The sequence below is a fragment of the Rhodococcus sp. 105337 genome, from assembly GCF_012844225.1.
GTDB lineage: Bacteria > Actinomycetota > Actinomycetes > Mycobacteriales > Mycobacteriaceae > Rhodococcus.
Genome location: NZ_JABAGQ010000004.1, coordinates 1 through 115,343, shown reverse-complemented (window position 1 = coordinate 115,343; position 115,343 = coordinate 1). Strand labels below are relative to the sequence as shown.

The 115,343-nt window shown below is 68.3% G+C and carries 100 protein-coding genes and 2 pseudogenes (1 of these 102 running past the window's edge); 55 read left to right on the top strand and 47 right to left on the bottom strand.

What is annotated here, in order from left to right:
• The 4 genes from HF886_RS08815 to HF886_RS08800 form a co-directional block, all read right to left on the bottom strand.
• A protein-coding gene (locus HF886_RS08815) for an iron ABC transporter permease (RefSeq protein ID WP_169622367.1) crosses the window boundary here: on the bottom strand, window positions 1-980 show its 5' portion. The gene continues 37 nt to the left of window position 1, outside the view; only the first 980 of its 1,017 coding nucleotides appear in the window; it begins with the start codon at window positions 978-980; its stop codon lies beyond the left edge, outside the window.
• Between the two features lie 95 nt (window positions 981-1,075).
• Entirely contained in the window at window positions 1,076-2,101 is a 1,026-nt protein-coding gene (locus HF886_RS08810) for an ABC transporter substrate-binding protein (RefSeq protein WP_169622211.1), read from the bottom strand.
• Window positions 2,102-2,103: 2 nt separating this feature from the next.
• A complete protein-coding gene (locus tag HF886_RS08805) occupies window positions 2,104-2,769 on the bottom strand; it encodes a biliverdin-producing heme oxygenase (protein ID WP_169622212.1) in 666 nt (221 codons plus the stop codon).
• An 86-nt stretch (window positions 2,770-2,855) separates the two neighbouring features.
• Window positions 2,856-3,794, bottom strand: a complete 939-nt coding sequence (locus HF886_RS08800; RefSeq protein WP_169622213.1) for an aldo/keto reductase — start codon at window positions 3,792-3,794, stop codon at window positions 2,856-2,858.
• A gap of 194 nt (window positions 3,795-3,988) precedes the next feature.
• Between HF886_RS08800 and HF886_RS08795 the strand changes: the two genes are divergently transcribed.
• The 6 genes from HF886_RS08795 to HF886_RS08770 all read left to right on the top strand — a co-directional run bounded on the left by HF886_RS08795 (window position 3,989) and on the right by HF886_RS08770 (window position 8,932).
• Window positions 3,989-4,834: an undecaprenyl-diphosphate phosphatase gene (locus HF886_RS08795; protein WP_296550160.1), complete on the top strand. Its 846-nt coding sequence runs from the start codon at window positions 3,989-3,991 to the stop codon at window positions 4,832-4,834.
• A gap of 63 nt (window positions 4,835-4,897) precedes the next feature.
• Entirely contained in the window at window positions 4,898-5,626 is a 729-nt protein-coding gene (locus tag HF886_RS08790; RefSeq protein ID WP_169622215.1) for a histidine phosphatase family protein, read from the top strand.
• Between the two features lie 45 nt (window positions 5,627-5,671).
• Window positions 5,672-6,259 carry a DUF3090 domain-containing protein gene (locus HF886_RS08785; RefSeq protein WP_169622216.1) on the top strand — a complete coding sequence of 196 codons (588 nt, stop codon included), beginning with the start codon at window positions 5,672-5,674 and terminating at the stop codon, window positions 6,257-6,259.
• 2 nt (window positions 6,260-6,261) lie between these two features.
• Window positions 6,262-7,071, top strand: coding sequence for an SCO1664 family protein (locus tag HF886_RS08780; RefSeq protein WP_169652109.1), 810 nt, complete (start codon window positions 6,262-6,264; stop codon window positions 7,069-7,071).
• Between the two features lie 59 nt (window positions 7,072-7,130).
• Window positions 7,131-8,372 (top strand): cysteine--1-D-myo-inosityl 2-amino-2-deoxy-alpha-D-glucopyranoside ligase, encoded by a 1,242-nt coding sequence (mshC, locus tag HF886_RS08775; protein WP_169652108.1) that lies wholly within the window; start codon window positions 7,131-7,133, stop codon window positions 8,370-8,372.
• Between the two features lie 38 nt (window positions 8,373-8,410).
• Window positions 8,411-8,932, top strand: a complete 522-nt coding sequence (locus HF886_RS08770) for a metallophosphoesterase (RefSeq protein WP_169652107.1) — start codon at window positions 8,411-8,413, stop codon at window positions 8,930-8,932.
• Here the strand turns inward: HF886_RS08770 and HF886_RS08765 are convergent, their stop codons facing one another.
• Window positions 8,933-9,475 (bottom strand): TetR/AcrR family transcriptional regulator, encoded by a 543-nt coding sequence (locus HF886_RS08765; protein WP_169652106.1) that lies wholly within the window; start codon window positions 9,473-9,475, stop codon window positions 8,933-8,935.
• 86 nt (window positions 9,476-9,561) lie between these two features.
• On the opposite strand from HF886_RS08765, the gene HF886_RS08760 reads away from it, so the two are divergent.
• Together HF886_RS08760 and HF886_RS08755 are read left to right on the top strand one after the other, a co-directional pair.
• Window positions 9,562-11,130, top strand: a complete 1,569-nt coding sequence (locus HF886_RS08760) for an MFS transporter (RefSeq protein ID WP_169652105.1) — start codon at window positions 9,562-9,564, stop codon at window positions 11,128-11,130.
• Window positions 11,131-11,221: 91 nt separating this feature from the next.
• Window positions 11,222-12,109, top strand: coding sequence for an alpha/beta fold hydrolase (locus tag HF886_RS08755; protein ID WP_169652104.1), 888 nt, complete (start codon window positions 11,222-11,224; stop codon window positions 12,107-12,109).
• Window positions 12,110-12,127: 18 nt separating this feature from the next.
• Here the strand turns inward: HF886_RS08755 and HF886_RS08750 are convergent, their stop codons facing one another.
• The 3 genes from HF886_RS08750 to HF886_RS08740 all read right to left on the bottom strand — a co-directional run bounded on the left by HF886_RS08750 (window position 12,128) and on the right by HF886_RS08740 (window position 14,103).
• Window positions 12,128-12,565, bottom strand: a complete 438-nt coding sequence (locus HF886_RS08750; RefSeq protein ID WP_169622223.1) for a carboxymuconolactone decarboxylase family protein — start codon at window positions 12,563-12,565, stop codon at window positions 12,128-12,130.
• A 121-nt stretch (window positions 12,566-12,686) separates the two neighbouring features.
• Window positions 12,687-13,241 carry a DUF488 domain-containing protein gene (locus tag HF886_RS08745; RefSeq protein WP_169652103.1) on the bottom strand — a complete coding sequence of 185 codons (555 nt, stop codon included), beginning with the start codon at window positions 13,239-13,241 and terminating at the stop codon, window positions 12,687-12,689.
• A gap of 10 nt (window positions 13,242-13,251) precedes the next feature.
• Window positions 13,252-14,103, bottom strand: coding sequence for an SDR family oxidoreductase (locus HF886_RS08740; RefSeq protein ID WP_169622225.1), 852 nt, complete (start codon window positions 14,101-14,103; stop codon window positions 13,252-13,254).
• A gap of 182 nt (window positions 14,104-14,285) precedes the next feature.
• Between HF886_RS08740 and HF886_RS08735 the strand changes: the two genes are divergently transcribed.
• Window positions 14,286-15,029, top strand: a complete 744-nt coding sequence (locus HF886_RS08735) for a VIT family protein (protein ID WP_169652102.1) — start codon at window positions 14,286-14,288, stop codon at window positions 15,027-15,029.
• Between the two features lie 82 nt (window positions 15,030-15,111).
• Here HF886_RS08735 and HF886_RS08730 read toward each other — a convergent pair whose 3' ends face one another.
• Entirely contained in the window at window positions 15,112-15,939 is an 828-nt protein-coding gene (locus tag HF886_RS08730) for a glycoside hydrolase family 19 protein (RefSeq protein WP_169652101.1), read from the bottom strand.
• Between the two features lie 719 nt (window positions 15,940-16,658).
• Between HF886_RS08730 and HF886_RS08725 the strand changes: the two genes are divergently transcribed.
• Window positions 16,659-17,231: a TetR/AcrR family transcriptional regulator gene (locus HF886_RS08725; RefSeq protein ID WP_169652100.1), complete on the top strand. Its 573-nt coding sequence runs from the start codon at window positions 16,659-16,661 to the stop codon at window positions 17,229-17,231.
• Between the two features lie 135 nt (window positions 17,232-17,366).
• On the opposite strand, the gene HF886_RS08720 is transcribed toward HF886_RS08725, so the two are convergent.
• Complete coding sequence (locus HF886_RS08720; RefSeq protein ID WP_169652053.1) at window positions 17,367-17,927, bottom strand: hypothetical protein; 561 nt, start codon at window positions 17,925-17,927, stop codon at window positions 17,367-17,369.
• Between the two features lie 250 nt (window positions 17,928-18,177).
• Between HF886_RS08720 and HF886_RS08715 the strand changes: the two genes are divergently transcribed.
• Window positions 18,178-19,689, top strand: a complete 1,512-nt coding sequence (locus tag HF886_RS08715) for a protein adenylyltransferase SelO (RefSeq protein ID WP_169652099.1) — start codon at window positions 18,178-18,180, stop codon at window positions 19,687-19,689.
• A gap of 27 nt (window positions 19,690-19,716) precedes the next feature.
• Here HF886_RS08715 and HF886_RS08710 read toward each other — a convergent pair whose 3' ends face one another.
• Entirely contained in the window at window positions 19,717-19,920 is a 204-nt protein-coding gene (locus tag HF886_RS08710) for a zinc-ribbon domain-containing protein (RefSeq protein WP_169652098.1), read from the bottom strand.
• Between the two features lie 30 nt (window positions 19,921-19,950).
• On the opposite strand from HF886_RS08710, the gene HF886_RS08705 reads away from it, so the two are divergent.
• Window positions 19,951-20,535: a DinB family protein gene (locus HF886_RS08705; protein ID WP_169652097.1), complete on the top strand. Its 585-nt coding sequence runs from the start codon at window positions 19,951-19,953 to the stop codon at window positions 20,533-20,535.
• A 40-nt stretch (window positions 20,536-20,575) separates the two neighbouring features.
• Here HF886_RS08705 and HF886_RS08700 read toward each other — a convergent pair whose 3' ends face one another.
• Window positions 20,576-21,358, bottom strand: a complete 783-nt coding sequence (locus HF886_RS08700; RefSeq protein ID WP_169652096.1) for an SDR family NAD(P)-dependent oxidoreductase — start codon at window positions 21,356-21,358, stop codon at window positions 20,576-20,578.
• A gap of 181 nt (window positions 21,359-21,539) precedes the next feature.
• On the opposite strand from HF886_RS08700, the gene HF886_RS08695 reads away from it, so the two are divergent.
• Window positions 21,540-23,192 (top strand): RecQ family ATP-dependent DNA helicase, encoded by a 1,653-nt coding sequence (locus tag HF886_RS08695; RefSeq protein ID WP_169652095.1) that lies wholly within the window; start codon window positions 21,540-21,542, stop codon window positions 23,190-23,192.
• A 37-nt stretch (window positions 23,193-23,229) separates the two neighbouring features.
• Here the strand turns inward: HF886_RS08695 and HF886_RS08690 are convergent, their stop codons facing one another.
• Window positions 23,230-23,874 carry a dihydrofolate reductase family protein gene (locus tag HF886_RS08690; RefSeq protein WP_169652094.1) on the bottom strand — a complete coding sequence of 215 codons (645 nt, stop codon included), beginning with the start codon at window positions 23,872-23,874 and terminating at the stop codon, window positions 23,230-23,232.
• A gap of 141 nt (window positions 23,875-24,015) precedes the next feature.
• On the opposite strand from HF886_RS08690, the gene HF886_RS08685 reads away from it, so the two are divergent.
• Both HF886_RS08685 and HF886_RS08680 read left to right on the top strand, forming a co-directional pair.
• The gene (locus tag HF886_RS08685; RefSeq protein WP_169652093.1) at window positions 24,016-24,573 is read left to right on the top strand and encodes a dihydrofolate reductase family protein; all 558 of its coding nucleotides are present in this window, start codon (window positions 24,016-24,018) and stop codon (window positions 24,571-24,573) included.
• A gap of 100 nt (window positions 24,574-24,673) precedes the next feature.
• A complete protein-coding gene (locus HF886_RS08680) occupies window positions 24,674-24,889 on the top strand; it encodes a hypothetical protein (protein WP_169622235.1) in 216 nt (71 codons plus the stop codon).
• 12 nt (window positions 24,890-24,901) lie between these two features.
• Here HF886_RS08680 and HF886_RS08675 read toward each other — a convergent pair whose 3' ends face one another.
• From HF886_RS08675 to HF886_RS08655, 5 genes are all read right to left on the bottom strand, one after another.
• On the bottom strand, window positions 24,902-25,246 hold the full coding sequence (locus HF886_RS08675; protein ID WP_296549655.1) for a type II toxin-antitoxin system prevent-host-death family antitoxin: 345 nt from the start codon (window positions 25,244-25,246) through the stop codon (window positions 24,902-24,904).
• 162 nt (window positions 25,247-25,408) lie between these two features.
• Window positions 25,409-25,906 carry a hypothetical protein gene (locus HF886_RS08670; protein ID WP_240952574.1) on the bottom strand — a complete coding sequence of 166 codons (498 nt, stop codon included), beginning with the start codon at window positions 25,904-25,906 and terminating at the stop codon, window positions 25,409-25,411.
• A gap of 395 nt (window positions 25,907-26,301) precedes the next feature.
• Window positions 26,302-30,465: a TIGR02680 family protein gene (locus HF886_RS08665; protein ID WP_169652091.1), complete on the bottom strand. Its 4,164-nt coding sequence runs from the start codon at window positions 30,463-30,465 to the stop codon at window positions 26,302-26,304.
• Window positions 30,458-31,843: a TIGR02678 family protein gene (locus tag HF886_RS08660; protein WP_169652090.1), complete on the bottom strand. Its 1,386-nt coding sequence runs from the start codon at window positions 31,841-31,843 to the stop codon at window positions 30,458-30,460. Before HF886_RS08660 ends, HF886_RS08665 begins: the two co-directional genes overlap by 8 nt.
• Window positions 31,840-33,312: a TIGR02677 family protein gene (locus tag HF886_RS08655; protein ID WP_346765342.1), complete on the bottom strand. Its 1,473-nt coding sequence runs from the start codon at window positions 33,310-33,312 to the stop codon at window positions 31,840-31,842. Before HF886_RS08655 ends, HF886_RS08660 begins: the two co-directional genes overlap by 4 nt.
• A gap of 155 nt (window positions 33,313-33,467) precedes the next feature.
• On the opposite strand from HF886_RS08655, the gene HF886_RS08650 reads away from it, so the two are divergent.
• Together HF886_RS08650 and HF886_RS08645 are read left to right on the top strand one after the other, a co-directional pair.
• Window positions 33,468-33,917, top strand: a complete 450-nt coding sequence (locus HF886_RS08650) for a hypothetical protein (protein ID WP_169622240.1) — start codon at window positions 33,468-33,470, stop codon at window positions 33,915-33,917.
• A gap of 160 nt (window positions 33,918-34,077) precedes the next feature.
• Complete coding sequence (locus HF886_RS08645; protein ID WP_169652088.1) at window positions 34,078-36,825, top strand: cation-transporting P-type ATPase; 2,748 nt, start codon at window positions 34,078-34,080, stop codon at window positions 36,823-36,825.
• Between the two features lie 26 nt (window positions 36,826-36,851).
• On the opposite strand, the gene HF886_RS08640 is transcribed toward HF886_RS08645, so the two are convergent.
• Window positions 36,852-40,178: a trehalose-phosphatase gene (locus HF886_RS08640; RefSeq protein WP_169652206.1), complete on the bottom strand. Its 3,327-nt coding sequence runs from the start codon at window positions 40,176-40,178 to the stop codon at window positions 36,852-36,854.
• 545 nt (window positions 40,179-40,723) lie between these two features.
• Window positions 40,724-41,083: a hypothetical protein gene (locus HF886_RS08635; protein ID WP_169652087.1), complete on the bottom strand. Its 360-nt coding sequence runs from the start codon at window positions 41,081-41,083 to the stop codon at window positions 40,724-40,726.
• A gap of 29 nt (window positions 41,084-41,112) precedes the next feature.
• Between HF886_RS08635 and HF886_RS08630 the strand changes: the two genes are divergently transcribed.
• On the top strand, window positions 41,113-41,742 hold the full coding sequence (locus HF886_RS08630; RefSeq protein WP_169652086.1) for a class F sortase: 630 nt from the start codon (window positions 41,113-41,115) through the stop codon (window positions 41,740-41,742).
• Window positions 41,743-41,806: 64 nt separating this feature from the next.
• Here the strand turns inward: HF886_RS08630 and HF886_RS08625 are convergent, their stop codons facing one another.
• A complete protein-coding gene (locus tag HF886_RS08625) occupies window positions 41,807-42,901 on the bottom strand; it encodes a hypothetical protein (protein WP_206038644.1) in 1,095 nt (364 codons plus the stop codon).
• 994 nt (window positions 42,902-43,895) lie between these two features.
• Between HF886_RS08625 and HF886_RS08620 the strand changes: the two genes are divergently transcribed.
• Complete coding sequence (locus HF886_RS08620) at window positions 43,896-44,486, top strand: IS30 family transposase (RefSeq protein ID WP_169652085.1); 591 nt, start codon at window positions 43,896-43,898, stop codon at window positions 44,484-44,486.
• A 208-nt stretch (window positions 44,487-44,694) separates the two neighbouring features.
• Here HF886_RS08620 and HF886_RS08615 read toward each other — a convergent pair whose 3' ends face one another.
• Both HF886_RS08615 and HF886_RS08610 read right to left on the bottom strand, forming a co-directional pair.
• Window positions 44,695-45,840 carry an ATP-binding protein gene (locus HF886_RS08615; protein ID WP_169652084.1) on the bottom strand — a complete coding sequence of 382 codons (1,146 nt, stop codon included), beginning with the start codon at window positions 45,838-45,840 and terminating at the stop codon, window positions 44,695-44,697.
• Window positions 45,837-46,532 carry a response regulator transcription factor gene (locus tag HF886_RS08610; RefSeq protein WP_169652205.1) on the bottom strand — a complete coding sequence of 232 codons (696 nt, stop codon included), beginning with the start codon at window positions 46,530-46,532 and terminating at the stop codon, window positions 45,837-45,839. The genes HF886_RS08615 and HF886_RS08610 overlap by 4 nt, the downstream gene beginning before the upstream one ends.
• Window positions 46,533-46,746: 214 nt before the next feature.
• Between HF886_RS08610 and HF886_RS08605 the strand changes: the two genes are divergently transcribed.
• From HF886_RS08605 to HF886_RS21055, 3 genes and pseudogenes are all read left to right on the top strand, one after another.
• A complete protein-coding gene (locus HF886_RS08605) occupies window positions 46,747-47,034 on the top strand; it encodes an SHOCT domain-containing protein (RefSeq protein ID WP_169652083.1) in 288 nt (95 codons plus the stop codon).
• Between the two features lie 271 nt (window positions 47,035-47,305).
• Window positions 47,306-47,998 carry a DUF305 domain-containing protein gene (locus tag HF886_RS08600; RefSeq protein WP_169652082.1) on the top strand — a complete coding sequence of 231 codons (693 nt, stop codon included), beginning with the start codon at window positions 47,306-47,308 and terminating at the stop codon, window positions 47,996-47,998.
• A 408-nt stretch (window positions 47,999-48,406) separates the two neighbouring features.
• Window positions 48,407-48,499, top strand: a pseudogene (locus HF886_RS21055) (exo-alpha-sialidase); the annotation flags it as partial.
• Window positions 48,500-48,640: 141 nt separating this feature from the next.
• Here the strand turns inward: HF886_RS21055 and HF886_RS08590 are convergent.
• Window positions 48,641-49,249: a DJ-1/PfpI family protein gene (locus HF886_RS08590; RefSeq protein ID WP_346765328.1), complete on the bottom strand. Its 609-nt coding sequence runs from the start codon at window positions 49,247-49,249 to the stop codon at window positions 48,641-48,643.
• Window positions 49,250-49,305: 56 nt separating this feature from the next.
• Complete coding sequence (gene rox / locus HF886_RS08585) at window positions 49,306-50,736, bottom strand: rifampin monooxygenase (RefSeq protein WP_169652080.1); 1,431 nt, start codon at window positions 50,734-50,736, stop codon at window positions 49,306-49,308.
• A 336-nt stretch (window positions 50,737-51,072) separates the two neighbouring features.
• On the opposite strand from rox, the gene HF886_RS08580 reads away from it, so the two are divergent.
• The 4 genes from HF886_RS08580 to HF886_RS08565 all read left to right on the top strand — a co-directional run bounded on the left by HF886_RS08580 (window position 51,073) and on the right by HF886_RS08565 (window position 58,478).
• A complete protein-coding gene (locus tag HF886_RS08580; RefSeq protein ID WP_169622247.1) occupies window positions 51,073-52,806 on the top strand; it encodes an ABC transporter ATP-binding protein in 1,734 nt (577 codons plus the stop codon).
• 77 nt (window positions 52,807-52,883) lie between these two features.
• On the top strand, window positions 52,884-54,758 hold the full coding sequence (locus tag HF886_RS08575) for an ABC transporter ATP-binding protein (RefSeq protein ID WP_169652204.1): 1,875 nt from the start codon (window positions 52,884-52,886) through the stop codon (window positions 54,756-54,758).
• Between the two features lie 73 nt (window positions 54,759-54,831).
• Window positions 54,832-57,321 carry an aminopeptidase N gene (gene pepN / locus HF886_RS08570; RefSeq protein WP_169652079.1) on the top strand — a complete coding sequence of 830 codons (2,490 nt, stop codon included), beginning with the start codon at window positions 54,832-54,834 and terminating at the stop codon, window positions 57,319-57,321.
• 92 nt (window positions 57,322-57,413) lie between these two features.
• Window positions 57,414-58,478 (top strand): tyrosine-type recombinase/integrase, encoded by a 1,065-nt coding sequence (locus HF886_RS08565; RefSeq protein ID WP_169652203.1) that lies wholly within the window; start codon window positions 57,414-57,416, stop codon window positions 58,476-58,478.
• Window positions 58,479-58,523: 45 nt separating this feature from the next.
• Here HF886_RS08565 and HF886_RS08560 read toward each other — a convergent pair whose 3' ends face one another.
• Window positions 58,524-59,930, bottom strand: a complete 1,407-nt coding sequence (locus HF886_RS08560; RefSeq protein ID WP_169652078.1) for a PLP-dependent aminotransferase family protein — start codon at window positions 59,928-59,930, stop codon at window positions 58,524-58,526.
• Between HF886_RS08560 and HF886_RS08555 the strand changes: the two genes are divergently transcribed.
• The 5 genes from HF886_RS08555 (at window position 59,929) to HF886_RS08535 (ending at window position 66,179) form a co-directional block, all read left to right on the top strand.
• Window positions 59,929-60,921, top strand: coding sequence for a DMT family transporter (locus tag HF886_RS08555; protein WP_169652077.1), 993 nt, complete (start codon window positions 59,929-59,931; stop codon window positions 60,919-60,921). The genes HF886_RS08560 and HF886_RS08555 overlap by 2 nt on opposite strands.
• 44 nt (window positions 60,922-60,965) lie before the next feature.
• Window positions 60,966-61,373, top strand: a complete 408-nt coding sequence (locus HF886_RS08550) for a YciI family protein (protein WP_169622251.1) — start codon at window positions 60,966-60,968, stop codon at window positions 61,371-61,373.
• A gap of 22 nt (window positions 61,374-61,395) precedes the next feature.
• Window positions 61,396-62,586 (top strand): DUF6596 domain-containing protein, encoded by a 1,191-nt coding sequence (locus HF886_RS08545; RefSeq protein ID WP_169622252.1) that lies wholly within the window; start codon window positions 61,396-61,398, stop codon window positions 62,584-62,586.
• An 84-nt stretch (window positions 62,587-62,670) separates the two neighbouring features.
• Window positions 62,671-63,645 carry a pirin family protein gene (locus HF886_RS08540; protein WP_169652076.1) on the top strand — a complete coding sequence of 325 codons (975 nt, stop codon included), beginning with the start codon at window positions 62,671-62,673 and terminating at the stop codon, window positions 63,643-63,645.
• 110 nt (window positions 63,646-63,755) lie between these two features.
• The gene (locus HF886_RS08535) at window positions 63,756-66,179 is read left to right on the top strand and encodes a phosphoketolase family protein (protein ID WP_169652075.1); all 2,424 of its coding nucleotides are present in this window, start codon (window positions 63,756-63,758) and stop codon (window positions 66,177-66,179) included.
• A gap of 22 nt (window positions 66,180-66,201) precedes the next feature.
• On the opposite strand, the gene HF886_RS08530 is transcribed toward HF886_RS08535, so the two are convergent.
• The 4 genes from HF886_RS08530 to HF886_RS08515 form a co-directional block, all read right to left on the bottom strand.
• Window positions 66,202-67,008 (bottom strand): HAD-IA family hydrolase, encoded by an 807-nt coding sequence (locus tag HF886_RS08530; RefSeq protein ID WP_169652074.1) that lies wholly within the window; start codon window positions 67,006-67,008, stop codon window positions 66,202-66,204.
• Between the two features lie 19 nt (window positions 67,009-67,027).
• Window positions 67,028-69,472, bottom strand: coding sequence for a glycoside hydrolase family 65 protein (locus HF886_RS08525; protein WP_169652073.1), 2,445 nt, complete (start codon window positions 69,470-69,472; stop codon window positions 67,028-67,030).
• Window positions 69,473-69,507: 35 nt separating this feature from the next.
• Window positions 69,508-70,323 carry a trehalose-phosphatase gene (otsB, locus tag HF886_RS08520; RefSeq protein WP_169652072.1) on the bottom strand — a complete coding sequence of 272 codons (816 nt, stop codon included), beginning with the start codon at window positions 70,321-70,323 and terminating at the stop codon, window positions 69,508-69,510.
• Between the two features lie 142 nt (window positions 70,324-70,465).
• Window positions 70,466-71,548, bottom strand: a complete 1,083-nt coding sequence (locus tag HF886_RS08515) for a helix-turn-helix domain-containing protein (RefSeq protein ID WP_346765341.1) — start codon at window positions 71,546-71,548, stop codon at window positions 70,466-70,468.
• 112 nt (window positions 71,549-71,660) lie between these two features.
• Here HF886_RS08515 and HF886_RS08510 point away from each other — a divergent pair, with 112 nt between their 5' ends.
• Window positions 71,661-72,122, top strand: a complete 462-nt coding sequence (locus HF886_RS08510; protein WP_169622258.1) for a 6,7-dimethyl-8-ribityllumazine synthase — start codon at window positions 71,661-71,663, stop codon at window positions 72,120-72,122.
• A gap of 26 nt (window positions 72,123-72,148) precedes the next feature.
• Here the strand turns inward: HF886_RS08510 and HF886_RS08505 are convergent, their stop codons facing one another.
• Complete coding sequence (locus HF886_RS08505) at window positions 72,149-73,063, bottom strand: SDR family oxidoreductase (protein ID WP_169652071.1); 915 nt, start codon at window positions 73,061-73,063, stop codon at window positions 72,149-72,151.
• Window positions 73,064-73,191: 128 nt separating this feature from the next.
• On the opposite strand from HF886_RS08505, the gene HF886_RS08500 reads away from it, so the two are divergent.
• Window positions 73,192-74,205: an AraC family transcriptional regulator gene (locus tag HF886_RS08500; protein ID WP_169652070.1), complete on the top strand. Its 1,014-nt coding sequence runs from the start codon at window positions 73,192-73,194 to the stop codon at window positions 74,203-74,205.
• 220 nt (window positions 74,206-74,425) lie between these two features.
• Here the strand turns inward: HF886_RS08500 and HF886_RS08495 are convergent, their stop codons facing one another.
• The 5 genes from HF886_RS08495 to HF886_RS08475 are packed head-to-tail and all read right to left on the bottom strand — an operon-like array spanning window position 74,426 to window position 79,924.
• Complete coding sequence (locus HF886_RS08495; RefSeq protein ID WP_240954980.1) at window positions 74,426-74,923, bottom strand: hypothetical protein; 498 nt, start codon at window positions 74,921-74,923, stop codon at window positions 74,426-74,428.
• A 33-nt stretch (window positions 74,924-74,956) separates the two neighbouring features.
• On the bottom strand, window positions 74,957-75,298 hold the full coding sequence (locus tag HF886_RS08490) for a Rieske 2Fe-2S domain-containing protein (protein ID WP_169622261.1): 342 nt from the start codon (window positions 75,296-75,298) through the stop codon (window positions 74,957-74,959).
• Entirely contained in the window at window positions 75,295-77,805 is a 2,511-nt protein-coding gene (gene nirB, locus HF886_RS08485) for a nitrite reductase large subunit NirB (RefSeq protein WP_169652069.1), read from the bottom strand. The genes HF886_RS08490 and nirB overlap by 4 nt, the downstream gene beginning before the upstream one ends.
• Before the next feature lie 56 nt (window positions 77,806-77,861).
• Window positions 77,862-79,028, bottom strand: a complete 1,167-nt coding sequence (locus tag HF886_RS08480) for an MFS transporter (protein WP_169622263.1) — start codon at window positions 79,026-79,028, stop codon at window positions 77,862-77,864.
• Window positions 79,025-79,924 carry a PAC2 family protein gene (locus HF886_RS08475; RefSeq protein ID WP_169622264.1) on the bottom strand — a complete coding sequence of 300 codons (900 nt, stop codon included), beginning with the start codon at window positions 79,922-79,924 and terminating at the stop codon, window positions 79,025-79,027. Before HF886_RS08475 ends, HF886_RS08480 begins: the two co-directional genes overlap by 4 nt.
• Before the next feature lie 51 nt (window positions 79,925-79,975).
• Between HF886_RS08475 and metH the strand changes: the two genes are divergently transcribed.
• The 6 genes from metH (at window position 79,976) to hisG (ending at window position 87,288) form a co-directional block, all read left to right on the top strand.
• The gene (gene metH / locus HF886_RS08470; RefSeq protein WP_169652068.1) at window positions 79,976-83,545 is read left to right on the top strand and encodes a methionine synthase; all 3,570 of its coding nucleotides are present in this window, start codon (window positions 79,976-79,978) and stop codon (window positions 83,543-83,545) included.
• A complete protein-coding gene (locus tag HF886_RS08465; RefSeq protein WP_169622266.1) occupies window positions 83,538-84,254 on the top strand; it encodes an HAD family phosphatase in 717 nt (238 codons plus the stop codon). Before metH ends, HF886_RS08465 begins: the two co-directional genes overlap by 8 nt.
• Window position 84,255: 1 nt before the next feature.
• Window positions 84,256-85,116: a rhodanese-related sulfurtransferase gene (locus tag HF886_RS08460; RefSeq protein ID WP_169622267.1), complete on the top strand. Its 861-nt coding sequence runs from the start codon at window positions 84,256-84,258 to the stop codon at window positions 85,114-85,116.
• A 1-nt stretch (window position 85,117) separates the two neighbouring features.
• Window positions 85,118-86,005, top strand: a complete 888-nt coding sequence (locus HF886_RS08455) for a pseudouridine synthase (protein WP_169652067.1) — start codon at window positions 85,118-85,120, stop codon at window positions 86,003-86,005.
• Window positions 86,006-86,055: 50 nt separating this feature from the next.
• Window positions 86,056-86,337, top strand: coding sequence for a phosphoribosyl-ATP diphosphatase (locus HF886_RS08450; RefSeq protein ID WP_206037218.1), 282 nt, complete (start codon window positions 86,056-86,058; stop codon window positions 86,335-86,337).
• A gap of 87 nt (window positions 86,338-86,424) precedes the next feature.
• The gene (hisG, locus tag HF886_RS08445; RefSeq protein ID WP_169652066.1) at window positions 86,425-87,288 is read left to right on the top strand and encodes an ATP phosphoribosyltransferase; all 864 of its coding nucleotides are present in this window, start codon (window positions 86,425-86,427) and stop codon (window positions 87,286-87,288) included.
• Between the two features lie 62 nt (window positions 87,289-87,350).
• On the opposite strand, the gene HF886_RS08440 is transcribed toward hisG, so the two are convergent.
• Window positions 87,351-88,181: a thioesterase family protein gene (locus HF886_RS08440; protein ID WP_169622270.1), complete on the bottom strand. Its 831-nt coding sequence runs from the start codon at window positions 88,179-88,181 to the stop codon at window positions 87,351-87,353.
• A 246-nt stretch (window positions 88,182-88,427) separates the two neighbouring features.
• On the opposite strand from HF886_RS08440, the gene HF886_RS08435 reads away from it, so the two are divergent.
• Window positions 88,428-89,279, top strand: a complete 852-nt coding sequence (locus HF886_RS08435) for a tRNA (adenine-N1)-methyltransferase (protein ID WP_169622271.1) — start codon at window positions 88,428-88,430, stop codon at window positions 89,277-89,279.
• A 51-nt stretch (window positions 89,280-89,330) separates the two neighbouring features.
• On the opposite strand, the gene HF886_RS08430 is transcribed toward HF886_RS08435, so the two are convergent.
• Window positions 89,331-89,819 carry a nuclear transport factor 2 family protein gene (locus HF886_RS08430; protein ID WP_169622272.1) on the bottom strand — a complete coding sequence of 163 codons (489 nt, stop codon included), beginning with the start codon at window positions 89,817-89,819 and terminating at the stop codon, window positions 89,331-89,333.
• A 266-nt stretch (window positions 89,820-90,085) separates the two neighbouring features.
• Between HF886_RS08430 and arc the strand changes: the two genes are divergently transcribed.
• The 5 genes from arc to prcA all read left to right on the top strand — a co-directional run bounded on the left by arc (window position 90,086) and on the right by prcA (window position 95,398).
• Window positions 90,086-91,789 (top strand): proteasome ATPase, encoded by a 1,704-nt coding sequence (gene arc, locus HF886_RS08425; RefSeq protein WP_240952606.1) that lies wholly within the window; start codon window positions 90,086-90,088, stop codon window positions 91,787-91,789.
• 121 nt (window positions 91,790-91,910) lie between these two features.
• Complete coding sequence (gene dop, locus HF886_RS08420; RefSeq protein WP_169652065.1) at window positions 91,911-93,404, top strand: depupylase/deamidase Dop; 1,494 nt, start codon at window positions 91,911-91,913, stop codon at window positions 93,402-93,404.
• A 154-nt stretch (window positions 93,405-93,558) separates the two neighbouring features.
• The gene (locus tag HF886_RS08415; protein ID WP_072698184.1) at window positions 93,559-93,750 is read left to right on the top strand and encodes a ubiquitin-like protein Pup; all 192 of its coding nucleotides are present in this window, start codon (window positions 93,559-93,561) and stop codon (window positions 93,748-93,750) included.
• Window positions 93,751-93,782: 32 nt separating this feature from the next.
• A complete protein-coding gene (prcB, locus tag HF886_RS08410; RefSeq protein ID WP_346765327.1) occupies window positions 93,783-94,601 on the top strand; it encodes a proteasome subunit beta in 819 nt (272 codons plus the stop codon).
• Window positions 94,598-95,398, top strand: coding sequence for a proteasome subunit alpha (prcA, locus tag HF886_RS08405; RefSeq protein ID WP_169622277.1), 801 nt, complete (start codon window positions 94,598-94,600; stop codon window positions 95,396-95,398). The genes prcB and prcA overlap by 4 nt, the downstream gene beginning before the upstream one ends.
• On the opposite strand, the gene HF886_RS08400 is transcribed toward prcA, so the two are convergent.
• Complete coding sequence (locus HF886_RS08400) at window positions 95,383-96,807, bottom strand: phosphatase PAP2 family protein (protein WP_240954990.1); 1,425 nt, start codon at window positions 96,805-96,807, stop codon at window positions 95,383-95,385. The two genes, prcA and HF886_RS08400, sit on opposite strands and share 16 nt — an antisense overlap.
• A 122-nt stretch (window positions 96,808-96,929) precedes the next feature.
• On the opposite strand from HF886_RS08400, the gene pafA reads away from it, so the two are divergent.
• The 7 genes from pafA to HF886_RS08365 all read left to right on the top strand — a co-directional run bounded on the left by pafA (window position 96,930) and on the right by HF886_RS08365 (window position 105,536).
• Window positions 96,930-98,288 carry a Pup--protein ligase gene (gene pafA, locus HF886_RS08395; RefSeq protein ID WP_346765326.1) on the top strand — a complete coding sequence of 453 codons (1,359 nt, stop codon included), beginning with the start codon at window positions 96,930-96,932 and terminating at the stop codon, window positions 98,286-98,288.
• Between the two features lie 67 nt (window positions 98,289-98,355).
• Complete coding sequence (locus tag HF886_RS08390) at window positions 98,356-99,408, top strand: YafY family protein (RefSeq protein ID WP_169622279.1); 1,053 nt, start codon at window positions 98,356-98,358, stop codon at window positions 99,406-99,408.
• On the top strand, window positions 99,405-100,385 hold the full coding sequence (locus HF886_RS08385) for a YafY family protein (RefSeq protein ID WP_169622280.1): 981 nt from the start codon (window positions 99,405-99,407) through the stop codon (window positions 100,383-100,385). The genes HF886_RS08390 and HF886_RS08385 overlap by 4 nt, the downstream gene beginning before the upstream one ends.
• 122 nt (window positions 100,386-100,507) lie before the next feature.
• Window positions 100,508-100,795, top strand: coding sequence for a Sec-independent protein translocase subunit TatA (gene tatA, locus HF886_RS08380; RefSeq protein ID WP_169652063.1), 288 nt, complete (start codon window positions 100,508-100,510; stop codon window positions 100,793-100,795).
• A gap of 108 nt (window positions 100,796-100,903) precedes the next feature.
• On the top strand, window positions 100,904-101,833 hold the full coding sequence (gene tatC / locus HF886_RS08375; protein WP_169622282.1) for a twin-arginine translocase subunit TatC: 930 nt from the start codon (window positions 100,904-100,906) through the stop codon (window positions 101,831-101,833).
• A gap of 14 nt (window positions 101,834-101,847) precedes the next feature.
• Window positions 101,848-104,586 carry a DEAD/DEAH box helicase gene (locus HF886_RS08370; protein ID WP_296549373.1) on the top strand — a complete coding sequence of 913 codons (2,739 nt, stop codon included), beginning with the start codon at window positions 101,848-101,850 and terminating at the stop codon, window positions 104,584-104,586.
• Window positions 104,587-104,717: 131 nt separating this feature from the next.
• On the top strand, window positions 104,718-105,536 hold the full coding sequence (locus HF886_RS08365) for a DUF4333 domain-containing protein (protein WP_169652061.1): 819 nt from the start codon (window positions 104,718-104,720) through the stop codon (window positions 105,534-105,536).
• A gap of 15 nt (window positions 105,537-105,551) precedes the next feature.
• On the opposite strand, the gene HF886_RS08360 is transcribed toward HF886_RS08365, so the two are convergent.
• Window positions 105,552-106,535 (bottom strand): 5'-3' exonuclease, encoded by a 984-nt coding sequence (locus tag HF886_RS08360; RefSeq protein WP_169622285.1) that lies wholly within the window; start codon window positions 106,533-106,535, stop codon window positions 105,552-105,554.
• A gap of 35 nt (window positions 106,536-106,570) precedes the next feature.
• Here HF886_RS08360 and HF886_RS08355 point away from each other — a divergent pair, with 35 nt between their 5' ends.
• A complete protein-coding gene (locus HF886_RS08355; protein ID WP_169622286.1) occupies window positions 106,571-107,701 on the top strand; it encodes a Xaa-Pro peptidase family protein in 1,131 nt (376 codons plus the stop codon).
• 15 nt (window positions 107,702-107,716) lie between these two features.
• On the opposite strand, the gene HF886_RS08350 is transcribed toward HF886_RS08355, so the two are convergent.
• A complete protein-coding gene (locus HF886_RS08350; protein ID WP_169652060.1) occupies window positions 107,717-108,112 on the bottom strand; it encodes a PPOX class F420-dependent oxidoreductase in 396 nt (131 codons plus the stop codon).
• Between the two features lie 88 nt (window positions 108,113-108,200).
• Here HF886_RS08350 and HF886_RS08345 point away from each other — a divergent pair, with 88 nt between their 5' ends.
• Together HF886_RS08345 and HF886_RS08340 are read left to right on the top strand one after the other, a co-directional pair.
• Window positions 108,201-108,947 carry an SDR family NAD(P)-dependent oxidoreductase gene (locus HF886_RS08345; RefSeq protein ID WP_169652059.1) on the top strand — a complete coding sequence of 249 codons (747 nt, stop codon included), beginning with the start codon at window positions 108,201-108,203 and terminating at the stop codon, window positions 108,945-108,947.
• 330 nt (window positions 108,948-109,277) lie between these two features.
• Window positions 109,278-109,646, top strand: coding sequence for a GNAT family N-acetyltransferase (locus tag HF886_RS08340; protein ID WP_346765200.1), 369 nt, complete (start codon window positions 109,278-109,280; stop codon window positions 109,644-109,646).
• Between the two features lie 180 nt (window positions 109,647-109,826).
• Here the strand turns inward: HF886_RS08340 and HF886_RS08335 are convergent.
• The 6 genes and pseudogenes from HF886_RS08335 to HF886_RS21255 form a co-directional block, all read right to left on the bottom strand.
• Window positions 109,827-110,696, bottom strand: a pseudogene (locus HF886_RS08335) (zinc-binding dehydrogenase); the annotation flags it as partial.
• A gap of 180 nt (window positions 110,697-110,876) precedes the next feature.
• Window positions 110,877-111,647, bottom strand: coding sequence for a 2-phosphosulfolactate phosphatase (locus tag HF886_RS08330; RefSeq protein WP_169652058.1), 771 nt, complete (start codon window positions 111,645-111,647; stop codon window positions 110,877-110,879).
• Between the two features lie 183 nt (window positions 111,648-111,830).
• Complete coding sequence (locus HF886_RS08325) at window positions 111,831-112,697, bottom strand: phosphotransferase (RefSeq protein ID WP_169652057.1); 867 nt, start codon at window positions 112,695-112,697, stop codon at window positions 111,831-111,833.
• 179 nt (window positions 112,698-112,876) lie between these two features.
• Window positions 112,877-114,802 (bottom strand): hypothetical protein, encoded by a 1,926-nt coding sequence (locus tag HF886_RS08320; protein WP_169652056.1) that lies wholly within the window; start codon window positions 114,800-114,802, stop codon window positions 112,877-112,879.
• On the bottom strand, window positions 114,799-115,131 hold the full coding sequence (locus HF886_RS08315) for a helix-turn-helix transcriptional regulator (RefSeq protein ID WP_169652055.1): 333 nt from the start codon (window positions 115,129-115,131) through the stop codon (window positions 114,799-114,801). Before HF886_RS08315 ends, HF886_RS08320 begins: the two co-directional genes overlap by 4 nt.
• Complete coding sequence (locus HF886_RS21255; protein WP_277351033.1) at window positions 115,128-115,259, bottom strand: hypothetical protein; 132 nt, start codon at window positions 115,257-115,259, stop codon at window positions 115,128-115,130. Before HF886_RS21255 ends, HF886_RS08315 begins: the two co-directional genes overlap by 4 nt.
• Window positions 115,260-115,343: the final 84 nt, after the last annotated feature.

Sequence of the window (115,343 nt, the reverse complement as noted above, 5' to 3'; positions counted from 1 at the left end):
AACATCCAGAAGAAGGCCGGACCGCCGATCAGCGCCGTGATCATCCCGAGTGGCAGGTCGGCGTTCTCGACGAGGGTGCGCGCGCCCAGATCGGCTGCGAGGAGAACGACGGCGCCCGCCAGAACGCTCGCGCAGACGAGCACGCGATGCGCCGGGCCGAGGAGCATGCGCATCAGGTGGGGCACCACCAGACCCACGAACATGATGATTCCCGTGAAGGCGACTGCGGCGCTGACCAGCACCGCCACCACGACGATCGAGATCTGGCGGACCCGTTCGACCTCGACGCCGAGATGCCGGGCCACGTTTTCGCCGAGCGCGAGGAGGTCGAGTTTGGGAGCCAGCACGACGGCGGCCGCGACGCCCACGAGGGTCAGGGGCGCCACCACGGAGACGGTGTCCCAGGTGGCCCCGCCGAGGCTGCCGAGTTGCCAGAAGACGATCTGGTCGCGGGCGGCGGGATCGGCGACGAAGGTGAAGAAGGCGATGAGACCTCCGGCGACGGCGTTGACTGCGACCCCGGTGAGGATGACGGTGACGACCTCGGTACGTCCGTCGGAACGCGACAGCATGTAGACGAGCGCGGTGGTGACCAGACCGGAGAGCAGTGCCGCCCACGCGAGTGACCATCCGGAGGTGAACGCGCCGCCGAGCACGATGACCGCGGACGCGCCTACCGCGGCTCCGGAGGACACCCCGATCACGCCGGGTTCGGCGAGGGGATTGGCGAAGATGCCCTGCAGAAGCGCCCCGGAGCAGCCGAGCGCCGCCCCGACCAGCATGGCGAGCGCCACGCGCGGGAACCGCACCTCCCACAGCGTCACTTCGCCGGCGGGATGCGCGGGCATCGACCCGAGGTCCAGACCGATGCGGTGCAGCAGGCTTCCGACCACTTCCGCGGGACTTGTGGGCACCTGCCCGAGACATGCGGACACGACAGCGAGGATCAGCAGTGCTGCGCCGAGGCCCACGAAGACCATCGTGGTGCGTCCGATGCCTGCTTTCTCGACCGTCCCGCCGGGGGCCACCGGATCGTCGGCGGTGCCGCTGAGGGGGCCGCCGGGGCGACCCGCGGTCATGCGGTATCCGTCCGGTACAGCGCTTCGACGAGTGCCCCGAGCACTTTTCCGGTGTCGGGTCCGAAACTGAGCAACACCGAATCGTCCATGTCGACGATGTTCTGCGTCTTACCGGCGGGCGTTTGCGCCACGCCCGGAAGGGCTGCGAGACCGTCGGGGCCACCGACGGATTCGAGACTGTGCGTCATGATCAGGATGACATCGGGTGAGGACGCGATCATCGCCTCACTGGTGATGGGCACGAACTGGGATTCGAGGCCGGCGAGGATGCCGGCGTCGCGTGCGCCCGCGGCGGCGACCAGGGCATCTGCGCCCGATCCCGGTCCGCCGAGCATTTTGATCGCCGAACCCCGCAGGTACAGGAACGCGACGGTGAGATCGGGATGGTCGGACGGGACGGAGTCGCGTGCCGCGGTGATCTCGTCGAGAGTGCGCCGGGTCAGCGCCGCGCCGGCTTCGGGCACGCCGAGGGCTGCGGCGACCATCTCGATGCCGGGGGCGACGGTGTCGAGGTTGCGCTCGGGGTCGACGAACACCACCGGCACTCCGGTTGCGCGGATCTGTTCCTGCACCGCGAGCGGGCCGATGGAGGTGTCGGTGAGCACGACCGTCGGGCTCAGCGCGAGGACGGCTTCCGCGTTGAGGCTGTGGCCGCCCGGCGTCACGTTGGGAATGTGTTCGCCGGCAGGGAAAATCGCGGTCGACCGCCCGACGATGTTGCCGCCGAGACCCAGTGAGTGCACGGTCTGGGCGAGGGTTCCGGAGCGGTCCGCGACGACGATCCGGGAGACGTCGGTGACGGTGACATCCACGCCGTCGGCGCCGCGCACGGTGGCGGGCAGGGTCGGCGACGGGGTTGCTCCGATCGGACGGGGGTTGCGGTCGTCGACCACGGCGGTGCGGTGACCTGTCGCATCGGAACTGGACGGGCCGTCTCCGGCGGGTGAACTACACGCACCGGCGAACGCGGTGGCGACTACGAGCAGCAGCACGGTCAGCGTCGTGCGGGGCGAGACGAGCATCGTCAGGCCCGAACCCGGTAGCGGTCGATGCGTGCAGCAAGGTCCTCGAACAGCGCACGGTTGAGGCCGTAGGCGAGGATTGTCTCGTCGATCACTGCCTGCTGCTGGTCGCTGTCGAGCGGGGCGGCATCCAGGGTGGCGCGGTAGGCGTCCTTGAACGGCTTGGGCTTGGGGATGGCGTCGAAGATGTAGAACCGCAGACCGTCCCGTTCGTAGCCGTAGGCACGCTCGAGCATCCGGCGGATGATCTGTCCGCCGGACAGGTCACCGAGGTAGCGCAGGTAATGGTGGGCGACGAACGCTTCCGGCGAGGACGCCGCTACCTGCTCGAGACGCTGGACGTACGCGGTGGTCGCGGGGAGGGGAGTGATCCGGCTGCGCCAGTCGTGGCCGATCAGGAAGTCGAGGTCGGCTTCGAGGGCAGGGATACGAAGCAGGTCGTCCGAGAGCAGCGGCCCGACGATCGGATCGGCGGTGTAGGTGCGGCCGATGCGTTCGAGCGCGTCGTAGAGGAACCACGACTGCGCGATCAATTCGGCGTGGGCTTCGGCGGTGAGCGTGCCGGCGAGCAGTTCGGAGACGAACACGGAGTTCTCGGTGTCCCGGTGCGCCTGCTGTGTATCGATCTTGATGCGCTCGGCGAATCCGGCGACCTCGATTGCGGCCATCGGCCGACCTCCCTGCATTCCGAATGATCCTACCTACGGAGAGGGTAGCCTAACCTTTGCTGATTCGGCGAGGGCGATGCAGCCGGTTACGCGCTCACATCGTCGAGCGCGGCAGCGATTGCCGGCGGCAGCGCGAGCTCTTCGGCCACGAGCACCCCGGTGAGCTGTGCCAGGTCGCGCGCACCCACCAGAGTGGATGCCACCTGCGGCCGGTCCCGGACCCACGCCAGCGCCACCGCGAGCGGCGACGTTCCCAGCCCGTCCGCTGCCGTTGCCACCGCATCGACCACGCGTACCGCGGATTCGGTGAGGTAGCGACGCACTTCCTCGGCGTGCACCTCGTCCGCGCCGCGCGAATCCGCCGGCATTCCCGATCGATACTTGCCGGTCAGCACGCCGCCGGCCAGGGGCACCGCCGCGAACACTCCGACACCGTGATGGGCCGCGGCCGGGACCAGTTCCTCCTCGACGCCGCGCGCGAGCAACGAATACTCGACCTGCGTACACACCATCGGGGCCGGTCGCCGTGCCGCCGCAGCGGCGGTCGCCAGTTGCCATCCGAGGTAACCGCGCACCCCGACATACCGGACGCGACCGCTCGCGACCGCGAACTCGAGTGCGGAGGCGACTTCTTCGATCGGAGTGTGCGGATCCCACGTCGCGACCTGCCACACATCGAGGTGGTCGGTTCCGAGTTCCCGCAGCGTCGTATCGAGCTGGGTGAGCAACCCGCCGCGCGAACAGTCGACGCGCCCGGACCCGATCTTGGTCGTGTCGATGCCCGAGCTACCGGACAATACGAGTTCGTCCCGGGGGACGACGTCGTCGAGCAGTTCCGCGAGGATGCGCTGCGACACCCCGTCGCCGTAGGCCGGAGACGTATCGACGAGCGTGCCCCCGGCGTCGACGAAAGCCGACAGCTGCGCCGCCGCCTCGTCCCCATCGGTGCCGCGACCCCACGTCAAAGTGCCCAAGCCGAGCCGCGACACGCGCAACCCGCTCGAACCGACAGTCCTGTATTCCATAGCGACCGCACTACCTCCCCGGCATCGGGATCGTGCGGTACCGCACCGCGCTCCCCGGGTGGCAAGCCTAGTGCCGAGGCGTACCGAGGGTGTTCCGGCGCGCCGAGAGCACCGTTGCCACGTAGCCTTCCGCGAGTGAGGAACCAGCGCCGCGCCCTCTCCTGCTCGGCCGGGCACACGGAGGTCTCCGCATGATCGGCGAATCGATGACCTGGCTACAGACGATCGTGCTCGGAATCGTCCAGGGGCTGACCGAGTTTCTTCCCGTGTCGTCGTCCGGTCACATGCGCATCGTCTCCGAGGTCTTCTTCGGGGAGGACGCCGGAGCATCGTTCACCGCGGTGACCCAGCTCGGCACCGAAGCCGCGGTGTTCGTGTACTTCGCCCGCGACATCTGGCGCATCGTCCGGGCCTGGTTCCGCGGGCTCGTGAACCGCGAGCGGCGCGCCGACCACGATTACAAGATGGGTTGGTACGTCATTCTCGGCACTATCCCCATCGGCATCCTCGGCATCGTCTTCAAGGACGACATCCGCACGGTTGCCCGCAACCTCTGGCTCGTCGCGACGATGCTCATCGTCTTCTCGATCGTGATCGCGGCAGCCGAGTACTTCGGCAAGCAGCGTCGCGGCGTCGAGCAGCTCACCCTCAAGGACGGTCTGATCATGGGGTCGGCGCAGGCGCTGGCGCTGATTCCCGGCGTCTCGCGCTCCGGCGGCACCATTTCGGCGGGCCTGTTCCTCGGCCTCACCCGAGAAGCCGCGGCCCGGTATTCGTTCCTGCTCGCGATTCCCGCGGTCGTCGCGTCGGGTCTGTTCAGCCTGCCCGACGCATTCGAGCCGGTCGGAGAGGGACTCAACGCATCCGGACCGCAGTTGCTCGTCGCTACCCTCATAGCGTTCGCTGTCGGTTACGCGGCCATCGCCTGGCTGCTCAGGTTCCTCGTCAACCACTCGATGTACTGGTTCGTCGGTTACCGCGTCGCGCTCGGCGTCGTGGTGCTCGGGCTACTCGGCACCGGCGTGATCTCTGCGACGTGATCGGCCGGTGACCCGCCGACTGTCTGCGGCGACGCCGCGTGGCGCGGCCTCTAGGCTGGATCCATGACGGTAATCCTGCTGCGCCACGGACGATCGACGGCCAACACCTCGCATGTCCTGGCCGGCCGTACCCCGGGTGTCGAACTCGACGAGGTCGGCCACATCCAGGCGAAGAATCTCGTCACCCGGCTGTCCGGGCTCGAGATCACCGAGATCGTGCGGTCGCCGCTGCTCCGGTGCCGGCAGACCGTGGAGCCGTTGAGCCACGACCGCGGACTGACCCCGGTGGTCGAGGATCGGCTCGCGGAGGTGGACTACGGCGGATGGACCGGCCGGGCCCTGAAGGACCTGCTGCAGGAGCCGCTGTGGAAAGTAGTTCAGCAGCACGCGTCGGCGGCGGTGTTCCCCGACGGTGAGGGCCTGGCCCAGGTGCAAGCCCGCGCGGTCGCGGCGATCCGCGAACACGACCGGCGCCTCGCCGACGCGCACGGCAAAGACGTCGTCTGGGTGGCCTGCACGCACGGCGACGTGATCAAGTCGATCCTCGCCGATGCGCTCGCCACCCACCTCGACGGATTCCAGCGGATCGTCGCGGAACCCGCGTCGATCTCCGTCGTCCGGTACACGGATACGCGACCGTTCGTGCTGCGCATCAACGACACCGGTTCGGACCTGTCCGGGCTCGCCGGGCCGTCCGCTCCCAAGTCGGTACCCGGCGGCGAGGTACCCGGCGGTGCTGCCGACGGCGACGAATCCGCAGGTGGAGAACCCGAAGGGAATACGGGCGGATAATGAGAATGTCCGGCATGGCAGAGTGGGTTGACTCGAGGAGGTGCGATGGCTCGCGCGATACACGTGTTTCGTACTCCGGACCGGTTCATCGCCGGCACCGTCGGTGAACCGGGGGACCGGGTGTTCTATCTGCAGGCCGTGCACGAGTCCCGGATTGTGAGCGTCCTGCTGGAAAAGCAGCAGGTGCAGATCCTGGCCGACAGGATGGGCCTGTTGCTCGAAGAGGTGCACCGCAGGTTCGGCACGGCGGTACCGGATGAACTGCCCGTCGACATCGATCCGCTGGTGACACCCATCGAAGCGGAATTCCGCGTGGGCACCATGGGCCTCGGCTGGGACTCCGACTCCGGGGCCGTGGTCGTGGAGTTGCTTGCCGTCACCGACACCGAACTCGACGAGTCCGTTGTCCTCGACGACACCGAGGAAGGCCCCGACGCCGTTCGGGTGTTCCTCACCCCGGTGCAGGCCCGCGAATTCGCCGCGCGCTCGGACATGGTGATCGCGGCAGGCCGCGCGCCGTGCCCGCTGTGTGGTGAGCCCATCGGCGGCGACGGCCACATCTGCATTCGCACCAACGGATACCTGCGTACTCCCGGTTTCGATCCGGCGTCCTGGTTCGGCGAGGAGAGCTGACGGTGACCCCCGTCGCCGACCTGCGCACCGTTCTGACCGAAGGTGAACTCACCGTCATCGGTCAGATCGCCCACGCCAGCAACGCGACGCTGGTGTGCGATGCGAGCTACGGCGGCACCGTCGTCCGCTGCGTCTACAAGCCCGTGCGCGGCGAACGGCCACTGTGGGATTTCCCGGACGGCACCCTCGCCGGCAGGGAGGTCGCGTCGTACCTGATCTGTGAGGCGCTCGGCTGGGGTGTCATCCCGCTCACGGTGCTTCGCGACGGTCCGTTCGGCCCGGGGATGGTGCAACGCTGGATCGACACCCGCGATCCATCCGACGGCCCGGCCGACCGGCTGGACGTGGTCGATCTCTACCCGGCCGGAGCTGTGCCCGAGGGATGGCTGCCGATCCTCCGGGCCCGCGACCTCGACGGTGACGACGTCCTGCTCATCCATGCCGACGACCCGCGCCTGCACCGGATGGCGGTGCTCGATCTCGTGCTCAACAATGCCGACCGCAAGGGCGGGCACGCCCTCGAAGGTGTCGACGGCAACGTCTACGGGATCGACCACGGCATCTGCCTGCACCGCGACGACAAGCTCCGGACGGTGCTGTGGGGGTGGGCCGGCGACCCCATCGACCCCGCACTGCTCACCGACCTCGACAAACTCGCGCGCCGCCTCGAAGGTGAATTCGCCGACGTGCTGCGCGAGTACATCACCGCCGACGAAGTCGAGGCGCTGCGCCGGCGAATCGAGGTCCTCCTCGAGCATCCCGTCATGCCCCGGCCGCTCGGCGAGCGCCGGATTCCGTGGCCTGCCTTCTGAGATCCTGACCGCCGGGTGCCCCGGCAGGGGCGTCGCGCCGCTCCACTACTCTCGTATCCATGCAGTCTTGGTCCGACGTCGCGATCCCGTCCGTCCCCGGTGAGGGGCCCCCGTTGCGGTTGTTCGACACCGCGGATCGTGCGGTGCGCCCCGTCACACCCGGCGCGACCGCGACGATGTACGTCTGCGGCATCACCCCGTACGACGCCACCCACCTCGGGCACGCAGCCACCTACCTGGCCTTCGACCTCGTCAATCGCATCTGGCGCGACGCCGGACACGACGTGCATTACGTGCAGAACGTCACCGACGTCGACGATCCGCTGTTCGAACGCGCGGAGCGCGACGGCGAGGACTGGATGGTCCTCGGAATGCGCGAGACCGCGCTCTTCCGCGAAGACATGGAAGCGCTCCGGGTGCTGCCGCCCCGCGACTACATCGGCGCCGTCGAATCGGTGAACGAGGTCGTCGAACTCGTCGAGAAGCTCGTCGCATCGGGCGCCGCCTACACGGTCGACGATCCCGAGTTCCCCGACGTGTACTTCCGGGTGGACGCCACCGAGCAGTTCGGATACGAATCCGGGTACGACCACGACACGATGATGCGGTTCTTCGCCGAGCGCGGCGGCGATCCCGACCGTTCGGGCAAGCGCAATCCGCTCGACGCGCTGCTGTGGCGCGCGCAGCGGCCGGGAGAGCCGGCGTGGCCGTCTCCGTTCGGTGACGGCCGCCCGGGCTGGCACATCGAGTGCGCGGCGATCGCCCTCAATCGCATCGGCAGTGGTTTCGACGTGCAGGGTGGCGGCAGCGACCTGATCTTCCCGCACCACGAGTTCTCCTCCGCACACGCCGAAGCCGTCACCGGTGATCGGCGTTTCGCGCGGCACTACGTCCACACCGGCATGATCGGTCTCGACGGCGAGAAGATGTCCAAGTCGCGCGGCAACCTCGTGTTCGTCTCCAAGCTGCGGGTGCAGGGCGTCGACCCCTCCGCGATCCGCCTCGGGCTGCTCTCCGGGCACTACCGCACCGATCGGGCCTGGACCGACGAGGTGCTTTCCGACGCGCACACCCGGCTCGCGCTGTGGCGTCAGGCGGCGGCACTGAAGTCGGCGCAGTCCGCCGACGACACGATCGCGCGGCTGCGCCAGCATCTCGCCGACGATCTCGACACCCCGAAGGCTCTTGCGGCCCTTGATGGTTGGGCTCGGTTCGCGGTCGAGCAGGGTGGCGACGATGCGTCGGCGCCCGGCCTGTTCGCGGACGCGGTCGATGCGCTGCTGGGTGTTCCTCTGCGGTAGTACCGGCATGGCCGAGCAGGGCGCGGCACACTGGGCCGATGAGGTTGTTGCTGCTGGCCGACACCCACGTCCCCGCGCGGGCGCGCGGGCTTCCCGCGGTCGTGTGGGACGAGGTGGATCGTGCCGACATCGTCGTCCACGCGGGTGACTGGATCGGCGTCGGACTGCTCGATGCCCTCGAAGAACGTGCACGGCGCCTGGTCGCATGCTGGGGGAACAACGACGGACCCGCCCTGCGGGAGCGGCTTCCGGAGGTCGCGCGGGTGACGCTCGACGGGCTTCGTCTCGCGGTGGTGCACGAGACCGGCGCCTCGGCGGGCCGGGACAAGCGCATGGAGGCGGCGTATCCCGACACGGATGTGCTGGTGTTCGGTCACTCCCACATCCCGTGGGACACCACAGCTCCCGGCGGTCTGCGCCTGCTCAATCCGGGTTCGCCCACGGATCGGCGTCGGCAGCCACACTGCACGTACATGACGGCGACGATCGACAGCGGTGCGCTGGGCGAGGTCGAACTGCATCGGCTCCCGGTCAGGGAAGCCGGATCGGGTAGCTGGTGATCAGTCGCGTCGGTCGGTCATGTACCGGACCACTTCGAGGAGTTCGTCGACGTTCTCGGGCGGTGTCTCGCTCGTTTCTCCCGACATCGCAGCGTTGTAGTACAGGCCGTCGCCGATCAGCATCACCGCTCGGGCGACGGCGGGGTCCGCGAGCGCGTCGGTGAGAACGTCCAGCCAGCCCTGGCGAATGCGGTGCAGTGCCTGCCGGGCGCGTTCGTTCGCGCCCTGGCTCAGACGCGTGGTCGCGATGATGGCTCGGTCGATGGGGGTGTCGGCGTACACCGAGGTGTGAATGTAGTACGCCGCAGGACCTTCCGGGGCTGTGCGCATGAGTTCGGCGTCATCGGCGGCGAGCTGTTCGACATGTTCGGCAAGACCCTCGATCAGGGCTGCTTTCGACGGGAAGTGATAGAGCAGGCCGCCTTTGGAGACGCCGGCGGCGGCCGCCACCGCGTCGAGGGTGGCGGCTCGTTCACCCTGTTCGAGGAGGACCGACACGAATGCGTCCACAAGTTTGGTGCGGGCGGCAGGTGGGGGTGGCACCAGGCGATCCTACGACCATCGTTACTGTACCGTCCAGCTGGTACAGTAACGAAGGTTCCGGCCTTGACTTCGAAAGCACGAGATCCATGTCCACCACCCCTGTTTCCCCGCCCGACCTCTCACCGAGCGCCAAGGCCGGTCCTCGTGACTGGGCCGCTCTCGCGGTGCTCATGCTGCCGGTGCTGCTTGTCTCGGTGGACAACACCGTCCTGGCCTTCGCGTTGCCCGAGATCTCGTCGGCACTGCAGCCCACCGGAGCGCAGCAGTTGTGGATCATCGATATCTACCCGCTGGTGCTCGCCGGTCTGCTCGTCGCGATGGGCAGCCTCGGTGACCGGATCGGGCGCCGACGCCTGTTGCTCATCGGCTCGACGGGATTCGCCGCCGTCTCCGTTGCGGCCGCCTATGCACCGTCCGCCGAACTGCTGATCGTCGCCCGCGGTGCGCTCGGTTTCTTCGGCGCGATGCTCATGCCGTCCACGCTGTCGTTGTTGCGCAACATCTTCCTCGACGGTGACCAGCGACGCTTCGCCATCGCGATCTGGGCGTCGTGCTTCGCGGCCGGCGCCGCACTGGGTCCGATCGTGGGCGGATTCCTGCTCGAGCACGCGTGGTGGGGCTCGGTCTTCCTGCTCGCCGTGCCCGTCTTGATTCCGTTGCTCGTGCTCGCACCGATGTTCGTTCCCGAGTCGAAGGACCCGAATCCCGGCCGGGTCGACGTGGTGAGCATCGGACTGTCCATGCTCGCGTTGGCGCCGCTGGTCTATGCGATCAAGCGCCTCGCCGGCGACGGGATGGGTCTCGCCGCGCTCGTTCCCGCGGTGGTGGGCGTGCTCGCGCTGGTGCTCTTCGTCCGGCGGCAACTGCGCCGGAGCGATCCGATGCTCGACGTCCGGCTGTTTCGGGTGACGGCCTTCTCGGGCGCCGTCATCGTCAACCTGCTGTCGGTGTTCTCGCTGGTGGGTTTCCTGTTTTTCGTCTCGCAGCACCTGCAGCTCGTCATCGGGCACAGCCCGATGCAAGCCGGGATCGCTCTCGTTCCGGGACTGGCCGTCATGGTCGTCGCCGGGATGTCGGTGGTGCTGCTGGTGCGGTGGATCCGGCCGTCGACGATCATCGTTGCGGCCCTTCTGCTGTCCGCAATCGGTTACGGGCTCGTGTTCCTGACGGCCTCGCCGTCTGCCGTCACACCGATCATCGTCGCGTTCGCCGTGCTCGGTGCGGGCATCGGTGCGGCGGAGACGCTTTCGAACGACCTGATCGTCTCGAGCGTGCCTCCGACGAAGGCCGGCGCGGCCTCGGCGGTGTCGGAAACCGCGTACGAGATGGGTGCCGTGCTCGGAACCGCCGTACTCGGCTCGATTCTCACGGCGTCGTACACGTCCCACTTCACCGTCCCCGCCGGGATCGATGCGGCGCAGGCGGCGGCCGCGCAACAAACTCTCGGCGGCGCGCACGCGGTGGCCGAGACACTGCCCGCAGTGCAGGCCGACGCCCTCCTGGCCGCCGCCGGATCCGCGTTCGACAGTGGAGTGGCGATCACGTCGGCGATCGGAGCCGCACTGATGGTCGTGTCCGCGCTCGTCGCCTGGCGCATGCTGCGTCCGCAGCAGGTCGGGAACGTCCAGGACCGGCTTCCCTCGCATGAACCGTAGGCGCCGAACACTCGCGGTTACTTATTACTCCGCGTCACGTTAATCTGGGCGCCATGCGTACTTCCAGTGCTGCGCGACATCGGGGGAGAACATGATCAGTCGTGTCGTCACCAACGGACCGACCCGGCTCCACGTCGTGGAGGAAGGCAACCCGGACGGGCCGACTCTCGTCCTCGTCCACGGCTGGCCCGATACGCACGCTCTGTGGGATCGGGTGACGCCGCTGCTCGCCGACACCTTCCGGATCGTGCGCTTCGACAATCGCGGCGCCGGGAAGTCCACCGTCCCCGATGCGGTGGAGGACTACCGACTCGAGCACCTCGCCGCCGACCTGTTCGCGGTGATCGACGCGGTCAGCCCGGACGAACCGGTCCACCTGCTCGGTCATGACTGGGGTGCGGTCCTGTGCTGGGAAGCCGTGTGCGAGCCGATCGCCACGGGACGGATCGCGTCGTACACCTCGGTATCGGGGCCGAACCTGGACCATCTGGGCCTGTGGATGCGCCGGCGGGCAGGGGAGTTGCGGCTCCTCGGACCCGGCGAGCAGGCGCTGGCCTCGTCCTACACCCTGTTGTTCCAGATCCCCGGAGTGCCGGCGCTCGTGCTGCGGGCAGGGTTCGCCCGGCGCTGGCCTGCCTTCGTCGGATTCTTCGACCGGACGGACCCGGCGGCGATCGGGCCGGTCGCGCCGACCCTGCCCGACGACATGGCGCACGGACTGAAGTTGTATCGCGCCAATCTGCGCCGGCGGCTCGCCGGTCCGCGTGAGCGACGGACCGAGGTTCCCGTCCAGCTGGTCCTGAATCTGCGGGACCGGGCGGTGCGGCCGGTCGGGTACGAAGACACCGACAGATGGGTGACCGATCTGCGCGTGCACCCGCTGGATGCGGGCCACTGGTCACCTCGTTCGCATCCCGCGGAACTCGCCGACGCGACCACCCGGTTCGTGCGGGACGTCGAGGCCGCTGTCCGTCCGTAGCGGCCAGGACCCGGACGCTCAGGGTCCGACGGGATAACCGCTGGTGATCGCCACCCGGTTCCACGCGTTCATCACGACCGCGAGCCAGCCGACTGCGGACGCCTGCGCGGGCGTGAGCGACCCGTCGTCCCAGGTGTGTGCGTCCGGCACCGGCAACCGCGTGACCTGTTCGGCCAGCGCGAGGGCCGCGCGCTCCTGGGATGTGAAGTACTGCGACTCCCACCACGCGGCCACCACCGCCAGCCGGTCGCCGGTCTCGCCCTTCTCGACGGCGTCGCGGGTGTGCATGCGCAGACAGAACGCGCACCCGTTGATCTGTGAAATCCGGATCTTGACCAGTTCTGCGAGCAACGGGTCCAGCTCGGCCTGCCGGACTGCTTCTTCGGCCTGCTCGTTGAGACTCACCAGTTGCTTGTATGCGGCGGGGTGTTGCTTCCCGAGGTTGACGACGCTCATCCGGCTTCCCTTCGAAGGTTGGAGGCAGAACAAGTCTGTCAACGACGGTCGCGTTCCATCAGGGATCGGCGCGTTCCGGTGCTCGTCGTTTGCGCGCCGGTCCGAGCGCAGTGTCGGGGTCTCACCCAGTGTCGGGGTAGGTCACGACACCGTCGGCACCGACCTTCGGTACAGCCCCCCACCCGCCGAGGACGTGTTGCCTCGGTGCCGCGCCGGTCATCAGGTGCACCACCGTCCATCCCCGCGCGGTCAACGTGTTGGCGATCAGAAGGCGGTGGCAACGCCACGGCATGGGCTCGGCGCACATGATCGCGACCCGGTGGTCGTGGGCGAGGTCGCTCAGATGCGCCAGCCCCGTCTCGAACGCGGGGGTGAGCGTGTAGTCGGCGTAGTTCTTGAAACTCGTGTTCCGCCACCCGGCGTTGATCCGCGTGGCGATGTCCTTCTGCTTCGGTCGCCGGCCACCGAGTTCGGTCAGGTGCAGGTATCCGATTTCTGCATCGCCGAGCCATGACGTCATCGCGTCGGCGTCGACGTGCGGACTGCGGCGCGAACCGGGCATCTTGCGTACGTCGGCTACCAGGTCGATGTCCGCGGTCGCAAGCGTGTCGAGCAGGACGGAGGGTGGGCATGTCCAGTGCCCGATCGTCCACAGGGTGCCGGGTTCGCCGCTCATAGCCGGTTCCCTAGGCCTGGTGTGAACCCGGGGCCAGGAGTTCGGCGAGACTCAGCGGCGCAGCGCCGGTCAGCTGCTCGACCGCGTCGGTCACCGCGGCGAGCTCACCGGCGGCGATCGCCGTGTACGTCGAGACCCACGCGTCGAGTTGCCACGCGGGGGCCTTGTACTTGCGACGCGAGGCGTACGCCTGCTCGACCGTTTCCTCCTCGTACGTGGTCGCCCGCCCCGTCACGTCGGTGATCGTGCGCGCGACCTCGCTCAGCGTCATCGCTTCCGGACCGGTCAGGTCATAGGTCCGGCCGGCATGAGCATCGACCCCCGCGAGCACGGCGGCGGCGCTGCGCGCGATGTCCGCTCGTGCCACAGCGCCCACCCGGCCGTCCCCGGCCGGGCCGCGAATCACTCCGTCCTCGTCTGCGAGCGTGGGCAGGAAGTCGAGGTAGAGGGAGTCCCGCAGAAATGTCCATGCCATCCCGGACTCGCGCAGGTACTGCTCGGTGGCCCAATGGTCGCGGGCGAGCGTGAAGGTCGCGTCGGGGGCGGCCCCGAGATACGACGTGTAGACCACGTGCCGCACCCCGGCGGCAGCCGCGGCGTCGACGAAGGTGCGGTGCTGTGTGAGACGGTCCGCGCTCTCGGATGCCGAGACCATGAACAGCACGTCCGCCCCGCGTAACGCGGCGGTCGCGGCCTCGAGGTCGCCGTAGGACGCCTGCACGACGTCGCGGGCTCCGGTCGGCGCGCGCGCAGGATCGCGTACCACCAGACGCATGCGGGTCCCGGTCTCGTCGAGGTGGGCGGCGACAGCGCGGCCGATGTTGCCGGTGGATCCGGTAACCGCGATACGGGTGCTGGCCATGGCAGTGTCCTCTCGCGCCGCAGTCCTCTCGCGCCGCATTGTCCAGACAGCGGCCGGGGCGTGGCCTTCGGCGGGTGAGCCGGCGATCTCTCCCGCAACCGTCACACACTACGAGCCGGCAGGAGGTGCTTACGGAGAGCGAATGCTCATCCTTCGGCCCGGGACGGTGTTAGCTTGACGGCATGTCGTTGCCCGAACCACGGTCGCAGGGGGGCGAGCCGGGAGGCCACAAGGGCGCAGAACCCCACGGCGGCTCCTTGGCGGGCAAACTCAACTGGCTGCGCGCAGGTGTACTGGGCGCGAACGACGGCATCGTCTCGACCGCAGGACTGGTCGTCGGCGTCGCGGCAGCTACGACGACGGAACAGACCATTCTGACCGCCGGTGTCGCCGGTCTCGCGGCGGGAGCCGTGTCGATGGCACTCGGTGAATACGTCTCGGTGAGCACTCAGCGCGACACCGAACAGGCCGCATTGGTCGCGGAACGGCGCGAGCTCGAGGTGATGCCGGAAGCCGAACTGGCCGAGCTGGAGGATCTGCTCGAGAGTTGGGGGCTCTCGGAGAGCACGGCCCGGACCGCGGCCGAGGAGATGACCGCCCGGGATCCGCTCGCTGCGCACGCGCAGGTGGAACTGAGGATCGACCCGACCGAACTGGCCAATCCGTGGCTCGCCGCGCTGTCGTCGGCGGTGTCGTTCACGCTCGGGGCGCTCGTGCCGCTGCTGGTCATCGTGCTCGCGCCGGACGGGGTGCGGATTCCGGTGACGTTCGCGTCCGTGCTCGTCGCGCTGGCGATCACCGGGTCGACGAGTGCGTGGCTCGGGGGAGCCCGGCGCGGACGAGCCGTGGTGCGCGTCGTGCTCGGGGGCGCACTGGCAATGGTGGTGACGTACGCAATCGGGCAGATCTTCGACGTAGCGGTCTAGGCCCGACGAAAACGATCCGGCCCGCCCTGCGAAAGGGCGGGCCGGATCGGCCGGGTGGTCCAGGACCGGGAGTCCTGTGAGGTTACGGCTGCAGCAGCACGTTCAGGCCGCGCTCGAAGTCGGCGACCCGCCGCTGCAGGGCGTGGTGACCGCCGTTGACCAGTTCGGAGACCCGAACGATTCCGGCCGTGTCCGCGACCTCGTTGAGATTGCGCGAGGTCCAGTACCAGGCAGCGGTGGTGAAAGCGTTTTCCCCGGTGGCCAGCAGTTCGGGGTGCGAAACGAAGTCCACCCCGGTGTGCTCACTCAGCTTCTGGTAGTTGTGGCGACCCGTGACCTGGATGGCGCCGCGGCCCTTGTACCGCTCGCCGTCTCCCGGCTGGGTATTACCGAGGTCGGCGCGGCCCTCGTAGGCGCGACCGGATGCGTACTCCTCGAACGTGCGGAACGAATCGGACTCGACGGCGAGCTGCGCGATGAACGCCGCCTGACGAACCGGGTTGTCGATACCGTTGCGAACCATCGCATCGTTCAACGGGGCGATGACTTCGTTGATCTTCTCGGGCGGGACGCCCGGCACGATGCGCGCCAGCTCGTCGGGGGTGACCACAGGCGGCGGAGGAGCCGGGGCGGGCTCGGCCACAGGCTCGACCGCTTGCTCGGTTTCCCCGGAGGTTTCCTCGGAGGATTCCTCGGGTTCGACGGTGGTATTGTCCACCTTCGACCATCCCGAGCCGGTGAGCGCGTCGATGTCGAGCGCCTTGAGCAGGTTGCCGGGCTCCTGGTAGCGGGTGGCCGCAGAGGTGACCGGATTGGCGTTGGCGGTGGCGGTACCGAATCCGACACCGGCGGTGATGACGGCAGTGGCGGCGATGGCGCACTTGATACGGCGCGAGGGTGAAACAGGCATGAGTCGTGCTCCAAGATTCGGCCGAAAGCTGGGGCTCGGCCCTTTCAAAACGGGACCGCTGGCGTTACCGAAAGGAGATGTTTAATTTCCGTTCCAGCGGTTTTTATGTCACAACCAGGTAACGCCGCAGCTAGGGGGCGTTTCAAGGCATCGTGCCGAAGGCCATTTCAGCCCCGGGGACGTGACAGCCGTCGCAGCCGACCGCGATTCGTCGCCGCCGGAACCGCCCGGAGCGGCCGCTCGAGGTTGCCGCCGCAACGCCGAACCCGTCGTGTCCGGCGCGCCCGGACAACCCGCGTATTCGATCCGAAGTTGTTCTGCCGCACTGTAATTCGTCTGGGTTCTATGGAAGTCCGAGCGCCGGGTTCGGTTCGTTCGCAGACTGGGCCTCGACGCGCTTCGTGCTGTCGTCCCGCCCTGCCCGAAATCGGGTGCGGAAGCCGCTTTTCGGGGGGTCGTCGTGACCTTTTCGTGCCCGAGGACACAGCGGCGTGAAGGGGGCCGTGACCTGCGGTTGATCTTCGCAGGTGCGTTGCCGGACGCATTCGACGCACCCGTGCGGGTTCATTGGTCCGGTGTTTTTCGGGGACCGGCCAGGACGGTGGCGCCGCCGTCTTGTTGCTAGACTACCGTCCGGTAGGTAGGCTGATTCGCATGCGCAGTTCCCGTGCAATCGAAATAGCCGACCTGGCCAAGTCCTACGGCGCTCGGAGGAACCGATGACCGACGGAACCGACACCCGCACGCAAATCATGGCCGCTTTCGCCGACCAGCTCGCCGGCACCGGCTACGCCGGGATCTCCCTCGTCGGCGTGGCCGGCACCGTCGGAATCAGGAAGCCGTCGATCTACCATCACTTCCCCGGTGGGAAGGAAGACCTGTATCGGGCGGTCGCCCGCGAATTCATCGGCAACCTGCACCTCCGTATCCGGAAGGCAGTCGACACCGAGGGATCTCTGGACGACCGCCTGACCGCACTCGCGGTCGCCTGTTCGGAAGACCACGGGTCCTCCATCTCGTTCGAACAGCGCATCTACGATGCCCTCGACCAGGTGAGCGACACGACTCGCGACGAGATCTCCGCGCTCTACGTCCGCGAGGTGCTCAGTCCCGTGGTCGTACTGTTCGAGGGGGCCGTGACCGGAGACGAACTCACCGGCGACCCGCAGTTCCTGATGAATGCGTTCCTCCATCTGGCCCGCGCGACGGACTTGGCCGGAGGAGCCGACAATGCACGCCGGATCACGGAGTTGTTCCTGAACGGCGCGCGACCCCGCGCCCGCCCCATGTAAGAGCCCTGTCGGTGTGCGCGCGAGGTGGCTGCGCACGGGGAGCCGAACGCGGAGGTGGTGCGGACACGTGGTTCGGACGGCCCGGTCGTCCCCTGACGGTTCGCCGGTGAGTGGACCGAGAGCTGGGAGGAAGTATCAGGAGATCGGTGCGGGACACTGGCCCGTCTGCTCGCCGATCGAGTTGATTTCGGCGTTGGAACGAGGATCGCCCGCATAGTTGATCTGATTCGTGCAGCGGTCGTCGGGCACAGCGTTGGGGTCGGGTGCGATCTCACCCGACGGGTATCGGCACACGATTCCGTCGCAGACCGGCGCATTCGCGGCGCGTTCACCTTCGAGCACACGGTCGTGTACCGACTGGCAGTAGTCGGTGTATCCGGTGACGGTGCCGTCCGACCAATAGGTTTCGATCGGGCCGAGACCGGTCTGACAATCGACGATGTAGGCCTCCGTGTCGGACACCGGTGGTTCCGATGCGGGCGCCGGCACCTGCGTCGACGGTTCGGCCGTGTCCCACACCGGAGTGGAGGTGGCCGGCGGGGCCGACGGCGGCGGGGGATCGACCGTTGTGGCGACGTCGACGCTCGTGGTGCGCGAAGTGGCCGGTTGCGGCGGATTCGCGGCGTCGTCGGCACCGCAACCCGCAAGTACGGCACAAACGCAGGCGATTACCGCCAGACGCGCAGTGTTCGACATACCACCTACGTCGCCCCGGCCGAAAGAGCCGTTACCACGTTGGCTCGGCGGTCATCCCACCGAGCTGCTTCGGACACGACCCCGGAGGCAGCATCGCGATGAAAAGGCGTCTCCCTCTCCATGAGCCCGGGACTCGGGGACGCAGCAGCGTCCCGGCGACGCGGCAGCCGAGAATGTATCTGCTGAGTGCGCACAGCTACCCGAACCGACCCTCCCGGTTGGCTCGTCGAGTAATGGTTACTCTCGGAAGATGGCTGCGAACCCGGATTTCACCCTCAGCGGCACGAGCACGGCGGTGCCCGGTCTCGAGAGCACCTTCGTCGACGAGTTCGGCGACCTCACGGTGCCGTGGAAGGGTGCACAGGCTCCTGACCCCGCACTGCTTGTGCTCAACGAGCAACTGGCAGCCGAACTTCGGCTCGACGCCGTGGTGCTGCGCAGCGAAGAGGGCGTCGGTGTGCTGTCCGGATCGGCTGTTCCCGACAGAGCCGCGCCGGTGGCGATGGCATATGCGGGTCACCAGTTCGGCGGTTATGCCCCGCTCCTCGGAGACGGACGCGCCCTGCTGCTCGGTGAACTCGCGGGCCAAGGCGGGCGGCGAGTCGATCTGCATCTCAAGGGCTCGGGGCCGACTCCGTTCTCCCGCGGCGGTGACGGGTTCGCCGTCGTCGGCCCGATGCTGCGCGAATACCTGGTCAGCGAGGCGATGTACGCGCTCGGCATTCCCACGACGCGAGCTCTCTCTGTGGTTGCCACCGGCACACACGTGCCCCGAAACGGACTCGAGCCCGGGGCTGTGCTCGCCCGGATCGCCGCGAGCCACCTCAGGGTCGGGACCTTCGAGTTCGCCGTGCGTCGGGGCGAGGTGCTGCCGCGCCTCGCCGAGTACGCGATCGGCCGCCATTATCCGGAGCTCACCGAACGGCCCGCGACGGGCGACGACAACCGCTATCTGCGGTTTTTCGAGGCCGTGGTCGAGGCGCAGGCGTCACTGGTGGCGAAGTGGATGCTCACCGGTTTCGTGCACGGAGTGATGAACACCGACAACACGACTATCTCCGGGGAGACGATCGATTACGGTCCGTGCGCTTTTCTCGACGCGTTCGACCCGGCCGCGGTGTTCAGTTCGATCGATCATGCGGGCCGCTATGCGTTCGGTAACCAGCCCGCGGTCCTGAAATGGAATCTGGCGCGGTTCGCCGAAACGCTGCTGCCCTTGATGGCGTCCACCCCGGACGATGCGATTACCGCCGCGACGGGCGTGCTCGACACCTTCGACGAGCGTTACGACGCCCACTACACGGCGGGGATCGCAGCGAAACTCGGCGTCGCCGGCACCCACATCGACCGGGCGCTGGTCGACGACCTGCTGTCGTTGATGGAAGAATCGGGCGCCGACTGGACGGGGACCTTCCGTGCTCTCGCCGAAGAACTGCGCGGGCACTCCGCGTCTCTCGACGGCCTCCTGCCCCGGACGGCTATCGGCCCCTGGCTGGAACGCTGGAACGAGGTCCTGGCGCAACAGGGCAGGGGACCGGCGGCCACCGCGGACGCGATGGACGAGGTCAATCCGCTCTACATCCCCCGAAATCACCAGGTCGATGCTGCTCTCCGCGCCGCCACCGACGGAGACCTCTCGCCCTTCACGACGTTGCTCGAGGTCGTGACGCATCCGTTCGGCCGGCGCGACGAATGGTCGGACTACGCCGCTCCCGCACCACGGCAGTTCACCGAGTCTTTTCAGACCTTCTGCGGGACCTGATACGGCAGCTTTCGGGGAAGACGGCGGTCAGCTTTCGACAACGGTGCCGCAGATACCGCATTCTTCGAACTCCTGGCGATTCCACCGCGCGACCGGGATGAAGAACAGGGTGAACTGCTTGTACACGCGCAGCCTTCTCCACTGGGTTGTGTTGTGGCAGCGCGGGCACGTGCGAGTGTGCCCCTCGCCGAGGTACTGCCGTTTGGTGCCGTAGCCGAAGAGAAAGAACATCGCGTCAGCATAGGCCGATACACTCCCTCTGTGACCGAGGCGACGACCTACAAGTCCGACCTGATCTACCAACTCCAGAGCCTCCGTGAATCGGTTCTGTGGAAACTGGAAGGCCTGTCGGAGTACGACCTCCGCCGTCCGCTGACGCCGACGGGCACGAACCTGCTTGGACTGGTAAAGCATTTGGCGAGTTGCGAATTCGGCTATTTCGGTGAGGCATTCGCACGACGGCCTCCCGTGGACTTTCCGTGGTTACATCCCGACGCTCCGGAGAACGCCGACATGTGGGCGACGCCCGCCGAGTCGAAGCAGTTCATCGTCGACGACCTCTACCGTCGCTCCTGGGAACACGCCGCGCAGACTTTCGACGAATGCGACCTGGATTCGACCGGGCGCGTCCCATGGTGGAGGGATGCACGTATCACCTTGCACCAGGCTCTGATGCGCATGATCATCGAGACTGCGCGGCATGCCGGACATGCCGACATCGTCAGGGAGACCATCGACGGATCCGCGGGATTGTCGGAACGTGTCGACAGCCTCCCTTACACGAACGGCGCCCGATGGCGCGCACACGTCGCACAGGTTCAGGCCGCGGCCGACGCGTTCCGCTGAGTTGGCGGGCACCCGGAATACCGTCGCCCGAGATGCCGTGTCAGCGGGGGTTCGCGATGACGCGGTTCAGGGCGGTGGTCACCGGCTTCGGTGTCACGGTAGTGAGTGCTGCGAGCGACTTCGTCAGCAGCGATCCCGCGACCACACTGCGGTCGCCTCTCATCAGCGCCTCGTACCCGTCTTTCGCGACGACGGAGGGGTCGTCCTTGGGAGCCTTGCCCATCACGGTGTCGAGCAGACCCGCGCGGGCGAAGAACTGGGTGTCGGTGGCTCCGGGCAGCATCGCCGTGACGGTCACACCGCTGTCGCGCAGTTCGTTGCGCACTCCCTCCGCGAAGGACTGCACGAATGCTTTCGACGCGTTGTACACCGCCTGGTACGGACCGGGCATCTTCGACACCGCCGACGAGGTGATCAGAACACGACCCTCCCCGGCGCGCACCATGTCGGCCAGCACCAGACGCGCGAGATGCACTGTCGAGCGCACGTCCAGGTCGACCACCGACAGCAGATCCTCGAGGTCCGCGTCCACGAATGCGCCCCCCACCCCGGCCCCCGCGTTGAGTGCTGCGGCCGACAGCGGCCGCCCGTCGGCGACGACCGCATCGTAGAGCGCGCGCACTCCGTCCTCGGTGCGCAGATCGACCTGGACCGGGTTCACCGAGACGCCCCGCCTCCGCAATTCGCCGGCGGCGTCGTGGATCGCTTCCGACGAGGCGGCGACCGTCAGGTCGTAACCGTTCTCGGCAAACAGATTCGCCAGCTCGAATCCGATACCTCGCGAAGCGCCGGTCACCAGCGCCAACGGACGAGTTCCAGCCATGACTTCCTCCTCGAGTCGTGACGTGCTGTGCACGTGTGATGCGGTCGGGTACCCCTGAACCGCGTCCTCGAACGACTGCGATTCTCCGAAGAAGGCCGTTTGCGCCGGGGTGCTCGGGGTAGGCCGGGTTTGCCCCATCCCGTGGACAGCCCCTACCCCGCAGACAGGAGCCTTCGTGTCCGTGAACTCCTCTTCGACGAGCGATCCCCGCGACAGGTTGGAGGACGCCGCCCGGCGCGTGTTCGGATGGGAGACACTGCACCCCGAACAACTCGACGCGATGGTGCCGCTCCTCGACGGTCGTGATGTTCTCGCGGTGCTGGCCACGGGTTACGGCAAGTCCGCGATCTACCAGATCCCGTCGTTGCTGCTTCCGGGAGTGACCGTGATCGTGTCTCCGCTGATCGCGTTGCAGAACGATCAGATCGCCTTCCTGGACTCCACGAGCGCCCCGAAGGCAATGGCGATCAATTCCAAGCAACGTGCGGCGGAGAACGAGTCCAACTGGCAGGCGGTGAGCCGGCACGAAGCGGGTTACGTCTTCGTCTCGCCCGAGCAACTCGCGAAGGACGAGGTGATCGAGCGCCTCGGCGACGTGCGCGTCGCACTGATGGTGGTCGACGAAGCGCACTGTGTCTCCGTGTGGGGCAGCGACTTCCGGCCGGACTATCTGCGGCTCGCCGATGCGCTCGAGCGTCTCGGACGACCGCCCGTGGCGGCCCTCACCGCCACGGCCTCGCCCCCGGTCCGCGACGACATCGTCGGTGCGCTGCGCTTGCGCGACCCGGTCGTGGTGGCCGGCGGATTCGACAGACCGAACCTCGATATCGCGGTGCACCGCCACATCGAGGACGCGGAGAAACGTCGCGCGGTCATCGACGAGGTGGTGTCCCTCGAGGGGCCCGGCATCGTGTACGCGGCTACGCGCAAGGACACCGAGCGCTACGCGGAGAGTCTCGCCGAACGCGGCATCCGCGCCTGTGCCTATCACGCCGGCATGCCCGCACAGCAGCGCCACGACGTGCACGAACGATTCCTCGACGGCACCTGCGAGGGGGTGGTGGCGACCTCTGCGTTCGGCATGGGGATCGACAAGCCTGACGTTCGGTTCGTCGTCCACGCGTCCGTGCCCGACTCGATCGACTCCTACTACCAGCAGATCGGACGTGCGGGCCGGGACGGGGAGCGAGCGACCGTCTCGATGTTCTACCGGACGGAGGATCTTTCCCTCGCCACCTTCTTCACCACGCACTCGCCGGACGACGACTTGATCTCGCGGGTGTTCGCCGTGGTTCGCGCATCGGGCCCTGTGCGGCTCGGACGGATACGCGAGGAACTCGGTGACCGAGGGCGGCGGCTCGCGAACGCGGCGAACCTCCTGGAGCGGGCCGGTGTGATCGTCGGAGGTCGCCGTGGGTTCATCGCTGCCGATCTCACTGCGCGCCGGGCACTCGAGCGTGCGAGGGACGCCGCGGAAGCCGGCGAACGCTTCGACCGGTCACGTGTCGAGATGATGCGTGGCTACGCGGAGACACGTGGTTGCCGTCGGCAATTCCTGCTGGGCTACTTCGGCGAGACAATCCCCGACCCCTGCGGTACGTGTGACAACTGCGTGGCCGGGGTCGTGCCGGACCTTGCACCGGACGCCGGATCGACCATCGCCGGCGAACCGCTCTCGCCGGAGACGCCCGTCGTCCATGAGCACTGGGGCCGGGGCGTGGTGCTGAGTGCCCAGCACGACCGCGTCACCGTTCTGTTCGACACCGAGGGATACCGCACGTTGTCGCTGGATGTGGTGGACGAATCCGGAGTGCTGACGGTCGCCGAACCGTGAGCACCCCGAAACTCACGGGCCGGGGCGCGTACGGGTGTCAGGCTCCGGGCTCCACCCCGCGATCGGGTGCGCTCATGTCGCCGGTTTCCGGTGTGCCGTCGGCGAGTTCGTAGCGCAGATAGACGGTGCCCTTCGGATCGGCGACCGGTGGCGCGAGGAGGGTGAGGTTCGTGGGCACCCCGCCGCCGTCGAACAGCTTCTTCCCGACCCCCAGCACGATCGGGTGCACCCAGAGGTCGAGGCGGTCGTAGAGTTTTTCGCGCAGGAGGGTCTGCACCAGATTCAGGCTTCCGACGACCTTGATGTGCTCGTGCCGGTCGCGGACCTCGCGCACCGCGGCGACCAGATCGGGCCCAAGCTTCGTGGACCCCGCCCACGACAGGTCGGGGTTGCCGCGGGAAGCCACATACTTCGGAACCGAATTGAACAAGGTGGCGATCTCGCTGTCCTCACCGCCTTTCTGGTGGGGCCAGTATGCGGCGAACACGTCATAGGTTCGACGACCGAGAAGGAGTGCGTCCGTGCCCTCGTACGCGGCACCGATCTGCGCTCCGGTCACCGCGTCGAGCAGGGGTGCTTGCCAGCCGCCGAACGGGAATCCTTCCGGGTCCTCCTCGGGGCCGCCGGGCGCTTGCCCGACGAGGTCGAGCGTGGTGAACAGTTCGATCTCGATGAGGCCCATGCCCCCACCTCCCCGTCGTAGTTCCTCGGTCGAAGAAGTAGACCGTGCCGGGCAGGCATACTCATCGCACACTCGGCATCTTCTTCTATCGGTGCAGCCGAAGCGCCGGAACGGCACTTGCCTCTCACGTATTCTCGGCCGATGGGACTACTCCGGTACTCCATCAACATCACTCTGGACGGATGCTGCGATCATCGCGCGGTGCCTGCGGAGGAAGAGTTGCAGGGGTTGCACCGCCACCACACCGCGAACCTCGAGCGGGCCGACGCGCTGCTCTTCGGCCGCGTGACGTACGAACTCATGGAGTCGGCGTGGCGATTGTCGCCGTCGTCGGCAGAGAATCCCGAATGGACGGACCCGTTCGCCCGGACGATCGACGCAGCGAAGAAGTACGTCGTGTCGAGCACGCTCCCGAGTGTCGACTGGAACGCGGAACTCGTACAGGGGGACCTGGCCGAGGCGGTGCGGAAACTCAAGCAGGAAGCGCCCAACGGTCTGTTCGTCGGAGGCGTGCGACTCCCGTTGGCGTTGGCCGAACTGGGGCTGATCGACGAGTACGAGTTCGTGGTGCAGCCCAGGGTCGCCGGCCACGGACCGACGTTGTTCGCGGGGTTGTCGAAGCCCCTCGAATTGCGCTTCCTGGACCGGCACGAATTCGGTGCGGGCACCGTGGCAATGCGATACGAACCGCGCCGGTAACCCTCGAGGGGTGCATTGCTCGACACAACCTGCGATCCTGTGCCGTGACCCGTTCGAGTTGCTCGGGTCGTCCGGCGAACAACCCTGATTGCGGTGAACGATGGCGAACGATCATGACGACACGGCCCGGGCAGCGCGAGGGCGTGCCGCCGCGATCGCGATCTGGCTGGCAACATTCGGAGCGGTGCTCGCGATAGGTGGCGTGGTCGTCGCTTTTCGTCCGGACATTCCCACGACTGTGGGCGGCTCGATGATCGCTGCAGGACTGGTCTCGGTGGTGTTCTTCGGTTATCGCGCCCGGCTGAACAACCCGTAGGACGTGTCGGCGCTAGTCGGCTTTCTTCCGCTTCTTCTTCCGCTGCTTGCGGGAGCGCGCGCGTGGCGGACGCCGGGCGGGTGTTTTCGGTTTCTCGGCCTTGTCGGTGGCGCCGTCCGGCGCGGTGGTCGAGTGTTCTTCGAGAAGCGAACGCGCCATCTCCTTGCGGAGACTGTCCATGAGTTCGGGTGAGCGGAGGAGAAACGTGGCCTCCTGCAGCGCGAGATATCGCTTCTTCGAGATCAGCACTGCCTCATGGTGTTTCCCGGTAATCTCGACCGCGACGGTGTCGTCGTTGACTTCGCGCACCAGCGCACCCAACCGCTCGCGAGCGAACTTGACCGTGGTTGCTCGCACTCCCGCCGACTCCATTCCCCTGCTCGACCGACCCCCGGCACCCTCGTGCCCCGGACCGGAAACAGTCCGGGGACACGACGCGGCGCATCACACCGTTGCAGGGCCACTGTATAGACCCGGGACGAATGCGCGGATCGGGCGCGCTCATGCCGCCGGGGAGAGTCAGGGAGCGACGAAACCTCCGATACCGGGGAGCGACGGTTGTCCGGCATTGGGGTAGCCCTCGGCCCCGACGATGGCGACGGTGATGGCGACGGGTCCCGATCCGGTGTCGACCGTGGGCGCATCGGGCAGTGAACCGTATGGCGTGCAGGGCCGCAAGCTCGTGGAGCCGCTGGTGCCGTTCGCCAGATTCACATAGTTGATGCGGACGAGCGTGAGCGCAGCGCTGGTCCAGCACGGGGCGTCGCTCACGGGCAGGGTGAAGGTCGTCCGGCCCTTTCCGGGAGACGAGGCGTTCACAGAGGAGAAGAGCAGATCCGGAAGTCCGAGTCCGGTGATCTGCACGCCGACAGCGGGAATTTGGTAAACGGAGATCGGAGCAGAGGTCAGCGTGGGGCCGATTGGGTCGGCTGCGGCGGCGGGCGCTCCCGCTACCGCCACACCGGCGGCGGCGAGCGCCGTACCGGTCAGAATCGAAAGCCGTGTGGAGACGCGCATGGTGTTTCCTTTCGGTTCGGTGAGATTCGATCCGGAATAGGAGAGCGGGTGTTCGGTGATGCCCCGACGAGGCCGGTGGGTATTGCGGAGACCGATCCGTGCGGGTGTGTCATGCCCCGATCATCGTGGGAAATTCGATGTTCATTACACAATCGGCGAAGATAGCCGGGGTTTTCTTTGGCCCGGAAGGGGTTTCGGATAATGAGCCGGCTTCGGTAGTGAATCGTGGAATCCACGCCGGCACATTTGCGATGTTCGCGAAACTAATTGCGTACCTGCTTCGGTCGCCGAATTCGCACTCGCCGCACGGAGATCGGTTCGCTGGGCCTGCTGTACCAGGGGCGATCCGATCTCCGTGCGGTGACTGTGGAACCGGGCCCGCCGCCTGCACGTGGCTAGACGAATTCGAGTGACCCCTCCACCGGCTGCGCCACCTTCCGGGTACCGGGGGATCCCAACGCAATTGCGAGGTCCGAGCCGTCGTGCTCGGCCAGCAGTTCCCCGCCCGACCACACCAGCAGCGTCGCGGCAACGGTGTGCTCGGCGACCGAATGCGACAGGTCGTAGTGCGCGCAACCGGGAACACCGGCGTACGTGATCCACAGGTCGAATCCGGTCATGAACAAGTCCAGGTCGAACTGCACACACAGACTGAGCAACTCGCTTCGCCCCGTGTCGTCGACGCCCGCGAACGCTTCGTCCAACGCCAGCAACCGCGGCGCATGCGGATCCGCGGAATCGAGCATCACGTGCGCCGCCGCGAACAACGGCAGATGCAGCGACACCGACTGCTCACCGCCCGACAACGCCGAATGCCGCGCAGGTGTGAGTTTGTCGTCGCTCCCGTCCGCGCCGATGAGACTGAACGAGAACACCCGCCAACGGCGGTAATCGAGGGTCGTGGCAAGGATTTCCGGGTAGGAGCGCTCCGGATGCGCGGCTCGTTCCGCACGGATCCGGGATGCGAAGTGCGCCCGGATGCCGGCGAGGTCGTCCGCCGACAGCGCCGCAGCGTCGCGGTCGAGCAGTTTGCAGACCGCGCGCGCCGGGTCGTCCAGATCGTCCGCGAGCACCCAGTGCACGCCGATCGTGTTGCCCGAGGACATGTGCCGCTGCCGCATCTCGGCACCCATGCGTGCGATCAGGTCTCGTGCGTCGACGGTGCGTTCGTGGATCTGCTGGGACAGAGCCGCCAGCAGGGCATCTTCGAGGATGCGGCGCTCGGAGTCGGTCAGCAGCAACTCCTGCTCGCGACGAGCGTGCGCGATACGCACCGCGAACTGCCCGACCGACGAGTACCCCTGTTCGTCCTGCACCTGCACCACGGTCAGCCCGTCGGGCGCATCCCACTGCAACCGGTAGTCCTGACTACGCGCGAGTTCCGTATCGAACTCCTGCACGGCAGCGGCGAGCGCGGTGCGCGTGGACTTGCGAGCCGATTCACTGGCGGTGACCGTTGCCGTCGCCGCTGCCAGCGAACGGAAGAGCGCCTGCACCTCGGACGGGAAGACCGGAACGTCGGCGTCGGGTTCCGCGTGCTGAATCCGGTACAGCAGTTGGTCGGTGTCCAGCCACGCCGCGGTGCTCGCCGGCCACGCGTGCGGGTGCTCGATCCCGAGGAGCGCCAGCAGGTCCGGCCGCGCGAAAGGCGCCAGCCGCTCGGCGTCGGCGCGGGATTCCGCCAGCGCCGAACGCAGGGTGTCCTCGGCGGCGGTATGCGCGGCCTCCGACTTGCCGATCCGCTCGATGGCCGCTTCATACGCTTTGCGCGCGGCACGCTGGGAGGTCTTCGCAGACTCGATCCGGGCCCGAGCCTGTTCGAGTTGCACGTCGATCCGGTCGGCGCCGGCACCGAGCGCGTCGCGCAGTGTTTCGAGTTTCTGTCGCTGGGCGGTGAACGACTCTTCGGAGATGGCCGATTGTTCGGCGGCTTCGTCGGCGACGCGGCGTGCCTCGTCGAGCCGCACCCGCGCTTCTCGTACCCGCTCGCCGGTGGCGGCGTGCTCTCGCAACGCCCGCAGCAGGGCCTGTCCCTGCGAGCGGAAGTGCCGCACCGCAGCGTCCAGGCTGTCGAGTTCCTGCGGGAGGTGGGGCGCGCGATGTCGTGCGGCGATCGAGCGCAGGTGCTGCTGCCGGGTAGCGAATTCCGCCAGCGCCTGATCGAGATCGCGGTCGGCGGCCGCAGCCGCCTCGGTGGACGTCCGCAGTGCACCCGCGCACTCGGTGACCTTCCGCAAAGCGGCAAGCACCGACCCGGTGCGGGGCACCGCGGCGGCGGCTTCGTCGAGCCCGGTCAGCCGGTCCCCGAGGAGGCGATGCTGCTCGCGCAACGACTCCGCCGTCGAACGTGCTTCGGCGACCGCACGTTCGAGTTCCGTGACTCGTCGTTGTCGCCGGCGTGCGCGGGCCGTCGCCCCGATGAACTCGGCGTGTGTCTTGACGTGCCGGCCCACCTGAGTGCCCTGCCGGAAACCGCCCGTGACGTCCACCGACACTGCGACCCCGCCGGCCGGTGTGGACGTCAGCGCGATCGACTCGAGCACGGCGGCGACATCGCGCTCGGGGACCTCCGTATCGGGTTCGGGCACCAGCACATCGGCCAGCGTCGGCCCCGACGGCCGATGCGGTGCCGGCACCGCGACGAGGAATTGTTCCGACTCGGTGGCAGGCAACTCGCCGTTCCCCGCCCAGATCCATCCGTCGAGCACGTTCGCGGCCTGCAAGGCCGCCTCGATTCCGGCTGCGTCCGCTGCGGTGACGTCGTCGCGGAATCGCACCAGACGCCACAACGGAGCGCCCGGCAGCGACTCCCGGCTTCCCGTCCGCGCCGGGAACGGCGGGGGAGCGTCGTCGTGTTCGGCGTCCACTTCGGTCCGCTCAACGTCGTACTCCGCGATCCGCACCCCGAGTGTTTCGATCTCCGAGGTGAGCGCGCGTCGCCGGAACCGGAGTTCCTCGAGCGCGGGGGCCGTGTGGATGCCGAGCACAGAGGCGGGTGTCGCGGCGTCGTCCTGCCCGGCGGCCGCGATCGCGGAGTCCAGCGCGTCGAGCAGATCCTGCGAAATGCCCTCTACCGCATAGCGTTCCGCATGCTCTGTCCACCATGTCCGCAGGTCGGTGGCCGTCTCCGCTCGCGTCAGTGCGACCACTGTTTCCGCCGCGTCCACCGCAGCGGCGGCCGACTCGCGTTGCGCGCGACTGCGCGTCGCCGCGGCCTCCGCACGCGTGCGCGCTGCCGCAGCGGCGTCCACGCTTCCGGTGGCCGCCCGCACCGCCCGCACGTCGGCGTCGCGTTCTTCCGCGTGTGCGTCGAGCGCGGCGACGAGCCGATCGGTTCGATCGAGATGTTCGGCACCGTGCCAGTCGATGCCCGCGTCTTCGGCGGCCTCGTGAAGTGCATCCTCGCAGCGGGTCCGCGTCGACAGTGCTGCGGCGAGGGCGGACTCGGCCCGCTCGAGTTCGTCGGCGCGCTGCGCGACCGCGCTCTGAGCCCGCTCTGCCTGCTCGGCCTGCACCGCGGTGGTGCGTTCGAGGTTCGCGACCGCCTGCGCAAGGTCGTCGAGTTGTTGTTTGCCCTCGTATGCGCCGGAGCGTTGCAGGGCGTCGAGATTGGCGCGGGCCTGTTCGAGGTCGCGCTCGGCCACGGCGAGGGTTTCCTCGGCCTGTGCGCGGGCGGCGGCGGCTCCTTCTCTGTCGGCGACGGCAGAGCGCAACGCCTCGACTGCGGCCCGGACCGTCGCGAGACGCATCCCCACCTGGTCGACCTCCGAGCGTGCCTGCTGCCGCAGATAGTTCGAGTACACGGCGACGAAACTCTGCGCCGCGTCGTCGGCCGCGGCCAGCGATTCGAGCGTCCGCGACACCTCCTCCATGTCGGAGAACGACCGGGCCGCCTCGACCAGCAGTTGATCGTCGAGTGGGCGGAGACCGTCGGTCAGCGCCTGGGACAACCCCTTGGGATCGAGGTTCTTCGCCAGCTGCGGGCGTCGCAACGTGAGGATCAGGTTGATCAATTGGTCGTATCGCTGCGCCCCCAGCCCGAACATGCGCGCATCGATGGCCGCCCGGTACTCCACCGGCCGGTCGGTGACCGCGTCGGCGCCGACTTCCTCGATCAGCTGCTTCCGGGTCAGCGGCCGGTCTTCGGTGTCGAGCAACGAGAAGTCGACACCCACGCGTCCGTCGACGACGAAATACCAGCGCGTGACCTTGTCGTTTCCCCGCGTGGCGCGCATGCCGACCCCGACCGTGACGGCCTCCGGGTCCTCGGCCCGGCCGCGGCAGAACTCCATCCACACGTAGGAGTACGCGCTGTCCTGCCCCTGGTACAGCAGGTTCGAGCGCATCGTGCGCTCTTCGCCCGCGAACGGGTTGAGCCGGCGCGGTTCGATGCGCCCGTCGAGCACGAACGGGAACAGCACCTCGAGGGCCTTGGTCTTACCCGACCCGTTGGGGCCACGGAGCACCAGGCGCCCGTCCGCGAACGAGAACTCTTGATCCCGGTAGTCCCACAGATTGATGATTCCGGCGCGGGTGGGCCGGAAACGGGCACTACTCATGACTCTCCGTCTCGCTTGTCTCGTCCGGGAACAGGTCGATCTGCGGATCTCGTTTACGCACACTGACGGTCGCGCCCCGGAACCGCGCCGACGCGGGCAGCGCGAGCACGCCACCGGGCACCCGGGCGACGAGGTCCAGCTTCGCGAGCAGAGCCACCGCCGCGTCCGTGAGGCCCGCCGGATCCGCCTGCCATTGCGCCGCGAAGGTGCGGCCGTAGGTGTCGACGAGCCCGCGGATGGTGCTCGCCAGCCACGCATCGTCGACCATCGGGTGCTCGGGCCGGACGCGCTCTCCGGAGAGATCGTCTCCGTCCGCGCGGTCGGGTGGGCCGGTCACCGCCAACGCGGTGAACACCCCCGAGCGTGGAATCGCTGCGTCCACCGCCGCGACGAGAGCGTCGTGCTCGTCGGCGGGGAGGGGAAGTCGCAGCGGTGCAGGCAGATCCGGGTCGAGCACCCGGTCGCAGATCTCTCCGGCCAGCAACAGTGCCACCTGCGCGACGGTGCCGGTGCCGGGGAACCGCACGTCCGACAGGCGACCGGAGGTGTCCACCAGGGCCACGCCCTCCGCACGCCGCTCCGCCACCAGTCCGGTGAGCACTTCCAGGTCGGCGGTGGTGCGCGGCAGCGCGAGTTGCACTGCTTCGGCGTCGTCGAGTCCCTCCGCGTAGACGACGGGACGCTGGATCAGAGCGCGACGAACCCGTCGCGTGGCCTCGGCGGAACGCCGCCCGTCGGACACGTGGGCGCCGCCGGCCGGGTCCGCGAGCAGACCGCGCACCGAGTTCAGGTGCTGCAGGGCCAGCGGCGGACGGAACAATGCCGCCACGACCGACCGGTCGATGTCGTAGAGAGCTTCGCCGCTGTCGGGATCGCTCGCCCATCCACCCGCATCACCGTCGGCGAGGGAAATCGCCCCGCGCGCCGCGAGCCAGGCCACCGCGTCGACGAAGGCGTCGCGGTCCGTCGCCCTGTCGGTGGCCAGATCCACTCCGTCGATCCGGGAGGCATCGGCGGCTACGTGGCCGGCCAGTTCGGACAGGCTGATCTGTCCACCTGCGCGGCCGAGCGCCGCAACGGCCAGTGCGAGGTAGGCATACCGCCGCCGGTCGAAGGGCCGGTCGGTGTGGGTGGCGGTACCAGCCCCCGGGTCGAGCCGGTCCAGCACGGTGAACAACCTGGCCGTCGTTTCGGTCACCTCGAGCCGGTAGCCGAGTGTGTCGAGCAGGTCGTCACGTAATTCGGTGGCCCACCGCCGCAGCAACGGCAGGGCGGTGCGGTCGGGGAACGTCGAGGTCACCAGGTGGTGGGTGAGGATCAGGCGGGCCGCGCGCTGGTACGAATCGAGGTCGAGCGGCGCGATGGTGCGTGCTCTCACTGCACGTCCACGGTGAGAGCGTCCAGATACAACCGTCCGCGTGCGGTGCGCACCACCGTTGATTCGGTGCTGGGCCGCAACGTGAGTTTCACGCCGTTCTGCGTGCCGGACGTTCCGTCGCCGCGGACGCGTCCGCTCACCGGTACCCGCGCCGACAGCGCCGCGTCGATGAGGCTGAGCAGCACCTCGGTCTCCGGTTCGGTGAGTTCACGGTCCCGCACGCCGCCGGAGGCGAGGGACCGCGCCGCGTCGGCACGGCGTCGCTGGTTCTCCCACTGCACTTCACGCAACCGCCGCACGGCCGCGTCGTTGCGGTGCACCCGGCCGGGCGCACCGGGAGACGGTGTCCGGCCCGTTTCGGCCAGCGTGCGGGAGATCTCGACCGGCGGTGCGTCCCACCACGACCGGTTGGCGGGCACCACGTCGGCGTCGGAATGCGGCACCGAGAAATGCCGGGGACGGCCCAGGTCGAACACCGCCCCGAACAATGCGTGCGCGGCATCCTCGCTGGGCGCGGCAGCGAACCATCCCGCCAGGTGCCGCAACTGCGACTCCCGGCTCACTCCGCCTCGGCGGGTCTCGGTGAGGCGGCGCAGCAGCGCCAGCACCGCCGCGATCGCACTCATCGTGCCCTCCCGCAACCGCTCGGATTCGCTCGGCGCCGACCCCATGCCCGCGAACCAGTGTTCGAGCCCGCGCCAGCGCTGGCGCCAGTCGGCTTCGCGTTCTTCGTAGGAGAGCAGGACCCTTTCGTCGTGCGCCGCGGCGAGGGCAGGTAGCCGCGCGGCGCCGGTGGCCTGGACCCGCGCGAGGGCGGCGGTGAGCTTCGGCGCGTACCGGGCGAGGTCGGAACTGAACTCCCGCATGTGCGAGAGCAGCGCGTCTTTGTGGGTGAGAAACACTTCGGGTGTGATCTCGGTGGTGCGCACCAGGTCACCCAGGACGAGGTAGAACCGCGCGGCCCGCTCCGCCATGTCCGACAGGGTCGCATCGAGGCGGTTGAGTTTCCGGTACACGAGTTCGCCGTCCCCGGCGTCGTTGGCATCGGCGAGTTCGGTCAGATCGGCGAGGAGATCGGCCAGCGCCAACCGGGACAGCGCGACATCGTGCCCGCGACCGGTCAGGACGTCGTCGACGGCACGGAAGGCATAGAACCCTTCCTGCCCGAACTGGTAGACGAAGTGCCGGTTGCGGTACTCCGCGAGGGTGGCTGCGCGGGTTCCGTCGTAGCTGCGTTCGAGCACGCCCCACGCGTGCAACTGCTCGAGCAGGGGAGCGATCTCCGACGAGGTCAGTGCTGCCGCCGGATCGTCACCGCTGATGCGGCCGAGCACAGCTTCGACATCGGCTGCGTGCAGCAGCACCACGTAGTTGGCGCGGGCATGATCGAACGCCCGGAGCACCCACAGATATTCGGTGCGTTTCTCGGCGGTCGCAAAGGAGAACAGCCGGAGCCGGCCGTGCCGCACCGTCGGGTCCTCGACCGTCCGGGTGCCGGATCGACCTGTTTCGTTCACCGTGACAGGGTAGGCGGACGGGCGCCCGGAGCCCGCATCACCCGCCGCCCGTGTCGGCGCGCTTCCTTATTCTGGTCGTGCGACAACGTGCGACCGTAGGAGGGGAGATGCCGGATCCCGGGGCCGGTTCGGGTGCCACGACGTGGGACGACATGGCGCAATGGCTCGTCGCGTCGCTCACCGGCAGGCCGGCCGGATTCGTCCTCGAGATCGGCCCGCGCGACTATGTGCCGTCCGAGGACGACCCCGAGGTCGTGTGCGCGCAGATCCATGTGCTCGCCGACGGTGTGCTCATGCTCCGCCGCTCACGTATCGAGCTGTCGCACCTGCTGCTCGGAGACCACACCCCGAACGGGCTGGTCCTGGACCTGTGGCACTTCGACGGCCACTTCGAGGACTGCACCGACGGCTATCTGTTCTCCCGCGACGTCCGCCTCGTCGCCGACACCTGTGTCGCCTGGTTCCGGGACGGCTGGAGCACCGCGTCGGCCGACGAACTGGGATGCAGCCTCCGGTTCCCCGACGAACTGCCCCGTACCGATACGACGATGCCGTAGCCCGCTGCGGATACACCCGCCCGCACGCACCGTGAACGGCGATCGATACCGAAGTGGTGCCTCGTTCCTCCCACGAGGAACGCCGTCGCCCTGTTGACTCTGCACTCAGCGGCCCTGACTCCCAGCACCGACACCGCATCGGCGCAGAGGCGGTTCCCTCATGACGAGTTCACCGACATCGCCACCGGTCTCGGACGGAGGTTTCTCCGTCACGGACCCGCAGGAGTCGCTCGACCGCCTCTTGCGGGATCTGCGTACCCGCACCGAGGGCCTCTCGGCCAGAGAGGCCGAACGGCGTTTGGCCCAGGTGGGCGCGAACGACCTGGTCCGGCAGAAGGGCGAGCCGGCCTGGCGCGAGCTGCTGCGCCAGCTCGTCCATCCGCTGGCGTTGTTGCTGTGGGTGGCGGCTCTCCTCGCCTGGGTCTCCGGTTCGGGGCCGCTGGCCGTCGCGATCGTCGTCGTCATCTGCCTCAACGCAGGATTTGCCTTCGTGCAGGAGCGTCACGCCGAACAAGCCGTGGAAGCGCTGTCGGCCTACCTGCCGCCGCACGCGCGGGTGCTGCGCGACGGACAAGAGACTCAGGTCGAGGCGCACCTGCTGGTGCCGGGTGATGTCGTGGTCGTCTCCGAGGGCGACCGCATCTCTGCGGATGCTCGGCTGTTGTCGGGGGCGGTGGACATCGATACGTCGACACTGACCGGTGAATCCGCGCCGGTCGAGGTACGCGTCGACGCCGGCAGCACCGATGTGCCCCTCATCAGGGCACGAGACGTGGTGTTCAGTGGAACCTCCTGCACGGCGGGCGAGGCCACCGCAGTGGTGTTCGCGACGGGCATGCGCACCGAACTCGGCCGGATCGCCGCCCTGTCGCAGCGAGTGGGGCACGAGGAGAGCCCGCTCGAGAAGCAGGTCAAGCGGGTGGCGCAGCTCATCGCGCTGGTGGCGGTCGGGATGGGGATCGCCTTCATTCCGCTGGGCACCATCTTCGCGGGCTTGTCGCTCTCACAAGCCGCCGATTTCGCGATCGGGTTGCTCGTCGCGAACGTCCCCGAGGGACTGTTGCCGACGATCACGCTCGCCCTGGCGGTCGGGGTGCGGATCCTCGCCCGGCGGGGTGCCCTGGTCAAACGGATCTCCGCGGTGGAAACACTCGGTTCGACGAGCGTGATCTGCACGGACAAGACCGGCACGCTCACGCTCAACGAGATGAGCGTGGTGGAAATGTGGACTGCTGCCGGTGTCCTCGACTTCGACGGGTCGCCGGAGCGCCCGGCACCCGACACGCCGCCGGCTCGCCTCGCCTGGGCTGCGGTGTGCTGCAGCAATGCGACGATCCGCCGCAAGGACACATCCGGTGACGATCAAGGCACCGGGGACCAGACCGAATTGGCGCTGCTCCGTGCGGCCGAGGCGATGGGTGTCGACGTACCCGCCGAGCATTCCGGTCGCCGGGCGCTCTACTCGTTCGACTCCGTGCTGCGCCGCATGTCCACGGTCGATGACGGTCCCGGCGGTGCCTGGGTGCACACCAAAGGTGCGCCGGAGGTCGTGCTCGCCCGCTGTACACGGATCGCGGTCGGCGTGGGCGGCGACCGCGAACTGACGGACGCCGATCGCCTCGAGGTCGAGGGTGTCGTCGATTCGTGGGCACGACAGGGACGACGCGTCCTCGCGCTTGCCGAACGCCGTCTCGATCCCGAAGCGGGGTCGCTGCCCGAACGCGACGACGCCGAACACGACCTGGTGTTGCTCGGTGTCGCCGCCATGATCGATCCGCCCCGCGCAGAGGTGCCCGACGCGGTCGCGCGATGCCACGACGCCGGGATACGCCTGATCGTGGTCACCGGCGATCACGCGCTGACCGCCCGAGGTGTCGGCGAGAGCGTCGGTATCGGGCGGGGCGGACTGACCGTGCTCGGGGGTGACGAGGTCGACCGCATGTCCGACCGCGAACTCGACGCGGTCCTCGCGACTCCTGGCGAATTGATCTTCGCGCGCAGTTCGCCGGAGTCCAAGCTGCGGATCACCGACGCGTTGCAGGGTGCCGGCTACATCGTGGCCATGACCGGCGACGGCGTGAACGACGCTCCGGCGTTGCGCCGCGCCGATATCGGTATCGCGATGGGCAAGTCGGGTACCGATGTGGCGCGCGAAGCGGCCACGATGGTTCTCACGGACGACAACTTCGCGACCATCGTGACTGCGGTCGAGGCCGGCCGCAGGGTCTACGACAACGTCCGCAAGTTCATCGTCTACATCTTCGCGCACACCACCCCGGAGGTCGTGCCGTTCCTGTTGTACGCGTTGAGTGGCGGGGCCATACCTCTGCCGTTGACCGTGATGCAGATTCTGGCGATCGACCTCGGGACGGAGACGGTGCCTGCTCTGGCGCTGGGACGTGAACGCGCGGAGCCGGGACTCATGGAACGCGCACCCAGGACGCGGGCCCAGTCGGTCATCGACCGATCCATGATGGTCCGTGCCTGGCTGGTGCTCGGCGGTGTCTCGACGGTGCTGGTGCTGGCGCTGTTCCTCGGCACGCTGGTGGCCGGGGGATGGTCGCTCGGCGCCGACGTCGACTCCGGTCCGCTGCACCACACCTGGCAGCAGGCGACCACCATGACGTTCCTGGCGATCGTCGCGTGCCAGATAGGCACCGCCACGGCGGCCCGCACGCAGCGTGCATCGCTCGCCGACATCGGGTTGTTCACCAACCCGTTGTTGTTGTGGGGCATCGCATTCGAGGTGTTCTTCGCGGCAGTGATCGTGACGGTGCCGGTACTCCGGGAAGTGTTCGGTACTGCGGTGCCCGAGTGGTGGCAGCTCGCGCTGTTGCTGCCGCTTCCGGTCGTGGTGTGGGGATGCGACGAACTCCTGCGCAGAAGAGCCCGCCGCCACGCCCGATGAGCGGCCCTGCGAGGGTTCGCGCGACGTCAGCTCAGCGCAACGGTGCACCCGGGCTGCAAAGTGGCTGTCCGGTCGCGGCACATCACCTCGATCGGGCGGTGGTCTCCGGGCCCGGCGGTGACCTCCACCTTCCGGCCGTGGACCGATACCTGGAGGTTGTGTCCGCGGTAGCGCATCGGGAACTCCAGCGCACCGAGGCTTTCCGGCCACTGCGGGTTCAAGATGAGGTGGTCGCCTCGTGTCTCGAGTCCGGTGAAGCACCGTTGCAGCAGGTCGATGCTTCCCGCCATCGCCGCAAGATGGATGCCCTCCCGGGTGGTGCCACCCTGAATATCGGTGACATCCGAGACGAGAACTCTCTCGAAGTACTCCACGGCCTCGTCGCGATGGCCGCGCGCGAGGACCCACGAGTGCACCACGGCGCTCAGGGTCGATCCGTGGGACGTGCGCGCGAGGTAGTAGTCGATGGTGCGGGGGATCGCGGCCGGTTCGAACCGGTAACCCGCGCGTCCGAGCAGGTCTCGCAGTTCGTCGGCCGAGAGTACGTAGAACAGCATCACCACGTCGGCTTGTTTCGAGGCGCGGTACCGGTTGACATCGTCGCCTTCCGCCTCGAGGATCCGGTCCAGTCGCTGAATGTTTCCGTACCGCTCGCGATAACCGTCCCAGTCGAGTTCGGCCAGATCGGCGTATCCCTCGAATTGGCTCAGTACCCCGTCGTGGAACGGAACGAACATCCGCCGGGTGACATCGGTCCACCGGGCGAGTTCGTCCGCGTCGAGGTGCAGACTGTGCATCAGGTCGGTCCGGTCCGGATCAGGAAGTGTGGCAAGCGCTTCCATCGCACGAAGAATGACCCATATCGCCATCACGTTGGTGTAGGCGTTGTTGTCGATGCCGTCGTACGGAGCCTCGGGGTACCCGGAGTGGAACTCGTCCGGTCCCACGACCCCGCGCATCACGTATCGGGACCGAGTGCTGTCGTACGTGGCGAGACTCGCGAAGAACCGTGCGATCTCGACCAGCATCTCGGCGCCGCACTCACCGAGGAACGCGAGATCCCCGGTGACCTGGTAGTACTGCCACACGTTGAAGGCCACGGCAATGCCGATGTGATGCTGCCGCGCACTGGGGTCCGGCAGCCACCGCCCGGACCGCGGATTGAGGTGCCACTGCTGGCTCTCTTCCCGTCCGTCGCTTCCGGATTGCCACGGGAACATCGCGCCCTGGTAACCGGCGGCACGGGCCGCGCGGCGTGCCTCCGGCAGCCTGCGGTACCGGTACATCAGCAGGGACCGGGTCAGCGACGGTTTCCTCAGGTTGAGCACCGGGAAGACGAACAACTCGTCCCAGAAGATGTGTCCGCGGTAGGCCTCGCCGTGCAGGCCGCGGGCCGGGACACCCGCATCGAGATCGGCGGTGTTCCGCGACAGGGTCTGGAGGAGATGGAGCATGTGCAGACGCAGAATCCGGGACTCATCCGGCCGATCATGGAGAGTGATCCGGGTCCGGTCCCACAGGAGTTCCCACGCCCGCACGTGACCGTCGAGGATCTCGTCGAACGTGCCCGACGCCGACAACAGGCGGGTGGCCGCGTCGGCAGGATCGGAGACCGCACGGTCGCGACCGGTGAACACGGTGGCCAATTTGTCCACCGTGACGGTTCGACCCTCGTCGACGCGGACAGCGACGATATGGCCGATGCTGCCGTCATTCTCGAACAACTGACAGGTGGTGTCGTGTCGCTCGCCGTTGGACCGGACGGTGGTGCGTGCTGCCGTCGCCACCGGGACATGCGACTGGTTCGTCCGCATGCTCAGCACCACCGAACCGGGCGACACCTCGCGCGCGTCCACCGGGACGAGATGTCGATCGGCCAGGTCACGGTATCGGTCGACGAGCGCGTTGCGGACCGAACCGTCGAGCGAAGATCTGAACTCCACGAGGCCCGACCAATCGTGCGCCACCACCGTGGTCTGGAGCGCGCCGATATGCGCCAGATGCATCGCGACGAACCGTCGCTGGACCACTGTGGTCGTCCGCCCGGCGGCGTCGCGATACTGCACCCGGCGGGTGAGAACCGCCCGGCGCAGGTCGAGGTACTGGCGGTAATCGAGCAGTTCGACCGCGTCCACGTCGAACCACGGTCCACCGTCGATCCGGAACGTCAGCGGCAGCCAGTTGGGCGTGTTCACCAGGCTTTCGTTGACGAGCGTCATGCCCGGACGGTCGTCCTGCAACCGGTTGAACAGGCCGGCGACGTACGTGCCCGGATAGTGGGTCGGACCCGCGACTGCTTCGGGCGCACACCCGCGCGTGGCGAAGAACCCGTTTCCCACGGTGCAGAGTGATTCCCGGAGTTTCTCGGAATCAGGGTCGTAGTCGTCGTAGAACAGCGTCCACGCACCGGCCCGGGACGCATCCGGCGGGTTGCGCTCGAGCATGTCGCCGACCAGATCCAGCAGCTCCTGCACCCCGGCCGCGCCGTTCACCGCGAACCGGGCGGCGCTCCGTCGATCCTCGCCGGCCTCGTGCCGGACCACGACCCCGATCCCGCCGCGGGGCAGCGCATCGAATGCGTCCTCGTCGGTGCGATCGCCTCCGATGTATACGGGCAGCACCGACTTCCCCTGGGCGATGTGTTCGAGCACCCAGTGCAGTGCTGTGCCCTTGTCCCGCCCAGGCGCGGGACTGATTTCCCCGCCATCCGGGTGACCGGATGCTCGGTCGGCACCGGTCCCCGTCGCGAGTACGGCAGGGTGTTCGTACTTCTCGCCGGCCGGTCCGGCGAGTTCGAACCCGTGTCGGCCCGCGTACCACAGGCCGGGTATCCCGAGCCGGTCCTGCAGGCCCGTCAGGTCTCGTCTGCTCAGCACCACAACGATGCATGTTTCCGCCAGCCTCGCCAGAGCGCTCCGAAGGTTTTCGGTCGGCTCGGTATCCGCCGTGGCGGTGTCGAGGTCGAGTAGCAGGACCGGTTCGTGGAGCCGCAGGAACGCCGCCAGTTCCGCGTCGGACGCGGCGGCGTCGGGGATGTCCGAGAGGGGGCGATCATCTGCCCGCAGTCCGATCTCGCCGAGATCCCGGACCACCACGTGTGTGCCCGCGACGATCGGATCCCGCTCGCCTCCCTCCCGGTCGACTTCGATGACCAGGGCGAACCCGGCACGATGCCCGGGGTGCACCCCGTGCTCGCCGCGGGCTGTGACGAGCACGGCGGACGACGGCCTGGCGCCCAGGCGTGCCGCGGCCCCCTCGGGTGTCGTCTCGTTCACCGCGACGGACAGCGGCCCGCTGAGGCCCGCGGTCTCCAACGCTTCCTTCGCGTGTCCGCTGGGGGAGAACACCGCCATCCCCACACCGGCACTGTCCAGTCGGCGCAGCAGTGCCGTCACCGGGTCTGCTCGTCCCTCGGTTTCGTCGGGACGGGACGTTCCGGTGCCCTCGGCACCGGAGAACGACGCGACACCCGGAACGACCCCGAGATCGACGACCACCGCGCTGTGATGCCGCAGGTCGATGAGCGGCCGGTCAGCGGTGTCACCCTCGTCGTTCTGCACAGTGCCTCCCGGACGGAACGAGAACAGTCTTCCCACCTTCCACCGGACAGTAGCCCGGTGATGCGGGCGCGAGTTCGAAAAGGACGAGACCTATCGATACTGCGGAATAGAGCGTCCGGCACCCGGAGAGGACACGGCGCGGTATCGGAGTTGCGTCGGCTGGGACTCGACTCGCGGAATCGTTAACACCCGTGGTCGTCCCTGCGACATGTCATACGTCGGGGTACCCATCCATTCGGTCATCGAATTGAGGCACCCACCATGCGAAAAGCATCTCCATTCCTCGCCGCGCTGTTCGGAACGACACTGCTCGTGGCTGTGGCCGGCGGAGCCGGGGCTCAACCAGCGGGCAGTACCGAAGAGTCCGCACCGACGGTGGCAACGACCCAGCCCACGACGACACCACCGCCGTCGACGACGCCACCGACGACGACACCACCGCCTACAACGACTCCGCCACCGACGACGAAACCCCCGTCGACCACGCCGCCGCCTACAACGACTCCACCACCGACGACGAAACCTCCATCGACGACACCACCGACGACCACACCACCGCCCACGAAACCGCCGTCATCGACGACGCCGCAACCGACGCACCCGCACAGCACCGTGCCGCCGCATGCTCCGGTTCCGGATAGTCCGAGTGCCCCGCCGGTCCATCGCAATCCCGATGCGCGGGTGCCGGTGCAATCCATCCCTGCCGGATCGATTTACGGTCGCTGACATGCGGGCACGACCGAGCATCACCGTTGTGTGCGCAGCCGCCCTTGTATTTCTGGGCGGCTGCGCCACCACCTCCGATCCGGATACTGCCTCCGTCCCGGCGTCGGTGACGGAGGGCAAGAAGGACATGCCGCCACCGGTCGAGGCGATCGCCGACGACCCGGCAGCACCGGTGTCCCTGACGCTCGACGGCGTCACCGCGCCGACCGACCCGGTCGCCACCGACGCGAGCGGCACATTGCTCCCCCCGCAAGATGTTTCACGACTCGGCTGGTGGGTGGACTCTGCGATGCCCGGCGGGGGGAGCGGTGCGATCGTGGTGACCGGACACGTCGACGACGTCGATCAAGGCGACGGGTTCGCCGCGCGATTCGCCGACGTGCGCGAAGGTGACGAATTGACCGTGTCGGCCGGTGACGGGCGCACACGCGAGTACCGCGTGGACCGGTTGCTGAGCGTGGGCAAGGAGGGAAACCTCCCGCTCGACGAAATCAACCGGCTCGATGGTCCTGAAACGCTGCTGCTCATCACCTGCGGCGGGGAATTCGTCGGACCGCCGCTCGGTTATGCGAACAACGACTTCGTGTTCGCGGTGCCGACCGGTCCCGCCGCGGAGGTACCTGCCCCGTAGCGTGCGGCAGCAACGGCTCAGGCGGCCGAAAGGAATACGGAGCCCCGTCCGCAACGGCCGGCCGTCACTTCTGTGGTTCGACGCCTGCCGAATCGTCGCGCGGGTGCTTCACCGAATCCGCCGTCATTCGTGCTCGCACGAGTTCCGTGCGCGCGGCATCGAGTTCTGCCCGGCACCCGGCGACTTCGGTGCGCAGATCGTTCAACTCGGCCCGCAGCTCGTCGCTGCGCTCGCGGGAGGCCGTCTCCGCGGCGCGGGAGGTGGCGGCCGAGACCCGGGCCTGCTCGAGGTGATCCCGAAGCTCGGCGTTCCGGTCGCGTTCGGCGCCGAACTCGGACTCGAGGCGGGCGACGGTTGCAGACTCGCGTTCGAGCGCGGCCCGAACCCGACCGAGTTCGTCGCGTGTCTCGGAGAGTTCGGTGCGGATGCGATCTCGTTCGGCGGCGGTGTCGTCGAGCGCGCGACGGCCCCCGGTGAGGTCGGCCTCGAGTTCCTCGATGGTCTCCCGGTATTCGGCGGCGACCCGGTTGTGCTCGGACTCGGCATCGGCGAGCCGGCCCTGAAGATGTTGCAGCGTGTCGGCATGGTCGTCGCCCACCCGGGCGAGTTCTTCCTCATGGGCCTGCTGGAGCCGACGGACCTGTTCGGCGTGGGCGGCCCGCGCGTCCGCGAGTTCGGCGTCGACAGCGACGACCGCCGCATCGGCGTTCTCGCGATCCTCGGTGGCCTGCGCGAGCTGTTCGCGCAGTCGCGCGATCTTGGCGTCGGCGTCGGCGCGGACCTTGGCCAGTTCGGTCGCAGCTCTGGTCATCTGCGCTTCGACGGCCTCTGCGTCGGTCAGCTTGTCGACCGCTTCGGTGATACGGGCCGCGATTGCTGCGTACTGCTCGAGTGTCGTCGCGGTGAGAGTCCGCAACGCCGTCGTGGTTGTAGCCAGGGTGGAAATCGCGTCGTCGGGTGTGGATGCCTGCGCAGCGGCGGGGGAGAGCGCCGCTTGTTTCTTGGCACGTTCGCGCTCGCGGTGGGCACGTACCCGGTCAGCGGCCGACGCGTACTTGCGGGGCCGGCCCACGCGCGCGGGTGCACCTTCAGGTTGCCCGGACGGACCCCCGCCGTGGTCGTTTTCCGGGCGAGAGGTATCGGGGGAAGAGGTGCTCATGGGGGTCCTCGTGTCTGGGATGCGCGTCCGACGCCGCTTATCGGGCTATTCACCACCCTAATCTACGTTTTGTATCCTTACAAGAACGAAATGAATTACGAAACGAAATGAAATGAAACGGGCTGAACAGGGAAAACGGTGACACAGGAAGATACGAAACTAATAAGTAACGAAGTCGATCCGTCAGAGGCGACGTGATGGACGTCCCGAACGCGCCCGCGAGGGCCTAGCGTCTGATCGTCATAATTCCCTCTTATAGTGAGTTGCTACCCGACTGGAGGGAAAAACTGTGCACCCCTTCCGGGAGCCTTTTTGATGGCCGACCGGGAGACGGGCAACCTGCCGCGCATGAGATGGGGCCGCCCGCGTCGAGATCGAGCTGTCCCTACGCTGGTGGCGATCGGGAACTTGTTCAGGGTGCTCGTCGTCACAACGATCGAGTGGGCGGGGTGATCGGGTGGGCGGGGTGCTGGTGGACTCGATTGATCGGATCGCGTATCTGCGGTTACACGGAGGTCTCTGCTTGGGAGATGACGGAGGAGTTCACTCCGACGGCCGACGAAGCCGAATGGCCGATGCCGGCGACCTCCGCGGCGTCGGTGAGGCGAAACGGTGGACGCTGTTGGCGAAGCGTGATCCACCGCCCTCCACGAGGTGCTGTCGGAGGTGCGCGAAGCCATCGCCGCACCGAGGTGGACAAGGACGCCGTGTAGCTGGTGGAGCCGATGTCGGTGCCGGCCCAGCGAGCCGGGCGGCTCGCGCTCGGCTACAAGGCTTACTCGTCGATCTAACCGGTCATGATGAAATCGCGGGGCATTGAGGCAGTGACCGCCGAACCGGACGTCCAGAACGAAACCGCTGCCGCAAGGGAAGTCGGGGTGGTCGTCCGGTCCGATTCGATGTAGAGAAGTACAAGTGGTCGCAATGTCGTCGAGAGAGCGATCCTTCACCGCCGTCAAGCAGTGACGAAAGTCGGCCGCCCGCTACAAAACAGATGCACTCTTCCTACGCCAACGTTGCTCTCGACCGCCGTCGCTCCCGTTTCGAGCAACCCATGCTCACCATCCGCGACCGTCCTGCTTCGGCCGACGACCGGGTCGAAGCAAGCCACTGGGAGGGTGATCTCATCATCGGCAAGGAAGGCCATTCGGCGATCGGTACTCTCGTCGAACGACGTACCCGCGTGGTCCGGCTGTTGCACTTGCCTCGGCGCGACGGGGTGAGTGTGCGTCGAGCGTTGGCGGAGCGATTGAAGGATTTGCCCCAAGAACTGCTGCGGTCGATTACCTGGGATCAGGGCACCGAGATGGCACGTCACGGTGAGGTGACTGCCGCGTTGGGTGTGCCGGTGTACTTCTGTGATTCTCGATCGCCGTGGCAGCGGGGCTCGAACGAGAATATGAATGGGGTGCTGCGGGATTACTTTTCAAAGGGCACCGACTTGAGCGTGCACTCACTCGAGCACCTGATGGCCGTCGAGAAGGAACTCAACGACCGTCCGCGCCGGGTTCTCCAAGACTGCTCCCCGGCAACACTGTTCGGCGCACTGCTAACCTCTGAGCCACCCCGAGTGTTGCAACGATGACTAGAACCCGCCCCGGCATACCTGCTCAGACTTCGACCGGAGCCGACATCGGGCGATCCTGCACGTCACCGGCTGTCCTGGCGTGTTGATGCGCCGGCATCTGGAGGGCTGTACGTTCTCCTCCCCGCCTGGTCGCAGCCACGGTCCGTGGAGCCCCGCCGGAGGTTGTGCCGTAGAGGAACCTGTCCCTTCGACGTGGAATCCCGGGTCAATTCCCGGTCGTAGGAAGTTCGACGGTGAAGCAGGCTCCGTGGCCGGGTCCGTCACTGTGGGCCCGGATACGGCCGTGGTGAGCCTCGACAAGGGCTCGGGTGATGGTCAGGCCGATGCCGCTGCCACCGTGCCCGCGGTCGCGGGCGGTGTCGGCGCGATAGAACCGGTCGAAGAGATGCTCGAGGTGCTCGGAGGCGATGCCCGCGCCGGTGTCGGCGACGGTGATCTCCACTCGATCGGGACCGGATCGCCTGCTGGTGACGGTGACGGCACCGCCGCAAGGGGTGTGTCGCAGGGCGTTGTCGAGCAGGTTGCCCAGCACCTGACCGATCCGATCGGGATCGACCGTCACGGCCATCGAATCGTCGATGCGGCTGATCAGTGTGACGCCTCGGCTGTCGTACTGTTCGTGGACGGCACCGACGGCAGAAGCAACGAGTGCACCGGTAGTGGTGGGCACCGGACGGATGCGGGTGAAGTGTTCCTCGGCGCCGGATACGGCGGTGATGTCCTGAGCAAGACGGCCCAACCGGTGGGTGGCAGCCCGCAACACCTGCCGGGTGTCGTCGTCGAAGGTGCGTACGCCGTCATCGAGGGCTTCGAGATAGGAGTCGAGGGTGGCGATCGGGGTGCGCATCTCGTGGCCGAGATCAGCGAGCATCCGGCGGCGGGTGGCCTCGGTGGCGTCGAGGCGGCGGGCGAGTTCGTTGACGGTGACGGCGAGCTCGTCGAATTCGCGGCCGAGTCCGGGGCTGTACACGCGAGTGTCGTAATCGCCGCCGGCGATCCGGGCGGCCGATGCGGTCACCGCCGTCAGCGAGTGTTGGACGCGTCGGGTGATGTACCAGCTCACCGCCAGCGCCAGCAGCACCGCGAGCGCGACCGCCAGACCCCAGGCCAGGATGATCGCCCAGGTGAACGCCCGCTCGACGTGGCCGGCCTGACTCGAGTTGTGGTCGATGCCGGCCTGCCCGAGATGATCGTGGAAGATTCCGGGCGCGAGAGCGGAAGCGACAAGCCAGGCACAGACCGCGCACCCGACCACCACCACCGTCAATGCCAGGAACAGTCGGGTGCCGAAGCTCGACCCGGAGAAGTTGAGCCACACCGAGTCTCGCCGAGCAGCAATCGATTCGGTCATGCTCCGGTACCCATCTTGTAGCCGACCCCACGCACGGTACGCACATAGCGGCCGCGGACGGCATCGTCGCCGAGTTTGCGACGCAGATGACCGATGTGCACGTCGACCAGGTGCTCGTCCCCGATCCAGCTCGGCCCCCAGACTGTTTCGATCAGCTGAGCCCGGGTGAACACCACCCCGGGATCACGCGCCAGGGCGGCGAGGACATCGAATTCGGTGCGGGTGAGCGCCACCGGCGCGCCGTCGACGGTGACCTCACGTCCGTCGATGTCGAGCGCCAGCTCACCGAAGCCGCGGGTCTGCGGGGCAGCCGCAGGCTCGGTTCGCGCGGTGGTGGTGTGGGTGCGGGGCCGACGCAACATGGCCTGGATACGGGCGATCAGCTCCCGGGGGCTGAACGGTTTGCTCATATAGTCGTCGGCCCCGACCGACAGCCCGATGAGGGTGTCGATCTCTTCGGTGCGCGCAGTGAGCATCACGACATAGGCATCGGAGAAGGTTCGCAGTTGCCGGCACACCTCGACCCCGTCCAGACGGGGCAACCCCAGATCGAGGACCACGACATCGGGGTCGACCTGCCGGGCCAAAGTGACCGCGTCGGCGCCATCGCCGGTGATCGAGGTCTCGAACCCGTCGCGTTCGAGATACGAGCCGATCAGGTTCGCCAACGGCGACTCGTCCTCGACGACCATCGCCCGCAACCCGGTCGGTGGACGCTGCGGCGCCACCGAGTCGCCGGCTGCGGTGGGGGTGCGAGCGAAGGACTCCATGGCGTCCATCTTCACCAGCGCGCACCACTGCTGGCGCTGCCGTACGGCTTCTTGAGCAAATCTTCATACGACCTCCACAGGAATCGGGGGGTCCACACGCCAGGCTGAAGACACGAACCGGGGAAAGGAGACGACCATGATGGGCTGGGCAGGTGAGCTGACCTGGAGCGGATGGATCGTCATGGCCGTGTGCATGGTCGCGTTCTGGGTCGTGGTGATCTACCTGATGGCCATGATGTTCCGCACCGACCGCGGCACCGGGCCAGTCCGCACCACACGGGACACCGATCCGCTGCGGCTGCTCGAAGAACGTTTTGCCCGCGGCGACATCGACTGCGGCGAATTCGTGGCCCGTCGGCAGATGTTGATCCATGGCGGTGAGGTCCCCTCGACCGAGCCTCGGAAGGGACGAGTGAGTGGCTAGGATGACCCGTCGATCCTTCCTCGTCGGATCGGCCCTCGAGCAGAAGTGCCGCCGCCCGGGCCGGCAGGTGGTCTCGGCCCCGCTGACGCCGCGTCCCGTCGAGCTCGCATTCCGGGCTGCAGTTCAACCGCGGCCTGTGCGGCGCTCTGGTCATCGATGATCCGAACGAGCCGGGCGCCCGGGCAGCGAGCCCGGATCCGATTCATCTACGCCGGCGCGGAAACCGCGTTCCGCGCCGCCCTGTGACCATTAGAGGAAAGGACGACCTTCCATGAACAAGAAGACCCTCGCCGTCGGCGCCACCGCACTCGCGTTGGTCTTTGCAGCGGCGGCGTGCAGCGACTCCGACACCGGCACCACTGCCGCAACCTCGAGCGCCACCATCTCGGCGACCGCCTCCCCTGCGGAAGAGACCCCAGCACACAACCAGTCCGATGTGATGTTCGCCCGGATGATGATTCCGCACCACGCCCAGGCGATCGAAATGAGCGACACGCTCCTCTCCAAGAATGGTGTTCCCGAGCCGGTGACCGCGCTGGCCGAACAGATCAAGGCTGCCCAAGGCCCGGAGATCGATGAGATGATCTCCTGGCTCGAGCAGTGGGACGAACCGCAGATGCCGGGCGGCATGCCCGGGGCAGGGCACAACATGCCCGAAATGACCTCTACGCCCATGACTTCGATTCCCGGCATGGGCCGCGGCATGCCCGATACGGAGGACATGCCCGGCATGAGCGGCATGATGAGCGCGCAGGACATGCAGGCGCTGTCCGACGCGCAGGGCACCGAGGCCACCCGTCTGTTCCTGACCCACATGATCGCCCACCACGAAGGCGCGATCGACATGGCCCAGGCCGAAATCCGACGCGGGCAATACCCCGGCGCCATAGAAATGAGCCGCACCATCGTCGACGCCCAGCAGCGCGAGATCGACACCATGCGCCAGTTGCTGACCACCCAATAGCCGGCACTCACCGCGCCCCTTGCCGACCCGCCACCGTCAGGAGCTTTTCTCGATACCGCACCCCGAGTACGGGCACCCCCCAACCGGACCCGGCGTCCGCCGGGCAGGAACAGCATGATCTGCACGCCGGGCACGGGGCACACGGGGAGATGTTCCGCCGCCTCGACCTCGACCCTGCTTACCTGGCTCGCACCTGAGACGGCACTCGACCGATCCGAAACGAGGGTCATCTTCTTCTGTCGAGTTGTCCCTGTGCCGGTGGGCGAGTGTCCTGGTTCCTGTTGCCGCGGTGATAGTGCTCGCCAGTCGTGGGACCGGTGAACAATCGGCCGCGACCACCCAGCCGGCCGTGGTATCGGAGGTGCCCGGCGCAGCGTCGGAACCGCACTGGGCGGGCGCAGGGCAGGTCGTCTGGTTGCGTCCGGGCATCCGGGTCCGTCGAGTTCGGCGCCGAATCCGCTGGGGCTGATCGACAGCACCGACGGGGGACGCACCTCCACGGTGTTGCCCGGCGCTCCGCCTGTGGCGTTGCTCTCCACCTCGTCCAGGACGGTTCGGTCGCAACCGGACCCCTGCCGTGCCGGGTGCGATGGTCCAGGCGCCCTGGAGGGAGCAGGCGATCGGCGCGCGTCGACTCGAAGGTCAAGCCGAACCCGGATCCCCTGATCGTCGGTAGTCCATCTGCCGGGCCACGTGGCGCGCGAGGTCGTCGTCGACGGAAGAGACCAGGTGCAGGGCGAGGTCGATGCCCGCCGAAATACCGGCGGAGGTGTAGATGCCTCGATCGTGCACCCAACGGGGCCCGTCCAGCACCGTCAACTCGGGAAAGCGACGGGCGAGGTCGTCCAGGTCGTCCCAGTGCGTGGTGACGCGGTGGTCGGTCAGCACACCCGCCGCCGCGAGCAGGAATGCCCCGGTACACACCGAGGCGACGATCGGTGTCGACGCTCGTGCGGCGATCCAGGTGAGCAGGTCCGGATCGGTCTCCGCGCTGTGCGTGACACCTCCCGGCACGAGCAGCACATCGAATTCCGGTGCGGTGGCAATCGATACGTCGGCGCACACCCGCAGACCGCCGCGGGCGGTGACGATAGGCCGATCCGGATATGCGGACACGAGTGTCGCACCGGCGCTCCCACGGGGACTACCCGCCGAAAGGCGCGCGGCCACCGAAAACACCTCGAACGGCCCGAACGCGTCGAGCACCTCGACGTCGTCGTAGACGAGGATGCCGTACCGAGTCGCTGCCACGGCGCGATCGTATCGTCGCCGCCGCGCGGTGAGTGCGCGCGGCCGGCGGGGACACTTCAGCGGGCCGGGGCGCCGAACCACCGCGTGAGGCGACTTTCCGCATCCCGCTGGTCCTCGCCTACCCATGCCACGTGGCCGTCCGGGCGCAGCAACAGCGCTGGTACGTCCAGTTCTTCGCAGGGATCGACGATGTGGTCGACGCGGTCGGCCCAGCCCGCCACCGACAGGCGACCGGTGCGGTCGAGCAACAGTCCTCGGCCGGCGTGCAGCTGCTCGTAGAGCCGCCCGCGTTCCAGGCGTACATCCCTCATGTGCCTGCCGACCAGGTCGTGCGGGTCGCCGAGGTCGTAGCGGACTCCGATCGCGGTGACCTTCTCGACCAGGTAGCGGTTCACCACGTCGAAATCCATCAGTTGCGTCACCAGGCGGCGCACAGACTGTGGGCCCGGTTCGACGGACATCAACTCCATCATCGCGCGGGTGGTGTCGAGTACGTCGGCGGCGACCGGGTGCCGCTCGTCGTGGTAGCTGTCCAGCAGTGCCTCCGGCGCCCACCCGCACACGGCGCCGGCCAGCTTCCAGCCGAGATTGAACGCGTCCTGGACACCGAGATTGAGCCCTTGCCCACCGGTCGGTGGATGAATGTGCGCGGCATCGCCGGCCAGCAGCACCCGGCCGACGCGGTAACGCTCTGCCAACCGGGTGCCGTTGCCGAACCGGGACAACCAACGCGGGGAATGTGCGCCGAAGTCCGTACCCGACACACTCCGCATCTGGTTCCGCAGTTCGTCGAGGGTCGGTGGGACCCTGCGGTCTTCGGCCACCCCGGCAGCGGGCACGATGACCCGATAGCGCCGCCCCTCACCCACAGGCATCGCGCCGAACCGCAGCTGCGTCTTCCGGACTTCGGCACTCACGGCGGCGATCGTCTCCGGCGTCGCGGTCAGTTCCACCTCGCCCAGCAACGTGTCCACCGTGGACGGTTCGCCGGGGAACGCAACCCCGAGCAGCGTGCGCACCGTGCTGCGACCACCGTCGCAGCCCACCAGATATCGGCAGCGCAGCCGCGTTCCGTCCGTCAGCACCGCGGTGACACCGTCGTCGTCCTGCTCGAGTCCGACGACCGTGCAACCGCGCCGGATCGACGCGCCCAGTTCGGATGCGCGTTCGGTCAGCAGACGATCGGTGACGGGCTGGGGGATGCCCAGGACGTACGGATGTGTGGTGTCCAGACCCTGCGGGGCCGGTGCGGGAATGCCCGCGAAGAAACCGCCCACCGCGTGCTTCTTTCCGTGCGAGAGGAACCGCTCGAGCAGTCCGCGCTGGTCCATCACCTCGAGGCTGCGCGCGTGCAGCCCGAGCGAGCGCACGACCGGGGTCGGCTCCGTGTCCTGTTCCGGTACGACCACCTGCAATCCGTGCAACCGAAGTTCGGCCGCCAGCATCATGCCGGTCGGCCCGCCCCCGACCACGATGACGTCGATCATGAGAACCCCCATTCGTCCGAAGTGGATCCGGTGCGCCGGCCAGGCGGCGATGCGGCGTGGATGCCGCGCAACCCTGCATGTGTGCAGGTCCTGGCCTCGAACGGCGATTGTGCAGGACGCCGGGGGTCTTGCCGCAAGACCGGGGGTGAGCTATACCTTGAAAGGGGCAGGGAGCGCACGACTCCTTGCCTTCGTCGTTTCCGACGTCCCTCCTGTAGCCCGATCCGTCCGGCCGCACCCGTCGATCCGCATCTGGGCACGCGCGGGCCGTGGCCCCCGAATGGGTGACATCGGGCATCTGCGTCGAGTTGTGGTTACCGTTGTGAGGGTGATCACATGCTGACCCGTCTGATCGTCGCGTACCTGTCGCGTTATCGCGCGTACGTCGTCGCGGTGGTAGCACTGCAGTCCGTCGCGACGGCTGGGATGCTCTACCTGCCGACGCTCAACGCCGACATCATCGACAACGGCGTCGCGAAAGGTGACACCGGATACATCATGCGCATCGGCGGGTGGATGCTCGTGGTGGTGCTGCTGCAGGTGATCTGCACCGTCTCCGGTCAGTACTTCGGTGCCCGCGGCGCGCTCGCCGCCGGCCGCGACATCCGGCACGATCTCCTGCACCGGGTGAACACCTTCTCCGCGCGGGAGGTCGGCACGTTCGGCGCTCCGTCGTTGATCACCAGGAACACCAACGACGTTCAGCAGATCCAGCTTCTCCTGGTGATGAGTTCGTTCGTTCTGGTCACCGCGCCGATCATGTGCATCGGCGGCATCGTTCTGGGCATGCGCGTCGCGCCGGGGCTGGCCTGGCTGCTGGTGGTGGCGGTGCCCGTCCTCGGTCTGACGATGAGCCTGATCATCCGGGTGACGATCCCCGGGTTCCGCTCCATGCAGGCGTTTCTCGACAGCGTGAATCGCGTCCTGCGCGAACAGATCACGGGCATCCGGGTCGTGCGCGCCTTCGTTCGGGAACACCACGAGATGGAACGCTTCGGGGTCGCCAACGACAAACTGGCCGACGCGACCCTACGGGTCGGACGAATGATGGCACTGATGTTTCCGGCGGTCATGTTCATCACCAACGTGACGACCGTGGGGATCATCTGGTTCGGTGGCCACGCCGTGTCCGACGGGAGCGTGGAGATCGGCGCGCTGAGCGCGATGATCACCTACGTCGTGCAGATCATGATCTCGGTGATGATGGCGTCGTTCCTGGCGATGATGGCCCCGAGGGCGGCCGTTTGTGCGGACCGGATCGGGGATGTTCTCGCCACCGAAACGTCGGTGGTGCGGCCGGCCGACCCGGCCGGGTTCGCCGCGGATCCGGCGACCGTCGACTTTCGCGCCGCCGAGTTCCGATACCCGGGTGCCGACCAGCCGGTACTGCACGACCTCACCTTCCTCGTCGCGCCCGGCACGACCACGGCCGTCGTAGGGTCGACCGGCTCGGGGAAGACCACCCTGGTGGGGCTGGTGCCGCGCTTGATCGATGCGACGGCCGGGTCGGTGCTCGTCGGCGGCACCGACGTCAGGCGACTCGATCCCGACACGCTGCGATCGGTGATCGGATTGGTCCCGCAACGGGCGTACCTGTTCTCCGGCACCATCGCCTCGAATGTGCGGCACGGAAAGCGTGATGCGACGGACGAGGAGATCTGGGAGGCGCTACGTATCGCGCAGGCCGACGAGTTCGTCCGTGCGATGCCGCTGGGCCTCGACACTCCCGTGGCCCAGGGCGGCACCACGGTCTCGGGTGGGCAGCGCCAGCGTCTGGCGATCGCCCGGGCGCTCGTCCGAAGACCCGCCGTCTACGTGTTCGACGACGCGTTCTCCGCGCTCGACCTGTCGACCGACGCGCGCCTGCGGTCCGCGCTGCGGCCGGTCACCATGTCCGCTGCGGTGATCATCGTTGCCCAGCGCGTATCGACCATCATCGACGCCGACCAGATCGTGGTACTCGATCGTGGACGGATCGTCGGACTGGGCCGGCACGACGAGCTGGTGGAGACCTGTCCGACCTACGCGGAGATCGTCGGGTCGCAGCTCGCGGTCGAGGAGCAGGTGTGACGGGCCCCGCCGCACGGCACGCGGCCACCGCACCGATCCAGAAGCCCCGGTCGTTCGGACCGTCGGTGAAACGGTTGATGCACCGGCTGGTGTCCTACCGCGGTTTCGTGGTCACGGTGCTGCTGGCCACCGTCGGATCGGTGATCCTGTCCGCGATCGCGCCCCGGGTTCTCGGGCACGCCACCGACTTGATCTTCAACGGCGTGGTCGGGCGGATGCTTCCGGCCGGTGCCACGAAGGACGAGGCCGTCGACGGGCTTCGCGCGCAGGGGCAGGACACCTTCGCGGACATGGTGGCGTCGATGGACCTCACCCCCGGTGTGGGCGTCGACTTTTCGGCCGTCGGTCGAGTGCTGATGATCGTGCTCGGGCTGTATCTAGGCACCGCGCTGCTGTCGTGGATCGGCGCCTATCTGCTCAACATCGTCGTCGTCGGCACGATCCGGCGGTTGCGCTCGGATGTGGAAGCGAAGCTGCACCGGTTGCCGTTGCGCTATTACGACACCATGCCGCGCGGCGATCTGCTCAGTCGCGTCACCAACGACCTCGACAATCTGTCCCAGAGCCTGCAACAGACCATCTCGCAGGCACTCAACTCGGTCCTCACCGTCGTCGCGATCCTGTTCATGATGTTCTGGATCTCGCCGCTGCTCGCACTCATCGCGCTCGTGACCGTCCCGTTGGCGCTCGGAGCAACGGCCCTGATCGCCCGCAGGTCCAAACCGCATTTTTCCGCGCAGTGGTCCTCTACGGGAAAACTCAACGCCCAGGTGGAGGAAGCCTTCACCGGTCACGACATCGTGCAGGTGTTCGGACTGCAGGCCGAGGTCGAGCAGGAGTTCGACACCCGCAACGACAAGCTCTACAACTCGAGCTGGCGGGCCCAGTTCATCTCGGGCCTGGTGCAACCGGCCATCATGTTCATGGGCAACCTCAATTTCGTCGCGGTCGCCGTCGTCGGCGGACTACAGGTCGCCTCGGGGTCACTGAGCTTGGGGTCGGTGCAGGCCTTCATCCAGTACTCACGCCAGTTCACTCAGCCGCTCACCCAGATCGGTGCGATGTTCAACCTCCTCCAGAGCGGAGTCGCCTCCGCCGAACGCATCTTCGACATCCTCGACGCCGACGAGCAGACCCCCGATCCCGCCCGGCCGCAGAGCCCGTCGACCGACAACGGGCGCATCGAATTCGACGACGTGTCGTTCCGGTATGTGCCGGACAAGCCGCTCATCGAGAACTTGTCGCTGGTGGCCGAGCCCGGCCACATGGTGGCCATCGTCGGCCCCACCGGTGCGGGCAAGACGACCCTGGTCAACCTCATCATGCGGTTCTACGACGTCGACTCGGGAACGATCCGCGTCGACGGTGTGGATTCGACCGCCATGACCCGTGACGACCTGCGAGAACGCACCGGGATGGTCCTGCAGGACTCCTGGCTCTTCGGTGGCACCATCTACGACAACATCGCATACGGCGACCCGTCCGCGTCCCCGGAGCAAGTGCGCGAAGCAGCCGAGCTGAGCCACGTCGACCATTTCGTGCGTTCCCTGCCCGCCGGGTACGACACGCTGCTGGACGAGGAAGGCGGCGGGGTCAGCGCCGGTGAACGGCAGCTGATCACCATCGCGCGCGCATTCCTCGCGAAGCCGGTCGTCCTCATCCTCGACGAGGCGACGAGTTCCGTGGACACCCGCACCGAACTGCTGATCCAGCAGGCGATGGCGACCCTGCGCACGGATCGCACGAGTTTCGTGATCGCGCACCGGTTGTCGACGATCCGCGACGCCGACGTCATCGTGGTCATGGAGGACGGGCGCATCGTCGAGCAGGGCAACCACGAGGAGTTGCTCGCCGCCCGCGGCGCGTACTACGAGCTGTACCTCAGCCAGTTCACCGGCCCGGCGGACTCGGCGGTGGGCGCCGGGCCGGCGTCGACCGTCGAGCATGCGTGACGACCGCACCCCGACAACGCCGACGCGCGGCCCGACGCCACGAATTCGGCGTCACAGTGGCAGGATCGAGCCCGTGAGTTCCGCGAACCTGACCCGATCCGAAACCGCTGCACGCGCCCGTGCCGTCGACGTGCACTCGTACGAAGTCGAACTCGACCTGCGCGGCGCGGTGGACCCGCAACGCACGAACTTCCCGGTGGTGACGACGATCGAGTTCACGTCCTCGACCGACGAGACCTGGATCGATTTCCTCGGCGACTCGGTCGAGTCCGTCACCGTCAACGGCGAATCCGTCCCCGTGGTGTACGACGGAGCGCGCATCACCATCGGCGGTCTGCGCGAAATCAACGTGGTGAGTGTCGCGGCGACCGGACGATACAGCCGCTCGGGGGAGGGCCTGCACCGGTTCGTCGACCCCGTCGACGGGGAAACCTACCTCTACACCCAGTACGAACCGGCCGACGCCCGCCGGGTGTTCGCGTGCTTCGAACAACCGGATCTCAAGGCACCGTTCACGTTTGTGGTGGCCGCCCCCGAACACTGGCAGGTGCTCTCCAACCAGGTCGCCGAGCGACAGCGGTCCACCGAGGGCGCACAGACGGTCACCTTCGCGCCCACCCTGCCGATCTCGACGTACATCACCGCGATCGTCGCCGGTCCCTACCATCGCGTCGACGCGATCTGGACCAGGGACGACCTCGAGGTGCCGCTCGGTGTGTTGTGCCGCGCCTCCCTCGCCGAGTATCTCGACGCCGACGAGATACTCGAGATCACCGCGCAGGGGATGGACTACTACGCCGATCACTTCGAGTTCCCGTATCCCTTCACCAAGTACGACCAGGTGTTCGTCCCCGAGTACAACCTCGGCGCGATGGAGAACCCGGGATGTGTCACCTTCACCGAGGCCTATGTGTTCCGGGGGGTGGCCACCGACGCGCAACGTCAAGGTCGGGCCAACACGATCCTGCACGAGATGGCGCACATGTGGTTCGGCGATCTCGTCACGATGAAATGGTGGGACGATCTGTGGCTCAAGGAGTCCTTCGCCGACTACATGGGAGCGCTGGTCAGCGCCGAGGCGACCGAGTTCCGTGACGCCTGGGTCTCGTTCGCGAACCGGCGCAAAGCGTGGGCGTACCTGCAGGACCAACTGCCCACCACCCACCCGATCGTCGCCGACATCGTCGATCTCGAAGCCGCCAAACTCAACTTCGACGGCATCACCTACGCGAAGGGCGCCAGCGTCCTGAAACAGCTGGTCGCGTATGTCGGCCGCGACGCGTTCTTCGACGGCATCCGCCGCTACTTCCACGCACACGCCTTCGGCAACACCACCCTCGGCGACCTGCTGTCCGAACTGTCCGCGGCGTCCGGACGCGACCTGGCCGAATGGGCCCGGCACTGGCTGCAGACCACCGGCGTGACCGCACTGAGCCTGGAACGGGCCGGCGACCGCTGCGAGATCGTGCAGTCCACACCCCGCCCGCACCGTCTCGCGGTCGGCATCTACGACTTCGACGATGCCGGCGACCTCGTCCGTACCGAACGCCGGGAACTCGATGTCGCCGAGAGCCGCACCCGCCTCGATCTGCCCGACGCACCGCTGACACTGCTCAACGACGACGACCTCACCTACGCGAAGATCCGGCTCGACGAGCACTCGCTCGCCACCGTCGACGAGTCCCTCGACCGGGTCCGGGACCCGCTCGCACGCGGGCTGGTGTGGTCGGCACTGTGGAACGCCACCCGCGACGGAGAACTCGCCGCGGCGCGGTACGTGTCGATGGCACAACGCTTCTCGCCGAGCGAGGAGAACCTGGCACTGCTCGCATCGGTCCTGGCGAACGCACCGGCCGCCATCGAGCACTACCTTCCGGCCGCCGAGCGGCCGTCGGCGCGCGCCGACTGGCTCGAGGCCGTGTGGGCGGGCCTTTTCGCTGCGGAACCGGGGAGCGGGGCGCAGCTGTCCTTCGCGCGGGCGCTGGCCGCGGCGGCCGAGACCGCGGACCATCGCGCCGCCGATATCCGCGGCATCCTCGAAGGCAGCGGGGCGCCGACCGGGCTGGCGCTCGACCCCGATCTGCGCTGGGCACTGTGGACGGCGCTGAGCGCGACCGGGAACGCCGACGAAAGCGACCTCGCCGAGGAGTTGCGCCTCGACGACACCGCAACCGGACGCACCGCCTACCTGCAGGCCCAGGCCGCGCGACCCCGCGCCGACGTGAAGGCCCACGCCTGGGCGTCGGTCCTCGCGGACCGCACTCTCACCAACGATCACCTCGACGCCGTCATCGGGGGTTTCCGGGCGGGTGCGCGGCGCGACCTCACGGCCCCGTACGACGCCGACTACTTCGCGGTGCTCCGCGACACCTGGGCCGACCGGAGCATAGAAATCGCCCGCCGGATCGTCGTCGGGCTCTTCCCGCCCGCCGATACCCTCGACCCGGTGGACGCCTGGCTGGCCGCCAATTCCGATGCGCCGGCGGCGTTGCGGCGTCTGGTCGTCGAGCAGCGCGACCACCTGGCCCGGGACCTGCGCGTCCAGAAACTCAACACCCCGTGACCGGACTCGATCCGCGGTCAGTCCCGGACGTCGTCTCGGGCGACCTTTCTGCGTCGTCGGCTCCGGCCGTGCCGGACACAGTCGCGGACGCGATGCGTCGCCTGCGGGACAAGGCGGCGTCCGGAAACACCCGCGCGGCGCACCTGAGCGATTGGGCGATCTTCACGCGCTGGTGTGAGAGCACCGGGCACGCACCTCTGCCCGCCACGCCCGAACAAGTGGGCTGGTTTCTCACCGAGAAAGCCGCCGAACTCCGGCCCGACGGCCGCTGGGCGTACGCACCGTCGACCCTGTCCCGCTGGGTGTCGACGATCAACAAACTCCACGCCCTCGCCGGTCACCCGCGACCCGGGCAACACGAAAGCGTGCGGGATCTGTTGCGCGGCATTCGCCGTGAGCGCGCCACCCCGCCTGCCCGGCGGACACCGCTGCTCACCGACGACATCCGCAGCATCCTCGCCGACATGCGGACCACCGCGCGCGAGGGCGGATGGCCGGACCGTGCCGCCGAGCGGCGCGATTCGGCGCTGCTGCTCATCGGACTCGCCGGTGCGCTGCGCCGCAGCGAACTGTCCGCACTCGCCGTCTCGGACGTGGTGCCGCACCGTGCCGACGGGCTGTACGTGACGGTGCGCCGCTCCAAGACGGACCGCGAAGCCCGGGGCCGCACGGTGACCGTGCCGTACGGGTCCGATCCGCACACCTGCCCGGTGTGCGCGTACCGGCGCTGGCGGGAGGTTCTCGACGCGTGGGACGACGGGGGCCGCGCCGCGGTCGCCGAACTCCTCGCCGCGGACGCCGCTCCTGTCGACAACCATTGCTGCCGCGGCTTTTCCGTCGACACGACGGATGCGGACCGGCCGTTGTTCCGGCCCGTCCACCGCTCCGGGTCGCTCGGTGGGGGAGCGCTGACCGGGCAGTCGGTGCACTCGATGATCCAGCGCCGCGCGCTCCGGGCGGGGTTCAGCCCCGATCTGGTCGCGACCCTCGGCGGGCACAGTCTCCGCGCCGGGTTCGTCACCCAGGCGGTCCGCAACGGGGCGACCACGCAGACGATCATGACGCAGACCGGTCACGCCGACGAACGCATGGTCGCGCTCTACAGCCGGCACCACGCCGGACTGGTGGGCAACGCGGTCACGCACCTCGGACTCTGACGGATCCGCTCTCTGCGCAACCGAGCCGCCGCACACTCCGGGGGACTAGCGACCCGCCAGCACGTCGCCGAGGACCCGGGCGGCGTCGGGGAACGATCCGGGGTTCGCTCCGGAATAGTTGAGCCGCAGGTGCGGAGCGGTGGGCTCGGCAGGAAACCACTCGTCGCCCGGCGCCACGACGACACCCCTGGCTTCGCAGTCGCGGACGAGCGCGGGCAGGTCGGTACCGTCGGGAAGCCGCGCCCACAGGTGGAGGCCACCGGGCGGCACCGCCTCGATGTGCGCGGACGGTGCGTGCTCCCGCACCGCCGTGACGAGAAGGTCCCTGCGCGACGCGAGTTGGTGCCGGACCCCGCGAAGATGGGTACGCCAGGCCGGTTGTGAGACGACATCCCAGGCCACCGCCTGAAGCATCCCGCTGACGTACATCGACTGAGCCTGCACCTCGGCGAGGATGCGGTCGCGGGCCGGTCCGCGGGCGACGACGGCAGCGACACGCACGGACGGCGACACACTCTTGGTCAGGGACCGGAGGTAGACGACATGCCCGCTGTCGTCGAGGGCGGCGACCGGGTGCGCGTCGGTGGTGATCCCGAAGTCGTGCGCCCAATCGTCTTCGATGAGGAAGGCGCCCGCGTCCCGGACCAGGTCGAGGACGCGCTCGGTCAGCGCCGGCGGCCATTGCGCGCCGCTCGGGTTCGCGAAATTGGGCTGGGCATAGAACGCCCGGGCGCCGGTCCGCTCGAACGCCCGGGCGAGTTCGTCGGGATCGGGACCGGCGGGGCCACCGGCGACGGGTACGAGGCGGACCCCGGCGCGGGCCGCCGCGAGCATCGCGCCCCAATACGTGGGGGACTCCACCAGCAGCGGGTTCCCGGTTCCGACGAGGGCATGGAACGCGGCGCCGAGGCCGCCCTGACTTCCCGGAGTGATGATGACGTCGCTCGCGGACGGGGCAGCCACCCCGAGCGGAGTCGCCGCGCCGAGCTCGCCGGCAAACCACGCCTGAAGCTCCGGAATCCCCGCTGCGGGTGGGCGGGCGATGGCGGCGTCGCTGCGTGCGGCACGCCCGAACGCACCCCGAACGAGTCGCTCCGGGAGCAGTTCTCGATCCGGGTAGCCCGAGTGCAGGGCGATCACATCGTTCGGGACACTGCGCAGGGCCGAGGAGAAGCGGGGAATGCGGTGCTGGGGCGTGCCCAAGGCCGCGGTCTGCCAGCCGAAGTCGGTGGAATGCGCGATCCGGGCGGCGCGCACGAAGGTGCCGACACCCGGACGGCTCTCCACCGCGCCCGTGGCCTGCAGCGCGCGGAGGGCTTTCTGCACGGTCACCGGGCTCACCCCGTACTGCTCGACGAGTGCCCGCGTCGACGGCAATTGCGCGCCGGGCGACGCCGAGGCGATCCAGCGCTCGAGCCCGGCGACGATCCGCGCACTGCTACTATCATTCATGAGACACAAGAGTAGCGCTATCGTTTCCGGCAGGTTTGCGTTATCGTCACCCGAGCACGGACTCCGGTGGGGGCTGCTCGGAGTGGTCGCATTCTCCTTCACGCTCCCGATGACCCGCTTCGTGGTCGAGAAGGGTGCGATGACACCGCTGTTCGTCGGCGCCGGCCGTGCGGTGGTCGCCGGACTGCTGGCCGCGATCGCCTTGCTGCTCACCCGTCAGGTGCGCCCCCGCGGCTCCCAATGGATACGGCTGACCGCCGTCGCGGGCGGGGTGGTCATCGGCTTCCCCTTCCTGACGTCGTACGCCCTGACGACCGTGCCGGCGAGCCACGGCGCCGTGGTGGTGGCGATCCTGCCCGCCGCGACCGCCGTGGCAGCAGTTCTGCGCGGACGGGAGCGGCCGCCCGCCGCGTTCTGGGTCACCGCGGGTATCGGGACGGGTGCCGCGCTCGTGTTCGCGAGCCTGCAGACCGGCGGATTCGCCGGTCTCGAGGGAGCCGACGTACTGCTCTTCGGCGCCGTGATCGCGGCTGCCGTCGGCTACGCCGAAGGCGGATTGCTCTCCCGCGAACTCGGTGCGTGGCAGACCATTTCCTGGGCGCTCGTGCTGAGTACACCGTTCACCGTTGCGCTCACCGGGCTGTCGATGGCGGATCGGATGCCCACCGGCACGCTCCCCGAATGGGGCGCTTTCGCGTATCTGGGAATCGTGAGCATGTTCCTGGGTTTCTTCGCGTGGTACCGGGGACTGGCGATCGGCCCCATGGCGCAGGTCAGCCAGATCCAGCTCACCCAGCCCGTCATGACCATCTGCTGGGCCGCGCTGATCCTGCACGAACACCTCACCTGGCCGGTCGTCGGCGGAGGACTCGTCGTGATCCTGTGTGCCGCGACCGCCGTACGCACACGCGCCACGACCACGTCGCGGTCCCGTCCCGAAGAAAGTTCGCGCCGCGATGTCGAGAATCCGTCACCTGCTCCGTCTCCGTAGTGAGTGCGACCACAATGGGTCACACCGGACGCGAGGAGAAGACGATGGCCAAGTACCTCTTGCTCAAGCACTACCGCGGCGCTCCGGCGGCGGTCAACGACGTACCGATGGATCAGTGGACACCGGACGAAGTGTCCGACCACATCCGGTATATGAACGACTTCGCCGCACGACTCGAACAGACCGGCGAGTTCGTCGACGGACAGGCGCTCGCCCCGGAGGGCACCTTTGTCCGGTACGACGGGGAGGGCCGCCCACCCGTCACGGACGGACCGTTCGCCGAGACCAAGGACCTCATCGCCGGCTGGATGGTGATCGATGTGGACAGCTACGAGCGGGCTCTCGCTCTGGCCGGGGACCTTTCCGCCGCCCCCGGCGCCGGAGGAAAGCCGATTCACGAATGGCTCGAAGTACGTCCGTTCCTGACGGCGCCACCCACCGTCACCGAGTGACCCCGCAGTAGACGAAAACGAAGTGAACGACACCGAACTCCGTCACCTCACTCCGGTGGTGCTCGGCATCCTCGTCCGCCGCGGAGCAGAATTCGCGGCGGCCGAGGATGCCGTCCAGGACGCACTGATCGAAGCCCTCAGGGTGTGGCCGGACGATCCGCCCGACGACCCCAAGGGGTGGCTCGTCGCAGTCGCCTGGCGGCGGTTCCTCGACGCGACCCGTGCAGACGTGGCACGTCGGCGGCGTGAAGCGCTCGTCGCCCATGACCTCGAGAGGGCCGAACGCGGTTCCGGTGGTGGAGCATCGGACGCGCGCAGCGCTGCGCCACCGGCTGGGGTGGACGACACCCTCGCGCTCTACTTCCTGTGCGCTCACCCGGTGCTGACTCCGTCGTCGGCGGTCGCACTGACCTTGCGCGCGGTGGGCGGTCTGACCACGCGGCAGATCGCGCAGGCGTATCTGGTGCCCGAGGCGACGATGGCACAGCGCATCAGCAGGGCGAAACGCACGGTCTCCGGCGTGCGTTTCGACCGGCCCGGCGATGTCGCCACCGTGCTTCGGGTGCTCTACCTGGTGTTCAACGAGGGATACTCGGGGGACGTCGATCTCGCCGGCGAAGCGATCCGGCTCGGGCGGCAACTGGCAGCGGTGATCGATCATCCCGAAGTGCAGGGTTTGCTCGCCTTGATGCTGCTGCATCACGCGCGGCGCACTGCCCGGCTCTCGGCGGAGGGCAGCCTGATCCCGCTTGCGGAGCAGGACCGCACCCGGTGGGACACCACGTTGATAGCCGAGGGGATCGACATCCTGCAGGCGGCACTCGCCCGCGACCGGCTCGGCGAGTATCAGGCCCAGGCGGCGATCGCGGCTCTCCATGCCGACACTCCCACCGCCGAGGAAACCGACTGGGTGCAGATCGTCGAGTGGTACGACGAACTCACGCGGTTGACCGGCAATCCTGTCGTCCGGCTCAACCGGGCGGTGGCGGTCGGGGAGGCGGACGGACCGCGTGCCGGGCTGGCGGCGCTCGCCGAACTGGACGACTCGCTGCCCCGGTACCGGGCGGTCGCCGCGTATCTCCACGAACGTGACGGCGACCCGGCAACGGCGGCCCGGATGTATGCCGAGGCCGCCCGCGCCGCGCCCAACCTGGCCGAGCGCGAGCACCTCGTGCGGCAGGCCGCGCGGCTCAACACCGGCCTGTCGCGCTGACCGGGGAACAAAATCGACACCGCGGTGTTGAGGTGGGCAAGATAGTTGAGAAATCAATTATTTCCGCATCGAGGGAGGATCCACATGCCCGCCGTGACCGTAGACAACATCCTTGCCCTTCCGCGCATCACCGATCCGGTGCCCACTGCGCAGCCTCGACCGGTGCTGTCGGTGACGACCGCTCCTCGCGGCTTCGAGGGCGACGGGTTTCCCGTCCACCGCGCCTTCGCCGGCATCGAGATGCGGCACCTCGACCCCTTCATCCACATGGACCAGATGGGGGAGGTGCACTACGCACCCGGCGAACCGAAAGGTACCCCGTGGCATCCGCACCGCGGCTTCGAAACCGTGACCTACATGATCGACGGAACCATGGAGCACCAGGACTCGCACGGGGGAGGAGGCACCATCGCGAACGGTGACACCCAATGGATGACGGCCGGTGGCGGCATCCTGCACATCGAAACGCCACCGGAGCGCCTGGTGACCAGCGGCGGCCTGTTCCACGGCGTGCAGCTGTGGGTGAATCTGCCCCGTGAAGACAAACTGGTTGCGCCTCGCTACCAGGACATCTCCCGTGACCGCGTCACCTTGCTGTCCTCACCGGACGGTGGAGCGCTCATCCGGGTGATCGCCGGCGACCTCGACGGGCACCGCGGACCGGGCTCCACCCACACCCCGATCACCCTGCTGCACGTGAGCCTGGCGCGCGGTGCGCGCGTGACGGTGCCGTGGAATGCGGAGTTCAATGCCCTGGCGTACGTGCTGGCGGGAGACGGCTCCGCCGGTGCCGACCGCCGTCCGATCCACTCCGGGCAGACGGTGGTCTTCGGGCGCGGCGACACCCTGACGATCGACGCGGCCGACGAGCAGGACTCGCGTACCGACACGCTCGAGGTGTTCGTTCTGGGCGGCAAGCCGATTCGTGAACCTGTGGCGATGGCGGGGCCCTTCGTGATGAATACGAAGGCGGAGGTGATCGCCGCGTTCGAGGATTTCCAGGCGGGACGCTTCGGCTCCGTCCCCGCGACCGGCGGACTCCCAGGGCCGGCGCAGTAACTCGGTGCACGCCGTCGCGGGGGCGCGTCGCACCCATGCGTGAGGCGCGCACCCGGCGGGTACCCGGTCCGGGCACGGACCGATCTGCCGCCGGGCGACCGAGGAGAGCAATGGAGTCACGTACAGCGGAGTCACCACGAACAGCGACGGGCAGCGAGGCGGCAGTTCCGGTCGACTCCGAGTTCCACGACCTCGACGCATGGTGGCGCGCAGCGAATTATCTGTCGGTAGGTCAGATCTACCTCATGGACAATCCGCTTCTGCGGGAACCACTCCGGCCCGACCACATCAAACCCCGTCTGCTGGGGCACTGGGGGACCACCCCCGGACTCAACTTCATCTATGCGCACCTCAATCGGGTCATCACCGCCCGCGATCTCGACATGATCTACGTGATGGGCCCCGGCCACGGTGGCCCGGGCCCGGTCGCGGCGGGGTGGCTCGAAGGCACCTACAGCGAGCGTTATCCGGAGGTCTCACAGGACGAGGCCGGGATGGCTCGCCTGTTCACGCAGTTCTCCTTCCCCGGAGGCATTCCGAGCCACGTCGCCCCCGAAACGCCGGGTTCCATTCACGAGGGCGGCGAACTGGGGTACTCGCTCGCCCACGCTTACGGGGCTGCGTTCGACAATCCCGATCTGGTCGTCGCTGCGGTGATCGGCGACGGCGAGGCCGAAACAGGTCCGCTCGCCGCGAGTTGGCACTCGACCAAGTTCGTCGACCCGCGCCGGGACGGCGCCGTCCTCCCGATCCTGCATCTCAACGGTTACAAGATCGCCAACCCCACGGTGCTTGCGCGCATCGACCCCGGGGAACTCGACTCTCTGCTGCGCGGCTACGGCCACGACCCGATCGTGGTGGCCGGCTCCGACCCGGCCGAGATGCACCGGGCCTTCGCGTCGGCACTCGACCGGGCACTGAACCGTATCGACGAGATCCAGGAGCGCGCGCGCCGGACCGGCGATACGGAGCGTCCGGCATGGCCGATGATCGTGCTGCAGTCGCCCAAGGGGTGGACGGGTCCCGCCGAGGTCGACGGCACTCCGATCGAAGGCAGCTGGCGCGCGCACCAGGTGCCGTTCGGCAACGCCCGCAACGACGCCGGGCACCGCATGATCCTCGAAGAGTGGATGCGGAGCTATCGACCGGGAGAACTGTTCGACGACAACGGGGCTCCCGTCCCGCAGATCCGTGACCTGCATCCTTCGGGCGCACGGCGGATGAGCGCCAACCCCCACACCAACGGCGGCGCGATCCTGCGGGATCTCGCGTGCCCCGATTTCCGCGACTACGCCGTCCGCATCGGCACACCCGGAAACGAGACCGCCGAAGCGACCCGGGTGCTCGGCGACTTCCTCCGCGACGTGATGGTGCGCAATCCGAGCACCTTCCGGATGTTCGCGCCGGACGAGAACAATTCGAACCGGCTCAACGCCGTTCTCGAGGCCACCGACCGGACCTGGAATGCCCGGACGGTGCCGGGAGACGACCACCTCGCGCCCGACGGACGCGTAATGGAAGTGCTCTCCGAACACATGTGCCAGGGCTGGCTCGAGGGCTACCTGCTCACGGGACGGCACGGGCTCTTCTCCTGCTACGAGGCATTCGTCCACGTCGTGGATTCGATGTTCAACCAGCACGCGAAGTGGCTGCGCACCACCAACCGCATCGAGTGGCGCAAACCGATCCCGTCGCTCAATTACCTGCTGACCTCACATGTGTGGCGGCAGGACCACAACGGCTTCTCCCATCAGGACCCCGGCTTCATCGACCACGTCGTCAACAAGAAAGCCGAAGTCATCAGGGTCTATCTGCCGCCGGACGCCAACACCCTGCTGTCCGTCGCCGATCATTGCCTCCGCAGCCGCCAGTACGTCAACGTGATCGTCGCGGGCAAGCAACCGGAATTGCAGTACCTCGACATGGATGCGGCCGTCACCCACTGCACCAAGGGAATCGGCATCTGGGAGTGGGCTTCGACCGACGCCGGCGCGGAACCGGATGTGGTTCTCGGATGCGCCGGAGACGTACCCACGAAGGAAACGCTCGCGGCGGTCGACATTCTTCTCGGATACTTCCCGGACCTGAAGATCCGCGTCGTCAACGTCGTCGATCTCATGAGATTGCAAGACGACCGGGAACATCCCCACGGTCTGCCCGCCGCCGACTTCGATGCCCTGTTCACCACCGACAAGCCGGTCATCTTCGCCTACCACGGATACCCGTGGCTGGTTCACCGCCTCACCTACCGCCGCGCCAACCACGACAACATCCACGTGCGCGGTTATATCGAGGAAGGCACCACCACGACACCGTTCGATATGTGCGTCCTCAACCGGATCGACCGATTCCATCTCGCGAAGGACGTCATCGACCGGGTGGACCGCATCCGTCCCATCGCCGGTCACGCCCGCGAACACCTGCTGAACACGCTGGCCGAGCATCACCGCTACATCCGCACCCACGGTGAAGACATGCCGGAGGTCACCCAGTGGACATGGCGCGGGACGGACGCCGCACGATTCTCGTCGTGAGCCGCGGTCCCGCGGGCCCCGTTCAGGCGAGATCTGTTTCCGGCCGCCGCAAGACGGGCTCACCGCGGACGAGACGGGCGATGTCGACCTGGTCGAGCGAGGTGACCACGAGGTCGGCACCGGCCTCGGCGAGGCCGACCTCGTCGTCCGCGCGCGCGACCCCGATCGAGAGCATGTGTCCGGCTTCGGCGGCTTCGATTCCGCTCACCGCGTCTTCGACGACCACACATGCTTCCGCCGGGACACCGAGTTCGGCGGCCGCAGTGACAAATATTTCGGGATCCGGCTTCCCGCGGGCGAAATCGCGACCGGACAGGTCTGCGTCGAACATGTCGCTCAGCGTGGCGCCCTCGTCGATCGAGGCGGTATCGAGACCCTCATCCCGCGCGAACACGTCCATCCGGACGGCCCGCAGGAACCGGAACGCGTTTTTCGACGACGACGCCGCGGCGAGTGGGACCCCAGCGGCCCGCATCGCGAGCACGAACCGCAAGGCATCCGGGTACGCCCGGAACCTGCCGTCGTCGATCAAGCGGATCAACAGATCCTGCTTGCGATCCGCATAGGTGCGGAGGTGTTCGTCGTCATCCGGGATCCCGAAGTACCGCAACGCGGCACCGGCGCCCTCCATGCGCGGCCGGCCCGACATCACCTCCTGGTACACCAGGGGAGTGAACGCGTCTTCCGACCACGAACTGCGGTCCCGGATCGGAGCCCATTCGCCGAGCATCAGGTCGCGGAGGCTCTCCCGCCACGCGTGCTCGTGGGGTGAATCGACGAGCACCCCGTCGACATCGAAGATCGCGCCGCGCAGTCCGTGCTCGCTCATCGTCGCTCCCGTCGTCCGGTCAGGCCGGTAGCTCGTGGCGATCCGGTGCCGCCGGCACCGGCGGAATATGGAACACGTGCGACGCGCCCGCCCCGAGTTCGACGATGTTGTCGGCGACGCCCACCCGCACCGGCACCCGGAAACCTTCGACCTCGGCGAGGACGGTCAACTTGTCGCCCACGATGCGCACGCGCAGGGGAGTGCCGCGATACCGCATCGAGAACGACACCCCGTCGAGCCGGTCCATCAGGCGAGGGCGGAACATCAGCGCGCCGCCGTAGATACGGGCGCCGACGTAGTAGCGCTGCACCAGGTCCAGCGTTCCGGCCATCACCCCCATGTGGATGCCTTCTTTGGTGGTGCCGCCCTGCAGGTCGCTCACATCGCTCTCGAGCGCCACCATGAACCGCTCCCACGACGACTCCGGATCGAACGCCGCCAGCACGCCGGCGTAGGTGAGGAAACTCAGCGTCGACCCGTGTGAAGTCCGCTGGTCGTAGTACTCGACCGTCCGCACAGCGAGTGCGCGGTCGACGTCGTAGCCGAGTCGCGCGAACAACGGTTGCAACTCGTTGAAGTCGAACAGGAAGAACAGCATCACCGCGTCGGCCTGCTTGGAGACCTTGTACCGGTTCGGGTCCTTGCCCTCCGCCCGCAGGATGCGGTCCATCCGCTGGATGTTGCCGTACTTCTGCCGGTAGTGGTCCCAGTCGAGTTCCTCGAGGTCTTCGTATCCCTCGAACTGACTGATCACCCCGTCGTGGAACGGCACGTACATCTTGGTGGTCATCTCCGACCACGTCTCCAACTCCTCGTCGGTCACGCGCAAGCGGGCGCGCAGCGCGGTCTGGCGACTCGCGGACAGGCGTTCGAGCACGTCGAGTGCTTTTCCGGCGATCCACGCGACCATGACGTTGGTGTAGGCGTTGTTGTTCAGTCCCGCTGCCTCGACATCCGGGTATCGCTCGTGAAATTCGTCGGGCCCCATCACGCCGTGGATTTCGTAGCGGTCCCGTTCGGGGTTGTACCGGGCGATGGACGACCAGAACCGTGCGATCTCGAGCATCAACTCGGCGCCGAAATCGGCGAGGAAATCGAAGTCGTCGGTCGCCTGGTAGTACCGCCACACGTTGTAGAAAATCGCTGCGCTCACATGGCGCTGGTTGCGGCTCAGGTCCGGATCCCACTGTCCCGACAGGGGATTGAGGTGAACGGTCTGGGTTTCCTCGGTGCCGTCGCTACCGCTCTGCCAGGGGAACATCGCACCGTCGTACCCGGCGTCCCGCGCCGCGGCCTGGGCCTCACCCAACCGGCGGTACCGGTAGCCGATCAGGCCTCGTGTCACGTCGGGCATGCGCAGGTCGAGGAACGGATAGACGTACAACTCGTCCCAGAACACATGCCCGCGATACGCCTCGCCGTTGAGCCCGCGCGCCGGCACGCCGGCATCGTGCCGCGCGGTGTGCCGCGAACAGACCTGCAGCACGTGCGCGACGTGCAACCGCAGCAACATCTGGACGCGGGGTTCACGGGGCACCCGGATATCGCAGATGTCCCACAGTTCGTCCCATGCGGCCTCGTGCTCGGCGTAGGCCTCGTCGAAGCCCGGATACCGCACCACGTGGCGTCCGGCCGCGGCGAGGGGCTCGGTGATCGCGTCGTCGCGGGCGGTGAACATCGCCACGAGCTTCTCGACCCGCACGGGCGTGCCCTGGGTGACATCGAACGCCAGCACCTGCTGGATGTAGTCCTCCATCTGGTACAGGTCGCGCTCGACGTCGAGGCAGTCCTGCTCGCCTTCGTAGAAGACCTGCGTGCGGGCAGCCTGCGCGATGTAGATGTCGGATTGCCGTGTCTGCACCTTCAGGGCGATCGTGTCGGCGCTGAAGGTTCGGGGGGAGACCGGATCGAGGTGGCGACCCTCGAGTTCGCGGTAGCGCGCGACCGCTCGGTTGGTCATGCGTCCGTCGAGCGCCGACACCAATTCGATGCGGCCGGACCAGTTCTCGGGGGTGATGGTCCAGGACAGGCCGCTCTGGTGCCGGTGCGCCATACTCACGAAGCGCCGGCTGTGCAGGGTGGTTTCACGGCCCTTCCGGTCCCGGAACCGGATCTTGCGCATCACGGTGGCGGTGCGGATGTCGTAGATGTGCCGGTACGACAGGATTTCGACGTTCGACAGCCGGATCGCGTCTTCGCCCTCGATGCGCATTTTCAGCACCAGCCAGTTGGGGAGGTTGACCAGATCCTCGTTGAGGACGGGGCGACCCCCCATGATGGTGGTCTCACGGTTGTAGCAGCCGTGGGAGTACGTGCCGGGATAGTGGACTTCGCCCATGTCCTCCCACTCCGCCGTGCCCCGCGTGCAGAAGTATCCGTTGCCGGTGGACGTCATCGCCTCGCGGAGTCCTTCTTCGTCCGCATCGAAGGTGGTGTATTCGAGAGTGAACTCCGGGTCGGACACGCTTACCTCCAGGGCGAGTAGCGGTGGGCGACGGATCAGCGGGCCAGGCCGGTCAGGAACTTCTCGACGTCCTGCACCGAGTCGAGCACGAAATCGGCGGCCGTGGTGCGGCCCGCCATCTCCGGGTCGTCGGGACGGCCCACGAGGATGCCGATACCCCGGCCGCGCAGGGCCCGGAACGCGCTTTCGTCGGTGATGTCGTCGCCGAGATAGAGCGGAACGATGTCGTCGGAGTCGAGCCCGAGAACGTCGATGAGGTGCAGGACGGCTTTGCCCTTGTTCCAGTCGATCGCCGGGGTGAACTCGTAGACCATCTTCCCCGGGACCAGAGTCAGACGATCGCTGTTCCGGTCGCGCAATTCGTGGATGATCTCGTCGACGCGGGCGCGGGTATCCGGTGCGGCCTGCCGGTAGTGCACGGCGACCGACGCGTGTTTGGCTTCGATGGTGACACCGTCGAGACCGTGGAGCCTCTCACGCAGGGTGGCGGTCGTTTCCGCGATCAGGTCCGTGAAGTCGGTGAGCGCCTCGTGCACCACCGGCCCCTGCTCGGGACTCCAGATGTCGAACCCGTGGCTTCCGGCGACGATCAGGTCGTCGACGCCCATCAGTTGCTGCACGACCTGGCGGTCGCGCCCGGTGACGATGCACACCGAGCACCGGTCCGCCAGATCGAGCACGGTCCGGCGCATGCTGTCGGCCCAGACCGCGTCCTCGGGGCGGGAAACGATGGGTGTGAGTACGCCGTCGTAATCCAGGAACACTGCCGGCCGGCGGCCCTCCAAACGCTGCCGCAATGCTTCAGAGCCGAGGGCCGGGGGCAGATCTCCCACGGTCGACACCGTTTCCATGTCGTCCGTACCTCCTGCAGTCGGGGTCGTCGTCAACGGGTTCACGGCTCCGGGCGGTACCTGTCCGCCGGGGGCCGCCCTCCCCGAACCGTACACCTCACGGACTTGCGTCCGGAGGCATTGGAAGGGGCGCGATCCGCCGTCAGCGGATCGGGCGCCGCCACCGGGCGTCGTCGGCGGTCAGTTGCGTGACCAGGTGCTCCGACGCGTCGGCATTGCGGAACGGGCCGGCGAGCAGATCGGCGTAGACGTGGGACGGTGCGACGTACCGCAATCCTCCGCGACGGTCCATGCGATCGAACACGACGGGCGACCAGGGGATCGCGACGACGACGTCGCCTCCCCGGTCCACCGGGCGCAGGCCGAGGACGGCCGCGAACTCGTCCGGATCGTCGGCGTAGACCTCGAGGAGCGCCGGTTCGGCGTAGTCGGTCGCTCCTACTCCGGTGAGCGCGTAGGGGATATCGACGTGCTCGGCGAGCCGGTTGCGGATTGCTGCCACGCCGTCCGGCGCCGCGAAACGGCGGATCGGGCAGACCTTCCGGTCGTCGGCCCACGCACGCAGCATCGGCTCCCACCGCACTTCGGTGATGGCACCGCGGGGAATGCGGCGGATGAGTTCGCGTTCGACCAGGACCTCGACGACGCGGTAGGTGGCGCCGGTCGACGCTCCCGACAGCTTGATCAGCTCGGGAACGGTGATCTCGCCCTCGTGGTCCGCCAGCGCGCGGACCACCCGATCGGACGGTTCACCGGTGAGGACTCCGGAGGGTCTGCCCGGGCCACGCCACGGATCGGCGTCGGCGCCGCGGTTACGCACCCAGATGGCCGGGCGTGCCGCCACGAGGGCGAGGTTGCCGGTGGCGTCGGCATAGGAGATGCCGTGCTGGTCGAGCTGGCGACGGACCGGATCGGACAAATAGTGGGCACAGACGAATCCCCGGTCGGATTCGGTCAATTCGGCCGTGATGCGCGCGACGTCACCGCTGAGCACTCCGCGCGAAGGTATGACCGCGAAGGACACCGACTCGCCGTCGGGTGCGGTGACGAGGAGCCGGCGGGGCGCCTCGGGGGAGCGGGACCGGTCGGCGCTCAGACTCCATCCGAGCGGCAGGCAGGCTTCGAGACCCGCGGCGGCGCGCCGGTAGATGTCGATGTGGCGTTCGGGGCGCGGCCCGGCCGGATTCTCGACGGTGGTCGGGGAGTCCAGTTGTGTCACATCCACCACAGTAGTCACTCTGTGCACGACGGAAAAGGCTTTTTCTCGAATTTCCGATGCGGCGGTCCACCCGGTGCCCTCGACGAAGACGAACAATCCATGCGCTAGCGTCTTTCGCATGACTGACAGCGCCGGCCGGATCGCATTCATCCAGGCCACATGGCATCGCAACATCGTCGACCAGGCCAAGGCCGGGTTCACCGACGAGATCGTCTCGCTCGGATGGTCCGCCGAGAACATCGACTACTTCGAGGTCCCCGGGGCGTTCGAGATCCCCCTGCACGCCGCACGTCTGGCGCGCACCGGCCGGTACGCCGGCATCGTCGCCGCGGGACTGGTCGTCGACGGCGGGATCTACCGCCACGACTTCGTGGCCACCGCCGTCATCGACGGCTTGATGCGCGTGCAGCTCGACACCGATGTACCGGTGTTCTCCGTCGTGCTCACTCCGCATCACTTCCACGAGCACGACGAGCACGTCTCGTACTACACCCGCCACTTCGTGACGAAGGGCGCCGAAGCGGCTCGCGCACTCGATGCCACCGTCACGTCGCTGCGCGCGTTGCCGACCGCGGACTGATCCGCGGCCGGCAACGCGTCGGGCATTTACCGCTCCGGTCGCTGCGTCTCACTCTCGATGACGGGACTGCCGGCGACGGGAGAGACAGCGGGGGTGGACTCGGTGCGATTCCGGTAGGCGGCCCGGGCGTTCTCGTCCGATTCGAGAACGACGGACTGCAGTCCGAACGCGCCGGAGATCCGGTGCCGGGCCGCCTCCGGCATCAAACGCAGGACGGCGAGGATGCCGCCCGCGGTCCGGGGCACGTAACGCAGACCCGGACGTCCCGAGCCGATCACCGCGGTGATCGCCTGGGCGACATCCTCGGGACCCACCATCGCGACGCGCTGGATCAACGCGTTGGGCTTGATGCCCGCGATCAGTTCGGTGCGTACGAATCCCGGCGCGATCGTCGAGACCGTGACGCCGGAACCGGCGAGTTCCTGCCGCAGCACGGAGCCCAGACCGATCACCGCATGCTTGGTGGCCGAGTACACGGCGATCCCCGGTGCGCCCTCGATGCCGACGATGGACCCGAGGTTGACGATGTGACCGTGCCCCTGCTCGGTGAAGCGCGCGGCCGCGAGTTTGCAGCCGATGATCACGCCCCGCACGTTGATGCCGATCTGGCGGTCGGACACCGCGTCGGACTCGTCGAGGAACCGTCCGGTCGGCATGATGCCGGCGTTGTTGACCACGACGTCGAGTCCGCCGAGTTCGATTGCGGCGAGATCGAGAAACTGCTCGAACGAGCCGCGGTCGGTGACGTCGAGTGGCAACCCGAGGACGGTCGAACCGAATCGTGCGGTCAGCGCGGCAGCCGTTTCCTCCACCAGGGCCGTATCGATGTCGCCGATGACGACCTGTGCTCCGGCGCGGAGAAGGGCCTCCGCGGTCGATCGTCCGATACCGCGTGCGCCGCCGGTGATCGCGACGCGCTTGCCCTGTGCACCTCGGGTCATGTGTTGCCGTCCTTAACTCTCGAGCGGGTATTGCCGTGTGCTCACGCTAGAAAGCGGATCGCCGCAGATCCATGCCGAAAGCGGCTGTTTCTTGTGAATTTCGGCCACGTGGCCGATGATGGCACGTCGTGACGACCTTGGTCCCTCGCCGTGCCGCGACCAGCGCACGGCTTCTCGTGGACTTCGCCCGGGAACGCGGTATCGACACCCATCTGGTTCTCCGCGGCACCGGACTACCGGCCGAGGGACTCTCGGATCCCACGAGCGAGATCACGGACGAACAGGAACTGGCGCTGATCCGGAATCTGGTGGCGGAACTCGACGATGCTCCAGGGTGCGGGTTCACGCTCGGTGCGTCGTATCAGGCCGCCGTGCACGGCATCTACGGGTACGCGTTGATGAGTTGTGCGACCGTCCGGGAGGGGATCGAGGTGGGAACGCGTTACTTCGACCTCTCGTACGCGTTCTCGCGGGCAACGTTGGCGTACGCCGACGGTGAGGTGCGGTTCTCGCTCGACGATCGTGAGGTGCCGCGCGATGTACGGGGATTCCTTCTCGAACGCGACCTGTCCGGAATCCTGGCGCACTGGACGGCGTTGTGGGGCAACCCGGTCGAGGTGCGGCGGATCGAAGTGAACGAGTCGCTGTTCGGTCGCATCGCACCGATGGTGCGTGAACACGGCTACGAGGTGGTGTCTGTATCCGGGCCGCACACGGTCGTGGTGGACGCGGCGGCGGTGGAACGTCCGATGCCCACCGCCAGCGCGGCCGCGTCGGCGGTGCTGCTCGAAGAGTGCGCAGAACTCCTTCAGCGGCGGCGATTCCGCAGTGGAACCGCATTCCGGGTCCGTGAGATCCTGCTTCGTGCCGCGTCGTCGGGTGCGACGCAACAGCGTGTCGCGGGGGAGTTGGGGCTCAGCGTGCGGACGCTGCGGAGGAGGCTCGAGGAGGAAGGAACGTCGTACCGGGAGGTCGTGGCGGAGACGTACAGCGCGGTGGCCGAGGAACTTCTCGCTGCGGGGCTGTCGGTCGAGCGGGTGGCACACCGCTTGGGGTATTCCGACGCGTCGAGCTTCACGGTAGCTTTCACGAGGTGGACGGGAACGACTCCGGGCCGGCGGGCCAGGGGAGTGCGTGGATGAAGGATAGGCAGCTTGATCCTTTTCCGGGGGAACGGCATTCGCGGCGGGGAAGGACGACGACATGGGAGTAGGGCGCACCCGAAATGCGGGTTCGGCGGAGGACGCGACCCTGGAAGATATTCTGGATCGGACGGAATATACAAATAACAGAAATATCCGCCATTTCCACCACCAACTCGTCTCGATCCCGCCAGTCACCAACACTTCACGTGACTCGCAGCTACGCCGGGGGTCTGTGGAAGTAGCGGGCGAGCCTGCGATGCCGGTGGGCGAACAGTCCCGCGATCACGCGGTGCGCCACGGCGACGACGATCGGTACACGCGACAGGGGCGCGCGCAACTCGAAGGTGAGGCGATCGTGGACACGGGTTCCGCCGGACGGCAGCGGTTGTAGTTCGCGTTCGTGCTCCCATCGGCGCAGGAGCACCATGCTGGACTTCTCGTGGAACCGGCGACCGGGTTCGACGGCAGCGACGGTGAGGTCATCGAATTCGACCGGCAGTATCCCGAAGAGCAGGAGCGGTGCACGGCCCAGGCGCACGCCGACCGGCACCTCGTCGATGGACTGGCCCCGGACCGCACGCGGCATGCGCATCGACAGCACGGGGGCGAGTTCGTCGTTGATACCGCCGGGATCTGTGATGCGGGCCCAGACCGCGGGGCTCGCGGCGGGAAGGACCGACTCGTGTTCGACGACGACACACCCCACTGTGGGCACCCTTCCCTCGGGGGAAGGACGATAGCAGGAGTGTTACTGCGATCCCGAGAAGGACGAGGACAGCAGGATTCGGCCTTCGCTCACCTGCACCGCGTAGGTGCGTACCGATCCGATCCCGTGCGCGGCGCACGCACCCGTGTCGAACGAGAACGCGTACTGATGCAGCGGGCACACGACGCCGGTGTGGTCGATCTGCCCGTCGGCCAACGGCCCTCCCTTGTGCGGGCACACGGCGTCGGTCGCGCGGACCGAACCGTCGGACAACAGGAACACGGCGATCTGTCGGCCGTCGACCGTATAGGTGCGCCCCTCGCCGCGGGTGAGATCCGAGACCGGTCCGAGGCCGACGACGGCACTGTCGTCCACGGCGGTCATCGAACGGGGACCTGGGGGAGGGCCAGCAACGGCAGCGACGGCGCAAACTGCGCGGGAGACTTGGGGTCCGAACGGTCGAGCCAGGGATCACGGTAGCCGGCGACGGCGACCTCGACGCGTTCGTCCAGTCCGGACACCAAGTTCTCCTCGTCTCGAATCAGCAGGTCCTGTAGTCGGTCCAGACCGATGCGCGGCACGAAGGCGTAGGTCCGCTCGAGCCACTGCGCGTTCTCGCGGTAGTACTGGATGAACCGTCCCGCCACGGAAAGCACCTCGTCGGCGGAGCCCACCGTCGCGAGAAGGTCACCTTTGCGGACGTGTGCACCGGCGGCGCCGCCGACGTAGATCTCCCACCGCCCGTCGCCGACGGCGACCACCCCGAGGTCCTTGCACAGCGCCTCGGAACAGTTGCGGGGACACCCCGCCACCGCCAATTTGAGCTTGGCCGGTGTCTCGAGCCCCTGGAAGCGTTCCTCGAGTGCGATACCCAAATTCGTGGAGTCGCCCAGACCGAACCGGCAGAAATCGCTGCCCACGCAGGTTTTCACAGTGCGGAAACTCTTGCCGTAGGCGAAGCCCGACGGCATATCGAGATCTGCCCAGACCTTCGGCAGGTCCTCCTTCTTGATGCCGAGGAGATCGATCCGCTGACCACCGGTGACCTTCACCATGGGCACCCGGTACTTGTCGGCGACATCGGCGATCCGGCGCAACTGATCCGGTGTGGTCACCCCGCCCTTCATCTGAGGCACCACCGAAAATGTGCCGTCCCGCTGGATATTGGCGTGCACACGGTCGTTGATATAGAGCGCGCCACGCTCGTCGACCCAGTCGGGGCCCCACAGTGTGCGCAACAGCGACGCCAGCGGCATCTTCGCGGAGGCGTCCTCGCGGCCCCCGGTCGCGAGTTTCGCGAACACCTGCGACACCGCGCGCAGGTCGTGCTCGCGGATAGCGGCGATCAGGTCGGGTTTGGTCAGCGGGATGCACGGCACATACCAGTTCGCGGCGGGGTCCTCGGCGAGCGCGCCGCCGGCCGCGCACGCGACGATGTCACCCACGAGCGCCTTGCACGACCCGCAGCCCTTGCCCGCCCGAGTGGTGGCGCAGACGTCCGCGAGGCTGGCCGCTCCGCCGTGGACACAGGCCACGATGTCGCCCTTGGTGACGCCGTTGCAGTTGCACACCTGGGTGCTGTCGGGCAGATCTGCCGCCACGTCGGCGCCCTGGGGCTCTCCGATGTCGAACAGCAGGGCCGCGCGATCCTGGGGGACCTCGATCATTCCGTCGAAGGCCTGTCCGAGCATCGACGCCCGGCCGATGTCGCCGAGCAGCATCGCGCCGATCAGTTGGTCGTCACGCACGACGACGGCCTTGTACACACCGCTGCGCGGGTCGTAGAACTGCACGAACTCGTCGTCTTCGCGTTCGGGTCCCTTCACGCCCATCGCGGCGACGTCGATACCGGCGACCTTGAGCTTGGTGGTGGTCCGCGAGCCCTCGTACGCGGCGTGCGGGTCGGTGCCGGTGAGATGCTCGGCGAGCACGACGGCCTGCTCCCACACGGGTGCGACGAGTCCGTACACCTCGCCGCGGTGCTGCACGCATTCCCCGACGGCGTACACGCTCGATTCGCCGTCGCAGCGCAACTGATCGTCGACGACCAGGCCGCGCTCGACGAGAAGACCTCCGGTGCGCGCGAATTCGGTGTTGGGGCGGATACCTGCCGCGACGACCACCATGTCCGCCGGGACGACGGTGTCGTCGGAGAACCGGACCCCGACCACCTCGCCGTGGCCGTCGCGCTCGATGCCGATCGTGCGTGTACCCGTGTGCACGGTGACCCCGAGTTTCTCGATCTCGGTGCGCAGGACGCGGCCGCCGCGCTCGTCGAGTTGCTGGTTCATCAGGTGCCCGGGCGAATGCACGACCGTCACCTCGAGTCCCTGGGTGCGTAACCCGTACGCGGCCTCGAGGCCGAGCAGGCCGCCGCCGACGACCACTGCCGACACGTCGTCGCGGGACTCCGCCATCTGGAGCATGCCGTTGGTATCGGCGAGGGTGCGGAAACCGAACACGCCGCGCCCGAGGCGGCCGTCCGCTTCGCGCAGGCCGTCCATGTTGGGGAAGAAGGTCGACGATCCGGTGGCGACGACAAGCACGTCGTAGCCCGCCACCCGGCCGGATTCACAGGTGACCGTCTTGGCGAACCGGTCGAGGCGGACCGCGCGGTCGCCCGCGAAGAGGGTGATGCCGTGCTCCCGGTACCAGCTCATCGGATTGAGCACGAGATCGTCGTCGTCGGCGGTCGCTTCGCCGGACAGGACGTGCGAGAGCATGATCCGGTTGTAGTTGCCGTACGGCTCGTCGCCGATCATGGTGATGTCGAAGAGCTCTCGTCCACCTCGCGCGAGGATCTCTTCGACGGTGCGTGCACCTGCCATGCCGTTGCCCACGACGAGGAGCCGCCGACGCGGTGTCTCCGGTTGGGGCTGGGTCGATGTCATGCTTCGAGGGTCGGCCGCGTCGGTGACGGATCGGCTGCCGGCGCGTTACATGCCGATCAGGAAGACCTCACCCCGTCCTTGCCGGAACTGTCAGGTCGCGGCGACGCAGGCATCGCGAGCGGGGTGACGACGGCGAGCAGCACCGCGGGCACGAGGAACGCGGCGGTCGGATCCGCCGAGTACACGGGCGTGAGTGCCAGCGGAGCGAACGCGCCACCGCCGAACCGGAAGGCCTGCACCACCGACACCGCGCCGCCGCGGTTGGCTCCGGGATCGCCCAGGACGGCGGCATTGACGCCGACGAGCACGCATTGCGAGGCGACGCCCGCGAGGAACCAGGCGACGGCGACAACCATGAGATTCGTCACCGTACCGACGGTGACCACCAGCACTGCGCCGACGACGGCACCGATGAGGACGGTGCGCCGCGCGCCGATCCGGTCGACGAGGATCCCGACGCGCCGGGCGGTGAGGATGCCGGCGAACCCGAGGACGGTGAGCAGCGCGCCGCGCTCGGACGGGGTGAGGGCGAACACGTCCTCGGCGCGGAAGGCGAGGAGGAAGTTGAGTCCGCCGATCGCACCCCAGCCGAGCAACGCCACGATGCCGACGCGGACGATGCGGGGACGCAGCGCGTCGCGAAGCCGGGCGGGTTCGCCGGCGGTGTCCTCGTCGACGGTGCCCGGTAGTCCGATGCACGCGAGCGCCAGTGCGGCGGCGGCGAGCACCACGAAGGCCCATCGCCAGTCGATCTCGGCGGCGAGCCCGCCGACGAGCGGCGCGAAGGTCAGCCCGGCGGCTTGCAGGGCACCGAAGAGACCCAGTGCGCGACCGAGCCGATTCTGCGGTGTCAGGGACGCGAGGGCCGCGAGCAGCAGCGGTGTGGTGAAGGCGTTGGCCGCGCCCTGGAGCATGCGGGCACCGAGCAGCACGGTCAGAGTGGGGGCGAGCGCGGCGGCGACGGACACCACCGCGTAGGCGAGGTAGGCGAGGCGGACCGTGCGGGCCCGGCCCCAGCGGGCACCGAGGGTGCCGGAGAACAGCATGGCGGCGGCGAAGACACCGAGGTAGGCGGTCACGGAGGTGGCCGCGGTGGCGGCCGTGACGCCCAGGTCGGCGCCCATCTCGGGAAGCATCGAGACGACGACGCTGCCGCCGAACGGGCCGAGGAAGCCGCCTGTGTAGAGCGCCGCGCGCGGGAGTGCCGCGCGCAGGGCGCTCACTGGGCGAGTCCGCCGGGACCGCGTCGACGCAGGTAGCGCTCGAATTCGGCGGCGATGGCATCGCCGTCGATGTTGGAGATGTCGTCGGTGATGTCGGATTCGGCTTCGGCGTCGCCGCGTTCTTCGAGTCCGCGGACGTAGTCGGCGACGTCTTCGTCGTCGTCGGTCATCTCGGTGACGGCCTCTTCCCATTCTTCGGCGAGGACGGGCAGTTCGCCGAGGGGAACTTCGACATCGAGGATGTCTTCGAGCCGGCGGAGGAGTTCGACGGTGGCTTTGGGGTTGGGCGGGTGCGAGACGTAGTGGGGGACCGCTGCCCAGAAGGACACGGCGGGGATGCCGGCGCGGACGCAGGCGTCCTGGAGGACGCCGGTGATCCCGGTGGGTCCTTCGTAGCGTGATTTTTCGAGGTTGAAGCGTTTGGCGGCTTCGGCGCTGTACGCGGTGCCGGTCACCGGGACGGGCCGGGTGTGGGGAGTGTCGGCGAGCAGGGCGCCGAGGAGGATGACGGTGTGGACGCCGATGTCGTCGATGAGTTCGATGATGGCGTCGCAGAAGCTGCGCCAGCGCATGTTGGGTTCGATGCCGCGCAGCAGCACGATGTCGCGCTCGCTGCCGGGCAGTGCGCAGACCGACAGCCGGGTGGCGGGCCAGTCGAGTTCGCGGCTGACGCCGTCGACGAGCCGGACCTGGGGACGGTTGACCTGGTAGTCGTAGTAGTCCTCGGAGTCCAGTTCGGCGAAGGGTTCGGCGTCCCAGATCAGTTCGAGGTGTTCGACGGCTCCGCTGGCGGCGTCGCCTGCGTCGTTCCATCCTTCGAACGCGGCAACGAGCACCGGATCACGGAGGACGGGTACGTCCTGGTCCGGGGTGTCGGAGTTCTCGCGTGCATTCACTCGTCCAGCCTACGACCCGGGCCGGTTCGTCCGCCCACTAGTCTGGTGGGCATGTCCACCCCATTGCACTCTGTCTTGCTCGATGCGTTGAAGCGGCGCGTTGTCATCGGAGACGGGGCGATGGGCACGATGTTGCAGGCCGCGGATCTTTCGCTCGACGATTTCCGCGGTTTGGAGGGGTGCAACGAGATTCTCAACGAGTCTCGGCCCGATGTGATCCGGGGGATCCATCGGGCGTATTTCGAGGCCGGCGCAGATGTGGTCTCGACGAACACCTTCGGTTGCAACCTGCCCAATCTCGCCGACTACGACATCGCCGACCGCATCCGTGACCTGTCCGAACGTGGCACCCGTCTGGCCCGTGAGGTGGCCGACGAGATGGGCCCGAGCGACGACGGGATGCCCCGGATGGTGATCGGCTCGATGGGGCCGGGCACCAAGCTGCCGAGCTTGGGGCACGCGCCCTACGCGGTGTTGCGGGATGCCTACGCGGAGGCCGCTCTGGGCATGATCGACGGCGGCGCCGATGCGATCCTGGTGGAAACCTGCCAGGACCTGTTGCAGGCGAAGGCCGCGATCGTGGGTAGCCGCCTGGCGATGGAGCAGGCGGGCCGGCGACTGCCGATCGTCACCCATGTCACGGTGGAGACCACGGGCACGATGCTGCTCGGTTCGGAGATCGGTGCGGCGCTGACGGCGCTCGAGCCGCTGGGCATCGACCTGATCGGGCTGAACTGCGCGACCGGCCCGGCGGAGATGAGCGAACACCTGCGGTACCTGACGCAGCACGCACGGATTCCGGTGTCGGTGATGCCGAACGCGGGGCTGCCGGTGCTGGGGCCCAACGGCGCCGAGTACCCGCTGGGTCCGGAGGAACTGGCGTCGGCGTTGGCCGGGTTCGTCGCCGACTACGGGCTCGCGTTCGTCGGCGGGTGCTGTGGCACGACTCCCGAGCATGTCCGGCAGGTGGCCGCGGCGGTGCGTGAGGTGACGCCCGCCCCGCGGACGCCCGTGCCGGAGCCGGGTGTGTCGTCGCTCTACACGGCGGTGCCGTTCGAGCAGGACGCGTCGATCCTGATGGTCGGCGAGCGCACGAACACCAACGGGTCGAAGGCGTTCCGGGAGGCGATGCTCGCCGCGGACTGGCAGAAGTGCCTCGATATCGCGAAGGACCAGATTCGCGACGGCGCGCACATGCTGGACCTGAACGTCGACTATGTGGGACGCGACGGTGCCGCCGACATGGCAGAACTGGCGTCCCGGTTCGCGACGGCCTCGACGTTGCCCATCATGATCGACTCGACGGAGCCGGACGTGATCCAGGCCGGTCTCGAGCACCTCGGTGGCCGGTGCGCGGTGAACTCGGTGAACTACGAGGACGGCGACGGCCCCGGCTCGCGGTTCCAGCGGATCATGCAGCTCGTCGTCACGCACGGCGCGGCCGTGGTCGCGCTGACGATCGACGAGGAGGGTCAGGCCCGTACCGCCGAACACAAGGTGCGGATCGCGGAGCGCCTGATCACCGATCTGACGGAGAACTGGGGGCTCGCGCCGGAAGACATCATCGTCGACGCGTTGACCTTCCCGATCTCGACGGGGCAGGAGGAAGTCCGCCGCGACGCGATCGAGACGATCAGCGCGATCCGCGAACTGCACCGGCGACATCCCGAAATCCACTTCACGCTCGGCATCTCGAATGTGTCGTTCGGTTTGAATCCGGCGGCCCGGCAGGTGCTCAACTCGGTGTTCCTGAACGAGTGCACCGAAGCGGGGCTGGATACGGCGATCGTGCATGCGTCGAAGATCCTGCCGATGGCCCGCATCCCGGAGGAGCAGCGGCAGGTCGCGCTGGATCTGGTGTACGACCGTCGCCGCGAGGGATACGACCCCCTGCAGAAGCTGATGGAACTGTTCGAGGGTGTGTCGGCGGCGTCGGCGCGGGAGTCGCGCGCGCAGGAGCTGGCGGCGCTGCCGCTGTTCGAACGGCTCGAGCGGCGCATCGTCGACGGGGAGCGCAACGGCCTCGAGGACGATCTGACGGAGGCGATGACGACGACACCGCCGCTGACGATCATCAACGACACGTTGCTGTCGGGGATGAAGACGGTCGGTGAGCTGTTCGGGTCGGGGCAGATGCAGTTGCCGTTCGTGCTGCAGTCCGCCGAGGTGATGAAGACGGCGGTGGCGTTCCTCGAACCCCACATGGAGTCCACCGGCGCCGACGGTAAGGGCCGGATCGTGCTGGCGACCGTCAAGGGCGATGTGCACGACATCGGCAAGAACCTGGTCGACATCATCTTGTCGAACAACGGCTACGAGGTGGTCAACCTCGGGATCAAGCAGCCCATCGCCACGATTCTCGATGCGGCGGTCGACAAGCGAGCCGACGTGATCGGGATGTCCGGTCTGCTGGTGAAGTCGACCGTGGTGATGAAGGAGAACCTTCAGGAACTCAATGCCCGCGGGGTGGCCGAGCAGTTCCCGGTGATGCTCGGCGGCGCGGCACTGACCCGCAGCTATGTGGAGAACGATCTCGCGGAGGTCTACGAGGGTCAGGTGTCGTACGCGCGCGATGCGTTCGAGGGCTTGTCGTTGATGGACAAGGTGATGGCCGTCAAGCGCGGCGAGGCTCCGGCGCCCGACAGCCCGGAGGCGCTGGAAGCTGCCCGGAAGGCCGCCGAGCGCAAGGAGCGGCACGAGCGCAGCAAGAGGATCGCGGAGAAGCGCAAGGCGGCGGAGGCACCGGTGGTGGTGCCTGCGCGCAGCGATGTCGCAGCGGATCTTCCGGTGCCGACCCCGCCGTTCTGGGGTACCCGCGTGGTCAAGGGCATCCCGTTGGCCGAGTATGCGTCGCTGATCGACGAGCGCGCGCTTTTCCTCGGACAGTGGGGTCTGCGTGGGCAACGGGGCGGCGACGGCCCGAGCTACGAAGAGTTGGTGGAGACCGAGGGCCGGCCGCGGTTGCGGTACTGGCTGGACCGGTTGGCAACCGAGGGGATCTTGCAGCACGCCGCCGTGGTGTACGGCTACTTCCCGGCGGTGTCCGAGGGTGACGACGTGGTGGTACTCACCGAGCCCCGCCCGGACGCGCCGGAGCGATTCCGGTTCACGTTCCCGCGGCAACAGCGGTCCCGGTTCCTGTGCATCGCCGACTTCGTGCGGTCCCGGGAAGATGCGCTCGCGTCGGGGCAGGTCGATGTGTGGCCGTTCCAGCTGGTGACGATGGGGCAGCCGATCGCCGACTTCGCGAACGAGTTGTTCGCCGCGGACGCGTACCGCGACTATCTGGAGGTGCACGGTATCGGCGTGCAGCTCACCGAGGCGCTGGCGGAGTATTGGCATCGCCGGATCCGGCAGGAACTGGCATTCGCCGGGGGCGGCACCGCCGCCGACGAGGATCCCGACGAGATCGCCGAGTACTTCAAGCTCGCCTATCGCGGGGCCCGGTTCGCGTTCGGGTACGGCGCGTGCCCGAATCTCGAGGATCGCATCAAGCTCGTCGAGTTGCTCGAGCCCGAACGTATCGGCGTGGAATTGTCGGAGGAATTGCAGTTGCATCCCGAGCAGTCCACCGACGCGTTCGTGCTGCACCACCCGGAGGCCAAGTATTTCAATGTCTGATCAGCTCGAATCCGGTTGCGCTGCACCGTCGATCGGGGCCACCCGACTGCAGGCGGTGCTGTGGGACATGGACGGCACGTTGCTCGAGTCCGAGCAGTTGTGGGACATCGGGATGCGGGAGTTGTCGCTGCATCTCGGTGGCCCGATGAGTGAGGAGACCCGGCGCGCGACGATCGGCGGACCGCTCGACCTGTCGGTATGGCGAGCGTTCGCCGGTCTCGGTCTCGAACCGACCCCCGACGAGCAGACCGCCGCCGAGGACTGGCTCAACGCGTACATGGCCGGGTTGTTCGCTCAGGGTCTGCGGTGGCGGCCCGGCGCGCAGGCGGCACTCGATGCGGTACGTGCGGCGGGACTGGGCCAGGTGCTGGTGACCAACACCGGCCGCCGGTTGTGCGACGTCGCGCTCGAGACGCTCGGCCGGGACCGCTTCGACCACACGGTGTGCGGTGACGAGGTGCCGGCGGGCAAACCCGACCCGGCGCCGTACCGGCGGGCCGCGGAGTTGCTCGGGCTCGATCCGGCACAGTGCCTGGCCATCGAGGATTCCCCGACCGGCGCGACGTCCGCCGAGGCCGCGGGCTGCGCGGTGTTGGTGGTGCCGTCGCTGGTGGAGGTGCCCGGCTCGCCGCGCCGGGTGTTCCGGTCGACGCTCGAGGGCCTGACGGTGGCGGACCTGCGCGAGTTCCACGGGTCGGGATCGCGCTGACATGGCAATTCCCAAGATCGTGTTGTTCTACGCGTTCACGCCGCTGCCCGACCCGGAGGCGATCCGGTTGTGGCAGCACACCCTCGCGTCGTCGCTGGGGCTGACGGGCCGGATCCTGATCTCCGAGCACGGCATCAACGGCACCGTCGGTGGGGACATCGCCGCGGTGAAGCGCTACGTGCGCGGACTGCGCGGCTATCCGGCGTTCAAGGACACCGACGTCAAGTGGTCCGACGGCACCGGCCACGACTTCCCGCGCCTGTCGGTCAAGGTGCGCCCGGAGATCGTGACGTTCGGGGTGCCCCACGAGGTGAAGGTCGACGACCACGGTGTGGTGGGCGGCGGCACCCCGCTCTCGCCACGCGCCGTGCACGAGTTGGTCTCCGAGCGCGGCGACGAGGTGGTGTTCTTCGACGGCCGCAACCGGTTCGAGGCGGAGATCGGCCGGTTCCGGAATGCGGTGGTGCCCGAGGTGGAGACCACCCGCGATTTCGTCGCCGAACTCGACAGCGGCCGTTACGACCATCTCAAGTCCCGTCCGGTGGTGACCTACTGCACCGGCGGGGTGCGGTGCGAGGTGTTGTCGGCGTTGATGCGCAACCGCGGTTTCGAAGAGGTGTATCAGCTAGACGGCGGAATCGTGCGCTACGGCGAGACATTCGGTGACGACGGGCTGTGGGAAGGTTCGCTGTACGTGTTCGACGGCCGCATGAACGTCGAATTCAGCCCGGCCGCAACCGTGTTGGGCCGGTGCACCGAGTGCGGAACGCCGACGTCGCGGTACCGCAACCACCCCGATCGCGACGGCCGCGACCTGACGCTGGTCTGCGCGGGGTGCGTACCGGACCCCGTCGAGGCCTGAGGTGCGCGGAGCCCCGCTGCCGGTGCGGGACGGTCTCGGCCCGGACCGGCTGCGTATGCCCGCCGAGACGGACGCGGCCACCATCGTCGAATTTCTGCAGTCCCGTCACCCGGGGGAGGACTGGCAGGCCCGCGTGAGCGCCGGTGAACTCGTCGACGAGCACGGCCGGCCGGTGGACGCCGGCACCCGCTATCAGCCGACCCGGTTCGTGTACTTCTACCGCGACCCGCCGCCGGAGGTGCCGGTGCCGTTTCCGGTGGAGGTGCTGCACCGCGACGACCGACTGGTGGTGGTGGACAAACCGCACTTCCTGGCGACCATCCCGCGGGGCACCCACATCCGGGAAACGGTGGTCGTGCGGCTGCGCCGGGAACTGGACCTGCCGCATCTGGTGCCGGTGCACCGGCTCGACCGGATGACCGCCGGTGTGCTGCTGTGCACCACCGACCCGCGCTGGCGGCGGCCCTACCAGGAACTGTTCGAGCGGCACCTGGTGGTCAAAGAGTACGAGGCGGTCGCCGGGTTCCGGCCGGAGCTCGCATTCCCGCAGGTCGTGCGCACCCGCATCGACAAGCAGCACGGTGAGCTGACCGCCGTGCAGAGCTTCACCGACCCGAACTCCGAGACCCGAGTCGAACTGCTGGAGCGACACGGAGATCGGGCCCGGTACCGGCTGCACCCCCGCACCGGGCGCACGCACCAGTTGCGTCTGCACCTGACGGCGCTGGGGATCCCGATCGTGGGGGACAACTTCTATCCGGTGTTCCGGCGCCGCGACCCGGACGACTTCACCGATCCGCTGCGGTTGCTGGCACGTGCGCTCGAGTTCCCCGATCCGGTCAGCGGGGCGACGCGGCGGTTCGTCAGCGCCCGGAACCTCGGGTGGTGAGCCGCGCGCCGGGCGCGGTGGTGTCCTGAATTCGGGGGGAGCGGCGCGGCATGAAACAATCAACCCCTGTGAAGACCTTCGATTCCCTGTTCGCCGAGCTGTCCGAACGTGCTGTGACCCGTCCTGAGGGGTCCGGCACCGTCGCCGCGTTGGACGCCGGTGTCCACGCGCAGGGCAAGAAGGTGATCGAGGAGGCCGGCGAGGTATGGATCGCCGCCGAGTACCAGTCCGATGAGGAGCTCTCCGAGGAGATCTCGCAGTTGCTGTACTGGGTGCAGGTTCTGATGGTGGGGCGCGGTCTGAAGCTCGAGGACGTCTACAAGCATCTGTGACGGCCGGCGCCGCCGCTTCGAGGTGGCTGCCGTCCGTGCCCGTGGACCTCGTCGATTCTTCCCTCCCTTTCCGAAAGGACGTTCGTCATGCTGCGCGTCGCAGTTCCCAACAAGGGCTCGTTGTCCGAGTCTGCCGCCGAGATTCTGCAGGAGGCCGGGTACCGGCGCCGCACCGATTCGCGGGATCTGACAGTCATCGATCCCGTCAACGACGTCGAATTCTTTTTCCTGCGCCCGAAGGACATCGCGATCTATGTCGGGTCCGGTGAGCTGGACCTGGGGATCACCGGCCGTGACCTGGCCCTCGATTCGGGTGCGCCCGTCGCGGAGCGGCTCTCGCTCGGGTTCGGGCGGTCCTCGTTCCGGTACGCCGGCCCCAAGGGCCGCGACTGGGCGGTCGAGGACCTGCACGGGCTGCGGATCGCCACGTCGTACCCGAATCTGGTGCGCCGGGACCTCGAGTCCCGTGGTCTCGACGCGACCGTGATCCGGCTCGACGGGGCGGTGGAGATCTCCATCCAGCTCGGGGTGGCCGACGCGATCGCCGACGTGGTCGGGTCGGGTCGCACGCTGCGGCAGCACGATCTCGTGGCGTTCGGTGACTCGCTGTGCGATTCGGAAGGTGTGCTCATCGAGCGGGAAGGCTCCGATCGTGCCGATCGGGCCCGCAATCAGCTCATCGCCCGGCTCGAAGGCGTGGTCTTCGCGCAGCAGTACGTGATGCTCGACTACGACTGCCCGAAGCACCTGCTCGAGCAGGCGGTGCAGGTCACGCCGGGACTCGAGTCCCCGACGATCTCCCCGCTGGCGAACGACTCGTCGGTCGCGGTGCGGGCCATGGTGCCCCGCAAGGGCCACAACGCGGTGATGGATCGTCTCGCCGAGATCGGGGCGCACGCCATCCTCGCGTCGAACATCCGGTCGTGCCGCGCGATGCGCGCCGCCGAATAGCTCTCCGGAGAAGAACTACCGGCGGGCACATCCCGTCTCTCACCTCAGGTGCGGTCTCGCGATCAGCGGGACCGCACCTGCACGTTCTGGGCGATGCGGCCGAGTGCACCGGCCTCGTCGTAGAGCACCCCGGCGGTCATACCGACGCCGTCGGGACCCACGGACGTCTCGGCGGAGATCCCGACCCAGGTGGGGTCGGGAGCGCGGAACAGGTGCACGGTCAGTTCCGTGTTGAGGAACAGCCAGCGGGTGGGGTCGAGCTTGGAGCCGACACCGTTGGCGACGTCGGCGACGGTCATCAGCCGGTCCAGCCCGGTGGGGGTTTCGCCGTCCACCAGCGGCAGCGGGGCACACACCCACGCCGCGGAGGGGCCCGGCACCCCGAACTCGGTGACGACCCGCCACTCGAGGGTAGAGATGTATCCGCCCGACCACGCCGGGTGACCGACCGAGCCCGCGGGAACGGTGTCGACCGGCGGCAGCGGCGGCTCCGAGGTGCGAGCGACGTCGGGCAGGTCGACGGTCTCGAGCCGCCAGCCGGTGCCCCGCGCGACCGCCCGGGCGGTGCCGTCGGGGGCGGTGGCCCACAGTTCGGCGACGACCAGTTCGATCTTGCGGCCCGGCCGGTCGATCCGGGTGCGCACCTCGAGGTCGGTGAGCGGAACCGGACCGAGCAGGTCGACGGTGATGCGGGTCAGCCGGGTGCCGGGGCGCGGCCGGTGCCGTTCGAGCGCGCGGGCGAGCAACGCGGACGGCGGCGCGCCGTGCTGCAGGTCGGGTCCCCAGGTGCTCACGGTGTGCTCGGTGGGCCGGAAACGTTCGATGCTCACGTCGGGGTCGGCCCCGGGATCGGTGGGGACGGGGACGGGCACGTAGTACGAGGCGGCGCTCACTGCGGGAACTCCTTGTGGGGATGGGACGGCACGGCGCCCGGTGGGAACCGGGCGCCGGATCCGATGATGGCAGTCGCGGCGCCGTGCGGCGCACACCGGGTGCGCCGCCGCCGGTGAGGGCGTGGTCGGTGGGGGGCGTGGTCGGCCGCCGGGCGCGACCTGGCACGCTAGAGACCCGGGACCGGCACCATGCGGGGTCCCGCGCGCCGAGGTCGGCGCGGTGATCGGACGAAGGTGGACACGGTGATGGCAGAAGGCGGACTCGGGCGCAGCGGACCCTTTCAGGTCGGGGACCGGGTGCAGTTGACCGACGCCAAGGGCCGCAAATACACCGTGGTGCTCGAGGCGGGCAAGGAGTTCCACACCCATCGCGGCGGAATCGTGCACGACGCGCTGATCGGCGCGGACGAGGGTTCGGTGGTGACCTCCACGAACGGCACCCCGTATCTGGCGTTGCGGCCGCTGCTGGTCGACTACGTGCTCTCGATGCCGCGGGGCGCGCAGGTGATCTATCCGAAGGACGCAGCGCAGATCGTGCACGAGGGTGATGTGTTCCCCGGTGCGCGGGTGCTCGAGGCGGGCGCCGGATCGGGCGCACTGACGTGCTCGCTGCTGCGGGCCGTCGGCCCGGAGGGCACCGTCATCTCGTACGAGGTGCGCGACGACCACGCGGTCCACGCAGTGCGCAATGTGGAGACGTTCTTCGGGGAGCGGCCCGCCAACTGGAATCTGACGCTCGGGGATGTCGCCGACTACGACCTCGAGGCGCACGGACACGTCGACCGGGCGGTGCTGGACATGCTCGCGCCGTGGGATGCGCTGCCGGCGGTGGCCGACGCGCTGGTACCGGGCGGGGTGCTGATCGTGTACGTGGCGACGGTGACGCAGTTGTCGAAGGTGGTCGAGGCGATGCGGGAGCAGGCGTGCTGGACCGAGCCGCGCTCGTGGGAGTCGATCGTGCGGGGCTGGCACGTGGTGGGGTTGGCCGTGCGGCCGGAGCATCGGATGCAGGGGCACACGGCGTTCCTGGTGTCGGCGCGCAAACTCGCCGAGGGCACCGTCACCCCGAAGCCGCAGCGCCGGGCCGGTAAGGGCTGACCCAGCGGCTGCGAGTCCGTCGGGCCGGGAGTCCGACGGGCCGGGGCGCGATTATGCGCAGGTGATCCGGCCCATTTCGAGGATCGAGCAGGCGGCGTCGTCGTCGAGGACCCAGCGCCCGTCGTCGGTGCGGCTGAATTGCAGAGGCATCGGGGCGCCGCCGTGCGGCCCGGCGACCTCGGTGGTCGCGGTGACGGTGTCGTCGTCGACGACGGTGACCTCGCCGACGGTGCCGGTGAGCGGGTAGCCGGCGAGCACGCCCGTGAACTGGTCGAGTTCGGCGCGGTGCTCGTCGCCGTCCTCGACGACGGCGACGCGGTCGTCGGTGGTCGCGGCGGGGTCGAAGAACACGTCCACCGGCTGCTGCAGGACCGCCGCGTCGACCGGGGCCGCCGCGGTGGCAGTCGTCGTGGTGGCGGTGGTGGTCGCGCTCGTCGCTGTGCTGTCGGTGGTGGTGGTGTCCGACGACGAGTCGGAGCAGGCGGGCAGCAGTGCCACGGCGGCCACCGCGGCGGCGGCCAACAGGGTTCGGGTGGTCACGGAGTGGGTCCTTTCGGGACAAGGGACGAAACAGATAGTTAGGTTAGCCTAACAGCGCTGACCGGGTGCCGGGGAGGTGCCGGTCGAGCACACCGACACCTGTTCGGTACCCGACGATTTCGTGTCGTCGTACACATTCGGCCAACGCCCGGTAGCGTGGAATAACCACATGGAGGGAGTCGCTCATGAACTCACAGAATCCGGATGCGGTTGCGGCGGCACGGGAGATCGACGAGATGCGCGCGGAGGTTGCCACGCTGCGCCGCATGCTCGCCGAACCGTCCGATCGGGTACGCGACCTCGAAGCCCGCCTCGAGTCCCTCACCGTGCGCAACGGCAAGCTGCTCGAGACCCTCAAGGACGCCCGCCAGCAGTTGATCACGCTGCGGGAGGAAGTCGACCGGCTCGGACAGCCGCCCAGCGGCTACGGAGTGATGCTCGAGACCTACGACGACCACACCGTCGACGTGTTCACCTCGGGCCGCAAGATGCGGGTGGCGGTGTCGCCGAATCTCGAACTCGACGACTTCCGTCCCGGGCAGACCGTACGGCTCAACGAAGCTCTGACCATCGTCGAAGCAGGCGAGTTCGAGCGCGTCGGCGAGATCACCACCTTGCGCGAACTGCTCGACGACGGGCGCCGCGCGCTGGTGGTCGGGCACGCCGACGAGGAACGCGTCGTGTGGCTGGCCGCGCCCCTGGCCGCCGCGGCGGCCCGCACCCTCGACCCGGCGAGCACCTCGAACACCGACGAGACCGACGGGCCGGACAACTTCAAGCTGCGGCCGGGCGACTCCCTGCTGGTCGACAGCAAGGCCGGGTACGCCTTCGAACGCGTACCGAAGGCCGAGGTAGAAGACCTGGTGCTCGAGGAGGTCCCGGACGTCGATTACGGCGACATCGGTGGCCTGGGCCGGCAGATCGAGCAGATCCGCGACGCGGTGGAACTGCCGTTCCTGCACAAGGACCTGTTCCACGAGTACGCGCTGCGGCCCCCGAAGGGCGTGCTGCTGTACGGGCCGCCCGGCTGCGGAAAGACGCTGATCGCCAAGGCGGTCGCGAACTCTCTCGCGAAGAAGATCGCCGAGGCCCGCGGCGAGGATTCCAAGGACGCCAAGTCCTTCTTCCTCAACATCAAGGGCCCCGAACTGCTCAACAAGTTCGTCGGTGAAACCGAGCGGCACATCCGGATGATCTTCCAGCGGGCGCGGGAAAAGGCGTCCGAGGGCACTCCGGTGATCGTGTTCTTCGACGAGATGGATTCGATCTTCCGTACCCGCGGCTCGGGGGTGTCCTCCGATGTGGAGACCACCGTCGTGCCGCAGTTGCTCAGCGAGATCGACGGCGTCGAAGGACTCGAGAACGTCATCGTCATCGGCGCGTCCAACCGCGAGGACATGATCGACCCGGCGATCCTGCGGCCCGGCCGGCTGGACGTGAAGATCAAGATCGAGCGGCCCGACGCGGAAGCGGCACTGGACATCTTCTCCAAGTACCTCACCGAGACCCTGCCGGTGCACGCCGACGACATCGCCGAATTCGGCGGCGATCGCGCCGCGTGCATCCGGGCGATGATCGAACGGGTCGTCGACCGCATGTACGCCGAGTCGGAGGAGAACCGCTTCCTCGAGGTCACCTACGCCAACGGCGACAAGGAAGTCCTGTACTTCAAGGACTTCAACTCCGGCGCGATGATCCAGAACATCGTCGACCGCGGCAAGAAATACGCGATCAAGTCGGTGCTCGAGACCGGCGCGCCGGGTCTGCGGGTGCAGCATCTGCTCGACTCGATCGTCGACGAGTTCGCGGAGAACGAGGACCTGCCCAACACCACCAACCCGGACGACTGGGCCCGGATCTCGGGCAAGAAGGGCGAACGCATCGTCTACATCCGCACGCTGGTCACCGGCAAGAACGCCAGCGCCAGCCGGGCGATCGACACCGAGTCGAACACCGGTCAGTACCTGTAGGAACACAGAGAGTTCCGATCGGCACCGAGGGCCGGTGCCCGCCACGCGCGGGCACCGGCCCTCGGCCCATCGGATCGGCGTCCCGACGCCGCGCGCACCCGCATCGCCTAGGCTCGACGCTATGCAGCGGATCATCGGTATCGAGGTCGAATACGGGATCTCTTCGCCTCACGACCCCACAGCGAACCCGATTCTCACCTCCACCCAGGCGGTGCTTGCCTATGCCGCCGCCGAAGGGGTGCCACGCGCCAAGCGCACCCGCTGGGACTACGAGGTGGAATCCCCCCTCCGCGACGCCCGCGGCTTCGATCTGGGCCGGTTCAACGGTCCCGCCCCGGTGATCGACGCCGACGAGGTCGGTGCCGCGAACATGATCCTCACCAACGGGGCCCGGCTGTATGTCGACCACGCCCACCCCGAATATTCCGCGCCCGAAGTGGCCGACCCGCTCGACGCGGTGATCTGGGACAAGGCCGGCGAGCGGGTGATGGAAGCCGCCGCCCGGCATGCGTCGAGCGTGCCCGGCGCACCGCAACTGCAGCTGTACAAGAACAACGTCGACGGCAAGGGCGCCTCGTACGGCACCCACGAGAACTACCTGATGGCACGGCAGACCCCGTTTTCGTCGATCGTGGCGGGCCTGACCCCGTTCTTCGCCTCCCGGCAGGTGATCTGCGGGTCGGGCCGGGTCGGGATCGGCCAGAACGGCGACGAGGCCGGGTTCCAGCTGTCGCAGCGCTCCGATTACATCGAGGTCGAAGTGGGTCTGGAGACGACCCTCAAGCGCGGCATCATCAACACCCGCGACGAACCGCACGCCGACGCCGACAAGTACCGGCGCCTGCACGTGATCCTCGGCGACGCCAACCTCGCGGAGATGTCGACGTACCTCAAGGTAGGCACCACGGCGCTGGTGCTCGACCTGATCGAAGCGGGCGTGGACCTGAGCGACCTGCAGCTCGCTCGCCCGGTGACCGCCGTGCACCACATCAGTCACGATCCGACGCTGCGCAAGACCGTCGCGCTCACGGACGGCCGGGAACTGACCGGGCTGGCACTGCAGCGGATCTACCACGAGCGGGCCGCGCGGTTCCACGACGGCACCGACGACAAGCGCATTCTCGACATTCTCGAGAAATGGGCGATGGTGCTGGACCTGCTCGAACGCGACCCTATGGAGTGCGCGGATCTGCTGGACTGGCCGGCGAAGCTGCGGTTGCTCGAGGGATTCCGGCAGCGTGAGAACCTGGCGTGGTCGGCTCCGCGACTGCACATGGTGGACCTGCAGTACTCCGACGTGCGACTCGACAAGGGGCTCTACAACCGGCTCGTCGCGCGGGGTTCGATGCAGCGGCTCGTCACCGAACAGCAGGTGCTCGACGCGGTGCACACCCCGCCGTCGGACACCCGGGCCTACTTCCGCGGCGAGTGCCTGCGCCGGTTCGGCGCCGACATCGCCGCCGCGAGCTGGGATTCGGTCATCTTCGATCTCGGTGGGGAATCGCTGGTCCGCATCCCCACCCTCGAACCGTTGCGGGGCAGCCGCGCCCACGTCGGGGAACTGCTCGACAATGCGCAGTCGGCCGCCGAACTGGTCGATCAGCTCACGCACTGACCGCGACCCACCGGGACGGTACGCACGCGAGCCTCGTCGTGTCGTCGCCCCGGAGGGGTGCGGCTCGGTAGGGTGGGGGTCTGAAGTAGCGGTGGCCTCACCGATCGTCGACCGGTGACGGGAATCGCACGGATACAGGAGGAGGTCGGCGGCTATGGCGCAAGAGCAGACCACACGCGGTGGCGGCGGAGACGACGACGAGGGCGTCGGCGACGGCGGTGCCGGTCAGGAACGTCGCGAGAAGCTCGCTTCGGATACAGACGATCTTCTCGACGAGATCGACGACGTGCTCGAGGAGAACGCCGAGGACTTCGTGCGGGCATACGTACAGAAGGGTGGCCAGTGACAGCGGACCGGTCGTCGTTTTCTTCTCGCGAGGTGCAGCCCCGGCTGCACCTCGCGTCACCTCTGTCCTCCTTTTCCGATCACCTGCGGATCCACGCTCCGGAGCTACTGCCGGAGAACCGGTTCCGGTTCGAAGCGGCTGACCGGGTGGACATGGCACCGCACGGCACCACGATCGTCGCGCTCACCTTCGCCGGTGGCGTGCTGATCGCCGGGGATCGCCGGGCCACCATGGGCAGCATGATCGCCTCCCGCGACGTGCAGAAGGTGTTCGTCACCGATTCGTACTCGGCGGCGGGTATTGCCGGTACCGCCGGGCTGGCGGTCGAATTGGTGCGGCTGTTCGCGGTCGAACTCGAGCATTACGAGAAGATCGAGGGCGTGCCGCTGACCTTCGACGGCAAGGCCAACCGCCTCTCGTCGATGGTGCGCGGCAACCTCGGTGCGGCCATGCAGGGCCTGGCCGTGGTGCCGCTGCTCGTCGGATTCGATCTGGATGCGACCGACGCGATGCGCGCCGGCCGGATCGTGTCGTACGACGTGGTCGGCGGCCGGTACGAGGAACGTGCCGGGTACCACGCGGTGGGGTCCGGCTCGTTGTTCGCCCGGTCCTCGCTCAAGAAGCTGTACCGGGCGGAGGCAGACGAGCCGGCGGCGTTGCGCAACGCGGTGGAGGCGTTGTACGACGCGGCCGACGACGACACCGGTACCGGGGGTCCGGACACCACCCGCGGGATCTATCCGACCGCGGTGGTGATCACCGCGGCGGGCGCCGTGGAGGTGCCCGAGGAAACGTTGTCCGCGCTGGCCCGGGAGATCGTGGCCGAACGTACCGCTGGAGGTGACCTGTGACGCTTCCCTACTATGCGTCCGCCGAGCAGATCATGCGCGATCGCTCGGAGCTCGCGCGCAAGGGCATCGCCCGGGGACGCAGCGTGATCGCGCTGATCTACTCCGAGGGCGTTCTGTTCGTCGCGGAGAACCCGTCGAAGGCGCTGCACAAGATCAGCGAGTTGTACGACCGGCTGGGATTCGCCGCGGTGGGCAAGTACAACGAGTTCGAAAGCCTGCGCCGGTCCGGCATCATGCACGCCGACATGCGCGGCTATTCGTACGACCGGCGGGACGTGACGGGGCGGGCGCTCGCGAACGCCTACGCGCAGACCCTCGGGTCGATCTTCACCGATCAGCCCAAGCCGTTCGAGGTGGAGATCTGTGTGGCGGAGGTGGCTCGGGCCGAGGGGGACGAGGTGTCGCAGCTGTACCGGATCACCTACGACGGGTCGATCGTCGACGAGCCGCAGTTCGTGGTGATGGGGGGCAACACCGAACCGATCCTCACGGCGTTGCGGTCGTCGTACCGTCCCGGGATGTCGCTCGAGGACGCCGTGGGCGTGGCGGTGCGGGCCCTGCAGCAACCGGTCGGAAACGACGCGACGCCGCGGGCTCTGGGCCGCGGCGAACTCGAGGTCGCGGTGCTCGAGAGGGCGCGGCCACGCCGAGCGTTCCGCCGGATCTCCGGGGCCGCGCTCGAGGCACTGCTGCCAGCCGGTACCGAATCCGGCACCGGCGAGTCCGGGGCAGGGGAGTCCGGGGCGGGGGAGTCCGACTCCGGCCCGGACGGCACGTCGAGTCAGAGCGCGGACTGATCGGCCGGCGGCCGGTACACCCGCAACGCGGACGGTAGCGCCCGGAAACCGAAGACGGTGCCGTCGCCGGGCGCTTCTCCGTCGGTGGCCAATGCCACGGCGGGTCCGTCGACGCGCACCGTCAGGGTGGCGGTGTCGTACTGCCGGTACACCGGGGACGCCCCGAGTGTGCCGGTGGCCGCGGCGTAGATCAGCCGCACCCGCGACCAGCGGCGATCCGCGCTCAGATACCGGACATCGAGGGTGCCCGTATCGAGCGCCGTCCGCGACATCGGCACCTGGTCACGGGGCGTGTACCGGCCGTTTCCGGCGAACAGCAGCCACCAGGCCGCCGGCGCGCCGTCGAGCCGGCCCCGCATCGGTTTCGCGGTCCGCAACACGTCGATCATCGCCAGTGCCGCCGCCGGCCACTTGCCGATGCGCGGTTCCCACCGTTCCCGCAGCCGCACGGTGTCGGGATAACCACCGATGCCGGCGGTGTTGACGAACACGCGGGTGCTGGTGCCGGCCGCGCCCGTGACCGTGACCTCGCCGAGTCCGACCGCGATGGCGTGCCCGCCGGTCACCGCCCGCATCGTGGCGGCGTGATCGTCGGAGCCGAGATCCCGCGCGAAATGATTCAGGGTGCCCCCGGCGAAGACCGCCAACGGCAGGTCGTGTGCCCGTGCCGCAGCCGCGACCGCGGCGACGGTGCCGTCGCCGCCGCACACTCCCAGGGCCCGGGGCCGGTGGGTGGCGACGAGTGTGTCGAGTTGACCGGCCGGGTCGGTGTCGGTGTCGAGCGCGATCTGCTCGGCGCGCGGAAGTCCCTGCCGCAACAACGCCGCGGTCTCGTCGCTGCTCCCGGCACCCGGATTGACCACCAGCAGTAAGCCGTCGCCGCCGTCGAGGGCGGGCGCGGCGACGACGGTGCGGACCGCGGCGGGCTCGTCGTCGCGCACCGCCCACCAGCGGCGCGTCGACAACGCCACGGCCGCACCGACCGCGGCGCCGACCACCACGTCGCTGGGCCAGTGCACCCCCGTGTGCACGCGGGAGTAGGCGACCGCCGCCGCGACCGGGGCGAGCACCGCACCCGCGACCGGCGATTCCAGGGCGACCCCGGTCGCGAACGCCGCGGCCGATGCCGCGTGCCCGGACGGGAACGACGAGGACCGCGGGGTCGGCACGATCCGGCGGGCGAACTTCGGGTCGGTGCGCGCCGGGGGACGCCGCCGCGGCAACAGCGGTTTGAGGACGCCGTTGGCGAGGCCGCTGGCCGCGGCGACCGACAACAGTCCCCGGACGGCGCCGCGGCGGGCCCGGCCACCGGCGGCCGCGCACACCGCGGCGCACCCCACCCACAGCACGCTGTGGTTCGCGGCGCGCCCCAGGTCGCGGAAGAACGGATCCGCGGGGGAGGCGCGCAGCGCTCCGCTGCGGTGGAACAGGGCCCGGTCGGCGGACCGGCGGCGCTCGCGAAGGGTCACACGTTGAACCGTAGATGTCGTTGCGACCCATGGTGGTCGGACCCGCGCGGTACTGTCGAAGTGTGCAGCGACGAATCATGGGTATCGAGACGGAGTTCGGCGTCACGTGTACCTTTCACGGGCACCGCAGGCTCAGTCCGGACGAGGTGGCCCGCTACCTGTTCCGGCGGGTCGTGTCCTGGGGGCGCAGCTCCAACGTGTTCCTGCGCAACGGTGCGCGGCTGTACCTCGATGTCGGGTCGCATCCGGAGTACGCCACCGCCGAGTGCGACAACCTGCTCCAGCTCGTCGAACACGACCATGCCGGGGAGCGGGTGCTCGAAGAGTTGCTCGTCGACGCCGAGCAGCGGCTCGCCGAAGAGGGCATCGGCGGCGACATCTACCTGTTCAAGAACAACACCGACTCCGCGGGCAACTCCTACGGCTGTCACGAAAACTTCCTGGTCGCGAGGGTGGGGGAGTTCTCCCGCATCTCCGACGTGCTGCTGCCCTTCCTGGTGACCCGGCAGCTGATCTGCGGGGCCGGGAAGGTGCTGCAGACCCCGAAGGCCGCCACGTTCTGCCTGTCGCAGCGCGCCGAGCACATCTGGGAAGGGGTGTCGTCGGCGACGACCCGGTCCCGCCCCATCATCAACACCCGCGACGAGCCGCACGCGGACGCCGAGAAGTACCGCCGCCTGCACGTGATCGTGGGCGATTCGAACATGTCCGAAACCACCACGATGCTCAAGGTGGGGTCCGCGGCGCTGGTGCTGGAGATGATCGAGGCGGGGGTGCAGTTCCGCGATTTCGCGCTGGACAACCCGATCCGCGCGATCCGCGAGGTCAGCCACGACCTGACGGGCCGGCGACCGGTCCGGCTGGCCGGTGGCCGGCAGGCCAGCGCCCTCGACATCCAGCGGGAATACCACGCGCGTGCGGTGGAGTACCTCGACACCCGCACACCGGATCGGTACGTCTCGCAGGTCGTCGACCTGTGGGGACGGGTGCTCGACGCCGTCGAAACGCAGGATTTCGCGAAGGTCGACACCGAGGTCGACTGGGTGATCAAGCGCAAACTGTTCCAGCGCTACCAGGACCGGTACAGCATGGAGTTGTCCGATCCCAAGATCGCGCAACTGGACCTGGCGTATCACGACATCAAACGCGGCCGCGGAGTCTTCGACCTGCTGCAACGCAAGGGCCTGGCGGCACGCGCCACCGACGACGAGGCGGTCGAGGCGGCGGTCAACACCCCGCCGCAGACCACCCGGGCCAAACTGCGCGGCGATTTCATCGCCGCGGCGCAGGCCACCGGCCGCGACTTCACCGTCGACTGGGTGCATCTCAAGCTCAACGATCAGGCGCAGCGCACCGTGTTGTGCAAAGACCCGTTCCGGTCCGTGGACGAGCGGGTCGAGCGGCTCATCGCGTCGATGTGACGGTTCTGCGCGCTCCGGTGAGAGATTCCGGGGCGGCGCCGGGGCGACGGGGCATTAGGGTTGGGCCGTGGCGATCTCGAAAGTCGAACGGCTGGTCAATCTGGTCATCGCGTTGCTGTCCACCCGGCAATTCCTGACGGCGGAGAAGATCCGCACGTCGGTGGCCGGATACTCGGAGTGCGCGAGCGACGAGGCGTTCAGCCGGATGTTCGAGCGCGACAAGAACGAACTGCGCGATCTCGGGGTGCCCCTGGAAACGGGGATGCCGTCCCGGTTCTCCACCGTCGAGGGCTACCGCATCAACCGCGACGCGTACGAATTGCCCGAAATCGACTTGACCCGTGAGGAAACGGCCGCGGTCGCGGTGGCATCCGCGTTGTGGGAGTCGCCCGAACTGACCTCGGCGGCGCAAGGCGCGTTGCTGAAACTGCGGGCCGCCGGGGTGCAGGTCGACGTGGATCCGGGGACGGTCGCCCCGATCCCGGCGCGGGCCCGCGGCTCGGAACCGGCACTGCAGGAACTGCTCGCCGCGATCGATGCGCGGCGCGCGGTGCGGTTCTCGCACCGCAGCTCGCCCACCGAACCGTGGACCACCCGCACCGTCGACCCGTGGGGAGTGGTCACGGTGCACGGCCGGTGGTATCTGGTGGGCCACGACCGCGATCGCGATGCGCCGCGCACATTCCGGCTCTCCCGCATCGGCGACGACGTCACCGCGATCGGTCCGGCCGGAGCGGTACAGATCCCCGCGGGGATCGACCTGCGGGCCCGGGTCCTCGCCACCACCAGCCAGGGGGAGATCTCCGGCTCCGCGCGGGTGTGGGTGGCAGCCGGGAAGGCCTACGAGTTACGCCGCCTCGGAGACGAGATCGAGCAGCGGCAGATCGGTGGCCACGACGGCAGTGCCCCCCGCGACGGCACGGTCCTCGAGGTGCCGGTGCGGTCCTGGGAATGGATCGGGCGGATCATCGCCGGGCAGGGCGCCGACGCGCTGGTGCTCGAACCGGCGGAATTGCGGGCCGAAGTGCAACGCATCCTGGCACGGGTGGTCGGCGACGGGGCCGCCGCCGAGAGGGACGAGACAGCGGGGGACGACACGGAGGGGGACCACGCGCCATGAGTGCACGACTGTCCGGGCGGTTGGCCCGGCTGCTGAACCTGGTGCCCTACTTTCAGGCGCACCCGGGGATCAGTGCGGCCGAAGCCGCCCGCGACCTGGGAGTCACCCCCAAACAGATCATGGACGACCTCAACCAGCTCTGGGTGTGCGGGCTGCCCGGGTACGGACCCGGCGACCTGATCGACCTGTCGTTCTCCGAAGACAGCATCGTCGTCACGTTCACCGCCGGCATCGACCGGCCGCTGCGGTTGACCTCCACCGAGGCGACCGCGCTGCTCGTCGCGCTGCGGTCGCTGCTGGAGATGCCCGGTGTGGTGGAGCCCGCGGCGGCGCAATCGGCGATCGCGAAGATCGAAGCGGCCGCCGGCACCGCCGCGACCGCGCACACCCCGGACGGCGCCGGTGCCGCGGTCACGGAGAATCCCGTGGCGGGACGGGTGCGCGATGCGGTGCGCCGCGGCCGGGCACTGCACCTGACCTACTATTCAGCCTCCCGCGACACCGTGTCCGAACGTGTCGTCGACCCCATCCGCATCGTGCTGATCGACGAGCACACGTATCTGCAGGCCTGGTGCCGCACCGCCGAGGGAGTGCGGCTGTTCCGCTTCGACCGCATCGACGAGGCGACGGTGCTCGACGAGGCGGCGCAGCCGCCGCAGCAGGCGCTGAGCGGCGACGAGCACCTGGAATTGTTCGAGGGCGACCCCGCACTGCCCGCCGCCCGGCTGCGTCTCGAACCGGGCTACACGTGGCTGCTGGACTATTACCCGCTCACCGACGTGGAGGTGTTCCCGGACGGTAGCTGCGAGGCGGTACTGCGATATGCGTCGCGGGACTGGATGGTGCGACTGCTGGTGGGCCTGGGCAGCGGCGTGACGGTCCTCGCGCCCGCCGAGTTGGTGTCCGCGGTGCGGACCCGCGCCGGTGAGGCCCTCGAGGCGTATGCGGCGCTCGACGACGCGGGACGGCCCGCGTGAACGCGCCGGCAGGAAACGTTCGTGTGAACCTTGCGCAAACTCCCTGCGGATTCGGTTCACCCGCGAAAACGGGCCGTACGGGTCCGGTAGCATCGACACCAGCCGATTTGTGGAGGTTGTAAATGGGTGCAATGAGCCCGTGGCACTGGGCCATCGTCGCGTTGGTCGTGGTGATCCTGTTCGGTTCGAAGAAGCTGCCCGACGCCGCACGCGGTCTGGGTCGTTCGCTGCGAATCTTCAAGAGCGAAGTCAAGGAAATGCAGAACGACGACGCGCGTTCCGCCGCGCCGCAGCAGCCGCAGGTCCAGCAGCCCCTGCCGCCGGTGCAGCAGCAGCCGCAGCCGGTGGAGCCCACCGTCGTTCCGCCGCAGCAGCAGAACGCGCCTCACAGCGAACCGCGGTCCTACTGACCGTGCTCTCCCCTCCGGGGCACCCACACGGGTGTCCCGGTTCCGCTGGTCCCGAGGGGCCCGGATTTCGAACCCCGGCGGCCATTATCAGGAGCTGAGAACCGCACCGTGCGCATCCCGTTCGATCCCCGCCGCAGTCGGCGCAAGACCAACCCCGACGGCACGATGTCGCTGGTCGAGCACCTGTACGAACTGCGCACGCGGCTGCTCATCGCGGTCGCCGCGGTGCTCCTCACCAGCATCCTCGGGTTCCTCTGGTACAGCCGCGGTGTGTTCGGCTTCGACAGCCTCGGTGAGATCCTGCGCGGACCGTACTGTGCGCTGCCGCCGTCGTCGCGCGCGGATCTGAGCACCGACGGGGCCTGCCGGTTGCTCGCGACCGGCCCGTTCGAACAATTCATGTTGCGGTTGAAGGTCGCGATGACCGCGGGCATCGTGATGGCCTGCCCGGTCTGGCTCTATCAGCTGTGGGCGTTCGTCACCCCCGGCCTCTACAGCAAGGAGCGGCGGTACGCGATCGGGTTCGTCGTCTCCGGGGCGGTGCTGTTCGTCGCCGGCGCCGTGCTCGCGTACCTGGTGGTCTCGCACGCCTTGTCGTTCCTGCTCACCGTCGGTAACGACGTGCAGGTCACGGCCCTCTCCGGTTCCGAATACTTCGGTTTCATCATCAATCTGCTGGTGATCTTCGGGGTGTCCTTCGAGATTCCCCTGGTGATCGTCGCCCTCAACGCGGTGGGCGTGCTGCCGTACGAGAAGCTCAAGGCGTGGCGCCGCGGCCTGATCATGGCGATGTTCGTGTTCGCCGCGATCGCCACCCCCGGCCAGGATCCGTTCTCGATGATCGCCCTGGCGATGGCGTTGACATTGCTGCTCGAAGTGGCCATCCAGATCTCCCGGATCACCGACCGGCGGCGTGCGCGCCGTCGCCGCGCGGAAGGCTGGGGTGAACTCGACGACGACGAGAGTTCCACCATCCCGGCACCGGCACCGGTCGAACCGTCCGGCCCGGCCCGGACCGACTTCTCGGACACTCTGTGAGCGAGCACCCGCACGTGGAACCGGCCGTCCCGCAGAGCCCCGGACCCCGGCTCACCGATTTCGCCGCGTCCCTCGACTTCCCCCTCGACCCGTTCCAGCAGGACGCCTGCCGCGCACTCGAGGACGGCCATTCGGTGCTGGTGTGCGCGCCGACCGGCGCGGGGAAGACCGTGGTCGGCGAGTTCGCGGTGTACCTGGCGTTGCAGGCCGGCAGCAAATGCTTCTACACGACTCCGATCAAGGCGCTGAGCAACCAGAAGTACGCCGATCTGTGTGCCCGGCACGGTAGGGACGCCGTGGGATTGCTCACCGGCGACCAGTCCATCAACGCGGATGCGCCGGTGGTGGTGATGACCACCGAGGTGCTGCGCAACATGATCTACGCATCGTCGACCTCGCTGATCGGTTTGACGCATGTGGTGATGGACGAGGTGCACTTCCTGGCCGACCGGTTCCGCGGCGCGGTGTGGGAGGAAGTGATCCTGCACCTGCCCGAGGACGTGCGGCTCGCGAGCCTGTCCGCGACCGTCTCGAACGCCGAGGAATTCGGCGACTGGATGACCACCGTGCGCGGTGACACCACCGTCGTCGTGGACGAGGTGCGGCCCATCCCGCTGCATCAGCACATGATGGTCGGACCCCGGATCTACGACCTGTTCGACACCAGCGCCGAACCCGCCGACCTGCCGAGGCGTGAACGCCGCCGCGGCATCGTCGTCAACCCCGAACTGCTCGCGGCGGTGCGCCGCCGGCTGAGCGCGGACGGGGCGGATCGGTGGCAGGGTCGGGGAGGCCGCGGCTTCGGGTCACGCAACTTCCGTCCGCTGCCGCGCCCCGACGTCATCACCCGGCTGGACCGGGACGGGTTGCTGCCGGCGATCACGTTCGTGTTCAGCCGCGCCGGGTGCGACGCCGCCGTGCTGCAATGCCTGCGGTCCGGGTTGCATCTGACCACCGACGAGGAAGCCGCCGAGATCGGCCGGATCGTCGACGAGCACACCCGCGAATTGCCTGCCGCCGATCTCGAAGTCCTCGGCTACAGCACGTGGCGCACCGCCCTCGAACGCGGTATCGCCGCGCACCACGCGGGCATGCTGCCCGCGTTCCGGCACACCGTCGAAGAGTTGTTCGTCCGCGGCCTGGTGCGCGCGGTGTTCGCCACCGAAACCCTCGCGCTGGGCATCAACATGCCGGCCCGCAGCGTGGTGCTCGAAAAACTCGTCAAGTTCAACGGCGAAACCCATGCCGAACTGACCCCTGGTGAATACACCCAGCTCACCGGCCGTGCCGGACGCCGCGGCATCGACATCGAGGGGCACGCCGTGGTGTTGTGGCAGCCCGGTGTCGAGCCGACGACGGTCGCCGGTCTCGCCTCCACCCGCACCTTCCCGCTGCGCAGTTCGTTCAAGCCGTCCTACAACATGGCGGTCAATCTCATCGACGCGGTCGGCGTGGACCGGTCCCGGGCACTGCTCGAGATGTCGTTTGCGCAGTTCCAGGCGGACAAATCGGTGGTCGGCCTGACCCGCAGCATCGAACGCAACGAGGCGACGCTGGCGAAGCTGCGCGAAGAACTCGGCGGCGCCGACAGCGAGATCCTCGACTACCTGACCTTGCGCGCGGATCTGACCGCCGCGGAGCGCGAGCACGAACGACGCAGCCGGCAGGACCGCCGGCAGGCGGCGGTGGCCTCGCTCGTCGGGTTGCGCGCGGGCGACATCATCACCGTGCCGGCCGGGAAACGCACCGGGCTCGCCGTCGTCGTCATCCCCGATCAGGACGTCACCGACCCGCGTCCGACGGTGGTCACCACCGACGGGTGGTCCGGACGGTTGTCGGCGGGCGATTTCCCGTCACCGGCAGAAGTGCTCGGACGGCTCCGGCTGCCGCGGCACATCGACCATCGCACCGGCCGCGGTCGCCGCGATATCGCGTCGGCGCTGCGGTCCAAGGGGTTGTCGGCACCGCGCCGCCCGAAGCGCGGCAAATCCAAGGGACACAACCGGGAGATCGACGCGTTGCGACGCCGGTTGCGCAGCCACCCGGCGCGCGACGAACCCGACCTCGAGTCGCTGGCGCGGCTCGGTGAGCGGTACCACCGGTTGCTGCGCGAAACCGAGCAGCAGCGGCGCCGCGCCGAGGCGACCACCGATTCGCTGGCGCGCACGTTCGAACGGATTGTCGCGCTCCTGACCGAACGCGGCTACCTCACCGGCGGCGACGACCCGGAGACCACCGATGCCGGCGACCGGCTCGCCCGGGTGTACGCCGAGGCCGATCTGCTGGTCGCGGAATGCCTGCGGCACCGCATCTGGGCGGGGCTGTCCCCGGCCGAGCTGGCGGCGGTGGCGTCGTCGGTGATCTACGAGTCGCGCACCGACGACGTGGTCACGGTGCGTGGCCCGACCGGGCCGATCCGCACTGCGCTCGTGGAGACCATCCGGATGTGCGACACGTTGCGGGCCGACGAGGTGCGGCACCGGTTGCCGCCCACCCGCGAACCCGACCTGGGGTTCGTCACCGCCGCATACACCTGGGCGAACTCCGGTTCGCTCGCCGAGGCGCTGATCGCGGCCGACGTCGCAGGCCGGGAGTTGTCCCCGGGCGATTTCGTGCGGTGGTGCCGGCAGTTGATCGACATCCTCGACCAGGTCCGGACGTGCGCCGACGACCCGGAACTGGTGCGGACCGCGGGCCGGGCGGTCGGGGCGATCCGGCGCGGCGTGGTCGCCATCGATCCGGCCGCGGCGTGAGCGTCCGCGCCGCGACCCTCCGGGGCGCGACCGGTCCGGCTGGTGTGATTTGATACGCGCTGCCGTACCGGTGCCATGTGGTCCGGTGGCGCTACGGTGAGACAACACGTGAAGGGCAGCTGGAGGCGACGATGACCGGGCCGAACGAACCGCAGGACCCGGACGGACAGCAACCGTCCCGACCGGCCGATCCGTGGGCGAACCCGGCTTCCGGCCGGGCGTGGGACGCCGCTCCCGGCGGACAGTCCTGGGCACCGCCGCCCCCGCCCGGTAACTGGGGACAGCAGCACCCCGCCCAGCCGAATCCCGGCCCGTCACCGTGGCAGCAGGGTGGCGCCCAGCCCGGCTCTTCCGCCGGGCAGTGGGGACAGCCCGGTGGTCCGCCGCAGCAGCCCTGGGGACCGGCGCCCCAGCAACAGTCTCCGCAGCAACCCGGCCCGCAGGGCTGGGGACCGCAGCCGGGACAACCGGGGTGGGGCGCACCGCAGCCCGGACCGGCCGCGACACCCGGCTGGGGCCCACCGCCCGGCGGGGCGCAGCAGTGGGGCCAGCAGCCCCCGCCGCCGCAGCCCGGACAACAGTGGGGACCGCCGCCCGCCGGCGCGCAGCAGTGGGGCCAGCCCACCCCGCCGCCGCCGAAGAAATCGAAACTGCCGCTGATCATCGGTGGCGTCGTCGCGCTCGTCCTCGTCATCGGCGCGGTGATCGCCGTCGCGACCCTCGGCGCCAAGACCACCCTCGATGCGGCAGCCGCCGAAGCGGGCGTGGCGAAGGTGCTCACCGAGTCGTACGGTGCCACCGAGGTCGGCGACGTGTCCTGCCCGACCGGCCAGGAAGTCGAGGCGGGCAACAGTTTCGCGTGCACCGTCACCGTCGACGGCCAGTACCGCTCGGTGACCTTGACCTTCACCGACGACGCGGGCACCTACGAGGTCAGCCGCCCCAACTGACCGGGCCGCCGCCGGTCACTGACCGGCGAGCGCCGCGACGAGCGAGGTCACCGGCCGTTCCACACCCCAGCGGCGCGCCAGTTCGTCGAGCCGGTCCGGGTGGGCGGGCACCGTCGGCAACACGTCGGGCCGCGACATCTGCACGTGCGCGTCGGTGGCGACCTGCACCACCGGCAACGCGGCGTCGAGGTAGTCGGCGGCTGCCGCGAGTTTCGCGCGCATGCCCTGCGAGAGCCGGGACGTCTCGTCGGTGACCGCCGTGCGGACCGCTGCGAGCGATCCGTACTGCATGAGCAATCCGGAGGCGGTCTTCTCGCCGACGCCCTTGACGCCGGGCAACCCGTCGGACGGGTCGCCGCGCAGCACCGCCAGTTCGGCGTAGGCGACGCCGGCGCGATCGGCGGGAACGCCGTAGCGCTCGGCGACCTCGGCGGGACCGAACAGTTCTGCCTTGGCCAGTCCGCGGCCCACGTACAGCACCCGCACCGGCACCGGTGTGTCGGTGACGACCTGCAGCAGGTCGCGGTCACCACTGACCACGATCACCGGGTCGGTGCGTTCCTGCGCGGCGAGCGTGCCGAGCACGTCGTCGGCCTCGAATCCGGCGGCGCCGCCGGTCGCGATTCCGGCGGCGGCGAGCAGGTCCAGGATCACCGGGACCTGCGGAAGCAGCGCGGGCGGGACCTCTTCGACGGTGCCGTCGGACCCGGCCGCGACCCGGTGCGCCTTGTAGCTCGGCACCGCGGCGACCCGGAACGCCGGGCGCCAATCCAGATCCAGGCACACCACCAGTCGGCTGGGCCGGTGTCGCCGGATCAGCGACGCGACCATGTCCACGAAACCCCGGACCGCGTTGACGGGCGTGCCGTCCGGCGCGGTCATCGACTCGGGCAACGCATGGAAGGCCCGGAACCACAGGCTGGCACCGTCGAGCAGCAGCACCACCGGTTGCGGGGCGGTCGGCGGCGGGGACGTCTCGGATGGGGTCACGGACCACATCCTGCCATCCGTGCGCGACCGATACGCTGGGGATCATGAGCACCGCCGACTCCCGATTTCCCGCCGCCCGCTACGGAACACGCCTGACTCGCGCCGCCGAGTTGGGGGCCGCCGCCGGGCTCGACGCGTTGCTGATCACCCCGGGACCGGACCTGCGGTACCTGGTGGGTTCACGCGCCGAGTCGTTCGAACGCCTGACCTGCCTGGTGATCCCCACCGACGGGTCGGCCGCCACCGTGGTGGTGCCGCGCCTCGAGCTGGCATCCCTCAACGAGTCGGCCGTCGCCGAACTCGCCGTGCCGGTCCGCGACTGGGTCGACGGACAGGACCCGTATGCGCTGGTCTCCGAGTTGCTGCCGGGTGCGTCCGCGGTCGCGGTCGCCGAGGCGATGCCGGCGCTGCATCTGGTGCCGCTCGCCGCGCGCTTCGGCGGCACCCCGGTACTGGCCACCCCGGTGATCCGGCAGTTGCGGATGCTCAAGGACGCCGACGAGATCGACGCGTTGCGCCGCGCGGGTGCCGCCATCGACCGCGTGCATGCCCGCATGGGGGAGTGGTTGCGGGCCGGTCGCACCGAAGCGCAGGTCGCCGCCGATATCAGCGCCGCGATCCTCGAGGAGGGGCACACCGAGGCGGCCTTCGTGATCGTCGGGTCGGGCCCGCACGGCGCCGACCCGCACCACGAGGTGTCCGATCGGGTCATCGAACCCGGCGACATCGTGGTCATCGACATCGGCGGTCCCGTCGAGCCCGGCTACAACTCCGATTCGACCCGCACCTACAGCATCGGCGAACCCGACCCGGCGATCGCCGCCCGCATCGCGGTGCTGGAAGCGGCGCAGCAGGCCGCGGTCGACGCGGTGCGGCCCGGGGTCACCGCCGAAGCGGTCGACGCCGCCGCGCGCGATCTGCTCGCCGCCGAAGGGCTGGGGGAGGTGTTCGTGCACCGGACCGGGCACGGCATCGGCCTGTCGGTCCACGAAGAGCCGTACATCGTCGGCGGCAACACCGAGACGCTCGAGCCGGGCATGGCCTTCAGCATCGAACCGGGCATCTACTTCCGCGGGCAGTGGGGGGCACGCATCGAAGACATCGTGGTGGTCACCGCAGACGGCTGCGAGCCGGTGAACCTGCGGCCGCACGGCCTGACGGTGCTGCCCGCCTGAGACCGGGCGCGCCGGTCAGTCCAGCACCGAACCCATCACGCGGGCCACGGCGATCTCCACGACGACCCGGGTCGGGTTCTCCCGCGGCTGCCGGTACCGGCGGGCGTAGCGGGCGACCCCTTCGGCGACGGCGTCGGCGTCGTCGCGGACCCGCGCGGGACCTTCCAGGGTGAGCCAGCGGCCCCCGTCGACCTGCGACACCGCGCCGTAGCCGCCGCGGGCGGCGTTGCGGGCCTTCTGCGACCCGGCGTTGGTGATCACCCGCGCCACCTGCGCGTCGGGATCCCAGGTGAACCCGACAGCGACGACGTGCGGGGTGCCGTCGGACCGCAGCGTGGTGAGGGTGCCGAGGTGGTATTCGGACAGGAACTGCAGCGCACGGTCGCCGAGCGCGCCGGGGGTGTGAACCATGCCCGGAAGCCTAGAGGGCCGGGGTCCGCCGCCGCGGAACGAGGGACCCGGCGACACCTGCGCGACCCGTTCCCGCGACACTGGCGGAATGAACAGCGCACAGGGAACCGTCGTCGTGTTCGGGGGCCGCAGCGAGATCGGAGTGGAGGTGGCTCGCCGGCTCGCACCGGGGCGCACCGTGATCCTCGCCGCGCGGCGCGCCGACGACCTGGCCGGACCCCGGGAGTCGGTACTGGCCGCCGGTGCCGCCGCCGTGCACACCGCGGAATTCGACGCTGATGCGCTCGGCACCCACCAGCAGGTGCTCGACGACCTGGTCGCCGCACACGGACCGATCGATCTCGCGGTACTCACGTTCGGGATTCTCGGCGACCAGGCCCGCGCCGAAACCGACGCCGCGCACGCAGCGGCGATCGTGCACACCGACTACGTGGCGCAGGTCGCGTTGCTGACCCGGCTGGCGAACCTGCTGCGCGCGCAGGGATCGGGCCGGATGGTGGTGTTCTCGTCGGTGGCAGGTGTGCGGGTGCGCCGCGCGAACTACGTGTACGGCTCGGCGAAGGCAGGACTCGACGGGTTCGCCTCCGGGCTGGCGGACGCGCTGCACGGCAGCGGAGTGTCGTTGCTGCTGGTGCGGCCCGGATTCGTGATCGGCCGGATGACCGAGGGGATGAGTCCGGCACCGTTCTCGAGCACCCCACCGCAGGTCGCCGACGCGGTGGTCCGCGCCCTGGGACGTGGTCGCGGCGAGGTGTGGGTGCCCGCCCTGCTGCGTCCGGTGTTCTTCGGGATGCGGCTGCTGCCGCGGGCGATCTGGCGGCGACTGCCGCGTTAGAGGGTGTGGATCCGGAAGACCGGGTACCGGTCGGCGACGGCGGCGAACTCGGCGGGTGTCGCGCGCCGGTCGATCGGGAAGTGTGGCCGCGCACCCGGGGCGAGGTCGAGGTAGCGGCGCAGAATGGGGGCCCGCTCGCCCGGGGCGATCTCCTCGAGTGCCGCGGTCCGGCGTCCGCGGCGGTGCAGGACGGCGCGCCCGTCCGCGGCCGCCGCTCGCGGGTGATTCGCGGCGGGGGATTCACAGCGGTAGCGTCCGGCGGGTGAATATCCGGCCCCGCCGCCCGACGACCTCGCACAGTGCGTCGAGTCGCTGTCCGAGGTTCACACAGTGGACGGCTACCCGCATCGTTGGCCCGACGACCCGGTCGGGTGGCTGAGCCCCGCGGACCTCGACAGCGCGTGGATCGCAGAGCAGGCGGGTCAGGTCGTCGGACACCTCGCTCTGGTCGGGCGCGAGGACGCTCTGTGGGTATCCCGGCTGTTCGTGCGGCCGGGGGCCAGGCGATCGCACGTCGGCGAAGGTCTGCTGGACAAGGCGCGCGAGCGGGGCGTCCTGATGCTCGACGTCATCGAGCAGTCCACGTCGGCGATCGCACTGTACGAGCGCACCGGCTGGACACTGCTCGAGCGGCGGCCCGCAGACTGGACGATGTCCGACGGCACCAGACCGATGGAGCGGCTCTACATTTCGCGGTGATCTCGGGACCGGCGCGTTGCGCTGGGCGGTGTTTGGCCTGGTGGTGTCGGCGGGCGATGTCTCCGGTCGTCGCGGGTCAGCTCCGATCAGGTTGAAAACTGCCCGCTATGCGGGCACTGATCCACCAAAGATGACCTCAATCGCGGACGAAGCGCGGAACCTCGGGTCGAACCGCGATGCTCACGGGCGGAACACCGACCGCAGGCAGTTGTCCTCCTTGTTCTTGAACATCTCGTAGCCGCGCACCGATTCGCTGAGCGGCAGGTCGTGGGTCATGAGCCAACTCGGATCGAGCCGGCCCTCCGTCACGTGCTCGAACAACTGCGGCATGTAGCGCTGGCCGTGCTGCTGCGACGTGCGGAGAGTGAGGCTCTTGTTGGTCAGTGCGGCCATCGGGAACTTGTCGGTCAGCCCGTAGATGCCGAGGACGGAGACCACACCGCCCTTGCGGCACGCCAGGATCGCCTCCCGCAGCGAAGTCGCGCGGTCGGACTCCATGCGCAACGCCTGCTTCACCTTGTCGTAGACCTGGCCGACGCCGGTACCGTGCCCTTCCATGCCCACCGCGTCGATGCACGCATCCGGCCCGCGACCGCCGGTGCGCTCACGCAACGTTTCGTAGACGCTGTCGGCGACGGTGTAGTCGACCGTTTCGGCGCCGACCTTCTGCTCGGCGAGATCGAGCCGGTCGCGGAACCTGTCGAGCACGATCACGCGTTCGGCGCCCATGATCTTCGCGCTCGCGGCGGCCATGAGCCCGACCGCTCCCGCACCCCACACCGCGACGGTGTCGCCCGGCGAGATGTCGCAGAAGTCGGCGCCCATGTAGCCGGTGGGCACCGCGTCGGACAGAAACAGGGCCTGTTCGTCGCTCACACCGTCGGGCACCGGAAAACAGTTCACGTCGCCGAAGGGCACTCGGATGTACTCGGCGTGGGAACCCTGGTAGCCGCCGAACGGATGGGTGTAGCCGTAGATCCCGCCGGTGGGGTAGCCGAGGACAGGTTGCTGCATCGCGGCGTTCGGGTTGGTGGTGTCGCACACCGCGTGCTGGTGGAAGTCCATTATCCGAGGAGGAACTATCCAGCGGTCTCTGAGAAGGAGGAAGCTGGCCTTTGGGCCACACACGCAAATCGTGATCATAGAAGGTTGGGTCACGCAAACAGTCAGCATCGAGCACGAAGATGCCGGCCGAATCCCGTTAGGACCATACGACACGGCCGAGTGCATTCAAGTCCTGCCCGTGGAGACTTGATTGATAAAGCGGTCCCCGTCAAGGACGGGCACAGCCGTACTTTCGTCAACCTCGGCGGCCACCATGACATCGGATCGATATCCTGCACCGATCAACTCGCGACCGGATGCACACTCCTCCAGAGCAGAACTGAACCTGCCACGGACCGCGCGCCACGCGTCCGCCGCGACCTCGGCCTCGACGGATGCAGTCAAATCTGGTCGTAGACGCATCAACTCCGTCAGCACAGCGCCCGCACCCCACAAGTCTTCTACAGACGGTCGCAGCGACCCGTCGGGCCAACGCTCGCCAGCGGCAATCACCGATACGGCGGTTCCGTTCTGGCAGTTCTCGGCGATCCATTCGGCTACCGCGGAAGCATTTCGCACACACGCTCCGATGCACGCCGCTGACGACGCACCCAGCGAATGCGCGATCGATGAGCCGTTGGGTGAGGGCAAGACCAACCGCTGCACCCCGACAGCGCTACGAACGGTATTCGGTGACAGGCTCACCGCTCCTTGGCTCGCTTCGCTGCGGCCTACGGCTAAGACGGCATTCTGGACGGCCGCGTACTCGGCGGCCGAGTCGTCCCGCCACCGATAGGGCAGCACCTCGATTCCAAGATCCGCAGCAACCGACAGGGTGGTGGTGAACGACAACACGTCCACCACCACGGAAATACGTGAATCGCTCAGAGCAGACGTTCCGGTCAGGCCCCACTCGAACCGGACAGAGCTGCGCAACTGCTGATGAGCGGGATTCACGCCCCTACTTTGACACGGACTGTCTGTGGGTGAGTCTGGAGGGTTGACCTGGTATCAAGAACGCCCGCCCTGGACGAAACCTGACTCCTGTCGGTGTCTACTGCTTACACGAGAACGAGACTGTGCTCGTCATCGGCACGCGTTCTGACAGGTCGCTGACTCATGCAAAGTAAGGATTCCTCGTCAGAACAGACTCAATGCGTCTGCGACCATTCGGTGGCCTTCATGCTCAAACGGTTCATCGCCGACCTGATATGCCCAGACCGCGGTTCCGATCGCTTCACGGAGGGTGGAAATCGCCCAGAGTTCCAGATCTCGGGGGTCGGTGCCGTAGCCGTCGAGAAAGGCCTGTTCCAGATCCGTGTTCTTGCGCCACTGCCGCGCTGCGAGCCGGCAAAAATCGCTGAGCGCGGGGCGGAAATCGAAGCGCCCGAAGTCGATGACCTTGACCATCCCGCGGTCGACGAGCCAGTTCCTCGGCGACCAGTCACCGTGCGTAGGCACGACCTTCACAGGCCGAGGGCCGTACGACGCAAGGATCCGACGCAGCCCGTCCACGGTGTGTGGATCGATTCTGTGTGGTTGATCGAGCCAGGCAAGAGCTTTCGCGGTGGCGCGGGCTTCCGCATCGTCGTCGCAACGCGCTGCTTGGTCGTGGAAGGTGCGAAGAAGTGCACCTGCCTGGTGATGAACATCGGCGTCGAACTCGGCGTCGCTTCCTGCGGCAAGGGTGCCGTCGAGGTATTCGGTGACCAGGATGTTCGCGGCCCGATCGTGCTCGATCATGCGGGCAGCGCGCCCGTTCTCCGCCAGGCAAGCGGTCGCGCCCTGATAGGCGGTGATCTCACGGCCGATGTGGCTATTGGCCGGGCCTGCTGCTTTGACAATGAATCGGCCGAGTCCGCTGGCGATCTCGAGTACAACGGTGTCGGTGAGGTTCCAGCTCAGATCGGCCTGTAGTCGGGCATCGGGGAGCCAACGCGAGAGGTGAACGGTTTGCTCGACGCTGAGTCGACAGGTAAGACCGAGCCGTTCCTTCTCGTCGTCCACCCGGGGAAGCTATCAGAGGACACAGGGTGTGCCCACCCCATCACGGGCCTCAGAGTGGTCTGTGAAAGACCGTGCGAAGTTGGTGCGGTGGCACCTGCTCCGGTCTTCCGGAGCGTGTAGTTCGTGATCAGCGGGCCCGGGGTTTCTCGCGATGTCGCAGACTCGGATACTCGCCGCGGTTACCGGCCGCGAGGTGCGCGTAGGTCGCGAAGGTGTTGACGCTGAAGCCGAGCATGTCGGCCAGCACCTTGGCGGGGACGGCTCCCGCAAGACGAAAACGAGCAGTTTTTTTGCAGCGCGGAGATGCTGGTGCCGAGCATGCACAGCTGCCGGGTGAGATAGAGCGTGCTTCGTGGTCGGCCGGGCTGCCGGCCCGGGAACAGCCAGTCCTGCGGCCCGGCGTCGGGATGCCGGGCGAGTTGTGTGCGGGCCAGATCGCCAAGTCGTCCGGGAAGCCGCAATGGCCGGTCCCTGACGTACAGGTCGATCGCCTCGCCGGTATCGCGGAGCTGTCCACGACGGAGTGCGAGAATCCTGGACGCGGGGACGCCGTAGACCGCGATGAGCAGGGACGGGACGCGGACATCGAGGGCGATGGTGTCGTCACGGAGGAGCGTGGCAATGGTGTGTTCGTGATCGCGTTCGGATGCGGTGATGTTAGGCAGGCCCGGGGTGAGGACGGGGACTTCGAGCTGCGGCGCGAGACCACGCTCGTGCGCCCAGCCGAGGAACTGAGGTAGCCAGCGTTGCGCGGAGCGAACGGTCAGGAACTGTTCGACCTGCCCCTGGGTGACGGCGTCGAGCGAGGTGTCGTGCTCGTCGAGCCAGGTGAGAAAGGCGATCAGTCCGCGCGTTGCGGCCTTGACATGCTTGGCGGCACCGGAGGTGATATCTCCTGTGCGACGGTCGGATGAGGCACGACGCAGCAACACCCAGCGGGCATAGGTGGTCATCAACCGGCGATGCCCGGCAGGAGCGTCAGCGATGGCACGCTCCGTCCAGGCTTCGAGGAGGTCGGCGGTGGCCCGGTCACGGGGAATCGCTCCGGCCTCGACCAGCAGGGCGTAGAGATGGTCGAGACTCTTGTCGCCGCCGGGCCGGACGAAGGACGCGGCAGTCAACGGTGCTTGTCCGGAGGCGATCTCGCCCAGAAGGTCGAGGTGCGGGCCGCGGCGCAGCCATGTGATGATCTGCGCCGGCCGGGGCCGGGTGAGCAAGTGCTCGCGTAGGGCGCGCATCGGTTCGCTGATCGTCCCGTCGGGGCCGGTGAGTAGTTCGGTGCAGCGGTCGTCGAGGACACAGTGTGCGCAGAGCCTGCCGTAGTGGTGTTCCTCGCCGCCGCAGCGGCGACAGGCGTACCGGGCCGGCTGACCCGCGCAGCCTGCACAGATCGCCGTCGCGGTGTCGTCGAGGAAGGCGAGGATACGGATCCGGTCGCAGCCGGGACAGGGGGCGGGGTTGCGCAGCACACGGTTGTGGCAGGCGAAGCAGTGCGGGCCGGTCAGGATCGTGGTGGCGATCTTCTTGTCGTGTCCGCACGACACACACCGCCGGGCCGGTCTCGGGTAGCAGTTCAGGCAGTGCCACCGGCCGTCGACTCGGCTGGCGACGGTCACCGTCTTCGCGCAGGCGGTGCACTCGAAAGTCGGTGCGCCGTCGGGGCCGCAGCGTTGGCAGACCTGCCTTCCCTCCGGGTCGGTGGCGATGAGCTTCTTTCTCCGCAGACAGCTGGGACACTCTCCGTAGGCCGACAGTTGGGTACACCGGTAGCAGATTCGTCGCCCCTGTTCGTCCCGCATCTTGACGACCTTGGCGGTGCGGCAGCCGGGACAGATCGGCAAGCCGATACCGGTCACGTCGTGGCGGTCGAGATGCGCCAGCAACTGCTGCACCACGGTCGGTGTGTCTGCGGGAATCCGGGACGGGGTGAACGTGTCGCTGGTCAGCAAGCGCAGTGCCCCGTTGCGCCGGGGTGCAGGGATGATCCGTTCCGCGGCTGCGATCACGAGCGGCTCGGGCGCACGTATTCCTTTGCCGGTGAGGGCCGCGGCGACTCGGGGGCCGAATTCGCCGTTCGGCTGTGGGGTTCCTCGCTGGATCGTCACGAGTGCTTCGGTCGGTGGATGTGGGCGGGGACCGGGCGCAGATCGCCGATGTTGTCGATCGGGCCGCCGGTGCCGGTGGCTTCGGCTGGCTGCTGACCGGCTTGTTCGAGGACGAGCAGATCATTGGGGGTGCAGCCCAGGATCGTGCACAGGGCGGCGAGGACCTCCACGTTCAGTCGCTGCGGGGTCTGGGTCACCAGGCGGAACACCTGTTCTCGGGACAGGGCAACGCCCTCGGACTGGAGGGGTTCGATCAGGTCGGTGGTCTTGAACATGCCGCGCTCTGCCATCAGGGTGCGCAGTCGCCAGGTGATCGTCTTCGTCGTCATTGCTGCTCCTGCGGGGTGAAGTAGAACTTGTCGATCGCGGCGGTCAGGACGCGGTTGCGGTAGTCGTCGGTGACGGAGGTGTAGATCGCGGTTGTCGAGGCGTAGGCGTGCCCGACCTGACTCTGCACAAACTGTGGGTAAGTCCCGGGAAGTGGTGGGAATCGGCTGAGCGCATCCGGCCAGGTCCGCGGCGTGTCGCTCCCTCGCCGAGG

Coding starts and splice junctions, on each gene's coding strand:
- HF886_RS08720 (WP_169652053.1), bottom strand. CDS start 17,927: ATGTCGAACACTGCGCGTCTGGCGGTAATCGCCTGCGTTTGTGCCGTA.
- HF886_RS08450 (WP_206037218.1), top strand. CDS start 86,056: ATGAAACAATCAACCCCTGTGAAGACCTTCGATTCCCTGTTCGCCGAG.
- HF886_RS08540 (WP_169652076.1), top strand. CDS start 62,671: ATGCCCGCCGTGACCGTAGACAACATCCTTGCCCTTCCGCGCATCACC.
- nirB (WP_169652069.1), bottom strand. CDS start 77,805: ATGACATCGACCCAGCCCCAACCGGAGACACCGCGTCGGCGGCTCCTC.
- HF886_RS08735 (WP_169652102.1), top strand. CDS start 14,286: ATGTCGTTGCCCGAACCACGGTCGCAGGGGGGCGAGCCGGGAGGCCAC.
- HF886_RS08535 (WP_169652075.1), top strand. CDS start 63,756: ATGGAGTCACGTACAGCGGAGTCACCACGAACAGCGACGGGCAGCGAG.
- HF886_RS08665 (WP_169652091.1), bottom strand. CDS start 30,465: ATGAGTAGTGCCCGTTTCCGGCCCACCCGCGCCGGAATCATCAATCTG.
- HF886_RS08650 (WP_169622240.1), top strand. CDS start 33,468: ATGCCGGATCCCGGGGCCGGTTCGGGTGCCACGACGTGGGACGACATG.
- dop (WP_169652065.1), top strand. CDS start 91,911: ATGCAGCGGATCATCGGTATCGAGGTCGAATACGGGATCTCTTCGCCT.
- HF886_RS08725 (WP_169652100.1), top strand. CDS start 16,659: ATGACCGACGGAACCGACACCCGCACGCAAATCATGGCCGCTTTCGCC.
- HF886_RS08800 (WP_169622213.1), bottom strand. CDS start 3,794: ATGGAATACAGGACTGTCGGTTCGAGCGGGTTGCGCGTGTCGCGGCTC.
- HF886_RS08365 (WP_169652061.1), top strand. CDS start 104,718: ATGACCGGGCCGAACGAACCGCAGGACCCGGACGGACAGCAACCGTCC.
- HF886_RS08760 (WP_169652105.1), top strand. CDS start 9,562: ATGTCCACCACCCCTGTTTCCCCGCCCGACCTCTCACCGAGCGCCAAG.
- HF886_RS08490 (WP_169622261.1), bottom strand. CDS start 75,298: ATGACCGCCGTGGACGACAGTGCCGTCGTCGGCCTCGGACCGGTCTCG.
- HF886_RS08580 (WP_169622247.1), top strand. CDS start 51,073: ATGCTGACCCGTCTGATCGTCGCGTACCTGTCGCGTTATCGCGCGTAC.
- HF886_RS08685 (WP_169652093.1), top strand. CDS start 24,016: ATGGGACTACTCCGGTACTCCATCAACATCACTCTGGACGGATGCTGC.
- HF886_RS08610 (WP_169652205.1), bottom strand. CDS start 46,532: ATGGTCGTCGAGGACGAGTCGCCGTTGGCGAACCTGATCGGCTCGTAT.
- HF886_RS08715 (WP_169652099.1), top strand. CDS start 18,178: ATGGCTGCGAACCCGGATTTCACCCTCAGCGGCACGAGCACGGCGGTG.
- otsB (WP_169652072.1), bottom strand. CDS start 70,323: ATGGAAACGGTGTCGACCGTGGGAGATCTGCCCCCGGCCCTCGGCTCT.
- hisG (WP_169652066.1), top strand. CDS start 86,425: ATGCTGCGCGTCGCAGTTCCCAACAAGGGCTCGTTGTCCGAGTCTGCC.
- HF886_RS08605 (WP_169652083.1), top strand. CDS start 46,747: ATGATGGGCTGGGCAGGTGAGCTGACCTGGAGCGGATGGATCGTCATG.
- HF886_RS08770 (WP_169652107.1), top strand. CDS start 8,411: ATGAGGTTGTTGCTGCTGGCCGACACCCACGTCCCCGCGCGGGCGCGC.
- HF886_RS08460 (WP_169622267.1), top strand. CDS start 84,256: ATGGCAATTCCCAAGATCGTGTTGTTCTACGCGTTCACGCCGCTGCCC.
- HF886_RS08745 (WP_169652103.1), bottom strand. CDS start 13,241: ATGAGCGGCGAACCCGGCACCCTGTGGACGATCGGGCACTGGACATGC.
- rox (WP_169652080.1), bottom strand. CDS start 50,736: ATGATCGACGTCATCGTGGTCGGGGGCGGGCCGACCGGCATGATGCTG.
- HF886_RS08700 (WP_169652096.1), bottom strand. CDS start 21,358: ATGGCTGGAACTCGTCCGTTGGCGCTGGTGACCGGCGCTTCGCGAGGT.
- HF886_RS08465 (WP_169622266.1), top strand. CDS start 83,538: ATGTCTGATCAGCTCGAATCCGGTTGCGCTGCACCGTCGATCGGGGCC.
- HF886_RS08355 (WP_169622286.1), top strand. CDS start 106,571: ATGAGCACCGCCGACTCCCGATTTCCCGCCGCCCGCTACGGAACACGC.
- HF886_RS08790 (WP_169622215.1), top strand. CDS start 4,898: ATGACGGTAATCCTGCTGCGCCACGGACGATCGACGGCCAACACCTCG.
- HF886_RS08670 (WP_240952574.1), bottom strand. CDS start 25,906: ATGCGCGTCTCCACACGGCTTTCGATTCTGACCGGTACGGCGCTCGCC.
- arc (WP_240952606.1), top strand. CDS start 90,086: ATGCTCGCCGAACCGTCCGATCGGGTACGCGACCTCGAAGCCCGCCTC.
- HF886_RS08385 (WP_169622280.1), top strand. CDS start 99,405: ATGAGTGCACGACTGTCCGGGCGGTTGGCCCGGCTGCTGAACCTGGTG.
- HF886_RS08510 (WP_169622258.1), top strand. CDS start 71,661: ATGACTGACAGCGCCGGCCGGATCGCATTCATCCAGGCCACATGGCAT.
- HF886_RS08315 (WP_169652055.1), bottom strand. CDS start 115,131: ATGACGACGAAGACGATCACCTGGCGACTGCGCACCCTGATGGCAGAG.
- HF886_RS08600 (WP_169652082.1), top strand. CDS start 47,306: ATGAACAAGAAGACCCTCGCCGTCGGCGCCACCGCACTCGCGTTGGTC.
- tatA (WP_169652063.1), top strand. CDS start 100,508: ATGGGTGCAATGAGCCCGTGGCACTGGGCCATCGTCGCGTTGGTCGTG.
- HF886_RS08555 (WP_169652077.1), top strand. CDS start 59,929: ATGAGACACAAGAGTAGCGCTATCGTTTCCGGCAGGTTTGCGTTATCG.
- HF886_RS08755 (WP_169652104.1), top strand. CDS start 11,222: ATGATCAGTCGTGTCGTCACCAACGGACCGACCCGGCTCCACGTCGTG.
- HF886_RS08810 (WP_169622211.1), bottom strand. CDS start 2,101: ATGCTCGTCTCGCCCCGCACGACGCTGACCGTGCTGCTGCTCGTAGTC.
- HF886_RS08710 (WP_169652098.1), bottom strand. CDS start 19,920: ATGTTCTTTCTCTTCGGCTACGGCACCAAACGGCAGTACCTCGGCGAG.
- HF886_RS08630 (WP_169652086.1), top strand. CDS start 41,113: ATGCGGGCACGACCGAGCATCACCGTTGTGTGCGCAGCCGCCCTTGTA.
- HF886_RS08530 (WP_169652074.1), bottom strand. CDS start 67,008: ATGAGCGAGCACGGACTGCGCGGCGCGATCTTCGATGTCGACGGGGTG.
- HF886_RS08625 (WP_206038644.1), bottom strand. CDS start 42,901: ATGAGCACCTCTTCCCCCGATACCTCTCGCCCGGAAAACGACCACGGC.
- metH (WP_169652068.1), top strand. CDS start 79,976: ATGTCCACCCCATTGCACTCTGTCTTGCTCGATGCGTTGAAGCGGCGC.
- HF886_RS08645 (WP_169652088.1), top strand. CDS start 34,078: ATGACGAGTTCACCGACATCGCCACCGGTCTCGGACGGAGGTTTCTCC.
- mshC (WP_169652108.1), top strand. CDS start 7,131: ATGCAGTCTTGGTCCGACGTCGCGATCCCGTCCGTCCCCGGTGAGGGG.
- HF886_RS08435 (WP_169622271.1), top strand. CDS start 88,428: ATGGCAGAAGGCGGACTCGGGCGCAGCGGACCCTTTCAGGTCGGGGAC.
- HF886_RS08360 (WP_169622285.1), bottom strand. CDS start 106,535: ATGTGGTCCGTGACCCCATCCGAGACGTCCCCGCCGCCGACCGCCCCG.
- HF886_RS08620 (WP_169652085.1), top strand. CDS start 43,896: ATGCACTCTTCCTACGCCAACGTTGCTCTCGACCGCCGTCGCTCCCGT.
- HF886_RS08740 (WP_169622225.1), bottom strand. CDS start 14,103: ATGGCCAGCACCCGTATCGCGGTTACCGGATCCACCGGCAACATCGGC.
- HF886_RS08615 (WP_169652084.1), bottom strand. CDS start 45,840: ATGACCGAATCGATTGCTGCTCGGCGAGACTCGGTGTGGCTCAACTTC.
- HF886_RS08640 (WP_169652206.1), bottom strand. CDS start 40,178: ATGGCGGTGTTCTCCCCCAGCGGACACGCGAAGGAAGCGTTGGAGACC.
- HF886_RS08730 (WP_169652101.1), bottom strand. CDS start 15,939: ATGCCTGTTTCACCCTCGCGCCGTATCAAGTGCGCCATCGCCGCCACT.
- HF886_RS08680 (WP_169622235.1), top strand. CDS start 24,674: ATGGCGAACGATCATGACGACACGGCCCGGGCAGCGCGAGGGCGTGCC.
- HF886_RS08565 (WP_169652203.1), top strand. CDS start 57,414: ATGCGTCGCCTGCGGGACAAGGCGGCGTCCGGAAACACCCGCGCGGCG.
- HF886_RS08505 (WP_169652071.1), bottom strand. CDS start 73,063: ATGACCCGAGGTGCACAGGGCAAGCGCGTCGCGATCACCGGCGGCGCA.
- HF886_RS08750 (WP_169622223.1), bottom strand. CDS start 12,565: ATGAGCGTCGTCAACCTCGGGAAGCAACACCCCGCCGCATACAAGCAA.
- HF886_RS08415 (WP_072698184.1), top strand. CDS start 93,559: ATGGCGCAAGAGCAGACCACACGCGGTGGCGGCGGAGACGACGACGAG.
- HF886_RS08560 (WP_169652078.1), bottom strand. CDS start 59,930: ATGAATGATAGTAGCAGTGCGCGGATCGTCGCCGGGCTCGAGCGCTGG.
- HF886_RS08350 (WP_169652060.1), bottom strand. CDS start 108,112: ATGGTTCACACCCCCGGCGCGCTCGGCGACCGTGCGCTGCAGTTCCTG.
- HF886_RS08550 (WP_169622251.1), top strand. CDS start 60,966: ATGGCCAAGTACCTCTTGCTCAAGCACTACCGCGGCGCTCCGGCGGCG.
- HF886_RS08690 (WP_169652094.1), bottom strand. CDS start 23,874: ATGGGCCTCATCGAGATCGAACTGTTCACCACGCTCGACCTCGTCGGG.
- HF886_RS08635 (WP_169652087.1), bottom strand. CDS start 41,083: ATGGATTGCACCGGCACCCGCGCATCGGGATTGCGATGGACCGGCGGG.
- HF886_RS08805 (WP_169622212.1), bottom strand. CDS start 2,769: ATGGCCGCAATCGAGGTCGCCGGATTCGCCGAGCGCATCAAGATCGAT.
- HF886_RS08785 (WP_169622216.1), top strand. CDS start 5,672: ATGGCTCGCGCGATACACGTGTTTCGTACTCCGGACCGGTTCATCGCC.
- HF886_RS08575 (WP_169652204.1), top strand. CDS start 52,884: ATGCACCGGCTGGTGTCCTACCGCGGTTTCGTGGTCACGGTGCTGCTG.
- HF886_RS08345 (WP_169652059.1), top strand. CDS start 108,201: ATGAACAGCGCACAGGGAACCGTCGTCGTGTTCGGGGGCCGCAGCGAG.